This is a genomic window from Rathayibacter sp. RFBD1, from assembly GCF_002932915.1.
Classification (GTDB): Bacteria; Actinomycetota; Actinomycetes; order Actinomycetales; family Microbacteriaceae; genus Rathayibacter.
Genome location: NZ_PSWQ01000020.1, coordinates 56192 through 171273 on the forward strand (window position 1 = coordinate 56192; position 115082 = coordinate 171273).

The window sequence follows — 115082 nt, forward strand, 5'->3', positions numbered from 1 at the left end:
CGCCTGGATCGCGGCGCAGTGCGTGGCCTTCGGGATCGTCGGCGTCTACGTGCCGTACATCCTGCTGCAGAACGCGCAGAACCTCGGAACGTCGATCGCGGTGATGTTCCATGTGGGGGAGGGCGACACGTTCTTCCTCTACATCGCGCCGCACGGACAGCTCGAGCTGACGGCCGTGTTCGTCGCCGCGGCCGCGGGCCTGCGGATCTTCTGGGCCTGGATCGCTCCCGGCGCGCGCACCCGCGGCCAGGCGCTCGCCGAGGACGCGCGGAGCCTGTTCACGGTGGCGATCGGCCTGGTCTTCGTGCTGCTCGTCTCGGGCGTGATCGAGGGGTTCGTCACTCCGGCACCCTGGCCCTGGTGGCTCAAGATCGGGATCGGGGCGCTCGCCCTCGGCGCGTTCCTCTTCTACATGATCGTCGTCGGCGGGCGCGCGGTGCGGGCGGGGGAGACGGGCGACCTCGACCGGTTCGAGGCCGGGTCGCGGAGCATCGCGGCCGGCTGAGCCGAGCCGGACGAGCGCGGCCGTCGGAGCGGGGCCGTCGATCAGCGCTCCCGGGACCGACGACGGCCCCTCTCGCAGGTCAGAGCCGTCCGGCCGCCTTGAGCGCGAGGTAGCGGTCCGCGAGCGCCGGCGGGAGCGCGGAGGGGCTGCCGAGCACGACGTCCCCGCCGAGACGGCGGACGGCGGCCGAGAGCCGGTCGACGTCCGCGAGCGAGCGCTCCGCGGCGGCGGCGGAGTAGACCGCGGCCCGGTCGCTCCGGTCCTCCGCCATCCGCTGCAGCTCGGGGTCGAGCGCGCAGGCGACCACGACCGTGTGCACGCGGGTGAGCTGCGGGAGCACCGCGAGGAGCCCCTCCGCCGAGCCGACCGAGTCGAGCGCGGTGAGGAGCACCACCAGCGAGCGCTGGGAGGCCAGGGTGCGCACCTGCGCGGGCACCGCCGCCCAGTCGGTCTCGATGAGCTGGGGCTGCACGGGGGCGAGGGCGTCCACGACGCGGGTCAGCACCTCCGTGCCGGTGGCGCCGTGCACGCGGGCTCGCCGGGTGCGGTCGAACGCGAGCACGTCGACCCGGTCGCCGGCCGAGGCCGCGAGGGCCGCCAGGAGGAGCGACGCCTCGATCGCCGTGTCCAGGCGCGGCTCGTCCTCGATCCGTGCGGCGGACGTGCGGCCCGTGTCGAGCACGACGATCACGCGCCGGTCGCGCTCCGGGCGCCAGGTGCGGACGACCGGCTCCCGGCGCCGCGCGGTCGCCCGCCAGTCGAGCGAGCGGACGTCGTCGCCGCGGACGTACTCGCGCAGGCTGTCGAACTCGGTCCCCTGGCCGCGGATCATCACGCTGGTCTTCCCCTCCAGCTCACGCAGCCGCGCCAGGCGCGAGGGCAGGTGGCGGCGGGAGCGGAAGGCGGGCAGCACCCGGACGACGGCCGGCGCGGCCCGCGTCGCCTGGCGGCCGGCCATCCCGAGCGGCCCGCGGGAGCGGATGGTGACGTGGAGTGCCCGGCGCTCGCCGCGGCGGATCGGCTCCAGGACCGTGGTCACCGCGCGGCGCTCGCCCGGCGGCAGACGCAGGGGCGACCGGGTCTCGAGGGCGCCGGCCGAGGGCTCCCAGGCGTCGCGGAGGACCCCCGTGATCCTCCTGCGGCCGGTGCTCGTGACCAGGAGGGTCGCCTCGGCCCTCTCGCCGAGCCGCACCCGGTCCGGCACCCGCCGCTCGAGCACTACGGCCCGGGGCGAGCCCGCGACCGCGACGTCGATCCCGACGAGGACCGCCCAGGCCAGGAGCCAGAGGCCGAGCACGGCGAAGGCGACCTCGGGGCGGCCGCCCAGGAGGACGACCGGCACCAGGCCGACGAGGAGGACGAGGACGCTGCGTCCGGTGAGGTGCACGGCTCAGACCGGGACGCGGACCTGCTGCAGGATCCCGCCCAGGACGGCCTCGGTGCGGACGCCCTCGAGCTCCGCCTCCGGCTCCAGCTGGATGCGGTGGCGCAGCACGGGCAGGACCATCGCCTGCACGTGGTCGGGGGTGATCGAGCCGTAGCCGTTGAGCCAGGCCCAGGCGCGGGACGCCGCGAGCAGGGCGGTCGAGCCGCGGGGGCTGGTGCCGAGCTTGACGCTCGGGCTCTCGCGGGTGGCGCGGGCGAGGTCGACGATGTAGCCGAGGACGTCGGGACCGGCTCCGACGCGCCGGGCCGAGGCCTGGGCGGCGCGCAGACGAGCGGCGTCGAGCACGGGGCGCACGCCCGCGGCGTCGAGATCGCGCGGGTCGAAGCCCGCGGCGTGGCGCGAGAGCACCTCCACCTCGACGTCGCGCGGCGGGATGTCGAGCACGAGCTTGAGCAGGAACCGGTCCAGCTGGGCCTCCGGGAGCACGTAGGTCCCCTCGTACTCGACCGGGTTCTGGGTGGCGGCGACGAGGAACGGGTCCGGCAGAGGCAGGGTGCGCCCGTCGACGCTGACCTGGCGCTCCTCCATCGCCTCGAGGAGCGCGGCCTGGGTCTTCGGCGGCGTGCGGTTGATCTCGTCCGCCAGCAGGAGGTTCGTGAAGACCGGGCCCTCGCGGAAGGCGAAGCCGGAGGTGGAGGCGTCGTAGACGAGGGAGCCGGTGATGTCGCCGGGCATCAGGTCCGGCGTGAACTGCACCCGGCGGGTGTCGAGGCCGAGCGAGACGGACAGGGCGCGCACGAGCAGCGTCTTCGCGACTCCGGGGACGCCCTCGAGCAGGACGTGGCCGCCCGCGAGGAGGGCGATCAGGAGCCCGGAGACGGCGCCGTCCTGGCCGACGACCGCGCGGCCGACCTCGGAGCGGACCCGGTCGAGCTCGGCGCGCAGGTCGTCGTCGGAGACCGGCGCTCCGTCGCGGGCGGAGGGGGTGGTGTCGCTCATCGGGAGGGGCCTTCCGGTCGTCGGGCGGTCGTCGGGGAGAGGGCGGCGCGGAGCGCGCTCTCGAAGCGGAGCAGCTCGTCGGAGGCGGCGACGAGGGCGGCGTCGTCGCCCGGCAGGTCGTCGACGAGCAGACGGCGCAGCGCGGCCTGATCGCGGCCGAGGCGCTCGGCGGCGACGGCGACGATCTCGTCGACCCCGGTCGCCGGAGCGAGTCCCAGGAGCGCGGCCGTCCGCCGGAGGGTGCCGATGCGCAGTGCGTCGAGGGCGCGGGGCCGCAGGGCTCCGCGCGCGTAGAGCCGCGCGCGGCCGCGGGCCGTCTCGCTCGCATGCACGACGACCGGCAGCGGCTCGACCGCGAGCGGGCCGAGCCGGCGGCCGCGCCAGACGGCGGAGGCGACGAACACGGCCACCAGCAGCAGGAGAGCCGGGGTCACCCAGCCGGGCGCGAGGTCGGCGGGTGCAGGGGTGGTGCTCGCCGAGTCGGCGGCTCCGGCGCGGTACCAGACCAGCCGGTCCTCACCGCCGAGCAGTCCGAGCGCGAGAGCGGCGCGGCCGTCCTGGCCGATGGTGCCGTTGCGGAGGAGGTCGGCGTCGCCGATCGCGGTGACCTCGGCGCCCTGCGGGAACCCGGTGCTCACGAGCAGGAAGCCGTCGTCGCCCGAGGGGAAGCAGCCGACCGCGTCGCCGTCGTCGAGGATCCGGTACGTGCTCCCTCCGGCGGGGAGCGTCCCGGCGCGCTCGGCCGCGGGGAGCGGGCACTCGGCGCGGAAGGGGCCGTCGCCGGCCGGGGAGCCGGCGAAGCGGACGTCCGGCAGCAGGGCGTCGAGCGCGGCTCCTCCCGGGGTCACCAGGACGAGCGAGGCCGAGGCGCGGGCGAGCCGGCGGTACTGGGCCTCGTCGAGGGCCACGTCCGGGTCGTCGACGAGCAGTGTCGCGTCGGGGGAGGAGGCGGCGAGAGCGGAGTCCAGGTCGTCGGCGCGGACGACCTCGACGCCCTGATCGCGCAGCACCTGGGCGAGCGCGCGGGCGCCGTCCGGGGTCGCGCTGTCGACGTCGAGGTCCGGGGCGGCCACCCGGGTCCCGGTCGCGACGGTGAGCAGCAGAGTGCCGACCGCGACGATCACGAGCAGGAGCACCCACACCCGTCCGCGGCGCAGCAGCGCGCCGAGGGTCGGGCTGGAGACCGTGTCGGCGCTCACCGGGGCGCCGCCAGGGCGTCCAGGACCGGCGAGGCCGCGGCGAGCTCGCGGTCCAGAGCCGCGACCCGCTCGTACTCGGCCGGGCCGCAGGGCTGCCCGAGGTAGCGCACGCGGTCGAAGTCGTCGGCCGTGCGGCGCAGCGCTGCGGCGGAGGAGGGGAAGGCCGCAGAGGCGCGCGACGCCAGGCCGAGCGCGGTCGTGCCGGGCGAGACCCGCAGGACGGTCCGCTCGTCGAGGGAGCGCACCAGGGCGCGGAAGCGCTCGACGAGCGCCTCGTCCCAGTCCCCGCGGGCGGCCGCGGCCTCGGCGAGCGAGCGGAGGATCGCGGCCGAGCGGGTGTCGTCGTCGGCGAGCACCGCTCCCGTGACGGTGCTGCGGCGACCGGCGCGGGGCCGTCCCGCGATGACGAGCGCGGCGACCACGAGCGCCACCAGCACCAGCACGCCGATCACGGCGGCGATCGGCACCGGCGGGCCGTCGCCCTGCAGCGTGAGGGAGGCGAACCAGTCGCGCACCGCCTGCACCACCCGGTCGAAGAGGGTCGGCTCGGCCGCCCGGTAGCGCGGGTCGGCGAGCTCCTCGAGGAGGAGTCGGCGCGCCTGCTCCGCGTCGGGCTCGAGAGGGGCCGCGGCGAGGATCACGGGCGCTCCGGCACGGGGAAGGGATCGGGGGAGGGGCGGCCCGCCGCGCGCTCCTCGACGTGGCGCATCAGCACCAGGTCGAAGCCCTCGCGGCGCATCCGTCGGTCGAGGTAGACGAGGCCCGTCACGGCCGACTGGAGCACGGTGCCGACGGCGCCGATCACGAAGCCCACGGCGACGGAGGCGATCGTCACCACGAGCGAGGTGACGAGCTGCGCGTCCGGGTCGGTCGGGGCGATCAGGGCGCCGGCGATCGGGATGAGCAGGCTGAACGGCGTGGCCACGATCTGGCCGGCGACCTGGATGATCACGGTCATCAGCGCGAGCGCGCCGAAGGTGCGCCAGAAGCCGCCCGCCACCAGCCGCCAGGAGCGCGCCACCGCACGGCGCAGCGGCAGCCGCTCGACGACGATCAGGCTCGGAACCAGGGCGAGCTTCGTCGACAGCCAGACCCCCAGCGCGAGGGCGACCAGGCCGGAGCCGACGAGGACCAGGATCCCGCCGACGATCGCGCTCGACGTCCCGTCCATCGCTCCGATGACGAACAGTGGCACGGCGAGCGCCACGGCGAGGAGCACCAGGAGGAGGTAGCCGACGCCCTGCAGGACCGTCCAGCCGATCAGCGCCCAGAAGCGGCCCCGCAGCCGGGCGAGCAGCTGTCGGAAGGTCGCCCGCTCGCCGAGGACGCCGCGGGTGACCTCGATCACGACCACGCCCTGCACGAGGGCACCGCTGGCGAGCGAGACGGCGAGGGGGATGAGGGCGGCCAGGACCACGACCGCGAGGGAGCCCGCGCCGACGGCGTCGCGGTCGGCGGACTCCGCCTGCGCGATGCGCCCGACGGCGAGCACCGCGATCAAGCCGTAGACCGCCAGGGCGAGCACCGACCCGAGGCCCTGCACCAGCAGGGCGACGCCCAGGGTCGTGCGGGGGCTGCGGCGGAGGACCTGGAACGGGGCGCCGAGCAGGGTGCCGAAGCCGAGCGGGCGCAGCGGCACGAGACCGGGCTTGGGCGGGGGAGTCCAGCCGGGCGCTGGGCGTCCGGGCGACCAGGGGCCGGCGCCGGCGGGCGACCAGGAGCCCCCGGCGGGAGCGGGTGGTACGGGACCTGCGCTCGGCGGCGCGGGCGACCAGGCCGGGGCGACGGGAGCGGGCAGCGGCCTGCGCCGGTCGCCGTCCTGCGCCGGGACGGCCGCGTCGTCCGGACGCCCTGCGGGCGGGGGCCACTGAGCTGCGTCGGTCATCCCCTCCATGCTGTCACAGGCGTGCGGGCGGGGTCCTCCCCCGAGCGGACCCCCTTCGCCCGCAGAGCCCGCTCCCCGCCCGCGGGGAGGTGCGTCGGTTAGCCTGGGTCGGGTCACCGTGCGCGCCGTGGGCGGGCGCGACCCGAGACGAGGAAGAGCAGACCGATGAGCGCGCGCATTCTGGTGGTCGACGACGACGCCGCCCTGGCCGAGATGATCGGCATCGTCCTGCGCGCCGACGGGTACGACGTCTCCTTCTGCGCGGACGGCTCCGGCGCCCTCGAGGCCTTCCGGCGGGCCCGGCCGGACCTGGTCCTGCTCGACCTGATGCTGCCCGGGATCGACGGGATCGAGGTGTGCCGCGCGATCCGCGCCGAGTCCGGAGTCCCCGTCATCATGCTGACGGCCAAGTCCGACACCTCCGACGTCGTGCAGGGCCTCGAGTCCGGCGCCGACGACTACATGGTCAAGCCGTTCGACCCCAAGGAGCTCGTCGCGCGCATCAGGACGCGCCTGCGTCCCGCCACCGCCGCCGCGAACGCGGTGCTGCAGGTCGGGGACCTGAGCCTCGACGTCGCCGGCCACGAGGTCCGCCGCGGCGAGACGCGCATCGGCCTGACCCCGCTCGAGTTCGACCTCCTCCTCGCCCTCGCCTCCAAGCCCCAGCAGGTCTTCACCCGCGAGATGCTGCTCGAGCAGGTCTGGGGCTACCACTACAAGGCCGACACCCGCCTCGTGAACGTGCACGTCCAGCGCCTGCGCGCCAAGGTCGAGAAGGACCCGGACGACCCCCGCATCGTGATGACCGTGCGCGGCGTCGGCTACCGCGCCGGCGCCGTCCTCCCGGGCTGACCGTGCCGCGCCTCGCCGCTCCCGACGTGCGCCGGTGGCCCCGCCGCGTGCTCGGGGTGTGGCGCACGTCGCTGCAGTTCCGCGCGGTCGCGATCACGGTCCTGCTCAGCGGCATCGCCATCGGCTCGACCGGCGTCTACCTCTCGTACAGCATCAGCGACAACCTGTTCCAGTCGCGGCTGACGCAGGTCACGGGCGACACGTCGCGCGCGACCCGGGCCGCGCAGGGCTACCTCGACGCCGCCACCGTCTCCACCCGCCAGGACATGGAGGAGGTGATGAGCTCGGTGCGCACCGCCGTCCGGGACGCCTCCTCCTCCGCGCTGATCGCCGTCGTGCGCTCGCCCGACCAGGAGGCGTCCTCGCTGGCGCCCCAGGACATCTACAACCGCGAGCTGCAGAACGGCGTGATCAGCGACGCGCTGCGCGAGCGGGTGCAGGCGGGCTCCGACGGGCAGTACTGGCAGTCGGTGACGCTCGACGCCTCCGGTCAGCAGCAGCCCGGCATCCTCGTCGGCTCGACCCTCGAGCTGCCGAGCTCGGCCGGGCGCTACGAGCTGTACATCGGCTACTCCCTCGCGGACGCGGAGCGCACGCTCCAGTTCGTGCAGCAGGTGCTCAACGTGGCGGGGATCCTGCTCATCCTGCTGATCGGAGCGGTCAGCTGGGTCGTCGTGCGGATCGTCGTCGCCCCGGTCCGGGTCGCGGCCGAGACGAGCCAGCGCCTCGCCGCCGGCGACTTCGACGTGCGGATCCCGGAGCGGGGCCAGGACGTGATCGCGACCCTCGCCCGGTCCTTCAACGGCATGGCCGACAGCCTGCAGGACCGGATCAGCGAGCTCGCGACGCTCAGCCAGGTCCAGCAGCGGTTCGTCTCGGACGTCTCGCACGAGCTCCGGACGCCGCTGACGACGATGAAGCTGGCCGGGGACGTGCTCTACGACCAGCGCGAGGACTTCGCCCCGGTCGCCGAGCGCACGGTCGAGCTGCTGCACAGCCAGATCGACCGCTTCGAGAGCCTCCTCGCCGACCTGCTCGAGATCTCCCGCCACGACGCGGGGTCGGCCGAGCTCGAGCTCGAGCCGGTCAACCTGGTGAAGCTGGCCGGCGACGAGATCGAGGCGATGCGGGGGATCGCGGAGGCGAACGGCTCCCGGCTCACTCTCTCCGCCCCGGGCGGCTACTTCGACGCCGACCTCGATCCGCGCCGCATCCGCCGGATCGTCCGCAACCTGCTGGGCAACGCGATCGAGCACGGCGACGGCCGCGAGGTCGTCGTCACCGTCGACAGCAACGCCAGCGCGGTCGCCCTCGCCGTGCGCGACTACGGGCACGGCATGAGCAGCGAGGAGGTGGTGCGCGTCTTCGACCGCTTCTGGCGCGCCGATCCGTCCCGCCGCCGCACGCTCGGCGGCACCGGCCTCGGCCTCTCCATCGCGCAGGAGGACACCGCCCTGCACCACGGCTGGCTGCAGGTCTGGTCCGTGCCCGATCGCGGCGCCTGCTTCCGCCTGACCGTGCCCCGGCACCGCGGCGAGCGGATCGAGGCCTCGCCGCTCCCGCTGCCCCCGGTCGACGCGGGCGAGCAGGCCTACAGCGGCCCGATCGTCCTCCCTCCGCTGCAGGCTCCTCCGGTCGGGGCCGCGGGGGTGCTCCCGTGAGGCGCGGCGTCCTCCGCGCCGCCGCGGCCGCCGCGCTGCTCGCGCTCGGGCTGGCCGGGTGCGCCGGCATCCCGCGGGACGGCGACGTCGGAGTCGGACGGCCCGACACCGCGCCGCAGGACCTCCAGTACGACTTCCTCCCGTCGGGACCCGCCGTCGGTGCGTCGCAGCGCGACATCCTGACCGGCTTCATCGACGCCGCGTCGAGCCCGCAGAACAACTACAAGATCGCCCGCGAGTTCCTCTCCACCGGAGCCGACTGGACGCCGGGCGAGCACGTGACGGTCGACGAGGGCCAGCGCTCCGCCTCGCCGCAGTCGGGATCCACGCTCTCGCTGACGATCACGCCCGTCGCCGAGGTCGACGCGACCGGCGTCTACACCGACGTCGCCACCACGGCCGGCCTGACCCTCGACTACGGCTTCGTCCAGGAGAACGGCGAGTGGCGCATCAGCGCGCCGCCGAGCGGCGTGGTGATCGACCGCACCACCTTCGAGCAGGTCTTCTCGACGCACGCGCTCTACTTCTTCGACCCCGGATACCAGTACCTCGTGCCGGACCTGCGCTGGTTCGCCTCGCGCGCCGACAGCTCCACCAGCACCACGATCGTCACCGAGCTGCTGCGCGGCCCCACGCCGTGGCTGCGGGACTCCGCCGCCGTCGTGTCGGCCTTCCCGACCGGCACGACCCTGGCGGCCGAGACCGTGCCGGTCGAGTCGCAGCGCGCCGTGGTGGACCTGAACCCGGCCGCTCTCGAGGCCGATCCGGCGCAGTGGCGGCTGATGGCGCTGCAGCTGAACCGGAGCCTCGCGAACGTCTCGAACGTCACCGGAGTCGCGCTCTCCGTCGAGCAGAACCCGATCGACGTCCCCTCCGAGGTCACCGGGCTGCCGACCTCGCCCCGCGTCGACACCCGGCCGCTCGTGCTGACCGACGACGCTTTCGGATTCCTCGGCTCCTCCGGGCTGGCCGGCCTCGGGATCTCGGATCGGATCGAGGCGCTGCAGCCGCGGGCCGCGGTCCTCGGCGAGCAGCGCGGGGCCGACTCGGACGCGTCGGCCGCCGTGCTCACCGCCGCGGGCGTGAGCCTCGTGGAGCCCGACGGCGCCGACGTCCTCCTCGACGCGCGGTCGGGCCTCGTCGCGCCGACGATCGATCCGCTCGGGTACGTGTGGTCCGTGCCGTCGGCCTCGCCCGGGCAGCTGGTGGCGTACTCCGCGGACGGCTCGCGCTCGATGCAGGTCGCGACGGCCTGGAGCGAGGTCGAGTCGCTCGCCTCGATCGCCGTGTCGCGCGACGGCACCCGGATGCTGGCGCTCGCCCAGGACGGGCAGCAGGCGACGGTGCTGGTGGCCGGCATCACCCGCTCACGGGACGGCGACCCGGTGGCGGTCGGCGAGCCGGTCGTCCTCCGCTCGACTCTGGGGACCGCGGTCGCCGCGGCCTGGACGGACGAGCTCGATGTGGTGTCGGTCGTCCGCGGCTCGACGGGAGAGGACGCCGTCACGATGAACCTGCTCGGCGGAGGCGCCACGGCGCTCGGCACGACGACGGGCACGGTCCAGATCGCCGCGGGCAACACCTCGACCCAGATCCGCATCCTCGCCGAGGGCGGGGAGCTCCGGCAGCAGCGGGGCTCGGCCTGGCAGACGACCGCGACGGACATCCGGCTGCTCGCGGCGCAGACCGGCATGGGGTCCTGACCGGTCCTGTCGGCGGCGACGAGCCCTTCCGACGGCGGCGCGCTCCGGATGCTCCTCCCCAGGCGCGTCGGGCAGGCGGATCGTCCCGATCCGACGGATCCACCGCCCGCGCCGCGGCCCGGACGGCGAACGTGGAGGCATGCTCTCCGATCACCTGCTCGACGCCCTCGCCGTCCTCCTCCCGCTGGAGTGCCCCGCCTGCGGAGAGCCGACGAGCCGGGCGCCCTGTCCGGACTGCTCGGCCGACGCGGCCGCCTCGGCCTGCCTGCTGACCCGCGTCGTCGGGCCGCCGGACGATCCGCTCCTCGTCGTCACCGGTGCCCCGTACGAGGGCACGGTGCGCCGCCTCGTCGTCGCGCTGAAGGAGGAGGGCCGCACGGCCTGCCTCGCCCCGCTCGGCGCGCTGCTGCGTCCCGCCCTGGGTGCGGCGCTCGCAGGCAGCCCCGCGATCCTGGTCGTCCCGCCCGGCTCCTGGCTCGGCCGCGTGCGGCGGGGCGCCGATCCCGTCGCGCAGCTGGTCGCCGCGGCGGGAGGGCGGGCGGCGCGTCCTCTCCGGCGGTCGCGGATGGTCCGCGACCAGGTCGGGCTCGGCCGCATCGAGCGGCGCGGCAACCTCGACGGGGCGTTCCGCGCCCGCCGTCCGCTCTCGTCGTGGCCGCCGGTGGTCCTCGTCGACGACGTGGTCACCTCCGGCGCGACCCTGCTCGAGCTCCGGCGCGCCGTGCGTGCGGCCGGCGGGACGGTCCGGGCCGCGGCGGCCCTGGCCGGCACCGCGCAACGAGGAGGGAACGTAGCAGCAGAATCCGGACGAACTCCCGGTGACGATCCGGTGGCCGGGGTCTACGGTGGGGGCACGGCGTGAACGGTCCGCCCCGGAGAAAGGCGGCACGCCGTACTCGACTGGGAGGTTGTCATGGACATCGACATCACAGGACGCAACATCGACATCACCGATCGCTTCCGCGCGTACGCGACGGAGAAGTCGGACAAGGTGGCGCACCTCGCCGATCGTGCTCTCGCACTCGAGATCAAGGCGAGCAGGCACGCCGAGGGCAAGGGCTCGGCCGGCGGCGACCGCGTGGAGCTGACGCTGATCGGCAAGGGGCCCGTGGTCCGGGCCGAGGCGAGCGGAGCCGACAAGTACGCGGCGTTCGACGTCGCCATCGGCCGGCTGCTCGAACGGGTGAGACGCGCCAAGGACCGGAAGAAGGTCCATCGGGGCCAGCATCGGCCGACCTCGCTCCGCGACGCGGCCGCCGACGACTTCAGCGTCGTCGCCATCCAGCCGGCCGACGCGGCGGTGCTGGAGCAGCTGAGCACGGGCGTCATCCCCGTGCAGGAGGCGCCGGAGCCGGTGGAGGACGAGGTCGAGGAGCCGTACTGCCCCGTCGTCATCCGCAAGAAGGTCTTCGCCTCCGTCTCGATGACCGTCGACGACGCCGTCGACTACATGGAGCTGGTCGGACACGACTTCTACCTCTTCATCGACTCCGACACGAACCGCCCGAGCGTGGTCTACCGCCGGAAGGGCTGGGACTACGGCGTCATCGGCCTCGGCGACGAGGCCGACGAGCTCGCCGAGCAGGCCGCCGGCTGAGATCCGACCCCGGGCCCCGGAGCATCCGCTCCGGGGCCCTCCCCGTGCCCAGGCAGGGAGTCCGCCCAGGGCGGACGCGTCGTCCCGACCGCTCGCCGCCCGCCCCGGCTAGGCTGGTCGCGGTCCGCGCTCCGGCGCGCGACTCCTGTCTTCTACTTTTTTGGAGTACCCCGTGGCCTCTGTCCTCGAAAAGGTCCTTCGCGTCGGGGAGGGGCGGGTCATCCGCCGCCTCGAGAACTACGCGAAGGCCGTCAACGCCCTCGAAGAGGACTTCACGCACCTCAGCGACGAGGAGCTGAAGAACGAGACCGTCGAGCTGCGCGAGCGCTACTCGAACGGCGAGTCCCTCGACGACCTGCTGCCGGAGGCGTTCGCCGCCGTCCGCGAGGCCTCGCGCCGGACGCTCGGCCTCCGCCACTTCGACGTGCAGCTCATGGGCGGTGCCGCCCTGCACCTGGGCAACATCGCCGAGATGAAGACCGGAGAGGGCAAGACGCTCGTCGCGACCCTCCCGGCCTACCTCAACGCGATCGCCAGCCGCGGCGTGCACATCGTCACGGTCAACGACTTCCTCGCGTCGTACCAGTCCGAGCTGATGGGGCGCGTGTTCCGCGCCCTCGGCATGACGACCGGAGTGATCCTCTCGGGCCAGACCCCGGAGCAGCGCCGCGAGCAGTACTCGGCCGACATCACCTACGGCACGAACAACGAGTTCGGCTTCGACTACCTCCGCGACAACATGGCGTGGCAGGCGCAGGACATGGTCCAGCGCGGCCACTTCTACGCCATCGTCGACGAGGTCGACTCGATCCTCATCGACGAGGCCCGCACCCCGCTGATCATCTCCGGGCCGGCCTCGGGCGAGGCGAACCGCTGGTTCGCGGAGTTCGCCAACCTCGCCAAGCGCCTCGACGAGGGCGAGGACTTCGAGGTCGACGAGAAGAAGCGCACCGTCGGCGTCCTCGAGCCCGGCATCGAGAAGGTCGAGGACTACCTCGGCATCGACAACCTCTACGAGTCGGCGAACACCCCGCTGATCTCGTTCCTCAACAACGCCATCAAGGCGCGCGCGCTGTTCAAGAAGGACAAGGACTACGTCGTGCTGAACGGCGAGGTCCTGATCGTCGACGAGCACACCGGCCGCATCCTGGCCGGACGCCGCTACAACGAGGGCATCCACCAGGCCATCGAGGCGAAGGAGGGCGTGCAGGTCAAGGCCGAGAACCAGACCCTGGCGACCGTCACGCTCCAGAACTACTTCCGCCTCTACGCGAAGCTCTCCGGCATGACCGGAACGGCCGAGACCGAGGCCGCCGAGTTCATGTCGACCTACAAGCTCGGCGTCGTCCCGATCCCGACGAACCGCAAGATGCAGCGGATCGACAACGCCGACCTCGTCTACAAGAACGAGCAGGTCAAGTTCGCCCAGGTCGTCGAGGACATCGCGGAGCGCCACGCGGCCGGGCAGCCGGTCCTCGTCGGCACGACCAGCGTCGAGAAGAGCGAGTACCTCTCGCGCCTGCTCGCCAAGAAGGGCGTGCGCCACGAGGTCCTGAACGCCAAGAACCACGCGCGGGAGGCGGCCATCGTCGCCCAGGCCGGCCGCCTCGGCGCCGTCACCGTCGCGACCAACATGGCCGGTCGAGGCACCGACATCATGCTCGGCGGCAACGCCGAGTTCCTCGCGGTCTCCGAGATGACGGCCAAGGGCCTGAACCCCTCCGAGACCCCGGAGGAGTACGAGGCCGCGTGGGACGAGGTCTTCGCCGCCGTCAAGGAGAAGGTGGGCGAGGAGGCCGAGAAGGTCCAGGCCGCCGGCGGCCTCTACGTGCTCGGCACCGAGCGCCACGAGTCGCGCCGCATCGACAACCAGCTCCGCGGACGCTCGGGGCGCCAGGGCGACCCGGGGGAGAGCCGCTTCTACCTCTCGCTCACCGACGACCTCATGCGCCTGTTCAACTCCGGCGCCGCCGAGGCGCTCATGGGCCGCGGCAACGTCCCGGACGACATCGCCATCGAGTCGAAGGTCGTCTCGCGCGCCATCCGCAGCGCCCAGTCGCAGGTCGAGGCCCGCAACGCCGAGATCCGCAAGAACGTCCTCAAGTACGACGACGTCCTCAACCGCCAGCGCGAGGCGATCTACTCGGACCGCCGCCACATCCTCGAGGGCGACGACCTGCACGAGCGCACCCAGAAGTTCCTCGTCGACGTGATCGACGAGATCCTCGAGGTGCACACCGGCGACGGCAACGGCGACGACTGGGACTTCGACGCCCTCTGGACCGAGCTGAAGACGCTGTACCCGATCAGCCTCACCATCGACGAGGTGGTGCAGGAGGCGGGCAGCCGCGGCCGCATCAACAAGGAGTTCATGCGCCGCGAGATCCTCTCGGACGCGCAGCTCGCCTACCAGCACCGCGAGGAGCAGCTGGGCTCTCCCGCCATGCGCGAGCTCGAGCGCCGCGTCGTGCTCTCGGTGATCGACCGCCGCTGGCGCGACCACCTCTACGAGATGGACTACCTCAAGGACGGCATCGGCCTGCGCGCGATGGCCCAGCGCGATCCGCTGGTCGAGTACCAGCGCGAGGGCTTCGCCCTGTTCCAGCAGATGATGGGGCAGATCCGCGAGGAGACCGTCGGCTTCCTCTTCAACCTCGAGGTCGAGGTGACCCAGAAGCAGGGCGAGGTCGCCGGAGTCGCGGCCAAGGGCCTCGCTCAGCCGGTCGCTCCGGCCGAGAAGCTCAGCTACTCGGCCCCGAGCGACACCGGCGGCGTCGAGGTCCGCGACCAGCGCGGACAGGTGCAGCAGGCGGCCACCGCGAAGGCCCGCGCCGAGGAGGCCCGCAAGGCGCTCCCCGAGGGCGAGGCGGAGGAGACTCCGACGACCGGCGCCTTCGGCCAGAAGCCGGGCGGCTCGGACGCCCCCGCCAACCGCGAGGAGCGACGCGCGCAGTCCAAGCGCCGCTGAGTCCTCCCCGGACGACGCCCTCGGCCCCGGTCCCGCAGCAGCGGGTGTCCGGGGCCGTCGGCGTTCCTGCGGAGGCTCGGAGCCCGGCCTCGCCCGCCGTCAGGACTCGCCGCGCGCGAGAGCCGAGACGAAGCCGCCGGCGAAGGTGTCGCCGAGGCCGATCGTCGTCGGCCGGTCCGTCTCGAGGACGAGCCCGGGGACGCAGCAGGCCTCGAGCGCCGACTCCACCGCTGCGCACACCGCTTGCGAGCCGGGCTGGGGAGGGAGTCCGCCGATGTGGTCGTAGTCGGCGGCGGTGAAGCCGTCCCCGAGGAGGTCGCGGAGCTCGATCGCGCGGATCATCTCGTCACCGCCGCCCCCGGAGCTCGAGGAGGCCCTGCGCGACAGGGGAGTGGAGATCGTGCTCCCGGCCGGTGCGGCCGCCCGGGAGCGCTGACCCGCTCCTCACAGCACGTTGATCGCGGTGGCCCGCCAGCGGGCGTCCGTACCCTCGAGCCGGATCGCGACGGCCCGGCTCCGTGCGCGGTGATGCACCAGGACCACTCCCTCGACGACGCCGTCCCGCGGCTCCGTGACGATCACCCGTCCGACCGTGAACGGGACGCGCTGCGCCGTCCGCTTCCGCAGGCTGCGGGCGCGGGCCGCGAGCACGACCCGCTTCTGCAGGTGGTGGTAGACCTCGTCGCTCAGCCACCGCGCGATCTGGTCGATCTCGCGCGAGCCCTCCAGGATCTCGATCACGAGGTGCGTGAGCCGGGCGAGCAGGGGCTCCGGGTCGGGCAGCTCCGCGCGGGTCGCAGGCTGCGGGGCGAAGAACTCCGCGAGGGTGAGCCGCTCCACGGCCGCCTCGGGGTCGAGGGGGAGGGTGCGGTAGTCGAAGGCGTGGAGGGGAAGGCTCATGCGGCGATCTCCTGGGGCAGGACGAGCTGTTCACGGGTCCGGGTCACCTCTCTGCTCGACGGGCGGGGCGCGCTGGGTCGGCACGCGAGGACGACCTCATCGAAGCAGTCGAGGGATGCTCATGGAGTGCAGAGGCGCAGACTGTGGATAATCGTCGGCCGTCCCGAGCTGTGGACAGCGAGCCCGGCGTGCACCGCCCGGCCGCGCCCTAGGCTTGTCGGGTGTCGACCCTCAGTGACCTCGTCCTCTCCCACGGCCGATCCGACGAAGCGGACGTCGAATGGCTGCACCTGCTCGTCGGCGACCTGCAGCTGCTCGCCGACCTGGCCTTCGCCGACATCGTGCTCTGGGTGCCCACGGCCGACGACAGCTTCGTCGCCGTCGCCCACGCGCGCCCCAGCAGCGCGGCGACGCTCTTCTACCGCGACTTCGTCGGGCAGAGGATCAAGTCGGAGTGGCGCGCCCAGGTCGTCGAGGCGTTCGAGACCGCGCGGATCGTCGACACCTCCGCCCCGGACTGGTTCGAGGAGACGCCCACCCGCGTGCGCGCGGTGCCCGTCCTGCGCCGCCTGGGGGCCTCCGACGGCGGCACGACGGACCGCCCCATCGCGGTCGTCACGCGCCACACCAACCTCAGCGAGACGCGCACGCCGAGCCGGCAGGAGCTGACGTTCAACGACTGCGCGAACGACCTCTTCTCGATGATCGCCTCGGGCGACTTCCCCGATCTGGGCGCGCCGACCGGTCCTCGCCGCGGGGCGCCGCGCGCGTCCGACGGCCTGATCCGCCTGGACGTCGACGGCGTCACCACGTTCGCGAGCCCCAACGCCCTCTCGGCGTTCAACCGCATCGGCTTCGCCGACGAGCTCGAGGGGGAGTCGCTCGCCGAGGTCACGACGAAGCTGATCGCGGGGAAGGTCGTCATCGACGAGTCGCTCCCGCTCGTCGTGACCGGCCGGGCGCCGTGGCGCACCGACATCGAGGCCCGCGGAGTGACGGTGTCGCTGCGCGCGATCCCGATCCGCGACCGCGGCGAGCGGGTCGGCGCCGTCGTCCTGTGCCGCGACGTGACGGAGCTGCGCCACCAGGAGCGGGAGCTCATCACCAAGGACGCGACGATCCGCGAGATCCACCACCGCGTGAAGAACAACCTGCAGACCGTGGCCTCGCTGCTGCGGATCCAGGCCAGGCGCACCCACTCCGACCTCGCCCGGGAGGCGCTCACGCAGGCGATGCGCCGCGTCGCCGCCATCGCGGTCGTGCACGACACGCTCTCGGAGGGGCTGAACCAGAACGTCGACTTCGACGCGGTCTTCGACCGGGTGCTGCTGCTGATCGCCGAGGTCGCCTCGACCCACAACACCACGGTGCACCCGAAGCTGACGGGGAGCTTCGGCAACCTGCCCAGCGAGTACGCGACTCCGCTCGCCCTCGCCCTGACCGAGCTGGTCACCAACGCCGTCGAGCACGGCCTGGCCGGACGGGAGGGCGACGTGGAGATCGTCGCCTCGCGCAGCGACGACGAGCTCACGGTGAAGGTGCGCGACACGGGCGTCGGGCTGCCGGAGGGCAAGGTCGGATCGGGCCTGGGCACGCAGATCGTGCGCACGCTCATCCAGGGCGAGCTCGGCGGCACCATCGACTGGCACACGCTGGTCGGGCGCGGCACCGAGGTCACCATCGAGGTGCCGCTGCGGTGGCTGGAGCGCGCCCGCTCCTGAAGCCGGAGACGACGCGACCCCCGCTGCCGAGAGGCGACGGGGGTCGGGGTCGTTCGTGCCGCCGAGCGGCTCGTGCGCCTAGGAGGCGCGGCGTGCGCGGGCGGCGCGGCGCTTCAGGGCGCGACGCTCGTCCTCGCTGAGGCCGCCCCACACGCCCGAGTCCTGGCCGGTCTCGAGGGCGTACTGGAGGCAGACCTCGGTGACGGTGCAGCGTGCGCACACCGACTTCGCCTTCTCGATCTGGTCCACGGCCGGGCCGGTGTTGCCGACCGGGAAGAAAAGCTCGGGGTCTGCGGTGAGGCAAGCGGCCTTGTCGCGCCAGTCCATGCGGGTGCTCCTTGTGTGAAGGCGTGCGTGGAGGAACCACGCAGTGTTCGGGTGGGATGATCGATCCACGCCGACGATCCCGACCAGTACTCGACCTCCGCGCCCTCACCGGCGCACGCCACGAGGCCCCGTGCTGGAGCGCGGGGTGGATCGGGGTGGTGGACGGGAGAACGCTCGGTTCTTGCCGGTGCACTCGACGCGATGCGCGAGCACTGCGTCGGCCACCCGGCTCCAGTGCTGGTCATCCGGCTCGCCCCCGTGCCTGACGGCGCGGCGGGATCGGATGTTCACATCGGCGGAAACCCACGACCCTGTGAGCGGTGAAACGAACTGGACTAGCCTGTCACGGGGATGAGCCCGAATCAAGAGTCCTGGATGGGATGTGCCTGTGACCGCTGACGCGAACGGGTCCCGCGGACCCCGCCCGACCGCCTCCCGGCCGCTCGGTCTGATGGTGCTGATCGCGGTCCTGGCCCTCGAGACGCTCGCCGTCGCCGGGGTCGCGGCGTGGCTCGTGCTCGAGCTGCTGACGACCCGGGCCGACACGGTCGGCGGAGGGATCGCCATCGTCGTCCTCGCGCTGATCGCCGTGTGCTGGGCCGCCGCGACGACGCTCGGCGCCGTGCGACGGCGCGGCTGGATGCGCGCGTCGGCGCTGACGATCCAGCTGGTGATGATGGCCGTGGCGCTCGGCGCCTTCCAGGGCCAGTACGCCGTGCCCGACATCGGCTGGGCGCTGCTGGCGCCGGCCGTGGTGGCCGTCGTCGCGCTGTTCCTCCCGAGCGTGGTCGCCGCCACTCGTCGCGATCCGGCCGTATAGCCGGACGGCTGGCGCGCCGCCGCTCGCGGGTGCGACGCTGGAGGGACCCCCTCCTCGACACGGAAGCGACGCGCATGGACTCCACCCGACTCGGCTCCAGCGGCCTGCAGATCTCCTCGATCGTCCTCGGCTGCATGAGCTTCGGCGCTCCCGACCGCGGGGCCCACGGCTGGAGCATGGGCGAGGAGGAGTCGCGGACCTTCCTCCGGCGGGCGCTGGACCTGGGGATCACCACGTTCGACACGGCGGACGTCTACTCCGACGGCACGAGCGAGGAGTTCGTCGGCCGGGCGCTCGCGGACTTCGCGGTCCGCGAGGAGGTCGTGATCGCCACGAAGGTCCACGGGCGGATGCGCTCCGGCCCCAACGGCGGCGGCCTCTCGCGGCGGCACATCCTCAGCGCGATCGACGACAGCCTCCGGCGTCTCGGCACGGACTACGTCGACCTCTACCAGATCCACCGATGGGACCCCGAGACGCCGATCGAGGAGACGATGGAGACGCTCCACGACGTCGTCCGCTCGGGCAGGGCGCGCTACATCGGCGCGTCGAGCATGTGGGCGTGGCAGTTCGCGAAGGCCCAGTACACCGCGGATCTGGGCGGCTGGACGCGGTTCGTCTCGATGCAGGACCAGTACAACCTGATCCAGCGCGAGGACGAGCGCGAGCTGCACCCCTTCTGCGTCGACCAGGGAGTCGGCGTGATCCCGTGGTCGCCGCTCGCCCGGGGCCGGCTCACCCGCGACTGGGACGAGACCACGGCGCGCACCGAGACCGACGTCTTCGGCGGCACCCTCTACCGCCAGCAGGAGGAGGCCGACCGGCGGACCGTCGCGACCGTCGCACGCATCGCCGAGCAGCGCGGCGTGCCCCGTGCGCAGGTGGCGCTCGCCTGGGTCCGGCAGCAGGAGGCGGTCACCGCTCCGATCGTCGGAGCCACGAAGCTCCACCACCTCGACGACGCGGTCGCGTCGCTGGACGTGGAGCTGACCGCCGACGAGCTGGAGGCGCTGGGCGCCGACTACGCACCGCGCGCCAACGAGGGGTTCTGATCAGGCCGATGCGCCACCGCTGATCCGCCCGAGCGGTCTCCGCTATGTTTCCTCTCGAAGATGACGGAGGCTCGGATCGGGAGGCGGCATGGCGAGGAGTGCCGGGGATCCGTTGGGGGCGCGCTACCGCCTGCTCGAGCGGATCGGCTCGGGTGCCGCGGGCGAGGTGTGGCGCGTCGCCGACGCGCAGGGGCCGGACCGCGCGGCGAAGCTCCTCCGCGGTGAGCACGTGCACGACGCGGGCCTGGTCGAGCGGTTCGTCCGTGAGAGGTCGGTGCTCACCCGTCTGCGACACCCGCACGTCGTGGAGGTGCTCGACCTCGTCGTGGAGGGGGAGACGCTCGGGATCGTGATGGAGCTCGTCGGCGGCGGATCGCTGCGGGAGCTGCTGCGGGACGAGGGCACCCTCCCGGCGGTCGATGCGCTGCCGGTGGCGGCCTCGATCCTCGACGCTCTCGCCGCCGCGCACGCGATCGGCACGGTCCACAGGGACGTGAAGCCCGACAACGTCCTGCTCGCGGAGGGTGCGGAGGATGCGGGCTCCGCCGTCCGCGTCTCCGACTTCGGCATCGCTCACGTGGTCGCCGAGGGGCCGCGCGCGACGACGGGCGTCATCGGGACGCCGGAGTACCTCTCGCCCGAGATGCTCGCCACCGGAGCGGCCGGCCCGCCGAGCGACGTCTACTCGACGGGGATCCTGCTCTACGAGCTGCTGTGCGGCCGGACCCCGTTCGCGGGCCCCGGCGCCGACGTCGCGGTCGCCTACCGGCACGTCGCGATGCTCCCGCCGCCGCTGGAGCTGCCGCCGCGGCTCGCGTCGCTCCTGGACCGGATGCTCGCGAAGGATCCGGCGTCGCGGCCGACGGCTGCGGAGGCGGCGGGGATCCTGCGACGCCTCTCCCCGGCGCTGGCCGGGCTGCCGGCGCTGCCGCTCGCGGCGGGCGCGGCGGAGTTCGAGGAGGCCGAGCGCCCGGGCACGGTCCTCCGCGGGATGGCGGTGGAGATGTCGTCGGAGCCGGTGGAGGAGGGGCCCGCTCCCGAGCTCGGCCCGTCGTCGCAGGCGACCGTGCTCCGCCCGGTGCCGCGCCGCGAGCTGCGCCTGGTGGAACGGCCGTTCCAGGCTCCTGCTCGGCGGGGGCGCGGCGGACGTCTGCGAATGATCCTCGCCGCCGTCGGCGCCGGCGTCCTGCTCATCGGGGCGGTGCTCCTCGCCGTCCAGCCGCGCGGCGGCGGAGCACCGGCCTCGGCGCCGGATGCCGAGCTGTCGGCCCGGCAGCAGGACCGGCCGCTGCCGACGGGTCTCGGAGTGACGCGATCGGCCACCTGGGACGCGGAGCGACGGGCCGTGGTCGTCGAGATCTCCTACTCCGCCCAGAGCGCGCCCCTCTCGGGGTCCTTCCTCGAGGTGCTGCCGGGCCCGGACGCCGCGGCGGCGTGCCCCGCGGCCAGCTGGTCCGGAGTGACGGCGGTGCGCAACCGGCCGAGCGTCACCGGAGTCGGGGTCGGCTGCGGTTGGAGCCTGACGGACCTGCACGTCCCGGCGCAGGGGATCGTCGACGTCACGGCGACCGTGCCGATCGCGGTGGCCGAGCAGAGCGCCCTGGACGGGTGGCTCGCGGCGGCCGCATCAGCGACGGCACAGGCGGTGGCCGACCCTGCGGTCACCGGGACGGCGTATCCCGTGCAGCGGCTGCGGGATGTGCGGATCGAGACTCCCGCGCGGACGGTCGGCCGGACCCCGCTGCCGGTGACGCTGGTGCCGGTCTGGCCGAGCGGGGCCGACCCCGTGAATCCCCTGCTGGCGACGCCGTCGTCCGCGCCGGCGAGCAGCATGCTCGAGGCGATCGCGGGCGGAGTGGAGGGCGTTCGCTTCAGCGACGGCTGCGGCGGCGCGGTCGCCGTGTCGTCCGACGGGCTGACGGTGACCGCCCTCACGGTGACTCCGTCCTGCGAGCTGCGCGCCCGAGTGGGCGCGTTCTCGGACCTCTCGAGCAGTCCCTTCGCGATCACCACTCGCGAGTGAGTCGACCTCCCGCGCCAGTGTCGAGCCGTCGACGCCACGCGAGCCGTCTGTGCTGTCTTGCCTTCTACCATGACGAGACATCCTCATGAAACGTTGGTGGAGTGGGGAGCGGTCGGGACGGTCCCGTCCGCAGGGGTAGAAAGGTGTGATCCATGTCACGTGTTCTCTCGACCGACGAGGCGAAGTCCGCGATCCAGCAGATCCAGTCGATCGTCAACGGCGGCCTCGCCGATCAGATCAGCCGGCTCGACGCACAGGGGCGGACACTGTCCGATCCGAACGTCTGGGACGGTCCGCTGGCCTCGCAGTTCCGCTCGTCGACCTGGCCGGAGACGAAGTCGGCCCTCGAGAAGGCCAAGCAGGAGCTCGAGGAGCTGCGCAGCCAGCTGGCGACGATCTCGCAGAACATCTTCGCCGCCGGCGGAGGGAGCTGACCGGCCGTCCCGCCCCTGCGTGCTCCGGCGAGCGGGGGCGGGACGTGCTCGTCGTCTCCGCGCTCCTTCCTCCGCGCTCCTCCATCGGTGCGTCTCGGGGTCGTCGGAGCGCTCTCGAGGAGGACGCGCCGATCGACTCGGTGGCGGAGGCGCGATCACCCGCCCGAGGGCTGATCAGCCGCCGTCCGCCGGCGTCGGCGAGACCGACTGCACGAAGTGGATCTCGCCGTCGAGGCTGACGAAGCCACGGCCCATCGTGGGCGGGACGGGGAAGCGCCGCGGGATCTGCGCGCCGAGGAGAGTGCCGTCGTTGTCGACGTCGGGCTGGAGCAGCAGCACGCAGCGGGAGGCCGCCGCCTTCTTCGTCCAGTTCCCGAAATGGCTGCGGAGCTCGCTCGACCGGCCGGCCAGCACGACGCAGAGTCCCGGGCGACCCGACGAGACCAGCCTCATCAGCGCCTGGTCGGTGTCGTCCCAGCGCTCGGCGTCGTCGAGGAGGAGCAGCACGGGGCCCTCCTCCGTTGAGAGCGACGCGAGGAGGGTGCGGAGCTCCTCCGCGCCCACGGCGAGTCGGTCGAGGTCGGCGCCCCTCAGCGGGGAGCGTCGATCGCACACTCCCCAGACGGCGACCGAGCCGGCGGCCCGCGCCGCCTCGGCCAGGGCGAGCAGCACGGTCGACTTGCCCGATCGGGCGGGTCCGGCGATGACGACGTGCTCGCCCTCGAAGACCTGGAACGCCAGCGGGGCGAGGTCCGACTCGCCGAGGCCGATCGGGAGCAGCCACGGCTCGCGATCGAAGCGGGCCTCGATCCCGAGCGCGCTCACGGCGACCCTGTCGGGAAGCGTGCCGACCGTGCTCGTCCTGCCGCGCGCATCCGGCCAGGCGGCCGCGAGCTCGGCGATCGCGTCGTCGAGACCGGCCCTCGGAGTCGCGACCTGCGTCTGCAGGAGCGACGAGGTGAGAACGCAGCGCCCCGGCACCGCTGCCGGCGCCTGCACCGGCTTCATCCCGGCGGCGGCGTAGTCCTGCGGGTCGGCGAGGCGGAACAGCCACTTCTGCGTCGTGACCTCCTCCATCACCGAGGGGATCGCCCTCGCCCGGGTGCTCGTCACCGCGAAGTGCAGGCCGAGCTCCGGTCCGTCGGCGTAGGCGCGGGTGAACGCCTCCATCAGAGCCAGGCCCTCCCAGTCCTGGAACTCGTCCTTCAGAGTGGCGAGACCGTCGACGAGCACCAGCGCACGACGGTGGCCCCCGGGCGATGCTCGGCGCCGGCGCACCTCGTCGCGCAGGTGACGGAGGAACCGGGTCTGCTTCTCGTGGGATCCGCCACCTGCGCCGACGTAGGAGACGGTGTGCGGGAGTCGCGCGAGCGGGGCGGAGTCGCGGGAACCGGCATCGAGGACGTAGAGGTCGAGTTCGTCCGGGGGGAAGTGGCGGGCGGCCGTCAGTGCGATCGACGCGAGCGCCGTGCTGGTGCCGCTGCCGGGGATGCCGATGAGGAGCAGGTTCCCCTCGCCCAGATCCCAGCCGGTCGGCGTCCGGCGCTGCCGGTCGGGGTCGTCCGAGAGTGCGACGTGCAGGACGTCGCCGACGACGCGACCGAGGTCGGACTCCTCCGCACCGAACCCGCTGAGGGCCATGGTGTCCTCGAGCGGCTCCGGCCAGATCGGGCGGGGAGGGCCGAAGCCCGAAGCGGCGTCCGCCTCGACCACCGCGTCGATCAGGAGGTCGAGATCGGTCGGGGCCGTCTCGTCGGCGGCGACCGGGGAGGGGCCCTCGCCGGGGACGCCCGTGGGTCCGACCGGGCGGACCTCGATCGCCTCGACGGCCGACGCCTCCGCGCGACCGGTGACCAGCGCCGTCTGGACGGGCGAGATGTCGTTCTGGCCCCGCTTCACGTACGCTCGGCCGGTCTGGGAGCGGGAGATCCCGGCCGCGCTCGCGACTCCGATCACGTCGGCGGAGTCGTCCCGGCTCTGCACCCGGAGGGCGACGCGGAGGTTGGTGTTGGCGAGGATGTCGTCGTTCACCACTCCGGCAGGACGCTGGGTGGCGAGGATCATGTGCACGCCGAGCGTCCTGCCGACCGCGGCGACGCTCACGAGGGACGTCAGGACGTCGGGATGCTCCTTCGCGAGAACGGCGAACTCGTCGACGACGAGCAGGAGCCGCGGCATCGGCTCCGGCGGCGAGGTGGCCCAGTACGCGTCGAGGTCGTCGACACCCTCGCCGGCGGCGGCGAAGAGCCGCTGACGACGCCGCATCTCGGCCTGGAGCGAGCGCAGCGCGCGGTCGGCGAGCTGGGCGTCGAGGTTGCTGATGGTGCCGATCGTGTGCGGGAGCCGCTCGCAGGACGCGAACGCTGCACCTCCCTTGAAGTCGATGAGCACGAAGGTGAGGCGCGTCGGATCGTTCCAGGCCGCGAGGCCGGCCACGAAGGAGCGCAGGAACTCGCTCTTGCCCGAGCCCGTGGTGCCGCCGACCAGGCCGTGCGGGCCGTCGGCGACGAGATCGAGCACGAGCGGACCGTGCTCGGACGAGCCGACGGGCGCGCGCACGCCCCGGGCGCTCGACCACCACCCCCGGACGTCCGCGGCGGTCGGACGATCGGCGCCCAGGAGCGGCGGCAGCCGCACGAGCGCGGAGAGGGCCGCCCCCGCGGTGACGAGCTCCGGGTCCTCGAAGCGCGCCAGGTCGCGCGCACAGCGCACGGCCGTGGAGGAGGCGAGACCGGCGAGCACCACGTCCTCGACGGTGATCCGCTCGTCGGGCCGGGAGAGGACCGCCGAGGCGTCCGCTCCGACCCGGACGACGACCGTGCAGGAGGCGGGGAGCTGCTCCTCCGACGCCGCGAGGACGAGGCCGGAGATCCGGGTCGCCGCCTCGCGCTCGCCGCGGCCGAGTCCGAGGAGTTCGCGCGCCGGAGCGGCGCGTCCCTCGGTCAGCACGTCGGAGTCGAGCACCAGGAGCACGCGCGGCGAGTCCTCGTCGCGGAGGGCGCGGAGGAGCTCGGAGCTGCGGTCGCGCCGGTCGGAGAGGCGGCGTCCGCCCCCGGGCAGACGCGTGTGGGGGAGCCAGGAGGCCCAGCTCCAGTCGGAGTCGCGTCGCCGGTCGCAGAACACCCCTATCGCCAGGTCGGCCGGACCGCAGTGGACCGCCGCCTGGCAGAGCAGGCTCCTCGCCAGAGCGAGGCCGCCCTCGCGGTCGCCGACGATCCCGACGACGCCCGAGTCCGCGAGATCGATGGACACGGGCGCGCTCGGGACGACGCTCACCGCGAGGATCGCGCGCACCTCCTCCTCGAGCCGCGGCACTCCGCGCTGATCGAGCGGGGGAGACCACGGGACGTCGCCGACGCCGATGTGCAGGCGGAGCACATCGGCGGAGGTCGCGCGCCGCTGCCACAGCGACGTGGCGGGCAGCGCCGCCCGGCGGATCGTCGTCGCCGGGTCGGGCGCGTCCTCCTCGAGGCGGGCCCGTTCGACACGCGCGGAACGGGCGATGTCGTCGCGGAGCGTCTGCAGCGCCTCGCCGTAGCGCTGCTCCTCGGACCGGGTCGCTCGGGCGTGCCGGTGCCGCTGCTCGAACCACATGCCCACCCCGGCCACGGGGCTGAGCGCGGCGAAGAGGGCGTAGCGCGCATCGCCCATGATGAGGACCATCGCGAAGGCGAGGACGAGCGGCGCGGCGACGGTGATCACGCTGAAGGTCGTGGCGGAGGCGATCTCGAGGCGGGCCGGCGGGACGACCGCCTCGCCGGCCGCCGGACGTCCCGGTCGCGGCGGCCGGTTGAAGGGCACGGTCGCCGTCGCGGTGACGTTGTCCGTGCTCCCCGGCTCGGGCGCGAGGAGCTCGGGAGGCGCGGGGCGCAGCAGGAGGGCCGCCCCACCGGCGATCACGACCGCGGCGTCGGAGACGAGGACCCCGTCCCCGGTCGCGGAGACGCCGTCGACCAGGGTGCCGTTGGTGCTGTCGGCGTCGCGCACCCGCAGGCCGTTGCCCTCGCGGGTCACCGAGAAGTGCTCCCAGGAGGCGCTCGCCGTGTCGAGGACGACGTCGGCGTGCGGGGAGCGGCCCACGGTCAGCGCACGGCCCCGCGGGATCTCGACCACGGCTCCCGCGCCGAGACCGCCCGACAGCACGGCCGTCCACCCGCGGGCCGCGGCAGGTCGGGGCAGGGGGGAGCGGGCGATCCGCGTTCCCTCGAGCAGCAGCAGATCGGCCAGCCGGGTCTCCACAGGGTGCAGGGCGGTGTCGACGGCGAGGGCCGTCCCGGGCGGGAGGCGGTGCCCGGTTGCGGTGGCGATCAGCTCGCCGAGTGTCGCGGAGTCGCGGTGACGGCCGAGGTCGATGTCGGAGCGGGTGCCGTCGAGGTCGAGGAGGAGTCGCACCGGGGGCTCACGGTCGGGGCTGTCCGGCGAACCAGAGCAGCGGCGGGTCGGCGGGCCGCAGGCCGAGGCGCTGCGGCGAGGAGTGGAGGGGGAGTGCCGGGGCGTCCAGAGCGTGCGCGGCGCCGAAGTCGAGCGGCGGACCGGCGAGCCCGTCCGCCGCTCCGATCGTGCATCCCCGGAGTGCGGCGGCGACCGCCGAGGGTGCCCTGCTGCCTGCGACGGCCGCGGCTCGCACGAGCGCCACGACGGCGTCGTGGCTGGGGGCGTCCGCGACCGCGGCGAGATCGCGGAACGCGCGGTCGCCGAGGAGGGTCGTCCGCGCGGCATCGTCGGCGGTCATCCGTACGGCCCCCAGGAACGCGGAGGCCGCGCGTCCGCGCTCGTCGCCGCGGAGGGCGACCGCGTCGCCGGAATCCGTGCCGATCGTCGTCAGATCTCCCGAGAGGGTGCCTCCGGCCGCGGCCAGGGCGGGAGCGAAGGCGGGGCTCAGCGCGTCGGGCGTGAGCAGGATCGGGACGGACGCCCCCGCCGCCTGCAGAGCGGCGACCGCCGTCGCCTGCGCCGCGGCGGGGCCGGACACGACGACGCGCTCGACCGCCAGCTCGCCCTCGAGGTGCGGGCGGGCGGCGGTGATGATCACGTCCGCGGTGGCGCCCGGATCGGCGGTCACCGTCGCGGCGGGCGAGAGACCGGTCGGGGTGCCTCCACCGGTGTCGACGAGGAGTACCCGGGCGCCTCCGCCGGCCTCCACCACGAGTGCCGCGTCGGCCGAGGCGATGTCGGGTCCGAGGGACCAGACGCCGTCACCTGCTAGGGCGGGGCCGCCTCCGTACGGGAGGACGGCCGCTGTCCCCGCGGCCCGAGCGGCGTCTGCGGCCGCAGCGGTGTGCGCGCCACCGGTCGCGAGGACGAGGCCGGACACGCCCTGCCCCGTCAGCTCCTCGACGGCGGCGCGGGCACCCTCGGGCGTCCCGTGGTCGTCGACGGCGACGAGACCGATCTCGCAGCCGCCCATCGCTGACCGGTGCGCGGCGACGACGGCGCCGTTCGCCGCGTCCTTCCATTCCGCGCCCTCGCCCGGAGCCGAGCTGAGCGACACCACCACCCCGAGCGTCAGCTGCTCGGGCACCCGGGCGCACGAGAAGCCGACAGGCAGAGCGGCGACCTCCGTCATCGGAGCCGACTGCGGCGGCAGAAGGGAGACGAAGGCACCGCTGACGCCGAGGAGGGCGACGGCGCCGCCGACCAGCATCGTGGTCCGTCGAGCGGTGCGGGGGTGCTGCGCCGCGCGCCTGCCCGGGCGGGTCATCGCTCGTCCCCGATCCGGAAGGAGTAGACCGTCCGGGTCCGCGTGCCCTCGGGCAGGTCGAGGTGGAACGCGGGAAGCGCATCCCCGGCTCGGAGGGAGGCCCGCTCCTGGGCCTGCGCCAGCAGGATGCCCGAGACGTCCTCGGACCGCACCGCGGCGTAGCCCCGTGCGCTCTGCGAGGCGAGGGCGAGCTGCACGTCGGCGGTGCCGACCTTCGCGGCACTCGTGGTCATCGATCCGAGCAGGCCGGAGCCGCCGACCGTCCGGTCGCCGAGGTCCAGGAGCACCTTGTGCAGATCGGCTGCGAGGAGCGCGGCGGCCGCGTCGGTGTCGCGGGTCGAGGCGTCGATCGTCGTCGCGATGCCGGCCAGGGAGGCGCGCGTCCGCTCGGAGACGGCCCCGCCGATCCGGGCCTCCGCGGTGCGGAGAGCCCGGTGCCCGGCGTCCACCGTCGCCGCACCGTCGGAGCGGATGCCGGAGGAGGCCGTGCGCAGACTCGAGACCGACCGGTCGAACATCGCGACGACCGCGTCGGCGTCGGCGCCGGAGCGCGTCGAGATCCGCCGCACCTGCTCGTCGAGGAGTGCGGTGACCGCGGATGCGGCTGCCGTGTCCGCCTCGGCGAACGCATTCTGGATCGCCGGTGCGAGAGCGTCCTGCTGGGCACCGAGAGCGTCGATGCGGGTGCCGAGTGCGTCGCGCTGAGCGGTCAGCGCGTCGACGCCGGTGCGGAGGGAGGCGAGCAGGCCGGTGAGGCGCGTGTCGTCCGAGCCGGCCGTCGCGCCGGCCTCGGCCACGCCTCCGCGGACCGTGGCGAGCGCGGCGCGCAGGGCGGCGAGGTCGGCGCTAGCGCCGGTGCTGCCGACGGTGGAGGCGACGGCGGTCCACGCGTGGACCTGGTCGCTCAGCCGGTCGGCCAGAGGGGCCGGATAGCCGTCGGGAGCGTCGAGGCGGCCCGTGCCGGAGCAGGGCGTCGCGGTCAGGTAGGCGCGGAGCTCCTCGACGGAGCCCCGGGTCACCTCCACGGGTGCGCGCGTCGGGCGCCCGGTCGGCGTGGGTGCGGCAGCAGGGGGCTGTGTCGCCGGCGACAGCTCGCAGAGCCGATCGGCCAGCTCCTGGTTCTGCGCCGACAGCGACCCCGTGCTGGTCGGCGTGCCGAGCTCGTCCAGGGCGGTCGTGGCGGCGGTGCCGACCGAGGCGACCGTCGTCTCCAGGCCCGCGGTGTCCGCGTCGAGCTCGTCCAGCGTCGCCGACAGGGCGGCGAGTGCCCGGGTGACGGATCCCTCCGGGTCGGCCAGGGTGTCCACCGAGGCCGACGCGGCGTCCACCCTGCTCGCGAGGGCGGCGAACCCGGCCTGCACGCCGTCCATCAGCTCCGGCTGCAGGGAGTCGACGAGGTCCTGCCCGCGATCGAGCATCCCGAGCAGCACGGTGTCGACGGCGGCTCCGGAGGCGGCGAGGGAGCAGGTGGTCGAGGGTGCCGTGCAGGTCTCGGCGGAGGGCTGTGCCGGCCCCGCGGCAGCACGGACAGCCGCGACGACCTCGTCGCGGCAGGACTCGGCCGCCGTCCCGTACGCGTCGAGCTCGGCCGTGAGCCGCAGCAGCTCGGAGTGGATCGAGCCGGAGCGGCCGCCGTCGACGGCGACTCCGCATCCGCTGCCCGAGACCGTCGGCGGCGGCACCGCGGCCGATGTGTCGCCCAGCAGGGCGTCCACCGCGTCGATCGCCTCGGACAGCTGCGCCAGCAGGCCGGACTCGGTGCCCGAGACCGTCGACGACAGCTGCGCCCGGAGCGCGCCGAGCTGCCCGGAGAGGCTCTGCATCGAGGCCGCCGTCGAGGCGGCGCCGGCCCGCAGCTCCTCGGCCGTGCGGACACCGAGAGTCTCGGAGGTCGCGTCGAGCGAGGCCCGCACCTCGGCGACGGTGGTGCCGGCCTGGGTCAGCAGGTCGTCCACCGCGGTGACGACCTCGATCGTGCGGCGCTCGAGGGCGAGCGGCGAGGCGTCGGAGGAGTCGAACGCGGCGCCCAGCGCCCCCTCGGTGGTCGGGTCGGTGCTCAGGCCGGGCTGGACCGCCAGGTCGAAGGCGGGGACGGCGAAGTCGGCGACGTCGGCGACGAGGGTCAGCGTCGCCGTCGCGCCACCGCCCGGGGGAGCGAGGAGAGCGGCCCACTGCACGACGGCGTCTCCGTGCTCGTCACGGCTGAGCACGCCGTTGGTGACGGCCCCCGACTCGCTCTCGGTGACGACGCGACTCGGCGAGACGCCCGGCAGGACCGCGGAAGCTGCGATCGTCAGCGGAGCGCCGACGAGTGCACTGCGGCGGGCTGCACGACCGGCCGCGTCGAACGCGACCTCCTCGGGCCGGACCGTCAGGTTCTCCACCGCGAGCGAGATCTCGATCCGACCCGAGCGCCCGGCGAGGTCGGCCGGATCGGTGCCCGAGGCGTCGGCGGTACGCCACGAGGGCCGGACACGGACCGGCAGGTCGGCGGCGACCTCGGGGGGATCGTAGACGGTGGTGGTCGCCGAGGTGTCGGACGGGTCGTCGCCGACGGCGAGGGCCGTCCCCTCGATCGCACGGACACCCCCGTCGGACGAGACGGCGACGGACACCGCCTGCAGCACCCTGGCGGCGGTGAGCGCCGGCTCCGGTGGCGTGCAGCCCGCCAGTACAGCGGCCACGACCGCGATCGCCGCTGCGGCCGTCGTCCTGCGAGCATTCGAGCGCACCCTGACCACCCCTCGTCCCGACGGGGCACCGGGCGGTGCCGCTCACATCGACATGAGAGATGCTCGCAGATGAGCGGAACCCCGAGAGCCGGTGGCGCACGATGACCTGCACCGCGCGCCCCGGGGTCAGACGAGCTTCAGCTTCTTGCGGAGCGCCTGCACGTGCCCGGTCGCCCGGACTCCGTACTGCGCGAACTCGAGCGCTCCCTCGGCTCCGACGACGAACGTCGAGCGCAGCACGCCGACGACGGTCTTGCCGTAGAGGCTCTTCTCGCCCCACACCGCGTACGCGCGGTGCACGGTCATGTCGGGGTCGCTCAGCAGCGGGTACGCGATGCCCTGGGCGTCGGCCCAGCGGCGCAGCGCCTCCGGGGCGTCCCGCGAGATCCCGAGGACCTCGTAGCCGGAGTCGCGGAGGGACGCCGCGTTGTCGCGGAAGTCGCAGGCCTCCGTGGTGCAGCCGGGGGTGTCGGCCTCGGGGTAGAAGAACAGGATGACGCGCCGTCCGCGGTAGTCCGCGAGCGAGACGGGCTCGCCGTCCTGGTTCGGCAGCGTGAACTCCGGAGCGGAGTCGCCGGCGGCGAGGCGCGCCTCGGCGGGGAGGGGGGAGAGGTCGGTCATCGTCTGCTTCCGTCGGTCGTGGCGAAGGTGGTCAAGAGGCGCTGGAGCGAGTCGAGGCGCTCCGGTCCGCTGGCGCCCAGCAGTCCGCCCTCGACCGCCTCGATGATGGCGCAGTCGGGGGAGTCGGGCAGGTGCGTGCAGCCGCGCGGGCAGTCCCGGGCGATCACGGCGAGGGTCGTGAACGCGCCGAGGATGTTGTCGGTGTTCACGTGGCCGAGTCCGAACGAGCGGACGCCGGGGGTGTCGATGACCCAGCCGTGCCGGTCGCCGCGCTCCACGCGGAGCGAGACGGTGGAGGACGAGGTGTGCCGACCGCGGCCCGTCACGGTGTTCACGCGCCCGATGGCCCGGTGCGCGTCCGGGACGAGCTTGTTCACGAGGGTGGACTTGCCGACTCCGGAGTGCCCGACGACCACGGTCTCGTGGCCGAGGAGGGCGTCGGCGATCTCGTCGACCGGCGGCTCGTCCTGGCTCGAGAGGAACACGCGGAGGTCGAGCCCCTCGAAGTTGCGGAGGAACGGTGCCGGGTCCGCGAGGTCGGTCTTGGTGATGCAGAGCATCGGAGTGATCCCGGCGTCGAAGGCGGCGACGAGGTAGCGGTCGACCAGCCGGGTCCGGGGCTCGGGGTCGGCGGCGGCCACCACGCAGAGCATCTGGTCGGCGTTGGCGACGATCACGCGCTCGATCGCGTCGGTGTCGTCGGCGCTGCGGCGGAGGAGTGTCGACCGCTCGCGGATGCGGACGATGCGCGCGAGCGTCCCCTCGTCGCCGCTGGAGTCCCCGACCACGTCGACGCGGTCGCCGGCCACGATCGCCTGGCGCCGCAGCTCGCGGGCCCGGGCCGCCGTGAACTCGTGCTCCTCGGGCGTCCCGTCGCCGATCATCACCGTGTAGCGACCCCGGTCGACGCCGAGCACCATCGCGATCTCGGCGTCCTCGTAGGCGGGCCGGTTCTTGGTCCGGGGCTTCGTGCCCTTCGGGTTCGGGCGCACCCGCGCGTCCGACTCGTCGTACCCGTCGAAGTCGTCGAGAGCACCGTCGGCGTCGAGGCCGCTGTCCGTCCACCACGACACGGGTCAGACCGATCCGGCGAGGGTCGTCCACAGTTCCGGGAACTGGGGGAGGGTCTTCGCTGTCGTCGCGACGTCCTCGATCACCACGCCGGGGACCACGAGGCCGATCAGGGCGCCGGCGTGGGCCATGCGATGGTCCGAGTAGGTGCGCCAGCGGCCGCCGTGGAGCTCGGCGGGCTCGATGCGCAGACCGTCCTCGAGCTCCGTGACCCGGCCGCCGAGGCCGGTGATCTCGGCGGCGAGGGCGGCGAGGCGGTCCGTCTCGTGGTGACGGATGTGGCCGATCCCGGTCAGGGTGCTGGGAGTGGAGGCGAGGGCGGCGAGGGCGGCGAGGGCGGGGGCGAGCTCGCCTCCCTCCGACAGGTCGAGGTCCACGCCCAGGATCTCGTCGCCGCCGGTGACCACGAGGTCCTCGCCGTCGCGCTCGACGCGGGCGCCGAACAGCGGCAGGATCCGCTCGAGGTGCGCCCCGACCTGCGTGGTGACGGTCGGCCAGTGGCGCAGCCGGACGCGGCCGCCCGTGACGAGGGCCGCAGCGAGGAACGGCGCGGCGTTCGAGAGATCGGGCTCGATCAGCACGTCGGCGCCGGCGATGGGCTGCGGCGCGACGGTCCACTCGCCGTCGGCGGGCGTGCCGACCTCGACGCCCCGTGCCGCCAGTGCGGCGACGGTCATGTCGATGTGGGGCCGGGACGGGACGGCGCTGCCCTCGTGGCGCAGGTGCAGTCCCTCCTCGAAGCGGGCGCCGGCCAGCAGGAGCGCCGAGACGAACTGGCTCGACCGCGAGGCGTCGACGACGACGTCGCCGCCCCGGACGGCCCCGGAGCCGTGGACGGTGAAGGGGAGCGCGCCGCGGCCGTCGTCGGCGACGTCGACGCCGAGCGCGCGGAGGGAGGCGATCGTCGCCCCCATCGGCCGCTTCGCCGCGTACGCGTCGCCGTCGAAGGTGGTGGGGCCGAGCGCGAGGCCGGCCAGCGGCGGGACGAAGCGCATCACGGTGCCCGCGAGCCCGCAGTCGATCGTCGTCGAGCCGAGCAGCTCCTCCGCGGGCTCCACGACCAGGTCGGCGCCGAAGCCGCCGGTCGAGCCGGACTCCCGGATCGTGGTGCCGAGCGAGCGCAGCGCCTCGATCATCAGGGCGCTGTCGCGGGAGTGCAGCGGCGCCCGCAGCGTGGAGGGTCCGTCCGCCAGAGCGGCGAGCACCAGCTCCCGGTTGGTCAGCGACTTGGAGCCGGGCAGGCCGACCTCGGCGTCGAGAGCGCCGGCCGCGAGGGGTGCGGGCCAGGCGTCGTCGCCGGGGAGCGCACGGGCGTCGCCGTACGGATCGAACTCGGGGGCGGAATAACGCGAGAAGACCATCGGTTGTCAGGATAGTCGGCGCGCAGGGCGTCGTCAGGAGCGTGACGGAGGCGGAGCATGACGGCAGCACCCCCGGTCCTCCGGAGCAGCAGGCCCGTCGCCCGGAGACGCCCTCGCGCCGCAACCCCGGTCGTCCGCCGCGCCGCCGCTCTAGAATCGCTCGTGATGACTCGCGACGACGAACCCCGCACCACCCCCGCCGACGAGGCTCCCGAGCCCGCCGACGCGGAGCAGACGATCGTGGAGACCGTCGAGGAGTCGCTGGACGACGCCCCGGTCGAGGCTCCCGTCGATCTCCGCTCCCTCTTCGAGCAGCAGGCGCTGCCCTTCATCGACCAGCTCTACGCGGCCGGTCTGCGGATGACGAAGAACCCCTCCGACGCGCAGGACCTCGTGCAGGAGACGTTCGCGAAGGCCTTCGGCGCGTTCCGCCAGTTCGAGCAGGGAACCAACCTGAAGGCCTGGCTCTACCGCATCCTCACGAACACGTTCATCAACTCGTACCGCAAGAAGCAGCGCGAGCCCTACCAGAGCGCGATCGACGAGCTCGAGGACTGGCAGCTGGGCGGCGCCGAGTCGACCACGGCCACCTCCAGCCGCTCGGCCGAGGCGGAGGCGATCGACCACCTCCCCGACACCGCGGTGAAGGAGGCGCTCCAGGCGATCCCGGAGGACTTCCGGCTCGCCGTCTACTTCGCCGATGTCGAAGGCTTCTCCTACCAGGAGATCGCGGACATCATGAAGACCCCCGTCGGGACCGTCATGAGCCGGCTGCACCGCGGCCGGCGCATGCTGCGCGAACGACTCACCGACTACGCACGCGAGCGCGGATTCCGCGCCGCATTCACTTCCGGGAGCACGAAATGACCGACAGCGGCTGCACGAAGGCGAAGGCCGAGCTCGAGGAGTACCTCCACAACGAGCTGTGCAAGGAGGACGCCGCCGACATCCGCGAGCACATGGCGGGATGCGTCGACTGCGCCGATGAGGCGAAGGTCGGCGTGGTGCTGACGGTCGCCGTGCAGCGGGCGTGCAAGGAGACGGCGCCGGAGGACCTCCGCGCCCAGGTGCTCGGCATGCTCCGCGACGAGCACGCCGCGCACTCCCAGGCGCCCGCCCGCCTCTAGGCGCCGCACGACCCGGGGAGCCCCGGCTGTTCGAGATCTCCCGCGCACCGCGGGCCCTCGAGGGGCCGGGGCTCCGTCGTGTCCGGCGGCCTCCGGTCGCCGCGGCACCCGCACGTCGCGAGCGCTCCTGCCGGTCTCTGCGGGCCTGCGGTCAGGCACGGTCCGCCCGCAACGCGGTCGGGCCCGCCGGAACACGAGGTTCCGACGGGCCCGACCGCGTCGTGCGGACCGCGGGTCAGCGGGTGAGCGCCCGCGACAGCAGGTCGGCCTGCTCGGAGGCGTGCCGCTTGGCCGAGCCGGCCGCGGGGGAGGCCGCGGACGGCCGCGAGACCACGCGCATGGACCGGCCCAGCTTCGGAGCGACCTCGAGGGCCATGAACGGCCAGGCGCCCTGGTTCTCGGGCTCGTCCTGCACCCAGACGAGCTCCGCGTCCGGGTACCGCTCGGCGATGCCGCGCAGCTCCTCGATCGGCGCCGGGTAGTACTGCTCGACCCGCACCAGCGCGATGCCGTCGTCGGGCTTCTTCTCGAGCTCCGCCTTGAGGTCGTAGTGGACCTTGCCGGCGTGGAGCAGGACGCGCTTCACGGCGGAGGCGTCCTGGATCCGCGCGTCGTCGATCACCGGCTGGAAGCGGCCCGAGGTGAAGTCCTCGACCGGGCTCGAGGCTCCGCGCAGACGCAGCATCGCCTTCGGGGTGAAGACGATCAGCGGTCGGCGGGGCCGGGAGTAGGCCTGGCGGCGCAGCAGGTGGAAGTAGGACGCCGGCGTCGACGGTCGCGCGACGGTCATGTTCCGCTCCGCGCACATCTGCAGGTAGCGCTCGATCCGCGCCGACGAGTGGTCGGGGCCCTGGCCCTCGTAGCCGTGCGGGAGCAGGAGCACGAGCGACGAGCGCTGGCCCCACTTCTGCTCGGCGGAGGAGATGAACTCGTCGATCACGATCTGGGCGCCGTTCGCGAAGTCGCCGAACTGCGCCTCCCACAGCACGAGCGAGTCGGGCCGCTCCACCGAGTAGCCGTACTCGAACGCCATCGCCGCGTACTCCGAGAGCAGCGAGTCGTAGATCCAGAGCCGGGCCTGCTGCTCGGACAGGTTCATCAGCGGCAGCCACTCCTGGCCGTTCTCGCGGTCGTGGAGGACCGCGTGGCGCTGGACGAAGGTCCCGCGGCGCGTGTCCTGGCCGACGAGGCGCACCGGGGTGTCCTCGAGCAGCAGGGAGCCGAGCGCGAGCAGCTCGCCGAAGGCCCAGTCGATGGAGCCGGAGCGGCTCATCTCCTGGCGCTTCGCCAGCAGCTGCTGGAGCTTGGGGTGCACGGTGAAGCCCTCGGGCGGCGTCGTGAACGCATCGCCGATGCGGGTGACGACCTCGGTCTTCACGCCGGTCACCTCGGGCTCGCCCGGGTAGTCCTCGCCCTGCTGCGCGTCGGGCAGCTCGAGGTCGGCCACGGAGTCGCCGTCGGCGGTGATCACGGGGATCGCGCCGGTCTGCGCGGCGTGGGTCTCGGCGAACGCGCGCTCCAGGCGATCCTGGAAGTCCTGGTGGGCGCGGTCGTACTCCTCCTCGGTGATGTCGCCGCGGCCGACGAGCGCCTCGGTGTACAGCTTGCGGACCGAGCGCTTGGCCTCGATCAGGCTGTACATCAGCGGCTGGGTCATCGAGGGGTCGTCACCCTCGTTGTGCCCGCGCCGGCGGTAGCAGATCAGGTCGATGACCACGTCGCGGTGGAACCGCTGGCGGTACTCGAACGCGAGCTGCCCGACGTGGACGACCGCCTCGGGGTCGTCGCCGTTCACGTGGAAGATCGGCGCCTGGATCGTCTTCGCGCCGTCGGTCGAGTAGATCGAGGTGCGGGCCTCGTGAGGGGGAGTCGTGAACCCGACCTGGTTGTTGATGTTGATGTGGATCGTGCCGCCGGTGCGGTACGCGCGCAGCTGCGACATCTGCAGGGTCTCGACCACCACGCCCTGGCCCGCCATCGCGGCGTCGCCGTGGACGAGGATCGGCAGCGTGGTGAAGGTGCCGATGGGCTTGCGGTCCTGCTTGGCGCGGACGATGCCCTCGAGCACGCCGTTCACGGCCTCGAGGTGCGAGGGGTTCGCCGCCAGGTAGACCGGGATCTCCTCGCCCGCAGCACCGCGGAAGGTGCCCTCGGTGCCGAGGTGGTACTTCACGTCTCCGGAGCCCTGGACCGTGCGCGGGTCCTGGGTGCCCTCGAACTCGCGGAAGATCTGGCCGTAGGTCTTGCCGGCGATGTTGGTCAGCACGTTCAGGCGGCCGCGGTGGGCCATGCCGATCGCGACCTCGTCGAGGTGCTCGTCGGCCGCGCCCTGCAGGACGGCGTCGAGCAGCGCGATGAGCGACTCCCCGCCCTCGAGCGAGAAGCGCTTCTGGCCCACGTACTTGGTCTGCAGGAAGGTCTCGAAGGCCTCGGCCTCGTTGAGCTTGCCCAGGATGCGCAGCTGCTCGTCGTGGCCCGGCTTCTCGTAGCCGCGCTCGAGCTTCTGCTGCATCCAGGCGCGCTGCTCCGGGTCCTGGATGTGCATGTACTCGACGCCGACGGTGCGGCAGTACGAGTCGCGGAGGATCCCGAGGATGTCGCGCAGCTTGAGCTGGCGCTTGCCGCCGAAGCCGTCCGTGACGAACTCGCGATCGAGGTCCCAGAAGGTGAGGCCGTGGCTCTCGATGGCGAGGTCGGGGTGCGAGCGCTGCACGTACTCCAGCGGGTCGACGTCGGCCATCAGATGCCCGCGGACGCGGAACGAGTTGATGAGCTCCTGCACGCGGGCGGTCTTGGAGACGCGCTCGGCGAGGTCGACGGCGATGTCCGTGGACCAGTGGATCGGGTCGTAGGGGATGCGCAGCGCGGCGAAGATGTCCTCGTAGAAGCCGCGGCCGCCGAGCAGGAGCTCGTGCACGATCTTGAGGAACTCGCCCGAGCCGGCGCCCTGGATGACGCGGTGGTCGTAGGTCGAGGTCAGGGTGATGGTCTTGCCGATGCCCAGCTCGACCAGCGTCTTCTCGGACGCGCCCTGGAACTCCGCCGGGTACTCGAGGGCGCCGGCTCCGATGATGCAGCCCTGGCCCTTCATCAGGCGGGGGACGGAGTGGACCGTGCCGATGCCGCCGGGGTTCGTCAGCGAGAGCGTGGTGCCCGCGAAGTCGCCGGCGACGAGCTTGTTGCCGCGCGCGCGCTTGACCAGGTCCTCGTAGGCCGAGAGGTAGGCCGTGAAGCTCAGCGTGTCGGCGCGCTTGATGCTCGGCACGAGCAGGGCGCGCGTGCCGTCGGGCTTGGGCATGTCGATCGCGATGCCGAGGTTGACGTGCGCCGGGGCGACGACCGCGGGCTTGCCGTCGACCTCGTCGTAGAACACGTTCTGGCTCGGGAAGTCCTTGAGCGCGCGGATGAGCGCCCAGCCGATCAGGTGCGTGAACGAGACCTTGCCGCCGCGGGTGCGGCGCAGGTGGTTGTTGATGACGATGCGGTTGTCGATCATCAGCTTCGCCGGGATCGTGCGGACGCTCGTCGCGGTGGGGATGCTGAGGCTGGCGTCCATGTTGGTCGCGAGGCTCTTCGCCATGCCGCGGAGCGGGGTGACGACGTCCTCGTCCGGCGTCGAGTCCTCGGCGGAGGGCTTGGTCACCGGAGCGTCGGCCGGGATCGGCTGCGCCTTCGGCTGCTTCGAAGTGGTGCGGGAGGCGGGGGTCGACTCGGTGGAGGAGGCCGCGGCGGGATGGGTCACCGCGCCTCCGCCGCTCGACGAGACGCGCTCGGCGGCAGCGGCGGGCTTCGAGGCGGCGGGCGCGGGGGCCGCGGCGGGAGCCGGAGCCGGAGCGTCCTTGCCGGAGTTCGCGAGCTGGGCGCCGTAGCGCTCCAGGATGGGCCACCAGGACTCGTCCACCGAGGCGCGGTCGGCGCTGTACTGCTCGTACAGCTCCTCCACGAGCCACTCGTTGGCTCCGAAGTCCTCCGCGCCCTGCTCTGTTCCTGCTCCGGTCAACTGGCTCGACACAGCCGATCGCCCACTCTCTCCGTTGATTCGTCCTCGATCATCCGGACGGGCCCGTCGCATCCCTCGGCGCCTGCCACCGCGGCGGAGGAGGTCGTCCTCGCACCAGCGGGAACCGGTGCCGTCGCCTGGTCCCGTCCCGGTCGCCCAGCCTAGCCCCGTTCCCTGCACGGCCGACCCGGGGCCGCGCCGGAGTAGCGTTTCCCCCATGCGTTTCTCCGGCGGAACACCCTCAGGCGACCTCACCTACTCGGACGTCTTCCTCGTCCCCGGCCGCTCGTCGGTGACGAGCCGCCTCGACGTCTCGCTCGCCCCGGGCGACGGCACCGGGGCGACGATCCCCGTCGTCTCCTCCAACATGAACTCGGTCACCGGTCAGCGCCTCGCAGCGACGCTCGCGCGCCGGGGCGGGCTCGGCGTCCTCCCGCAGGACATGCCCCTGCAGGCGCTGGACGCCGCGATCCGCTGGGTGAAGCGCCAGCCGGTCTCCTTCTCCGGCGCCCTCACCGCCTCGCCGGCGACGACTGTGGAGGAGGCGCTGCGCATCCTGCCGGCCGTCGCCGGCCACGGCTTCGTGGTGCAGGAGGAGGACGGCGCGATCCTCGGCTGCGTCCCGGCCTCGCGCCTGGCGACCGCGCTGCCGGACGCGCGCCTGGGCGACCTGGTCCACTCCGCCACGCCCTCGATCGACGCCGACGACGTGCCCACCGCGCGGGCCGCCTTCGACCTCATGGTGGCCGCCGACCTCGACTTCGCCCCGGTGCTGCACCACGGCGCCCTGGTCGGCACGCTGTCGCGCACCGGCGCCCTCCGCTCCACCGTCTACGACCCGGCGCTCGACGCGGACGGGCGTCTGCGCGTCGCGGCGGCGATCGGCATCAACGGCGACGTCGAGGCGAAGGCGCGCGCTCTCGTCTCCGCGGGCGTCGACGTCCTCGTCCTCGACACCGCGCACGGCCACCAGGAGGGGATGCTCCGGGCGCTCCGGACGGTCTCCGCGCTCGATCTCGGAGTGCCTATCGCGGCGGGCAACGTCGTCACGGCCGACGCGGTGCACGACCTCGTCGACGCGGGAGCGGACATCCTCAAGGTCGGCGTCGGCCCCGGCGCGATGTGCACCACCCGGATGATGACCGCGGTCGGCCGCCCGCAGTTCTCGGCCGTCCTCGAGACGGCCGAGCGCGCGCACGAGCTGGGCGCCCACGTCTGGGCGGACGGCGGGGTGCGCTACCCGCGCGACGTCGCCCTCGCGCTGGCCGCGGGCGCCGCCTCCGTGATGATCGGCTCCTGGTTCGCCGGCACGATCGAGGCGCCGGGGGAGCTGCGCAGCGACGCGGCCGGCCGGGTCTACAAGGAGAGCTGGGGCATGGCCTCGGCCAAGGCGGTGCAGGAGCGCTTCGACCGCCTCGACGCGTACGAGCTCGCCCGCAAGCGCCTCTTCGCCGAGGGCATCTCCTCCTCCACCATCTACCTCGATCCGCTGCGGCCCTCGGTCGAGGACCTGCTCGACATGATCACCTCGGGGGTCCGCTCGTCCTTCACCTACGCCGGCGCCCGGAGCGTGGCCGACTTCCACGAGCGGGCGCACGTGGGCCTGCAGTCGGCCGCGGGCTACGAGGAGGGCAAGGCGCTGCCGGTCAGCTGGTGAGCGGGCGCCGCATGCTAGAACCGAGCCCATGACCATCGTCGACAACGCCGTGTACGTCGACGGCCGCCGCATCCGGAACCCCGACTCGCTCGAGGACACCTTCGAGCTGATGCGCGACGAGCACGGCATGGCCTGGATCGGCCTCTACCGCCCGACGCGCGAGGAGGTCGAGGCGGTCGCCGAGGAGTTCGGGCTGCACCCGCTCGCCGTCGAGGACGCGCTGAGCGGGCACCAGCGGGCCAAGCTCGAGCGCTACGACGACGGGCTCTTCGTCGTGCTGCGGCCGGCGCGCTACGCGGACGCCGCCGAAACGGTCGTCTTCGGCGAGCTGCACGTCTTCGTCGGCCCCGACTTCGTGGTCACCATCCGGCACGCCGACTCCCCGGACCTCGCCCGCGTGCGGCGCCGCCTGGAGGAGGATCCGGCCCTCCTCGCCCGTGGGCCCGAAGCGGTGCTCTACGCGATCCTCGACCAGGTCGTCGACGAGTACGCGCCGGTGGTGTTCGGCGTCCAGGGCGACGTGGACGAGATCGAGGACCAGCTCTTCGGCGACGACTCGGACGACGGGCTCTCGGAGCGCATCTACCGGCTCTCGCGCGAGGTCATCCACTTCCAGCGCTCGGTGCAGCCGCTGACCGCCCTGCTGCACGAGCTGCTGCAGGAGTCGACGCCCGTGGAGGGGGAGCCCTCGCCCTCGCCGGAGCGGATCGAGCTGCGCCGCTCCCTCCGCGACGTGCTCGACCACACCATCCGCGTGACGGAGGCGGTCGACTCCCTGCGCGCGATCCTCGACAAGGCGCTCACGGTGCACTCGACGCTCGTCTCTCGCCGGCAGACCGAGACCGGGCTCGCCCAGAACGACGTGGTCCGCAAGATCTCCTCGTGGGCGGCGATCCTCTTCGCCCCGACGCTCGTGGCCGGCATCTACGGGATGAACTTCGACGACATGCCGGAGCTGCACTGGCGCCTCGGCTACCCCTGGGCGCTGGGCCTGATGGTGCTGTTCGGCTTCGCGCTCTACGCGGTGTTCAAGCGGAAGAAGTGGCTCTGAGCCGCCGCGTCGGAGCACGCCCGGCGGCGCTCCGCGGCGGGTAGACTCGGCGCCACAATGGACGACCCTCCCTCTGCGCATCCGGCCTGTTCCGCTCACCGCCGTGCTCCTCGGACTCCCGCTCGACGCTCCGGTGCCGCCGCTCCGCCGGCCCCCACCGTCCGGCCCTCCTCGCACCTCCCTCTCGTGACCGGGGGCGACCACCGTGGGAACTGAGTGGCTCCTCCTCGGCGTCGGCCTGCTGCTGACCCTGGGCACCGGCGTCTTCGTCGCCAGCGAGTTCGCGCTGGTGAACCTCGACCGGGCCGACCTCGAGGCCCGTCGCGACCGTGGCGAGACGCGCCTGGGCATGACCATCGCGGCCCTGCGCGTCACCTCCACGCACCTCTCGAGCGCGCAGCTGGGCATCACCCTCACGACGCTGCTCACCGGCTACACGATGGAGCCCGCCCTCTCGACGCTGCTCCAGGAGCCGTTCAGCGGACTCGGCATCCCGGAGGAGGCGCTCGCGCCGGTCATGACGGTGGTCGCCATCGTCATCGCGACCCTGCTGTCGATGATCCTCGGCGAGCTGGTCCCCAAGAACTTCGCCCTCGCCCTGCCGCGGGCGACCGCGAAGCTCGTCGTGCCGCTGCAGACCGCGTTCACGACGGTGTTCCGCCCGGCCGTCGCCCTGCTGAACGGCAGCGCGAACGCCCTGCTGCGCCTGGTCGGCATCGAGCCGAAGGAGGAGCTCTCGGGCGCCCGCAGCGCCGAGGAGCTCTCGAGCCTCGTGCGCCACTCCGCCAGCGCCGGACTGCTCGAGGAGGACACGGCCGACCTGCTCGGGCGCACCCTCCGCTTCTCCGCCCTCACCGCGGGCGACGTGATGACGCCGCGCCTGCGCCTGTCGACGGTCGAGCGCGCGAGCACCGCGCAGGACGTGCTCGACCTCGCCCGCACCACCGGGTTCTCGCGCTTCCCGATCACGGACGACGACATCGACGACATCGTCGGAGTCGTGCACGTCAAGCAGGCCGTCGCCGTGCCCCGCGGCAAGAGGTCCGACGTGCCGGTCACGGCGCTGCGCTCCGAGCCGCTCCGCGTCCCCGAGACCATGAAGCTCGACGTGCTGCTCACGGAGCTGCGCGGACGCGGCTTCCAGCTCGCGGTCGTCGTCGACGAGTACGGCGGGACGGCGGGCGTCGCCACGCTCGAGGACCTGGTCGAGGAGCTGGTCGGCGAGGTCGCCGACGAGCACGACCGCTCCCGGGCCGACGTCGTCAAGCTCCCCGGCTCCACCACCTTCCCCGGCATGCTCCGCCCCGACGAGGTCCTCGACCGCGCCGGCGTGCACATCCCCGAGGAGGGGCCCTACGAGACGGTCGCCGGATTCGTGATGAGCGAGCTCGGCCGCCTCCCCGCCGTCGGCGACCGGGTCGACGTCGAGGGCGGATCTCTGCGCGTCGAGCGCCTGGACGGCCGCCGCATCGACCGCCTCCGCTTCACGCCCGACCCCGACGCGGATCCCGACGGGATCCCCGACCCGCTCGCCGACGTCGCCCGCGGACACCGCGGACGGAAGGAGTCCGACGATGAGTGACTGGGCCGGAATCGCCTGGCTCGTGGTGCTCCTCGCCGCGAACGCCTTCTTCGTCGGAGCGGAGTTCGCGGTCATCTCCGCGCGCCGCTCCCAGATCGAGCCCCTCGCGGAGAGCGGACGCCGCAGCGCGATCACCGCGCTCGCCGCGATGGAGCACGCCACACTGATGCTCGCGACCACGCAGCTGGGCATCACCGTCTGCTCGCTGCTGATCCTCAATGTCAGCGAGCCGGCGATCCACCACCTGCTCGAGGTGCCGCTGCACGCCGTCGGCATCCCCGACGAGCTCTCCGGCACCGTCGCCTTCGTCATCACGCTGCTGATCGTGTCGTTCCTGCACGTGGTGCTCGGCGAGATGGTCCCCAAGAACATCTCGTTCTCGATGCCCGACCGCGCCGTGCTCCTCCTGGCGCCGCCGCTCGTCGCCATCGCCCGGGTCCTCCGCCCGATCATCGTCGCCCTCAACGCGGTCTCGAACGGAGTGCTCCGCCTCTTCAAGGTGGAGCCCAAGGACGAGGCGAACAGCACCTTCACGCTCGAGGAGGTGCAGACGATCGTCGACCAGTCCACCCGCGAGGGCACGCTCCGCGACTCGACCGGGACCCTCCTCGCCGCGTTCGAGTTCACCGAGAAGAAGGTCCACGACGTCGCCCTGCCCCTCGACGGGATCGTCAGCCTCCCCAGCGGAGCGACCCCCGCCGACGTCGAGCGCGCCGTCGCCAAGCACGGCTTCTCGCGCTACGTGATCCTCGGCGAGGACGGCACCCCCGAGGGCTACATCCACCTCAAGGACGTCCTCGACCTCGACGGCGACACGGAGGGCGCCAAGTTCCGCCTCCCCGTCCCCGCCAAGCGCATCCGCCAGCTCGCCTCGATCTTCGAGGCCACCGACCTCGAGGACGCCCTCGCGATCATGCGGCGCACCGGCGCCCACCTCGCCCGCGCGTTCGACGAGCAGGGCCGCGCCACCGGAGTGCTGTTCCTCGAGGACATCATCGAGGAGCTCGTCGGCGAAGTCGACGACGCCACCCGCCGCTAGGCGCGGGCCGCGGAGCGGCCGTCTGCGGCGTTGTCGTCGGGCGCGATACCGCCGGTATCGCTTCCTCCTCCGCCTTGCATCCGGCCCCTCCGCGGCCCGCGCCCGCGGGTGCTGGAGGCGGCGTTGTCGTCGGGCGCGATACCGCCGGTACCGCTTCCTCCTCCGCCTTGCATCCGACCCCTCCGCGGCCCGCGCCCGCGGGGGCTGGAGGGGGCGTTGTCGTCGGGCGCGGTACCGCCGGTATCGCTTCCTCCTCCGCCTTGCGACTGCCCCCTCCAGCACCCGCGCCCCTCTGGAGCAAGGGGAGAGGGGTGCGGCTGCGCCGGCACCAGTGCGCTGCGCCGGCACCAGTGCGGCAGCGGCGGCACCGGGCGGCTCCGCCGCAGGGCGACGTAGGGTGGCGGGATGGGTGAGCGGGTCGGGACGGCGGAGGCGGCGCGGAGCATCAGGGTGCCGCGGGAGGACGACGACAAGTACACGCGCGGGGTGCTGGGGATCGCGACCGGGTCGGAGCGGTACCCGGGAGCGGCGGTGCTCGGCGTCGAGGCGGCGGTGCGGACGGGAGTCGGCATGGTCCGCTACCTCGGACCGGAGCGGCCCGCGGGACTGGTGCTCGCCCGGCGGCCGGAGGTCGTGACCGCGGTGGGACGCGTGCAGGCCTGGCTCGTCGGCTCCGGCACCAGCGCCGAGGACCGCAGCGACGAGGAGCGGCGCACCCTGATCGAGCAGCTGCACTCGGGAGTCCCGGTGGTGCTCGACGCGGGCGCGCTCGACCTGATCGACGAGGCCGCAGGCCCGGTCGTCATCACGCCGCACTACCGCGAGCTCGCCGGAGTGCTCGGCCGAGCGGGTCTGGACGCGGACGCCGCGACGATCGCCGAGGCCCCGGGGGAGTGGGCGCGCCGAGCGGCGGACCGCCTCGGAGTCTGCTTGCTCCTCAAGGGCGGCACCACCCACGTCGTCGCGGGCGGCGTCGAGCTCGAGGTCTCCGGATCCACGCCCTGGCTGGCGACCGCGGGCAGCGGCGACGTCCTCGGCGGCGTGCTCGGCGCACTCCTCGCCGGTCGGGCCGCGGACACCGAGGCGGCCGGGGCGACTCTGACGGCGGAGGACCTCGCCCCCGTGGCCGCCGCGGCCGCCGTCCTGCACGCGGAGGCCGGACGGAGCGCCTCCGCCGGCGGCCCGATCGCCGCGCTCGACATCGCGGAGCACCTGCCCGGAGTGGTCGCCGCACTCCTGCGCTGACACGCCCGTCGGACGAGCGCTGAACCGAACCGGGACCGCCGCCGTTGTCCTGGAGGAAGCGACGCCCGCGGCCCGGCTCACCGGCTCCGCACCGCCGCCTCATCGGGTGCTCGAAGCGAGCACCTCTACCGTCGGATCCGCCGCGTCCGCCTTGACCAGGAGAACAGACATGACCGCGAAGACCACGACTCCCGCCCGCTACGCCCTGACCCTCCTCGCCGGCGCCGGCACCCTCGCCGCGCTCGCCGCCTGCTCCAGCACCACCACGACCGGGAGCGACGCCGCCGACGCGGCGACCACCACCGCTCCGAGCACCGCCACCAGCTCCGCCCCCGAGGCCACCGGCGCCGCGTCCTCCGCCGCGAGCGGCAGCAGCTACGCCGACGGCACCTACGAGGCCGAGGGCGCCTACACCTCGCCCGGAGGGAACGAGAAGGTGGGCGTCTCGCTGACCCTCGCCGACGGCGTCGTCACCGACGTGACCGTGACCCCGGAGTCGGAGAACCCCACCGGCGAGCAGTACCAGTCGCGCTTCGCGGGCGGCATCGCGGGCGAGGTCGTCGGCAAGCAGCTCGACGAGCTGAAGGTCTCCAAGGTGTCGGGGTCCTCCCTCACCTCCGGCGGCTTCAACGACGCCGTCGAGACCATCAAGGCCGATGCCACGGCCTGACGCCCCGACGGTCCTCGGCCACGCGTGGCGGTTCGACGCGATCGGCACCGGCTGGCAGATCGACACCGCCGAGCCGCTCGAGCCCTCCCACCGCTCGCGGGTCGAGGCGCGCATCGCGGAGTACGACCGCACCTGGTCGCGGTTCCGTGACGACTCCGCCGTCTCGCAGCTGCGGGTCGGAGGCGAGCACGTCTTCCCCGACGAGGCGGCCGACCTCTTCGCACTGTACGACGTGCTCGACGAGCTGACCGGCGGGGCGGTCACCCCCTTCGTCGGCGGCCCTCTCGAGCAGCTCGGCTACGACTCCGCGTACACCCTCGTCCCGCGCGGACCCGCCGTCCCCGCTCCCTCCTGGGCCGCCGCCCGGCGCGGGGCGGCGGGACTGCGGGTCGAGCCCGGGACCGTCGTCGACGTCGGCGCCGCGGGCAAGGGCCAGCTCGTCGACCTCGTCCTCGAGGAGCTCGACGGAGTCGGGCCCGCCGTCGTCGACGCGAGCGGCGACCTCCGGGGCATCGGAGCCGGACCCGTCCGGGTCGGCCTCGAGCACCCGTGGGACCCGAGCAGCGCACTGGGAGTGGCGGTGCCCGGCGACCGCGCGCTCTGCGGCTCGGCGAGCAACCGCCGCGCCTGGGGCAGCGGCCTCCACCACGTCCTCGACGGGCGGACCGGAGCTCCGGTCGAGAGCATCGTCGCCGCCTGGGCGGTGGCCGACACGGCCCTCGTCGCCGACGGGCTCGCGACCGCGCTGTTCGTCTGTCCGCCCGAGGCCCTCGCCGAGCGCTTCGACTTCGAGTTCGTCCGCGTCCGCAGCGACGGCACCCTCCACTACTCGCCTTCCTTCCCCGGAGAGGTCTTCCGATGATCGGCACCTTCGACCGCGCCCTCGGCCGCGTCACCACCTACCGGCTGGTCTGGATGACGCTCGCCGCGCTCCTGCTCGTCGCCGTCGGCTACGCCGCAGCCGGCCTGATCTTCTCGACGCCGCTCGAGATCCTCGGCACGACGCTCGTCGCCGTCGCCTCGACGGCCCTGGTCAGCGCGGTCCTCGCGCGGCTGTTCCGCAGCCGCGCGCACCTGGAGTCCTCGCTCGTCACCGGTCTGCTGATCGCCTGCCTGCTCTTCCCGACGGCCGATCCCCGCGGGCTCGCCGTGATCGCGCTCGTCGGCGCGATCGCCGCCGCGTCCAAGTACGTCCTGGCCTGGCGGGGCCGCCACCTCTTCAACCCGGCCGCGGTCGCCGTGCTGATCATCGGCTTCACCGGGCTCAACGCCGGAGCCTGGTGGATCGCCAGTGGCGCGATCTGGCCGTTCGTCGTCGTGGGTTCCCTCCTGATCGTCGCGCGGGTCCGCCGCTGGGCCGTCTTCGCCGTCTTCGTCGTCGTCGCCGGCGGGGTGTCCGTGCAGCAGGCGGTGCAGAACGGCCAGGACCTCGGCGCCGCGGCGGCTCTGGTCCTCACGGCCTACCCCTTCGTCTTCGCCGGCGCCTTCATGCTGACGGAGCCGCTCACGCTCGCGCCGCGCCGCTCGCAGCAGCTGATCATCGCGGTCGTCGCAGCGCTCGTGGCGAGCGTCCCCTTCCACATCGGCGTCGTCTCCGCCACTCCGGAGCTGGGCCTCGTGGTCGGCAACGCCCTCGCGTTCGCCTTCGCATTCCGCCAGCGTCGGCGGCACACCCTCGAGCTCGCCTCGACCCGCGTGCTGGCGCCGGGCATCGCGGAGTACCGCTTCCGCTCCCGCTCGCCGCTGACCTTCGAGCCGGGCCAGTGGCTCGAGCTCGACCTGCCGCACCGCGCCGACAGCCGGGGCAGCCGGCGCACCTTCTCGGTCTCCTCCGCTCCGTCCGACGGCGAGATCGCGATCGCCCTGCGGATGCCGGAGAAGGCGAGCAGCTTCAAGCGCGCCCTCGCCGCGCTGGAGCCCGGCGACTCGCTCCGGGCGACGAGCGTCGGCGGTGACTTCGTCCTGCCGGCCGATCCCACCGTGCCGCTGCTGCTGGTGGCGGGCGGCATCGGGATCACCCCGTTCGCCAGTCAGCTCCGCTCGCTCGCGGACGGTCCGCGGCGCGACGTCGTCGTCGTGGTCGCCGCGCCGAGCCTCGCCGAGGTCGCGTACCGCGACCTGCTGCAGGAGTCGGGGGCCCGGGTCGTGCTCTGCTCGAAGGAGACGCCGACCGACCTGCCCGCACGGTGGTCGCACGTCACAGGCCGACTGACCGCCGAGCTCCTCGCGGACGCGGTGCCGGACGCCGGCCGCCGCGTGGGCTACGTCTCCGGGTCGCCGTCGTTCGTCGACTCGGTCCGCGGCGCCCTGCGCGGTGCCGGGGCGAAGCGGATCCGCACCGACGCGTTCGCCGGCTACTGAGTTCGTCGGGTCGCGACGCCGTCTGCTGACGCCCGGCGGCGACCGACGCCGCCGGGCAACCGATGCCCGGCGGGAGCGGCGCTCTCAGGCGGGCTCAGGTGCTGCCAGGGTCCCGTTCAGCGGCCCCTCTACAATGACGCGGTGCCGTCCTCCCCTCCTCGAGCGTCCTCCCGCCCCCTCGCCCGGCTGCGCGAGAACCGCGACTCCGTCGCCGTGCTCTGGGGCGCCTTCGCGCTGGTGCACGTGGTGCTCTCCCTCCTGGCGCTGTTCGCTCCGGGTCTGCCGATGGGCGACGTCAGCATCGTCTACAAGGAGTGGATGAGGACCGCCGTCGAGGGCGGCGGCATCGCCGGGATCGACACGGGCTGGGTCTACCCGATCCTCGCCTGGGGCCCGATCGCCGCCTCCTGGCTCTTCGGCTCGGCGGGCTACGACCTGATGTGGCTCGTCCTCGTCGCGCTCGCCGACGCCGCCGCCTTCGCCCTGCTGCTGCGCGGCAGGTCGGCACCGCGCCTCGCCGCGGCGCGCTGGTGGCTGCTGTTCCTCGTCCTCCTCGGGCCGATCGCGATCGGCCGCATCGACGCCTTCACTGCGCCGCCGGCCATCGCCGGGATGCTCTGGGCGGCGACCCGTCCGGGCGTCGCGGCGCTGCTGCTGACCGTGGCCACCTGGATCAAGGTGTGGCCGGCCGCGATCCTCGCCGCTGCCGTGCTGGTCCTGCGCGGACGGCTGCGGATGATCCTCGTCCCCGCGGTCGCCTCCGTGATCATCGTGCTCGCGGTCGTCCTCGTCGGCGGCGGGGACCAGGTCTTCAGCTTCGTCACCGATCAGACCGATCGGGGACTCCAGATCGAGGCCGTCGTGAGCACTCCCTGGATGTGGCTGTCGGTCCTCCCGGGATCGGGGAGCTACGTCTACTACGCCGCCGACATCAACACCTTCGAGATGCACGGGCCCGGCACCGAGTTCGCGGCGAGCCTGATGACCCCGCTGCTCGCTCTGGCCATGCTCGGCGTGGCCCTGCTGGGTGCCCGTGCTCTCGCCCGCCGGGCGGACCCCGCCAGGCTGTTCCCGCTACTCGCGCTGACCTTCGTGGTCGTGTTCATCGACACCAACAAGGTGCTCTCGCCGCAGTACATCGTCTGGCTCGCGCCGCCGGTGATCGCCGGGCTGATCGCGTGCCGCGACGGCGCGTTCGACCGGCCCGCGAAGCTGACGCTCGTCACTGCGGCTCTGACCCAGGTGGTCTACCCGTACCTCTACCTCTTCCTCCTCTGGTCGCACTGGTGGATGGTGCTCGTGCTGACCGTGCGGAACATCCTCCTCGTGGTGCTGCTCGGCTGGCTGCTGCGCGAGCTGTGGAGGATGGGGACGGCGCCGGTCGTCGCACCCGGCGCCACGACTTCCGCATCGTCGCTGACCGGCGAGACCCGCTTGGCGCCCCAGGGCTCGTAGGCTCGAAGGGCGCGGGGCCGGCACGCGGTGCGCGCAGTCAAGGAGGCACCCATGCTCGTCGCATTCTCGGTCGCACCGTCCGGGGGCGAGGCGCCCGACGCGTCCGTCCACGACGCCGTCGCCGCCGCCGTCCGCATCGTCCGCGAGAGCGGCCTGCCGTCGCGGACGACCTCGATGTTCACCGAGATCGAGGGGGAGTGGGACGAGGTCTTCGACGTCGTCAAGCGCGCGACGGAGGCCGTCGGAGCGTTCGGGACGCGCGTGTCGCTCGTCCTGAAGGCGGACATCCGCCCCGGCTACTCGGGCGAGATCGACGGCAAGATCGCCCGGCTGAACGACGCGTTGGGGGAGTAGCGGGTCCGCGCCGAGACCTCTCGTGTCCGGGCCTGCTCGAATCGATTCGACATCCGCCGGATCCTGAGTAGCCTTGACCGGTGACGCTCTCGCCCGCTCGGACCCGCCTCGCCCTGCTCGCCCTCGCGATGGGGGGCTTCGGCATCGGCTCGACCGAGTTCGTCGCGATGGGGCTCCTCCCGCAGCTCGCCGCCGACCTCCTCCCCGGGGTCTGGGCCGCGAGCCAGGAGCAGGCCGTCTCGCAGGCCGGGATGCTGATCTCGGCCTACGCACTCGGCGTCGTGGTCGGCGCCCCCACCATCGCCGCCGCAGCGGCGCGCTGGCCGCGCAAGAGGCTCCTCCTGACCCTCCTCGTCGCCTTCACCGTCGGGACGATCGGCTCGGCGCTGCTCCCGAGCTTCCCGCTCGTCCTCGCCGCGCGCTTCGTCGCCGCGCTCCCGCACGGCGCCTACTTCGGCATCGCCTCCCTGGTCGCCGCCGATTTGATGGGTCCCGGCAAGCGCGGCAAGGGAGTCGCGTTCGTCCTCTCCGGGCTCACGATCGCGAACGTCGTCGGCGTGCCCGCGATCACCTGGGTCGGGCACATCGCCGGCTGGCGCACCGCCTACCTCGTGGTCGCGGTGCTCTTCGCGCTGACCGTCGTGGCCGTCCAGCTTCTGGTGCCCGCGCAGCCCGGGAATCCGGCGGCGACCGTCCGCAACGAGCTGCGGGCGTTCGGGCGCCTGCAGGTCTGGATGACCCTGCTCGTCGGCGCCATCGGCTTCGGCGGACTCTTCGCGATGTACAGCTACATCTCGCCGCTCGCGACCGAGGTGACGGGCCTGCCGCTCGGCGCGGTCCCGTGGATCCTGGTCGTCATCGGCCTCGGGATGACCGTCGGCAACCTCGTCGGCGGCTGGGCCGCCGACCGCGACGTGCGGCGGGCGCTGGTGGTGTTCTTCGCCGGCGTCGGCGTCTCGCTGATCGGACTCGCGCTGTCGGCCTCGTCGGTCGTCGGCCTGGTGGTGTTCGCGTTCCTCTCGGCGGGCTTCTCGGCGGCCGCGTCGCCCGCGATCCAGACCCGGCTGATGGACGTGGCGCGCGACAGCCAGACGATCGCGGCCGCGCTCAACCACTCCGCCCTGAACATCGGCAACTCGGTGGGTGCCGCGCTCGGCGGCCTGACGATCGCCGCCGGACTGGGCTACCTGTCGCCCATCTGGGTCGGCGTGGGCCTGACCGCGGCCGGAATCGTGCTCGCCTTCGGCAGCATCGCGATCGACCGCGCCCGGGGCACGGTCTACCCGGTCCACCGCGAGCCCGCCCAGCCGGGCACCGGCGGCATCCCGGTCGACGCGCTGTAAGCAGAGCGCGGCCAGGGCCTCTGGAAGACTCTCGGCATGCGCGCCGTGAGCTACTCGTCCTTCTCCGCCCTCCCCGCGATCGTCGAGGTCCCGGAGCCCGTCTGCCCCGTCGACGGCGTCGTCGTCCGCGTCGCGGCGACCGGGGTGTGCCGGAGCGACTGGCACGCGTGGAAGGGGCACGACGACTCGGTCGTCCTGCCGCAGATCCCCGGGCACGAGTTCGCCGGGACGGTGATCGCGACGGGAGCCCAGGTGTCGCTCTTCGCGGTCGGCGACCGGGTCACGGCGCCGTTCGTGTTCGCCTGCGGCGACTGCGAGCAGTGCCGGGAGGGGGCGACGCAGGTGTGCCTCCGGCAGCAGCAGCCGGGATTCACCCTCGACGGGTCGTTCGCCGAGGCGGTGGCCGTGCCGGGTGCGGACCTGAACCTGGTGCGCCTGCCCGACTCCGTCGGCTTCGTCGAGGCGGCCGGTCTCGGCTGCCGCTTCGGGACCGCGTACCACGCCCTGCACGAGCGCGGCCGGGTCGCCCCGGGGGAGTGGGTCGCGGTGCTGGGCTGCGGCGGAGTCGGCCTCTCCGCGGTGATCGTCGCGCTCGCGGCCGGGGCCCGTGTGGTGGCGTCGGACGTCTCCGCCCCGGCGCGAAAGGCCGCAGCCGCGCTCGGGGCGGTGACCGTCCCCGGAGGCGAGGGTGCCGCCGAGGCGATCCGGGCGGCGACCGGAGGAGGTGCGCATCTGGCGGTCGACGCCGTCGGCAGCAGGGTCACCGCGGAGGCGTCGATCGCCGCCCTGCGTCCGCGCGGCCGGCACGTGCAGGTGGGTCTGCTGCTCGGGCCCGACGCCGCACCGGCGATCCCGCTCGGCCGGGTCATCGCCCAGGAGCTGGAGCTGCTGGGCAGCCACGGCATCGCCCGGAGCGGCTACACGGCCCTCCTCGACGACATCGTCGCCGGCCGTCTGCGCCCCGCCGACTCCGTCGGCCGCACCATCGCCTTCGAGGACCTGCCCGGCGCCCTTGCCGCGATGGACGCCCCCGCCGCGACGCCCGGCATGACGGTCGCCGTCCTGGCCCCCTGACGCGGGCCCGCAGGAGCACTCGCAGTCCCGGTCCGGTGGGTCTCGATGCCCAGCGTCCCGCGGCATCTCGACCAGCATCGACCCGTTGTCCGTGCCTGGCGGGTCTCGATACGCCGCGTCCCGCGGCGACTCGACCGGCACGACTCGGGCACGCCCGCCCGGCTCGACTGCAGGAGCAGGTGGCCGCCGCTCGACGAGGTGGAGTCCGCCGACAGCGATCCGCGTGCCAGCGGATCGATGCCGGGCGACGCACCTCGCTCCGCGGAACGCACCACGTCGTGAAGCCGACCGCGCCGTGGCGGGCGGGGCTGCCGCCCCCCTGGAGCCCGCCGACAGCGATCCGCGTGTCAGCGGATCGATGCCGGGCGACGCGCCCCGCTCTGCGGAACGCACCACGTCGTGAAGCCGACCGCGCCGTGTCGGGCGGGGACCGCCGCGCCCTCGTGGAGCCCGCCGACAGTGATCCGCGTGTCAGCGGATCGATGCCGGGCGACGCACCTCGCTCCGCGGAACGCACCACGTCGTGAAGCCGACCGCGCCGTGGCGGGCAGGGACCGCCACGGAAGACGACTCAGTCCGTCTCGATGAGGATCCCGTCGTGGATGGCGCGCTTGCGGAGCGCCACCTTCGTGCCGACGTCGATGCCGACGACGCGGTACTTCTCGCGGATCCGCTTGAGGTACGACTTCGCCGTCTCCTCCGAGATGCCCAGCTCGAACGCGACCGACTTCACCGGCTCGCCGCCGCCGTAGAGGGCCATCACGCGGCGCTCCTGCGCGCTGAGCTTCGGCGCTCCGTCGGAGTCGCCGGTGGAGAGCGCCATGTCGAGCTCGTGCGAGATGTAGGAGTGGCCGTCCTTGGCCGCGCGGATCGCCTCGACGATCATGTCCGCGTCCTCGGTCTTCACCAGGTAGCCGAGGGCTCCGGAGGCGAGCGCCTCGCGGACCACGGCGGGCTCGGAGTAGGTGCTCATCAGCACGGTCTTCACCCCCGTGGTCTTGAGGGTCGAGAGCTTCACCGAGATCGGGATGTTGTCCTTGAGATCGAGGTCGAGGAGGACGACGTCGACGGGGAACTCGGGGTGCGTGAGCAGCTCGGGCCAGGAGGCGACCGCGGCCACCAGCTGGATGTCGGAGGCGGCTCCGCGGATCCACTCCGTGAGCGCTCCGAGGAGCATCTTGTGGTCGTCCACGACCGCGAGAGTGATCTTCGCGTCAGCGGTGGGTGTCATCGGTGTCCTTCGGTCGGCGGTCGTCGGCGGTCTCTCGGCGGCTGCTCACCGGTCGGCGGGATTCTCGACCAGGCAGTCGATCTCGATCCGGAGCTCCCCGTCGCGCGAGGTGTCGCGGAAGACGCCGACCTGAGCGATAGCCTCCCACGTCGCAGGATCGACGCCGCGCAAGGGCGCGCCTGAGGAGCGGAGCGTGATCGGCACGAGCAGTCCTCGGGCGGCCGTCCCGGCTCCGGGATCGCGGGGGCTGCCCGACTCGACGTGGAGGACCACGGCGAGCCCGGTCGCGCTGTCGGCGATCAGCCAGATCGCCGAGAGGAGCCCGTCGCGCTGCTGGTGCCCGAGGAGTCCGGCGGTGCCGTCCGGGTCGTCGAGCTCGACGAGCGGCGCGAGCAGCTCGGACTCGAGCACGGCGTGGTGCAGCCAGGTCTCGCGCCGCCCCTCGATGAGGTGGAGGCGGAGCTGGGTGGCGAGCGAGGTCGCGTGCGCGGCGCGCTGGGCGTCGAGGGGCAGGCGGACCGAGCCGTCGCCCACCTCGGCGAGGAGGCGCTCGGCGGCGAGGTCGAGCCGTGCGAGCTCCTCCGAGGCGAGCATCCCGACCGCGTAGCGCGGGCCGAGCGTGGTGCTCTGCACGAGGGCGCGGTCGATCTCGAGCTGGACCATCCGGCGGAATCCGCGCATCATCACGACCACGACGACGGCCGGCGCGATCGTCACCACGAGGGCGCTGATGCGCACCGAGAGCGCGCCCGCGCCGCCCGACTCCATCGAGAGGAACGCGATCACCTCGGCGATCGCGACGAGGGCGCTCACCGCGAGGATCTCGATCCCGCGCCGGTGGACGATCAGCGCGGCGTGCGCGACGGCGCCCGCGACCGCGGCGGTGGGGACGGTGCGGGCCGCGCCGGAGTCGGTCACGGCCACCAGGTCGAGCACGACGGCGGCTCCGAGGGCGACGAGGAAGCAGAGGTAGACCGGGAGCGGCAGGCGGCGTCCGCCGAGGTGGATCGCGAGGACGGTGGATCCGAAGGCCAGGACGACGAGGACCCAGGCGATCGCCGCGGGTGCGAGGTCGCTGTAGCGGGCGGAGGTCGAGAGGAAGATCAGCAGCTCGTAGGCGAGGATCGCGGCGGCGATGCCGTTGAGGCCGCTGCCGAGGTAGTTGGTACCGAGCCCCTCCTGCTGGCGACGGACCGAGCGGGCGGACCGGGAGGAGCGGCCGTGCGTCGCGGGCACGCGTCCCAGCAGCGGGGCCCGCGACTCCGGTGCGGGGCTCACTTCGGGACCTCCAGCACCACGGTCGTCCCCGATCCGGGGGCGCTGAACAGTCTGGTGCGGCCGCCGACGTCGCCGAGCCGGGCGATCACCGACTCCTTGAAGCCGAGCTTCGTGTCGGGGACGGTCGCGATGTCGAAGCCCGCGCCCGCGTCCGTGACCATCGCGCGGACGGTCGTCTCGTCCTCGGTGATCGTCACGTCGGCCGAGGCGACGCCGGAGTGGCGGCGCACGTTCTCGAGGCACTCCGCCAGGGCGAGGACGAAGGAGTCGAGGGCCGCGCCGGTGAGCGCCACCTGGCCGGAGCCGTGCCAGATCACGTCGAGCCCCATCCGGCCGAAGCGGTTGCGGACGGTCTCGAGGGTGTTGGCCGCGGGGGCGGAGGTGACGCTGGTCAGCTGGTAGGAGCCGGACGCGCTCGGGGTGGGGGTCCCGCCGAGCCGGAGCTGGCGCAGGAGCTGCGCGTCCTGCGCCGCCTGCTGCCGGAGCGCGTCGACCGACACTCCGCGGCCCGAGTGCGCGAGGAGCGTGAGGGTGGCCAGCACCGTGTCGTGCAGGAGCCGCGCACCCTGCCGGCGCTGCGCCTCCGTCTCGCTGGCGAGGCGCTCCACACGGTGCGCGTTGCCGATGCTGTCGATCCGCCGCACCACCCGAGGGACCGCTGTGCCGATCCAGAGGGCGAATCCGCAGAGCGTGCCCCAGGGCAGCAGGCTCTGGACGACCACGGTGGGGATCATGGTGCCGCTCGAGACGAGCACCGACGGGATCAGGCTCGGGAGGACCACCGGCAGCAGCAGGAGCAGTCGGCGCGCGGACGTCGTCACGACCACGGCGATGCTCGCGGTCACGGCGTTCGCGGTGTTGACCAGGACGAACCCGGCGAAGTCGGCGCCCGGAGCGAGCCCCAGCGCGAGGCCCCAGCCCAGCAGCAGGCCGCCGACGGCGACGGCGATCACTCGGCTGCGGCGCCCCGTCCGGGCGAGCTCGACGTGGGCGGCCATCATGCCCAGGAGCAGCGCGACGGCGAACGGCACGGCGGCGGGCTGGAGCGTCCCGGGGATGAGGGCCATGCCGAGCGCCCCCGCCTCCGTGAGCAGGCCGATCCCGCAGGCGGAGTGGCGCAGCAGCCGATCGCGCTCGCGGGCGCTGCGGATCATCGGCACGCTCTGGCCCCCTCCGGTCGTGGCGCGGGGCTGGCCCCCGTCTCACGATAGCCACTGGCCGGGCCGGTCGGCGCGGTTCGGGGCGTCGAACCGCGCCGGAGTCGGGCGGGTCAGGCCGTCGCGGGATGCGCCAGCAGCCGGGCGAGGTGCGCGCCGACCGCGTCGTCCTCGATGAGGAACCCGTCGTGACCGAACGTCGAGGTGATCACCGCGACCTCTCCGCCGTCGAGAGCGCCGGGAGCGTGCGCCGCGATGATCCGCTGGCCCTCGACCGGGAAGAGCCGGTCGCTGTCGATGCCGAGGACGAGGGTCGGGCTGGTGATCCGGGAGAGGGCGGCCGCCTCGCCGCCCCGGCCGCGGCCGACGTCGTGCGAGTTCATCGCCTCGACCAGCGTGATGTAGCTGTTCGCGTCGAAGCGGCGGGTGAACTTGTTGCCGTGGAAGTCGAGGTACGACTCCACGGCGAAGCGGCCGCCGCCGCCGAGCGGGCTGAGCCCCGACTGCCAGCTGCGCTCGAAGCGGTCGTTGAGCTCGGAGGGGCTGCGGTAGTTGAGCAGTGCCATCCGGCGGGCGAGCGCGAGGCCGTGGTACGGGCCCTGGCCGTCGCCCGCGTCGTAGTAGGAGCCGCCCGCGAAGGCCGCGTCGTTGCGGATCGCCTCGAGCTGCACGAAGTTGAGGGCGATCTGGTCGGCCGTGGCCCGCGGGGGAGCTGCGAGGACCGCGAGGCGCGCGACCCGCTCCGCGTGGTCGATCCCCCACTCCAGCGCCTGCATCCCGCCCATCGAGCCGCCGATGACGGTGTGCCAGCGCTCGACGCCGAGCAGGTCGCTGAACTGCACCTGCGCCCGCACCTGGTCGCGGATGCTCGTGTACGGGAACCGTGCGCCCCACTCGTGGCCGTCGGGGGCGAGGGACGCGGGCCCGGTGGACCCCTGGCAGCCGCCGAGCATGTTCGGGGCGACCACGAAGAAGCGGTCGGTGTCGATCACGAGGCCGGGGCCGACGAGTCCCGACCACCAGCCGTCCGTCGCGTGACCGGGATCGCCGCGGCCGAGCAGGTGGGAGTCGCCGGTCAGCGCGTGCAGGACGAGGACGGCGTTGTCGCGGCGCTCGTTCAGCGCGCCCCAGCTCTCGTAGGCGATGCGGGCGTGGGGGAGGCGGCCGCCCGCCTCGAAGTCGAACGGGCCGAGGTCGACGAAGCGGCGTCCGCCCGGGTGGTCGCCGTCGCGCCAGGCTCCGGTGGCGGGCGGCTTGCCGATGACCGAGAGGAGCTGGCGCTCGGTGACGAACGCCGACGGGACCGTGTCCTCGAGTGTCTGCTGCCAGTCCATAGCGCTGTCCATCGTGTCAGAGCGCCGCGGGGCGGAGCCGTTTGTTACGCCCTGCTCCCGCGCTCCTCCGCCCGCGCGCGGAGCGCCCTGACGCGATCCCCGAGGACGGGGACCCCGTCAGGGCGCCGAGGGGCCTCAGGCGTTCGCGCGGGAGGCCTCGACGACGGCGCGCGCGGCGCGGAGGGCCTGGTCGAGGTCGGCGCGGAGGTCGTCGACGTTCTCGAGTCCCACCGACAGGCGCACCAGGCCCGGAGTGACGCCGGCGGTCAGCTGCTGCTCGGGCGAGAGCTGCGAGTGCGTGGTCGACGCGGGGTGGATGACGAGCGAGCGGACGTCGCCGATGTTGGCCAGGTGCGAGAACAGCTCCAGCGAGTCGACGAAGGCCCGGCCGGCGTCCACTCCGCCCTTCAGCTCGAACGAGAGCACCGCGCCCACGCCCTTCGGCGCGTAGCGGTTGGCCGCGGCGTACCAGGGCGAGGTGGGCAGGCCCGAGTAGTTCACCGAGGCGATGTCGGAGTGGTTCTCGAGGTACTCCGCGATCTCCTGCGCGTTCTGCACGTGGCGCTCGATCCGGAGCGAGAGGGTCTCGATGCCCTGGATGAGCTGCCAGGCGCTCGCCGGGGCGATCGAGGCGCCGAGGTCGCGCAGCAGCTGCACGCGGGCCTTGATGATGTAGGCGAGGGAGTCGCCGACCGCGGCGGTGTAGACGGCGCCGTGGTAGGACTCGTCCGGCGTGGTGAGGCCGGGGAAGCGCTCGGCGTTCGCGGTCCACGAGAAGCGGCCGCCGTCGACGATCGCTCCGCCGATGACCGTGCCGTGGCCGCCGAGGAACTTCGTCGCCGAGTGCACGATGATGTCCGCGCCGTGCTCGAAGGGGCGGATCAGGTAGGGCGTCGCGATGGTGTTGTCCACGATCAGGGGCACGCCGGCGTCGTGCGCGACATCGGCCACGGTGCGGATGTCGAGGATGTTGATCTTGGGGTTGCCGACGGTCTCGGCGAAGAACAGCTTCGTGTTCGGACGGACGGCGCGGCGCCACTCCTCGCGGTCGTCCTGGTTCTCGACGAAGGTCGTCTCGATGCCGAGCTTGGCGAGGGTGTACTTGAAGAGGTTGTAGGTGCCGCCGTAGATCGAGGACGACGAGACGATGTGGTCGCCGGCCTGGGCGATGTTCAGCACGGCCGCGGTCTCGGCGGCCTGGCCCGAGGCGAGCAGCAGGGCGCCGGAGCCGCCCTCGAGGGCGGTGAGCCGCTCCTCCACGACCGCCTGGGTCGGGTTCTGGATGCGGGTGTAGATGTTCCCGAACTCGGCCAGCGCGAACAGGTTCTGGGCGTGCTCCGCGTTGTCGAAGACGTAGGAGGTGGTCTGGTAGATCGGCGTCGCGCGGGCCTTGGTCACCGGGTCCGGCGCGGCGCCCGAGTGGATCTGCTTGGTCTCGAACTGCCACTTCTCGGAGTCGGTCATGGTGCTTCCCATCGGATCGTCGGGGTCGGTGACGGGGCCGTTCTCCGTCGCGACGAGCGTACGCGGGGGGCCCGCCGGGCGGCCAGGACCGCCGACACACGGGGTAACGGCCGTCAGCGCCGCTCGGGCTGCCGGTCGCGCTTGGCGCCCGTGGGGTCGGCGCGGTCCGGGCGCCGGGGCCTCTCGTCGGACGCCGGGGCGAAGAGCCAGGCCGCGCGGGGCTCGACCAGCCGGTGGAAGACGGTGCGGGTCCAGCCGAGCGAGAGCACGACCGAGACCGCGATGCAGAACACGATCATCAGCACGAGGGCGAGCGTGCTCTCCGTCCGCGAGAGGATCCCGGACTCCCGCAGCGGATAGAGGACGAAGCTGTGGAGGAGGTAGACGTACATCGTCGACTGCCCCCAGGCGGTGAGCGGGGTGCGGCGGCGCGGAACCAGCGCGAAGAGCGCGAGCGAGAGCACGACCGCTCCGGCCATCAGGGCCAGCCGCACCAGCCCGGCCCACCACTGGGTCTCGCCGAGGGCGTCGTAGGGGCGGTCGTAGAAGAACCAGTAGCGCAGGTCCGCCGCTCGGAACGCCTCGATGTTGACGGTCATGACGACCGCCGTGACCGCGAAGAGGACGACGGCGAGGATCCGGGCGAGGAGCACCCGCGACGGCGGCTGATCGAGCCAGCGGTCGACGGCGGAGCGGCCGCCGGGGGCGAAGCCGCGCAGGCGCCAGCCGAACACGAAGAACGGCAGGATCCCGATCGCGCGTGCGAGCGAGAAGGTCGAGTCGATGTTGTCGTAGTAGCTGACCCCGACCGCGAGCACCACGCTGATCAGCAGCGGCCAGCGCAGCAGCGCCAGGTAGGGGAGGACGAGGCGGAAGATGCCCAGCGCGAGCAGGAACCACAGCGTCCAGCTCGGCTTCGTCGGGTTGAACTCCTGCTTCCCCTCGACCAGGAACTGCACCAGGGTCCAGATCGTCTCCATGATCAGGTAGGGCAGGAGGATGTCGGTCAGCACCCGCCGCATCGCGCGCCCGCTCGGTGCGCCGCTCTTGGAGAAGTATCCCGAGATGATCGCGAAGGCCGGCATGTGGAAGGCGTAGATCGTCAGGTAGACGATGAGCGAGGTGTCGGAGTTGGCCGTCAGCCTCTGGACGCCGTGCCCGATCACGACGAGGGTCACACAGACGAAGCGCGCGTTGTCCCAGAGGGGCACGCGGCGCTTCGGGGTGACGGCTGTCCCGGCGGTCGCGGGAACCGGGTCGGCGGGCGGCACGCGGCCAGACTAGCGTTGGGCTGCGACGACGGAGTCGAGGGTGTCCGAAGGCTTGACGGAAGGGGACGGGCGTGGATCGACGCGTTGTCGTGACAGGAGCGAGTTCAGGGATCGGGGCGGCCGCGGTCCGCCTGTTCCGCGAGCACGGCTGGGAGGTCGTCGCCGTCGCGCGTCGGCGCGACCGGCTGGAGGCGCTCGCCGCGGAGACCGGCGCCGGGTACTTCGCCGCCGACCTCACCGACGCCGCCCAGGTCGACGCTCTGCGCGACCACCTCGCCTCCTCCGGGCCCTTGCACGCGCTCGTGAACAACGCGGGCGGTGCGCTCGGACTCGACTCGGTCGAGAAGTCCGACCCCGAGGACTGGCGCCGCATGTTCGAGATCAACGTGCTCTCGGTGAAGCTCGTGACCAGCGCGCTGCTCCCGCTGCTGCGGGCCGGGATCCGGGGGAGCGGCACCTCCGCGGACATCGTGACGATCACCTCGATCGCCGGCCACGTCGCCTACGAGGGCGGAGGCGGGTACAACGCCGCCAAGCACGCCGCGCACGCGCTGGTCGCCGTGCTGCGGCTCGAGCTGGCCGGCGAGCCGATCCGAGTGATCGAGATCGCGCCGGGGATGGTGCACACGGACGAGTTCTCGCTGGTCCGCTTCGGCGGCGACCGGGAGCGCGCCGACGCGGTCTACGCCGAGGTCCCCGACCCGCTCGTCGCGGAGGACGTCGCCGCTGCGATCGTCTCCTCGGTGGAGCTCCCCGCCCACGTCAACCTCGACCTGGTGACCATCAAGCCGGTCGCGCAGGCGGCCCCGCACAAGGTCGCGAAGGGACCCCTGGCCCCGCGCGCCTGACCGATGTGACGCGGAGGCCCGCGACGGCCTAGCCTGTCCCTCATGGTTTCCGACGCCGACGACTCCGCCGCCCTCCTCGCCGCCACGGAGAAGGAGGTGCTCGGCTGGCTCGAGTTCGGCGACGCCGCTCGGCACCTGGCCGACGACGTGGTCGCGTCGGGCTACCGGCCGGAGCTGGTCGTCGCCATCGCGCGCGGCGGTCTGCTCCTCGCGGGCGCCGTGGCCTACGCGCTCGGCATCAAGAGCTGCGGCGCGCTGAACGTCGAGTTCTACACCGGCGTCGAGGCGCGACTGGCGGAGCCCGTGGTGCTGCCGCCGCTGCTCGACGAGGCGTCCGTGCGCGGCAAGCGCATCCTCCTGGTCGACGACGTCTCCGACTCCGGCCACACCCTCGCCCTCTCGGTGAAGCTCATCCGCGCGATGGGTGCCGAGGTGCGCACCGTGACCCTCTACACGAAGCCGCGCACGGTGCTCGAGCCCGATTTCTTCTGGCGCCGCACCCCGCGCTGGATCGTCTTCCCCTGGTCGGCTCTGCCCCCGGTGGACGGAGCCCTCGCCGAGGACGACGAGTGAGCGTCCACCTCATCGGCGGCGGAGGCGGCGTCGAGCACGACCAGCAGCTGTACGGGGCGTTCCTCGCGGAGGCGCGCGCCCACGCGGTCGACGCCGGCCGGATCGAGGGCCCGCGCATCGCGATCGTCGTCGTCCACGACGGGCTCGGCCCGGAGGCCTATGCCGGCTACGCGGCACTGCTCGCGACGGTCGGCCCGCTCGACGCGTTCGCCGTGATGAAGCCGGAGGGCGGCCGGATCGATCCCGCGGTCTTCGACGACGTCGACGGGATCTTCGTCGGCGGAGGGCTGACCCCGGCCTACCGCGACGCGCTCGAGGCCTGCTTCCCGCGGCTGCGCGATCTCGTCTCCTCCGGAGTGCCGTACGCCGGCTACTCGGCGGGAGCCGCCGTCGCGGCCGACCGCGCCCTCGTCGGCGGCCACCGGATCGGCGGCGTCGCCGTCGTCCCGGAGGGCGCGGCGGAGGAGCTCGACGAGGTCACGGTGCTCGAGGGCATCGGTCTCATCGACGTGACGGTCGACGTGCACGCGGCGCAGTGGGGTACCCTCGGCCGCCTGGTCGCGGCCGTCGAGGCGGGCCTGGTCGACGGCGGCGTCGCGCTCGACGAGTCCACCGTGCTGATCGTCGGCACCGGCGCGCTCCGCGTCGGCGGCGCCGGCTCGGTGTGGCGCGTGAGCGGCAGCGACGCCGGAGTCGTCGTCGCGACGCTCGCGGCGGGCTGACCCGGTGGACCTCGCTGAGCTCGCGGCCTCGGGACTGATCGACAGGGGCTGGGCGGAGGCGCTCGCCCCCGTCGCCGGGGACATCGCCGCGATGGGCGACTTCCTCCGCGGCGAGGTCGCGGCCGGCCGGCCCTACCTCCCCGCGGGCCGCGACGTGCTCCGCGCCTTCGCCGCGCCGCTCGCGGACGTGCGCGTCCTCATCGTCGGACAGGACCCGTACCCGACGCCCGGGCACCCGATCGGGCTGTCCTTCGCGGTCGAGCGCCACGTGCGCCCGCTGCCGAGGAGCCTGCAGAACATCCACCGCGAGCTCCGGGACGACCTCGGCGTCGAGCCACCCGAGCACGGCGACCTCAGCGGCTGGACCTCGAGCGGCGTGATGCTGCTCAACCGGGTCCTCACCGTCGCCCCCGGCTCTCCCGCCTCGCACCGCGGGAAGGGCTGGGAGGCGGTCACCGAGCACGCGATCCGCACGCTGGCCGCCCGGGACGCGCCTCTCGTCGCGATCCTCTGGGGCCGCGACGCCGCGTCGCTCCGCCCGATGCTGGGGGAGGCCGGAGTGATCGAGAGCGCGCACCCCAGCCCGCTGTCGGCCTCGCGCGGCTTCTTCGGCTCCCGGCCGTTCAGCCGCGCCAACGCCCTCCTGGAGGAGCGCGGCGCGGAGCCGGTCGACTGGAGTGCTCTCGCGTGACCGGGCGCTCGCCCGCGGGGCGGCTACGCTGGCCCGGATCGATGGGCGGAGCCGAAGGGGAGCCGGATGCTTGAGGAAGAGTACGAGAGCCGGCGCGTCCTGCCGCCGCACCTGCGGAAGGCGCCGCCTCCCGAGCCCGGCTTCTCGTTCGAGATCCGCGACGCCCGCGACGCCGACCTCCCGGACATCCGCGAGATCTACAACCACTACGTGCGCAACACGGTGGTGACCTTCGACGAGGACGACTCGACGCTGAAGGAGTGGCGCACGAAGTTCTCCCGCAACCAGAAGCTCGGGCTGCCCTTCATCGTGGCCGTCTCGCCGTCGGGCCAGATCCTCGGCTACGCGATGGTGTCGCCGTGGTCCTCCAAGCGGGCGTACCGCTTCACCGTGGAGAACTCGATCTACCTGCGGGCGGCCTCCACCGGCAAGGGCCTCGGCCGGGCGCTGATGGCCGAGCTCCTCGAGCGCGCGAAGGCCGTGGGGATCCGTCAGATCATGGCCGTCATCGCCGACAAGGGCGCGGAGGCGTCGCTGGCGATGCACGCGCAGTTCGGATTCGTCGAGGTCGGCCGAATGGGCCGCGTCGGCTTCAAGTTCGAGCGCTGGCTCAGCACCGTCCTGCTGCAGAAGACCCTCAAGTAGGGCCGACCCGCCCCTGCGAATGCGCCTCATCGACAGGTGCCGGGGAGCGCGCCGTCCCTACACTGGACGGCATGGAATGGCTCGTCCCGCTCATCGTCGTCGTCGCGCTCGTCGTCATCCTCGGGGTCTACCTCTGGGCGACGTACAACTCGCTGGTCACCCTCAACGTCCGCGTGGACGAGGCGTGGAGCGACATCACCGTCCAGCTGAAGCGCCGCGCGGATCTGATCCCCAACGTGATCAACTCCGTGAAGGGCTACGCCTCGCACGAGCGCCAGGTCTTCGAGTCGGTGACGCAGGCTCGCGCCGAGACGCTGCAGGCCCAGGGCCCGGCGGAGGCGTCGGTCGCCGAGGACCACATGCAGAGCGCGCTGAAGTCGATCTTCGCGGTCGCGGAGGCGTACCCCCAGCTGCAGGCGAGCCAGAACTTCCTCCAGCTGCAGGGCGAGCTGGTCGACACCGAGGACAAGATCCAGTCGGCCCGGCGCTTCTACAACGGCGGCGTGCGCGAGATGAACACCAAGGTGAAGGTCTTCCCGAACACGCTCTTCTCGCGCCGGCTCGGCTTCTCGGAGCGCGAGTTCTTCGAGGTCGGCGATCTCGCCGCGATCTCGGAGCCCCCGCGCGTCCAGTTCTAGGCAGCCGCCGTGTACAGCGCGATCGCCCGCAACAAGCGCAACACGGTCCTGATCCTCGTCCTGTTCCTGGTGATCATCGGCGGCCTGGGCGCCCTGGCGGCAGCGGTCTACCGCAGCACGGCGATCGTCGTGGTGGTGCTCGTGATCGCCGCCGCTTACGCGTTCTTCCAGTACTTCTTCGCCGCTCGCCAGGCGGTCGCGCTCAGCGGCGGCGTGGCGGTGGAGAAGGCGGACGAGCCGAGGCTCTACCGCATCGTCGAGAACCTCTCGATCGCGACGGGCACGCCGATGCCGAAGGTGTACCTGATCGACGACCCGGCGCCGAACGCGTTCGCGACCGGCCGTGACCCCGAGCACGCCGTCGTGGCTGCGACGACGGGCCTGCTCGCGATCATGGACGACGCCGAGCTGGAGGGCGTGATGGCCCACGAGCTGGGCCACGTCCGCAACTACGACATCCGCGTCTCGATGATCGTCTTCGGTCTCGTCGTCGCGGTGGGCTTCCTCTCGGACGCCTTCCTCCGCCTGGCCTTCTTCGGGCGGGGCGGCAACGGCAACGGCGGGGGCAACCCGGCGCTCCTGATCGTCGGGCTGGTGTCGATGGTCCTCGCGCCGATCGTCGCCTCGGTCGTGCAGCTCTCGATCTCCCGTCAGCGCGAGTACCTCGCCGATGCGACCAGCGCGCTGACGACCCGCCACCCCGACGCCCTCGCCCGCGCCCTGCTCAAGCTCGAGTCCGCGGGCCGGCCGATGCAGCGGCAGAACAGCTCGATGGCGCACCTCTGGATCGCCGACCCGTCGAAGCCGGGAGTGGTCGCGCGCCTCTTCGCGACCCACCCGCCGATCGCGGATCGCGTCGCCCGCCTCTCCGAGATGGGTTCGCGCTTCTAGCAGGCCGAGCCGGCCGACGCCCCGTCGACGATCGCCGCCCCGCACCGCATCCCGCTTCGGTCAGAGGTGCGCCGGTCACCGCGCCGGACGGGACGTCATCCGGTCGGAGCCGCGAGCGGACCGCCGTCAACGGTCGTCAGGTACTCGGCGAAGACCGGCGCCGGGTCGATGCCGCTCGCGGCCGCGTCGACCAGCGCCCGCCGGACCAGGGCGAGGACGACGGTGGCCAGGACGGCCGCCCGGTGCGGGGACGTGCGGCCGAGCCCCATCCGCTCCGCGAGGAACGGCGTCAGCGCCTCCTCGCCGTCGTGCAGCGACTGCGCCCAGACGGCGCGCATCGCCGAGGTCTCGGTGAGCAGGGGGATCAGCCGGAGGGTGCGGTCGAGCTGGGGACCGGAGGCCGCCGCGGCGAAGGCGTGACCGAGCGCCGCGTTCAGCGGCTCGGCGGCCGGTCGCTCGAGGAGGGCGCGCCCCATCGCGGCGATCGCGGCGGCGAGCACCGGGCGCACGCAGTCCTCCTTCCCGCCGAGGTACCGGTGGAAGGTCCGGAGGGAGACGCCGGCTGCGTGGGCGAGCTCGCCCGTGCCGACCCCGACGACGCTCCCGCGCTCGAGCAGACGGGCGACGCAGCGCTCCGCGAGCGCCAGCGCCAGGACGCCGCCGGGCGCGCTCACGCGATCCTCCTCAGTGCTGCGGCGAGGGCGGCCGCGAGGTCGCCGCGACCGACGACCTCGACGGCGTCGAGGCCCTGCCAGGCCGCCGCCTCGACCAGCAGTGCGGCGAGCCGCTCCGGCGTGTCGGCCGGGGCCCCCGGCTCGAGCCAGGCGGCCTGCACGAGGAGGACCCGGCGCTTGCGCTCGCTCTTGAGGTCGACCCGTGCAGCGATCACGTCGTCGAGGAGCACGGGGAGGACGTAGTAGCCGTGGACCCGCTGCTCGGCCGGGGTGTAGATCTCGATCCGGTAGTGGAAGCCGAAGAACAGCTCGGCTCTCGGCCGGTGCCAGACCACGGGGTCGAACGGCGAGAGGAGCGCGTCCGCCCGGAGCGTGCGGGGGCGTCGGGCATCGACGTGCCGCCAGAGCGGCACGGGTCGCCCGCCCCGCTCCCAGCCGCGCACCTCGACGCGCTCGAGCTCGCCCGCCTCGACCAGCTCGTCGATCGCGACGCGCGTGGGGGACTGGAGCAGCCGGTGGTAATCGGCCAGGTCGCCGAGGGTGCCGATCCCATGGGCCCGGGCCGCCCGGCGCACGAGCTCGCGGACGGCGTCGGGGAGGGGCACGTCGGCATCGAGCACCGCGCTCGGGAGGAGCCGTTCGGCGAGACCGTAGGAGCGCTCGAAGCGCGTGCGCCCCGCCGTCACCACCTCGCCCCAGCGGAACAGGACCTCGAGGCCGCGCTTGATGTCGGACCAGCCCCACCAGGGGCCCGTGCGGACGTTGGCCTCGTGCTCGATCTCGGAGGCGCGGAGGGGACCGTCGGCGAGCGCGGAGCGGAGCCAGTCGAGGGTGGCGCGGTTCTCGTGGGCCCAGCCCTCGTGCTCGGGCAGGCGGACCCGGCGGTAGTGCTCCATCCGCCAGCGGTAGAGCGGGAGGTCCTCGCGGCGGACGAGGGCGGCCTCGTGGGCCCAGTACTCGACGTAGGGGCCGTCGGGGGAGAAGGCCGCGTCGTCGAGGAGGGAGCGATCGTACGGGCCGAGCCGCGCGAGCAGCGGCAGGTAGTGGCTCCGCTCGAAGACGTTCACCGAGTCGAGCTGGAGCGGGCGGATCCGGTCCACGGCGGCGCGCACCCGGCGCGCGTCGACCCGGGACGGACGGGGGACGCCGAACCCCTGCGCCGCCAGGGCGATGCGGCGCGCCAGCGCGGGGGAGATCTGCTCGGTCATGGTCCGCTCACGCTAGCGAACGCCCCCGACATCGCCGTCCCCGATTCGGCCCCCGGCGTTAGCCCGGCATTCACCGCCGCGCTCCCTCGCCGACTCGCGGCGCTCCTACCGTGCCCGAGGCCGTCCCACCGGGGAGGCCCACCCGACTCCTGGAGGACCCTTGACCATTCAGCGCCTGTCGCGCACCGCCGCGGTCGCCGCCGCCGGCACCGCCCTCGTCTTCACGCTCTCGGCCTGCTCCGGCGGCGCCACCGCCTCGTCCGACGGCGGCGGCGCGGACGCGGCGTCCGCCACGTCCGCCGCGGACCTCGGCGGGCTGGACGCCCTGGTCGAGGCCGCGAAGGCCGAGGGCGAGCTCAACGTCATCGCCCTGCCCGACACCTGGGCGAACTACGGCGAGCTGATCAGCGGCTTCGAGGACGAGTACGGCATCACCGTGAACTCCGCCGACCCCGACGTCTCCTCCGCGGAGGAGATCAGCACGGCGGAGAACCTCGCCGGGCAGGACACCGCTCCCGACGTGTTCGACCTCGGGCCGGCCGTCGCTCTGGCGAACACGGACATGTTCGCGCCGTACAAGGTCGAGTCCTGGGACGACATCCCCGAGGGGAACAAGGAGGAGTCGGGCCTCTGGGTCAACGACTACACCGGCCTGATGTCGATCGGGTTCGACGCGGCCGCGGTGCCTGCGCCCACGTCGCTCGAGGACCTCCTCGGCGCCGACTACCGCGGCTCGGTCGCGATCAACGGCGACCCGACGCAGGCGGGAGCCGCCGCGGCCGCAGTGCAGCTCGCGGCTCTCCAGTCCGGCGGCTCCGCCGACGACGTCCAGGCGGGGATCGACTTCTTCGAGAAGCTGAACGACGCCGGCAACTTCCTGCCGCTGGACCCGACCGACGCCACCATCGCCTCGGGCGAGACCCCGGTCGTCTTCGACTGGAGCTACAACAACCTCGCCGCCGGGAAGGCGAACGAGGGCACCCGCGAGTGGACGACGACCGTCCTCCCGGGCTCCGCCGTCGGCAGCTACTACAACCAGGCGGTCAACGCCGACGCTCCGCACCCCGCGGCCGCGCGGCTCTGGCAGGAGTACCTCTACTCCGACGCCGCACAGAACCTCTACCTCGCCGCCGGCGCCTACCCGGTGCGCCTGGCCGCGATGACCGAGGCCGGCACGGTCGACCAGGACGCGCTCGACGCCGTCGGCGCCGCTCCCTCCGACCTCGTCCAGTTCACGGAGGAGCAGACCGAGGCGGCCTCGTCGCTCCTCGCCGAGAAGTGGGCCGCGGCGATCCAGTGACCACCGCTCCCGCCGAGGCCGTCTCCGGGGCGTCCGCGCTCCGGGGACGGCGCGGCACCCCGGCCGTGCTGGGCGTCGCCCCCTTCGCGCTCTACGTCCTGCTGTTCCTGGCCGTCCCCACGGTCCTCGCGGTGGCGACCGGATTCACGGACGGAGACGGCCGCTTCACCACGGCGAACGTGCTGGCGCTCGGGGATCCCGTCGTGCTGTCCGCCTTCGGCGCGTCGCTCGGGCTCTCGGCCGTCACCGCCGTCGTCGGCGCGGTGCTGGGCGCGGTCGTGTGCCTGGCCCTGCTCGGCTCCGATCCGCGCGGGGCGCTCCGGACCGTCGTCGATGCAGCGGTGAGCGTCCTCGCGCAGTTCGGCGGCGTGATGCTCGCGTTCGCATTCATCGCGACGATCGGCGTGCAGGGGCTGGTGACCACCCTCCTCGCGGGAGCGGGCGTCGACCTCTACGCCGACGGCGTGTGGCTCTACCAGCTGCCCGGGCTCGTCCTCCCCTACCTCTACTTCCAGGTGCCCCTGATGGTGCTCACGTTCCTGCCCGCGCTCGAGGGCCTGCGTCCGGAGTGGGCCGAGGCGAACGCGGTGCTCGGCGGGGGCCGGCTCGGCTACTGGCTGCACGTGGCACTCCCGGTGCTGGCGCCGTCGTTCCTCGGCTGCGTCCTGCTGCTGTTCGCGAACGCGTTCTCCTCCTTCGCCACCGCGGCGGCGCTCATCAGCCAGGGCGCGCAGATCGTCCCGCTGCAGATCCGCGCCGCGCTGGTCAGCGAGACGGTGCTGGGCCGCGAGAACCTCGCGGGCGCCCTCGCGCTCGGGATGCTCGCGGTGATGGTGGTCCTGATGTCCGGGTACGCGCTGCTGCAGCGCCGGGCCCGGCGGTGGCAGCGATGAGGCCCGCGCGGCTCCTGTCCGGGGCGGTGCTCGTGATCACCGGGCTGGTGTTCGCCGTCCCGATCGTCGCGATGGCGGAGTTCACGCTCCGCGGCGCCGGCGGCCACGACCTCTCGCACTGGACGGCGATCCTCGACCCGGAGAACGAGCGCGCCTACCGCTCGCTGTTCCAGGGGATCGGCAACTCGCTGGTCCTCGCCGTCGTCACCGCCCTCATCGTCCTGGTCCTTCTGGTGCCGACGATGCTGCTCGTCGAGATCCGGCTCCCTCGCCTGCGCCGGGCTCTGGAGCTGGTCTGCCTGCTCCCGCTGACCGTGCCCGCCATCGTCCTCGTCGTCGGCCTCGCGCCGGTCTACTCCGTGGTCACCGAGCTCGCCGGCTCCGCGCCGTGGACCCTCGCTCTCGCCTACGGGGTGCTGGTCCTGCCCTACGCCTACCGCGCCGTGGCGGCGGACCTCGCCGGTATCGACGCCGTGACGCTCTCGGAAGCGGCCCGCTCGCTCGGCGCGGGCCCGCTCGCGGTGCTCGGGAGGGTCCTCCTGCCGAACCTGCGCCGGGGCCTGGTCGCGGCCGCGCTGATCACCGTCGCAGTCGTCCTCGGCGAGTACACGATCGCCTCGCTCCTCAGCCGCACCACCCTCCAGACCGGCCTGGTGCAGGTGTCGAAGTCCGACGCCTACGTCGCCGTGATCTTCTCGCTGCTCTCCCTCCTCTTCGCCTTCGCCCTCCTGCTCGGGATCGGCCGCCTCGCGCGGATCGGCCTGCCGACGGGCCGGGCGCGCTCCTCGAAAGGCTCCTCGTGACCGCTCCGACCCTCCCCGGCGCCCGCGTGCGCTTCGTCGACGTGGAGCGGCACTACGGCTCCGCGCGAGCGCTCGACGGCGTCTCGTTCGACGTGGCCCCGGGCGAGTTCATCGCGCTGCTCGGCCCCTCCGGCTGCGGCAAGACCACAGCCCTGCGCGCCCTCAGCGGTCTCGAGCGGATCGACGCGGGGCGGATCCTCGTCGACGAGGAGGACGTCGCCCACGTCCCCGTCGCGAAGCGCGACATGGGCATGGTCTTCCAGTCGTACTCGCTCTTCCCGCACCTGCGGGCGCGCGAGAACGTCGAGTTCGGGCTGCGCACCCGGGGAGTCGGGGCGCGCGAGCGCCGGGCGGCCGCGGGGGAGGCGCTGGAGGTCGTGGGCCTCGGCGCCCTCGGCGACCGCTACGCGCACGAGCTCTCCGGCGGCCAGCAGCAGCGGGTGGCGCTTGCGCGCGCCCTCGTCACGCGGCCGCGGGTGCTGCTGCTGGACGAGCCCCTGTCGGCCCTGGACGCGAAGGTCCGCGTCCAGCTGCGCGACGAGATCAAGCGCCTGCAGTCCGAGATCGGCATCACCACGTTCTTCGTCACGCACGACCAGGAGGAGGCGCTCGCCGTCGCCGACCGCGTCGCGGTGATGAACGCCGGGCGGATCGAGCAGCTGGGTGCACCGGAGGACCTCTACGCGCGCCCGGCGACCGCCTTCACGGCCCGCTTCGTCGGCCTTTCGACGGTGGTCGCGGGGACGGTCTCGTCGGGATCGGTCCTCGCGCTCGGCGTGCGCCTGCCGCTCGTCGACGGGGCGGCGGCGGACGGGCCCGCGTCGGTGTTCCTCCGCCCCGAGGACCTCGCCGTCGTGGCCGACGGCGCTCCCGACTCCCTGTCCGGAGTCGTCCTCGCCTCGAGCTTCCTGGGGCCGGTGCGGCGCTCGACCGTCCGGCTGTCGACGGGCGAGGAGGTCACCGTCCAGCACGCGTCGGGGCATCGCCTCGAGCCGGGGGAGCGGGTCGGCGTGCTGCCCGCGCGGCGCCCGGTGACGGTCGGTCCGGCACCGGAGCAGGCGGCGGTCGGCGCCGCCGCATGAGCACTCCCCGGGGATACCGCACGGGGTATGCGCCGGGGCCTAGTCTGGGCAGATGAGACTCGGCAGGTCCCGCCGCACCTCCGGCCCGCGCGCCGTCCAGCCCGCCGCGCCCGTCGCCCCGCCCGCCCCCTCCCGGCCCGCTCCCGTCACCGATTCGGCCTTCGTGAGCGACGGGATGCGCATCGCCGGCGCCTGGGCCTGGCGCGTCCTCGTCGTGGTCGCGGCGCTCGCGGTGCTGGTGCTGCTCGTCATCGAGCTGCGGCTGATCGTCATCCCGCTCCTGCTCGCGATCGTGATCGCCGCCCTCCTGGTGCCGTTCTCGAGCTTCCTCCAGCGCCACCGCTGGCCCAAGTGGGCCGCCGTCGTCCTGGCGGAGCTGGGGATCGTCGTGGTGATCGGCGGGCTCCTCTTCCTCGTCGTCACCCAGGTCTACTCCGGCTTCGACGACCTCAGCCGGCAGACGGTGCAGTCCTACGACGACTTCAAGGCCTTCCTCCTCGAGTCGCCGCTCCACCTCACCGAGACCGACATCAACCAGTACGCGCAGCAGGCGCTCACGGCCCTGCAGCAGGACTCGGGGATGCTGGTCAGCGGCGCGCTCAGCGTCGGCTCGACCGTCGGCCACCTGCTGACGGGCGTGCTGCTCACCCTCTTCTCGACGCTGTTCATCCTCATCGACGGGCCGAACATCTGGAGCTGGGTCGTCCGCCTCTTCCCGCGCCGCGCCCGCGGAGCCGTCGACGGCGCCGGTCGCGCAGGGTGGGTGACGCTGACCAACTTCGTGAAGGTGCAGATCCTGGTCGCCTTCGTCGACGCGGTCGGCATCGGCCTCGGCTCCTTCCTCCTCGGCGTCCCGCTGGCCATCCCGATCGGCGTGCTCGTCTTCCTCGGCTCCTTCGTGCCGGTCATCGGCGCCGTGGTGACGGGGGCGCTGGCCGTCTTCATCGCGCTGGTCTACAACGGACCGCTGATCGCGCTCTTCCTGCTGATCGTCGTCCTCGCGGTGCAGCAGCTCGAGGGCCACATCCTCCAGCCGCTGATCATGGGGTCGGCGGTCAAGGTCCACCCGTTGGCCGTCGTGCTCGCTGTGGCCGGAGGCTCGATCATCGGCGGCATCGCCGGTGCCTTCTTCGCGGTGCCCGTCGTGGCCACGCTCAACGTCATGGTCAAGTACGTCGCGAGCGGAGCCTGGCGCTCGCCGACCCGAACCCCCGAGAGAGTTGCCGCAGAGCATGCAGACTAGCCGCGTCGTCGGACCCGCCCTCCACGAGTTCGAGGCGGCCCGCGCCGTCCTCGCCCCCGTCATCGCCGCCACCCCGATGGAGACGAGCACCTTCCTCGCGCAGGTCCTCGGCTCGCCCGTGTTCCTCAAGTGCGAGAACCTCCAGCGCACCGGCTCCTACAAGATCCGCGGAGCGGTGTTCCGGATGTCGCGGCTCACCCCGGAGGAGCGGGCCCGCGGAGTCGTGGCGGCCTCGGCCGGCAACCATGCGCAGGGCGTCGCCTATGCGGCGCGGGAGCTGGGGATCAAGGCCACGATCTTCATGCCGATCGGCGTCGCGCTGCCCAAGCTCGCGGCCACCCGTGACTACGGCGCTGACGTGGTGCTGAGCGGGCACATCTTCAACGAGGCGCTCGCGGCGGCGGCGGAGTTCGCCGAGCGCACCGGCGCGGTCTTCGTTCCTCCCTACGACCACCCCGACGTGATCACCGGGCAGGGCACGGTCGGCCTCGAGATCCTCGAGCAGGCCCCCGCCGTCGAGACCATCGTGGTGCCCATCGGCGGGGGCGGCCTCATCGCCGGGGTCGCATCGGCGGCCAAGCAGAAGGCGGCCGAGGAGGGGCGCACGCTCCGCGTCATCGGCGTGCAGGCGGCCAACGCGGCGCCGTACCCGCTCTCGCTCGCGAGCGGCGAGCCGACCGCGATCACGATCTCTCCGACGATCGCCGACGGCATCGCCGTGGCGAAGCCGGGGCAGCTGAACTTCGCGATCGTCCGCGAGATGGTGGACGAGGTCGTCACCGTCGAGGACGACGACATCGCCCGGGCCCTGCTGGTGCTGCTGGAGCGGGCGAAGCTCGTGGTGGAGCCCGCGGGCGCGGTGGGCATCGCGGCGATCCTGACGGGGAAGATCCGCGACGCCGGAGCGACCGCGGTCATCCTGTCGGGCGGCAACATCGATCCGCTGATGATGGAGCGGGTGATCAGCCGGGGCCTGGCCGCGTCGGAGCGCTACCTCAAGATGAGCATCGGGCTGCCGGATCGTCCGGGGCAGCTGTCGCGCATCGCGGAGCTCATCTCGGAGGCGAACGCGAACGTGGTCGAGGTGCTGCACACCCGGCACGGCCGGGGCCTGCAGATCAGCGAGGTCGAGATCGAGATCAGCGTCGAGACCCGCGGCCCCGAGCACGCCGACCGCGTCATCCAGGTCCTCACCGACGCCGGCTACGCCCCCCGCATCTCCCGCAACTGACCGCTCGAGGGCGCCGCGGTGTTCTCCGCAGAGCGGAAGACAAAGCCGGTACCGGCGATCTCGCGCCCTCGCCGTCGCCGCGAAGCCGGCGCCCCGCTCCCGTCTGGAGAGGGCTGATCGTGCGTCGCGGCGTTCTCCGCAAGGCGGAGGAGGAAGCGGTACCGGCGGTATCGCGCCCGACGCTGTCGCCGCGAAGCCGGCGCCCCCCGTCTGGAGAGGGCTGATCGTGCGTCGCGGCGTTCTCCGCAAGGCGGAGGAGGAAGCGATACCGGCGGTATCGCGCCCGACGACAACGCCGCGGAGAGCGCCGCGACGTGCGATCAGTGGCCGGACCAGGTCTCGACGTTGGCGACGCGGACCTCGATCTCCCGCCCGTTGGGTGCCGTGAAGCGGGCGGTGTCGCCGACGTTCAGGCCCATGATCGCCGATCCGAGGGGGCTCTGGGGGCTGTAGACGTCGAGGTCGCTCTCGCCCGCCATCTCGCGGTTGCCGAGGAGGAAGCGGGACTCGTCGCCGGCGATCTCGGCGGTGATGATGGTGCCGGCCTCGACGACTCCGTGGCTCTCGGGGGGCGTGCCGATCTCGGCTTCGCGGAGGAGCGAGGTCAGCTGGCGGATGCGGGCCTCGATCTTGCCCTGCTCGTCCTTCGCGGCGTGGTAGCCGCCGTTCTCCTTCAGGTCGCCCTCCTCGCGGGCGACCTCGATGCGCTTGGCGATCTCCTCGCGTCCGTTGGTGGACAGCTCGGTGAGCTCCGCCTCGAGGCGGTCGTACGACTCCTGGGTCATCCAGGTCACCTGTGACTGGTCGGCCATGGTGGGCTCCTGCTCTGCGGGCCGCGCTCGCGGCGCCCGGCAGCACCGTGCGGAGGTGTCCGCGTCCGGCGGTGGGGACGGCCGGCGTCAGGCGGCGGTGGGAATGGCGAGGCCCCGACGAGTCCGTCAGGGCTTCGGGCAAGCCTACGGGAGCCAGCAGGAGGAGATCAAACCTGTGTTCGCGAGCTCGGTGGTGCGGACCGTCTCCGTGTAGGAGCGGAAGCGCTCCGTCGAGGCGGGGTACTCCACGACCAGCCAGCCGACCACGGCGGACTGCTCGTTGAGGGCCTGGACCGCGCAGGCGACCTCGCGGCCGACGGGCGCGGTGAGGTCGAAGGAGACGGTGACGGTGCGGTCGTCCACGACCTGGTGCGCGGTGTCCTGGACGTCCACCCCGCCGCGTGCTCCGTCGAGTCCGGCCCAGACGACCCAGGCGGCGAAGACGGCGACGAAGGCGAGCGCGACGCCGCCGAAGAGCCAGCGGTTCCCGCGGCGGGTGCGCGTCGTGCGGCCGTAGCGGGTGGCGAGGGGTCCGGCGGCGCGGACGGCGTCCGGATCGAGCGCGGGCGCGGCGGCTCCCTCGACGCTCTCGGACGTGCGGGCGGCCACGGAACTCCCTGGGTGATGCGTCTACTCTGGACGGGTGGCGCCCGTCCTTCGCGGACGGGAGCGCCGATCCCATTAAACCCCGAGGAATCGAGCGATCGTGTCCCAGGCCGTCGAGGTCTCCGTCGATTCGGAGGTGCGGGACACTCCGCGCCTCCTCGCCGTGCACGCCCATCCTGACGACGAGTCGAGCAAGGGCGCGGCGACGCTGGCCGCCTACGCCTCGCGGGGCGCCGAGGTCATGGTGGTCTCCTGCACCGGAGGCGAGGCCGGCTCCGTGCTGAACGAGGGCCTCGAGGCCCGCGCGCACGCCGAGCGCGACATCGGCGGCCTCCGCCGGTACGAGATGGCGGCCGCTCGCGAGGCGCTCGGCGTCGAGCACGCCTGGCTCGGCTTCGTCGACTCCGGCATGCCCGAGGACGGGAAGGTCGACGCCGCGTCGTTCGCGGGCCTGCCTCTCGCCACGGCCGCCGCTCCGCTCGTGCGCCTGGTCCGCCGGTTCCGGCCGCACGCGATCATCAGCTACGACGAGAACGGCGGCTACCCGCACCCCGACCACATCCGCGCCCACCAGGTCGCCGTCGAGGCGTACCGCGCGGCGGGCCTCGCCGAGGAGTACCGGGGCACGGGCGCTCCGTGGTCGATCTCGAAGCTGTACTACGACCGCGTCTTCAGCGGCCAGAAGCTGCGGGCGATCGCCGAGCACCTGCGCTCGATCGACCCGGAGGACCCGCGCCTGTCGGTCTTCGAGGAGATGAAGCGCTGGAACGAGGACACCCCGTATCTCGCGACCACGCGGGTCGTGATCTCCGGCTTCCACGATCGGCGCGATGCGGCCCTGCTGGCCCACGCCAGCCAGGTCGCTCCGGACAACGCCTTCTTCTTCCTCCCGCACGAGGCGATCGACGCCGCCTGGCCGACCGACGACTTCCAGCTCGTCGAGAGCCGGGTCGACGCGCCGACGCCCGAGACGGATCTCTTCGCCGGTCTCGACCTGGCCGAGCTCGCCCCGGGCCCGACCGCGGTCGTCCCGCCGATCGCTCCCGACCCGGAGCGCTCGGGGGACGCCCCGGTGTCCCCGGAGCCCGACGGCTCCGGCGTCGTCGTCGCCGACGAGGTGCGCGCGTGATCGCCGCGCTGCTCGAGGGCGCCCAGCGCGCCGTCGTCCTCGCCTCCACGACGGTGCCGACCCCCGGCCCCGAGTTCAACGAGGACACGGTCACGCCGGGCCTCTTCGGCTTCATCACGATGCTCGTGATCGCTCTGGCGGCCGTCCTCCTCGCGCTCGACATGGTCCGGCGCGTGCGGCGCACCACCTACACCGCCCAGGTGAAGGAGCGGCTCGACGCCGAGGAGGCGGAGCGCAGCGAGGGCTGAGCCCGGCCCGCACCGGTGGGCCCGGGCCCCGCTAGGCGTTGTAGGCGGGGTGGAGCGAGACGATCAGCGCCGCCGTCCAGTGGCAGAGGAACGCCACGGCAGTGAGCGCGTGGAAGATCTCGTGGAAGCCGAAGACGCCCGGGACCGGGTTGGGCCTCTTGATCCCGTAGATCACGGCGCCCGCGGAGTAGCAGAGCCCGCCGACGAGGACGAGCACCATCATCGTCGCGCTGGCCTCGAAGAGCGGTCCGAGGTACATCACGGCCGCCCAGCCCAGCAGCAGGTAGAGCGGCACGTAGAGCCAGCGCGGCGCCCCGATCCAGAAGACGCGGAAGCCGATCCCGAGCAGCGCCCCCGCCCAGACCAGGACCAGCAGGAGCGTGCCCTGCGCGGGCGGCAGGGCGAGCACGGCCAGCGGCGTGTAGGTGCCGGCGATCAGCAGGAAGATGTTGGCGTGGTCGATCCGCTTGAGGATCATCTTCGTCCGCGGCTTCCAGTCGAAGCGATGGTAAAGAGCGGAGTTGCCGAAGAGCAGGAGCGACGTGGTCGCGAACACCGCGGCCGCCCACTTCGCCGCGGTCCCCTCCGCGACCACGATCAGCACCACTCCGGCGACGATCGCGAGCGGGAAGAGGCCGGCGTGGATCCAGCCGCGCCAGGTGGGCCGGACCTCCGCCGAGGAGTCGTGCTCGATCGCGTCCTCGACGAGGGGGAGGGCGGGCAGGTCCGGGCCGTCCGCTCCGACGGCGTCTCTGCCGCGGTCGGTGCGGGCGCGGGGATCGGACGGGGGAGGCGTCGGCCGCTGGCTCATGCCGGACAGACTACGACGCCGTCCCGGGCCGACGCCGAGCGCCGCCGGGCTTCGAGGAGCGCCCCGGGTCGACTACCGTGTCACTGTGCCGAAGCCGAGACTGCCTGTGGGAAGGGACCTCCTCTACGGCGTCTACAAGAAGCGCCTCCGCTCGAGCCTTCCCCCCGACTCCCTGCCGAACCACGTCGCGATGATCATCGACGGCAACCGGCGCTGGGCGCGGCAGCGGGCCCTCGAGACCGCCGCGCACGGCCACCGGGCCGGCGCCGCCAAGGTGCACGAGTTCCTGCAGTGGTGCGACGAGCTCGGCGTGCGCCACGTCACCCTCTACCTGCTCTCGCAGGACAACCTCGTCGGCCGCGACAGCAGCGAGCTGACCGAGCTGATCGCGATCATCGCCGACCTCGCCGAGGAGGTCTCCCAGCAGCCCGACTGGCGCGTGCAGCACGTCGGCTCCGACGAGGGCCTCCCGCCCTCGCTCGTGGCCGCGCTCGACACGGCGGAGGCGCGCACCGCCTCCCACACGGGCCTGCACGTCAATCTCGCGGTCGGCTACGGCGGGCGGCACGAGATCGCCCAGGCCGTGCGGAGCATCCTGGAGGAGCACGGCAAGCGCGGCTCCTCCATCGAGGACGTCGCGGGCCTGCTGACCCCGGAGCTCATCGGCGAGCACCTGTACACCAGCGGGCAGCCCGACCCCGATCTGGTCATCCGCACCTCGGGGGAGCAGCGCCTCTCCGACTTCATGCTCTGGCAGAGCGCGCACAGCGAGTTCTACTTCATGGAGGCGCTCGGCCCCGACATCCGCGAGGTCGACTTCCTCCGCGCGCTCCGCGACTACGCCGGACGGCACCGCCGCTTCGGCAGCTGACCTCGCGGCTCCTGCCGCACCACCGACCGGAAGGGCCGGCATGAGCTCGAACGAGGCCACCTCCACCACGACCGAGGACTACCTCGCCGGCTTCGGCGAGGAGACCGGGTACCTCGACTTCGGCCGGGTGGGCCCGCTCTCGGCGACCGTCGCCGCCGAGCAGGAGGCGGCCGTCGAGCTGCTGGTGCGCGCGCGCAGCGGCACCCTCGACGAGCTGTTCCGGCAGGACGAGCGCGTCCGGGCGGCGGCGGCGGCTCTCGTGCGCGTCCCCGCCGACCGCGTCGTCTTCCAGCCCAACACCTCGACCGGCCTCCTGCACGCGCTGTTCGGCGCCTCGGGCGCGGTGCTGCTGTCGGCTGCGGAGTTCCCGAGCCTGCCGTTCGCGGCGGTGCGCTCGGCGCAGGCTCTCGGCTCGGTGGAGCCCCGCTGGCTGCGGACCGAGCAGGGACGGGTGACGCCGGAGGCGGTCCGCGAGCAGCTCACGGACGACGTGACGACCGTCGCGGTGAGCCTGGTCGACTCCCGCACGGGCTACCTCGCGGACGTCGCGGCGATCCGTGACGTGATCGGCGACCGGATGCTCGTCCTCGACGCGATCCAGGGCTTCGGCGTCGTCGACGCGCCCTACGAGCTGGCGGACGTGGTCGTCACCGGCGGCCAGAAGTGGCTCCGCGCCGGCTGGGGGACGGGCTTCCTCGCGCTCAGCGAGCGGGCGCTGTCGCGGCTGACCCCGGTGCTCTCCGGCTGGACGGGATCGGAGCAGGCGGAGCCGTGGGACGAGGTGGCTCCGCCGCGCGGCGACGCCCGCGCCTTCAGCATCAGCAACCCGGACCCGATCGCCCAGGCCCGGCTCGCGTCGGCGCTGGAGGAGGTCGCCGCAGTCGGGCAGTCGACGATCGCCGCACTCGTGGCGGAGCGGGTCAGCGCGATCGTCGACCTCGCGGACGAGTTCGGACTGGCGGTCGTGGGCTCCCGCGGCGAGCACGAGCGCGCCGGCATCGTGGTCGTCGAGCCGGAGCCGGAGGAACTGGCCCCGCTGGCGGCCTCCCTCGCCGCGCACGGCGTCACCGCGCGCCTGCGTCCGAGCACCGTCCGCTTCAGCGCGCACGCCGGCACCACCGACGCGACCCTCGCGCTGCTCCGCGCCGCCCTGATCTCGTCGGCCACGAGCATCGACTACTAGGCCGGATTCCGCGCGTTCACACACTGGTTACACATTCGTAGCGGTGAGAAGCACACGGATGTCATTCGCCGGGTTAGGTTCGAGTCATCAGGTACAGCGCCTGGTCGAGACGGCCACAGAAGTACGGCTCGACATCGCGCAGACGCCGAAGGGACACTGCGCGGTGCACGACACGCACCGATGAGACCGGCTCGAGGACATGAGCCGGGGGCTCCGGCCCCCGGAGTGTGGAGAGTCGTCGTGACAGTTCCCCAGGGCATGGATCCGCAGACCGGGACGCAGGGCGGCGTCCACCGCCGTGTCCAGCACGGCTCCTCGGATCCGGCCGATCAGCTCCTCCGCACCTACGTCCTGGACACCTCGGTGCTGCTGTCGGATCCCTCCTCGATGTTCCGGTTCGCGGAGCACGCCGTCGTGCTGCCGATCGTCGTCATCAGCGAGCTCGAGGGCAAGCGCAACGATCCCGAGATCGGCTACTTCGCCCGGCAGGCCCTGCGCCGCCTCGACGAGCTGCGCGTGCAGCACGAGCGCCTCGACTTCCCCATCGCCGTCGGCCGGGGCGGCACGCTCCGCGTCGAGCTCAACCACTCGAACATGTCGGTGCTGCCGAGCGGGCTCCAGATGGGCGACAACGACGCGAGGATCCTCGCCGTCGCGCTCAACCTGCAGAGCGAGGGCGCCGCGGTGACCGTCGTGTCCAAGGACATGCCGATGCGCGTGAAGGCCGCCTCCATCGGCCTCGCCGCGGAGGAGTACCTGGCCGAGCAGGCCCCCGAGTCCGGCTGGACCGGCATGGACGACGTGACGCTCGGCGGCGACGCGATGAGCGAGCTCTACGACCGCGAGCGGCTCTTCACGGACGTCGTGGCCGACATCCCGGTCAACACCGGACTCGTCGTCCACTCCGACCGCGGCTCCGCTCTCGCGAGGGTCACCGGCAAGCGGCAGATCACGCTGGTCCGCGGCGACAAGGACGTGTTCGGCCTGCACGGGCGGTCGGCGGAGCAGCGGCTCGCGATCGACCTGCTGCTCGACCCGGAGGTCGGCATCGTCTCGCTCGGCGGCCGGGCCGGCACCGGCAAGTCGGCGCTGGCGCTCTGCGCGGGCCTGGAGGCGGTGCTGGAGAAGCGCCAGCACAAGAAGATCATGGTCTTCCGGCCGCTCTACGCGGTGGGCGGCCAGGACCTCGGCTTCCTGCCCGGCGACGCGGCCGAGAAGATGAACCCCTGGGCGCAGGCGGTCTTCGACACGCTCGGGGCGCTGGTGTCGCAGAACGTGCTCGACGAGGTGATCGAGCGCGGGATGCTCGAGGTGCTGCCGCTCACGCACATCCGCGGGCGCTCGCTGCACGACGCGTTCGTGATCGTCGACGAGGCGCAGTCGCTGGAGCGGAACGTCCTGCTCACGGTGCTCTCGCGCGTCGGGCAGAACTCCCGGGTGGTGCTGACCCACGACGTGGCGCAGCGCGACAACCTCCGGGTCGGCCGGCACGACGGGGTCGCCTCCGTGATCGAGACGCTGAAGGGCCACCCGCTGTTCGCGCACGTCACGCTGACCCGCTCCGAGCGCTCGGCGATCGCCGCTCTGGTCACGGAGATGCTGGAGTCGAACGAGCTCGCCTGACGGGCTCGCCGTGCGTCCGGCCCGTGGGATCCGAGGATTCCCGGGCCGGGCGCGTCCCTGCAGGGTACCGGGGCGTAGCGTGGACGGGTGAGCATCCTCGACGACGCGCTCCTCGAGCGCTTCCGCACCCGCGCGGCCGACTACGACGAGCGCAACGCGTTCTGCGCGGACGACCTGGAGGAGCTGCGCTCGATCGGGTACCTGGCGCTGCTCGTCCCCGAGGAGCTCGGCGGTGCCGGCCTCGGCCTGGAGCAGGCGGCCGCCGAGCAGACGCGCCTCGCGACGGCCGCGCCCGCGACCGCGCTCGCCGTCAACATGCACCTGGTCTGGACCGGGATCGCGCGACTCCTGCTCGAGCGGGGCGACGACTCCCTCCACTCGGTTCTCGTCGACGCCGCGGCGGGTCACGTCTTCGCCTTCGGCAACAGCGAGGCGGGCAACGACCTGGTGCTCTCGGACTCGCTGACGCGGGCGGAGCCGCTCGGGGACGGCGGCTACCGCTTCACCGGCACGAAGGTCTTCACCTCCCTCGCGCTCGCCTGGACGCGGCTCGGCGTGTTCGGCCGCGACGACAGCGGGTCGGAGCCGCGGCTCGTGCACGGCTTCGTCGACCGCGGGAGCCCGGACTCGCCGGTCGCCGGGCTCGAGGTCCGCGACGACTGGGACACGCTCGGCATGCGGGCGACCCAGAGCCGCACGACGGTGCTCGACGGCGTCGTCGTCCCGGCCGAGCGGATGATCCGCTCGCTGCCCGTCGGACCGACCGCCGACCCCTTCGTCTTCGCCGTCTTCGCGGCCTTCGAGCTGCTGATCTCCTCGGTCTACCTCGGTGTCGCGCAGCGCGCGCTCGAGCTCGCCGTCGCCTCCGTCCGCCGACGGACCTCCCTCCGGGCGGGAGGGCGGCCACTGGCGGAGGACCCCGAGGTGCGGCACCGGGTGGCTGAGACCGGGATGCTGCTCGACGGGCTCGAGGCGCCCCTGCGCTCGGCGGCGGCCGACGTGGACGCGCTCGTCGACCGGGGCGCGCGCTGGTTCCCGTCGCTGGTGGGGGTGAAGATCCGCACCACGGAGGGAGCGCTCCGCGTGGTCGAGAGCGCCGTCCGGATCGCGGGCGGGTCGGCGTACCAGCGCAGGTCGGAGCTCGGCCGCCTCTACCGCGACGTGCTCGCCGGGCAGTTCCACCCCTCCGACGACGCGTCGGCGCACGGCGCCTGGGCGTCGCTCCTGCTGGGACCGCTGCCACCGCGCGACTGAGGCCGGGCTGGGACCCGCCGCCGCCCGAGCACGCCGGCGGGCCGCCCTGTGGAGAACTCCGACGCCCCGCGGGCGTCGCCCCCTAGTCTCGGCGGATGCTCCGCGGATCACTGCTCGACCGGGCCGCCCTGCTCCTCGGCTCCCTCGTGCTCCTCCTGATCGGTGCCCCGCACCTCGGTCGGGCGCCCGGCCTCGTCCCGGTGGCGCTCGTGAGCGTGCCGCTGGTGCTGGCGGACGTGCGCGGGCACCGGCTCCCGAACGCGGTCACGCTCCCGCTGCTGGCGGTCGGAGCCGTCCTCGCGCCCACGGAGGGGACGCTTCTCGCCGTCCTCGCGACGGTGCTGTGCCTGGGCGTGCTGCATGCGGCGGGCGGGCTGGGCCTCGGCGACGTGAAGCTCCAGGCGGCCCTCGCACCGCCGCTCGCGGCTCTCGGACCCGAGCAGGTCGTCGCCGCGCCCGCTGTCGGCTTCGCGGTGGCAGGGCTGTGGGTGCTCGTGCTGCGCGTCCGCGGACGGGTCGCGTTCGGACCGTTCCTGCTCACGGGGTTCTGGCTGGTGCTCTGACGGCCCGCCTCCGCGCCGAGCGCAGGGACGGGCCGTCGGAGGGCCGGGCTCAGCCGGGGCGGGTCATCGACATGACGTCGAGGGCGCTGTCGAGCTGCTCCTCCGTCACCTCGCCGCGCTCGACGAAGCCGAGGTCCACGACCGACTCGCGGACGGTGATCCCCTTGGCGACCGAGTTCTTCGCGACCTTGGCGGCGGCCTCGTAGCCGATCACCTTGTTGAGCGGGGTGACGATCGAGGGGGAGGACTCGGCGAGGGCGCGGGCGTGCTCGACGTCGGCCTCGAGGCCGTCGACGGTCTTGTCGGCGAGCAGCACGGCGGAGTTCGCGAGCAGGCGGATCGACTCCAGCAGCGCCGTCCCCATGACGGGGATCGCGACGTTGAGCTCGAAGGCACCCGAGGCGCCTGCCCAGGCGATCGTGGCGTCGTTGCCGATCACGCGCGCGCAGACCATGAGGACGGCCTCCGGGATCACCGGGTTCACCTTGCCGGGCATGATCGAGGATCCGGGCTGGAGGTCGGGGATCCGCAGCTCTCCGAGGCCGGTGTTGGGGCCGGAGCCCATCCAGCGGAGGTCGTTGTTGATCTTGGTCAGGCTCACCGCGAGCACGCGCAGCGCTCCGGAGGCCTCGACCAGCGAGTCCCGCGCGCCCTGGGCCTCGAAGTGGTTGCGGGCCTCGGTGACGGGAAGGCCCGTCTCCTCCGCGAGGCGCGCGATGACCTTCTGCGGGAAGCCGGCGGGGGTGTTGATCCCGGTGCCGACCGCGGTACCGCCGAGCGGGACCTCGGCGACGCGGGGGAGCGCCGACTGCACGCGCTCGATGCTGAGGCGGATCTGCGCGGCGTAGCCGCCGAACTCCTGGCCGAGCGTGACGGGGGTGGCGTCCATCAGGTGGGTGCGGCCGGCCTTGACGACCTCGGCCCACTGCTCCGCCTTGACCTCGAGCGACTCGGCGAGCTGCTCGAGCGAGGGGATCAGCGACTCGATGAGCGCGCCGGTGACGGCGACGTGGACCGAGGTGGGGAACACATCGTTGGAGGACTGCGAGGCGTTGACGTGGTCGTTCGGGTGCACGGTGCGTCCGAGGGCCGTGGTCGCCAGCGAGCCCAGCACCTCGTTCATGTTCATGTTCGAGGACGTGCCCGAGCCGGTCTGGTAGACGTCGATCGGGAAGTGCGCGTCGTAGCCGCCCCCGACGACGAGGTCGGCCGCGTCGGCGATCGCCGTGGCGATGTCGGCGTCGAGCACGCCCAGCTCGGCGTTGGCCAGCGCCGCCGCCTTCTTGATGCGCGCGAGGGCCGCGATCTGGGCCGGCTCGAGGCCCGCACCCGAGATCGGGAAGTTCTCGACCGCCCGCTGGGTCTGCGCGGCGTAGAGGGCGTCGCGGGGGACCCGCACCTCGCCCATCGTGTCGTGCTCGATGCGGAAGTCGCCGGAGTCGTCGGTCGGGGAGTGATCCACCACGCTGTGTTCGTCCTTGTCTGATCGGTTGGTGCTGTGCTGTCCGGAGCCGCTCACGCGGGATCCGATCCCACCGCGCTCGGAGCGGCGGCGGAGGAGGCGGAGCCGGAGTCGCGCTCCAGCTCGGAGACGTAGGGGCTGAGCTCGGGCGGATCGATGCCGAGCACGACATCGGACATCACGGTGCCGTCCGAGAGCCGGTAGTTGGCGCCCACGAGGGCGAGCCGCCCGGTCGCGACCGCGTCGGCGATCAGCGGGGAGCGCTGGAGCAGCTCGGCGACCGTGTCGCGCAGGTGCTCGCGGCCGACGGCCAGCGCGTCGGTCGCCGACGGGTCGACGAGCACGCGGCCGTCCGGCTGGGCGCCCACGAGGCGGCGCACCGCGGGGATGATCGGCTCGATCAGGTGCTCGATGTGCGGGGGGAGCCGCTCGGCGCCGGGCGCCTGCGACTGGATCGCCGCCCGGACCGCTCCGCACTCGTCGTGGCCGAGCACGAGCAGCACCTTCACGCCGAGAACGGCGACGCCGTACTCCAGCGAGCCGATGATGGAGTCGGCGATCACCTGGCCGGCGTTGCGGACGACGAAGAGGTCGCCGAGCCCCAGGTCGAAGATGATCTCGGCCGCGAGGCGGGAGTCGCTGCAGCCGAAGAGCGCGGCGAGCGGGGCCTGAGCGGCGGCGAGCTCGGCGCGGCGCTCGACGTCCTGGCGGGGGTGGCGGGGCTCGCCGGCGACGAAGCGCTGGTTGCCGCGGAGCATCTCCTTCCAGACCCACGCCGGCGGGCGGGACTCGCGGGGGACGGTGCTGCTGGTTCCGAGGCTCATCGGGACTCCTCCTGGCCGATCTGCGGGGTGATGGCGTCGACGACCAGGCGGATCTCGTCCGTCGGGGCCGTGCCGTAGACGAGGTAGGTGCTGGAGCCCTCCGTCGTCTCGAGCGCGTAGGGCGTGTTGCCGGTGTCGTCGCCGGAGTCGCGGTGGTCGTAGACGGTCCAGTCGCGGCCGTCGATCGTCTCGACGCCGGTCGCCGCCCGGCGGTCGAGTTGCGTCGCGACCCAGGCCGCGTCCGCGTCGAGCCCCTGGCTCAGGCCGATGTAGCCCGCCTTCGGGGTGATCAGGCCGACGTACCAGTAGTCGGTGCCGTTCTCGCGGCGGAGCTCGGCCGCGTTGGCCTTCCAGCCCTCGGGCAGGGAGGGCACGGCGAGCGTCTGCTCCTCGCCCAGCTGGACCTGTGCGGCGACGCGGGGGACGTCGACCGAGGAGAGCTCCACGGTGTCGCCGCGGGGGACGAGCAGGACGATGAGCGCCACGGCGCCGACGGTCGCGAGCAGCGAGAAGACGAGGTTGTTGACCGTCTTGCGCTGACGGTAGAGCCGGGAGTTCTCGGCCTTGCGGGCGGCCGTCTCGGCCGCCGTCTCCGGGCGCCCGAGCTCGGCGACGACCCGCGCGGGCTTCGCGCGGCTCATCCGGCGGCCGCCCCTCCGGAGCGGGCCGCGTCCAGCCGGGCGCGTGCTCCGATCAGCCACTCCTCGCAGCGGGCGGCGAGGGCCTCGCCGCGCTCCCACAGGGCGAGCGAGCGCTCGAGGGTGGAGCTGCCCTGCTCGAGCTCGGACACGACGCGGACGAGCTCGTCGCGCGCCTGCTCGTAGGAGAATCCCGAGACGTCGGAGTCGGTCGCCGGGGCGTCGGGGGAGTCGGGCATGGGTCTGATCCTATCGATCGGGGCTGAGGGGGGACGGGTGGCGCGGCGGGCTCAGGACCGGCCGGCGGGATCGCCGGTGGGCCCCTCGGAGCGGGCGCCGACGGCTCCCTCCGCGAGCGTGAGGACGAGTGCGCCGCCGGCCGGTGCGTCGCCGGGTGCCCGGACGACGTGCCCGGCCGCGTTCTGGACGATCGCGTAGCCGCGGTCGAGGGTGTGCTGGGGGGAGAGGGCGCGCAGGTGGCCGTGCAGGCGCTCGACCTCGAGGTGCGCGCGCTCGAGGCGGCGGTCCACCAGCTCGGCGCCGCGCGCGACCCAGCGGGTCAGCTCCTCGGAGTGCCGGTCGACCAGCACGTGCGGCTGGGCGAGCACCGGCCGCGAGCGCAGCTGCGAGAGCCGGTCGATCTCGTGCGAGACGAGCCCGCTCACGCGGCCGGTCATCCGCAGCCGGGCCTGCTGCACGCGCAGCAGCTCGTCGGAGACGTCGGGCACGACCCTCTTCGCGGCGTCGGTGGGAGTGGAGGCGCGCAGGTCGGCGACGTCGTCGAGCAGCGGGCGGTCGGCCTCGTGGCCGATCGCGCTGACGACCGGAGTGGAGCAGGCGGCGACGGCGCGCACGAGCGCCTCGTCGCTGAAGCCGAGCAGGTTCTGGAAGTCGCCGCCTCCGCGGGCGATCACGATCACGTCGATGCTGTCGTCGGCCTCGAGGGTCCGCAGGGCCGAGAGCACCTCCGGGACCGTCCGGTCGCCCTGCACGGCCGAGTGGACCACCCGGAAGCGCACCGCCGGCCAGCGCAGCTGCGCGTTCCGCAGCACGTCCTTCTCGGCGTCCGAGTCCTTGCCGGTGATGAGGCCCACGCCGTGCGGGAGGAACGGCAGCGGCTTCTTGCGGGAGGCGTCGAACAGCCCCTCCGACGCGAGCTGCCGGCGGAGCCGCTCGAGCTTCTCGAGCAGATCGCCCAGGCCGACGTGGCGCATCTCGAAGACCTGCATCGAGAGCGTGCCGCCCTTGACCCAGTAGTTGGGCTTCACCAGCGCGATGACCCGATCGCCCTGCTTGAGGTCGGCCGGGAGGCGGCTCCGCACCGACGACCAGACGGTGAAGCCGACCGTCGCGTCTCCGGACAGGTCCTTCAGCTTCCCGTAGACGTTGCCGCCGGACGCGCCCCACTGGGTGATCTCGCCCTCGACCCACGCGGTCCCGAGGCGCTCGATCCAGCCCTTGATCTTGCTGGCGAGCAGGCCGACCGGCCAGGGTGCGTCGGCGGTGGGTGGGGCGTCGGTCATCGCTGCCTCTGCTCGGAGGGACGGGGGGAGCGGGAGTGCCCTCCCGCGACGACAACGGTACGGGACGGGTCCGACACCGGGACGGCCCGGGCACAGGATGCACCACGTAGAATCAGGGGGTGAGCCAAGTCCCGATCAGCCTGCCCATGCCGCGCATGCCCCGCGCCACAGGGCGTCTGCGCGACGTCCCCGTCGAGGGCCGCAAGCGCGTCCTCCTCGCCGCGCCCCGCGGCTACTGCGCCGGAGTCGACCGCGCGGTCGTCGCCGTCGAGAAGGCCATCGAGCACTACGGTGCCCCGGTCTACGTGCGCAAGCAGATCGTGCACAACGTGCACGTCGTCTCCACGCTCGAGAGCCAGGGCGCCATCTTCGTCGACGAGGTCGACGAGGTGCCCGAGGGATCGCACATCGTCTTCAGCGCGCACGGCGTCTCACCGGCCGTCGTCCAGGGCGCGGCCGACCGCGGTCTCCAGGCGATCGACGCGACCTGCCCCCTGGTGACGAAGGTGCACCGCGAGGCCGTCCGCTTCGCGCGCGACGACTTCGAGATCCTCCTCATCGGCCACGAGGGCCACGAGGAGGTCGAGGGCACCGCGGGCGAGGCCCCCGATCACGTCACCCTCGTCGGCAGCCCCGACGACGTGCCGAACATCGTCGTGAAGGACCCGGACAAGGTCGTCTGGCTCTCGCAGACGACGCTCTCGGTCGACGAGACGATGGAGACGGTGCGCCGCCTCCGCGAGCGCTTCCCCAACCTGCAGGACCCGCCGAGCGACGACATCTGCTACGCCACGCAGAACCGCCAGGTCGCGATCAAGAAGGTCGCCGCGGGCGCCGAGCTGGTCATCGTCGTCGGCTCCGCGAACTCCTCCAACTCCGTGCGCCTCGTCGAGGTCGCCCTCGAGTACGGCGCGAAGGCCGCCTACCGGGTCGACTACGCGAGTGAGATCAAGCAGGAGTGGCTCGAGGGCATCCGCACCGTCGGCGTCACCAGCGGCGCCTCGGTGCCCGAGGTGCTCGTCCAGGAGGTCCTCGACGACCTCGCCGCCGCCGGGTACGGCGATGTCGAGGAGGTCAAGACCGCGGAGGAGGACCTGATGTTCTCGCTCCCCAAGGAGCTGCGCAAGGACGTCGCCGGCAAGCGCGACGCCCGCGGCGTCGGTGGACGCATCAGCGCGGGAGCGGGCGCCTAGAGCGTTCCGGCCCGGACACGGAAGAGGCCGCCCTCCCTCGGGAGCGGCGGCCTCTTCCGTGTGCGGTGGAACGGGGATCGACGCTAGACGTCGGTGCCGGCGCCGCCCTGCGAGCCCGACATGCGCGTGACGTACTCCGCGAACGTCGGGTCGCCCAGGATGGCGATCGCCGCGACGATCAGGGAGAGCAGCACGGTCGCCGCGATCCCGAGGATCGGGACGAGCACGGCGCGCTTGCCGGCGCGGAGCCGCCGGATCGAGATCCACACCGCGAAGGCGACGATCAGCGACTGCGCGAGCGCCACCACGACGCCGAGGATCCGTGCGAGCTCCGGCGACGCGTAGGTGCCGATGCCCTGGGAGCGGTAGAGCTCCTGGAGGGTCGTCGCGAAGCTCGAGGGATCGAGCAGCGTCGGCACGGCGAAGAACACGCCGAGCGCGAGCAGCACGATCGTGAGCAGGCGGTCGACGGGATGCGCGACGGGCTTCGCGGCCGGAGCGGTCGCGGGCCTCGGATCGGTCTCCGACCCCCTCGGGTCGGGGACGACCACGGCGTCCTCCGGCGGCTGCCACGACCAGCCGGGCGGCGCGTACTCGCCGTACTGCGGCTCCGGACGCCTGTCGCCCGGCTGATCGTGTGCGTTCGTCACGGAGCGGTGCCCTACTTCCCGGAGTTCCCGGCCGAGCCGAGCTGACGGGTCGCCTCGGCGACGCGCGCGGCCATCGCGGTCTCGGCGATCTTGCCCCACGAGCGCGGGTCGTAGACCTTCTTGTTGCCGACCTCGCCGTCGACCTTGAGGAAGCCGTCGTAGTTCTTCAGCACGGTGTCCGCGACGGAGCGGCTGAACGCGTACTGCGTGTCGGTGTCGATGTTCATCTTGACGACGCCGTTGCGGACCGCCTCGGCGATCTCCTCGTCGGTCGAGCCCGAGCCGCCGTGGAAGACGAGATCGAGGGGGAGCGCGCCGGTGCCGTACTTCGCCTGCAGGCCGTCCTGGATCTCGCGGAGCAGCTCCGGGCGCAGTCGGACGTTGCCCGGCTTGTAGACGCCGTGGACGTTGCCGAAGGTGAGGGCGGCCATGTAGCGGCCCTGCTCGCCGAAGCCGAGGGCCTCGACGGTCGCGATCGCGTCGTCGAGCGTGGTGTAGAGGTGCTCGTTGATGTCGTGCGAGACGCCGTCCTCCTCGCCGCCGACGACGCCGATCTCGACCTCGAGGATGGCGTTGATGTTCTTGACGCGCGGGAGGATCTCCTTCGCGATGGCGAGGTTCTCGTCGAGCGGGATCGCGGAGCCGTCCCACATGTGCGACTGGAAGAGCGGCTCGCGACCGGCCTTGACCTCCTCCTCGGAGGCGGCGATCAGCGGGTAGACGAAGCCCTCGAGCGCGTTCTGCGGGCAGTGGTCGGTGTGGAGCGCGACCGTGACCGGGTAGTTCTTGGCGACCTCGGTCGCGAACCTCGCGAAGGCGATCGCGCCTGCCGCGCGGTTCTTCACGGTGTGGCCGGCGAAGTAGTCCGCGCCTCCGGTGGTGACCTGGATGATGCCGTCCGAGCCCGCCTCGGTGAGGCCCTGGAGGACCGCGTTGATCGTCTGCGACGACGAGACGTTGAACGCCGGGTAGGCGAAGCCGCCCGCCTTCGCCTTGTCGAGCATCTCTGCGTACTGGTCCGGGGTAGCGACGGGCATGGCATCTCCTTTGACGGATGAACGAAGGGGGGTCGGGCGAGGCCCGCGTCGCGGACGAGTCTAGCGAGGCGCCCCTCCGCGGTCCCTCCGCCCGTGGAGGGCCCTGGACTAGGCTTCGGGCAGGGATGGGGATCCGCTCCGCGGGTCCTGCGACGACGTGCACGAACTCGACGACGAAGGACTCCGCTCTGTGATCGACAACGACTCGCTCTACCTCCACCCCGACCGCAACCTCGGCATGGAGCTCGTCCGCGCCACCGAGGCCGCCGCGATCCGCGCCGTGCCCTTCATCGGCAAGGGCGACAAGAACGCCGCCGACGGCGCAGCGGTCGACGCCATGCGCACCTTCCTCGGGACCGTGAACTTCGACGGAGTCGTCGTGATCGGCGAGGGCGAGAAGGACAACGCGCCCATGCTCTTCAACGGCGAGCACGTCGGCAACGGCTCGGGGCCCGCCGCCGACATCGCCGTCGACCCGATCGACGGCACCTCGCTGACCGCGGCCGGGCGCCAGAACGCGCTCTCGATGATCGCCGTCGCCGACCGCGGCGCGATGTTCGACCCCTCCGCCGTGTTCTACATGGAGAAGATCGTCACCGGGCCCGAGGGCGTCGGGATCATCGACATCCAGCGCCCGATCGGCGAGAACATCCGCGCCCTGGCCCGCGCCAAGCGCAAGCCCGTCGAGGAGATGCGCATCGCGGTGCTGGACCGCCCGCGCCACGCTCAGCTGATCGAGGACATCCGCGCGGCCGGAGCCGGCACGCGCCTCCTGCTCGACGGCGACGTCGCGGGCGGCATCAACGCCGCTCGCCACGACTCCCGACTCGACATGTGCGTCGGCACCGGAGGCACGCCCGAGGGCATCATCACGGCCTGCGCCATCCGCGCGCTCGGCGGAGTGATCCAGGGCATCCTCCGCCCGAAGGACGACGACGAGCGCCAGCGCGCCATCGACGCCGGCCACGACCTCGATCGCGTCCTCCACGCCAACGACCTCGTCCGCAGCGACAACACCTACTTCGTCGCGACCGGAGTGACGAACGGCGGGCTCGTGAAGGGCGTGCGCAAGGAGGGCCACGTCATCACGACGGAGTCCATCGTGCTGCGCTCCCGCTCGGGCACCATCCGCCGCGTGACCGCCCAGCACCTCGCGGAGAAGTGGGTCTAGGCCGTCACGCTCTCTCAGAGACGCCGCACTGCTGCCGAGGCGCCGCCCCGCTGACGGCGCACTCGTCGAGTGCGGCGGCGTCTCGGCGTGCAGGACGCGGAAGGACACCTGCCTCGGTCACCGAGGCGAGCGGGCGGGGCCGCGGCGGGTCTCGAGACGCCTCGCGGGCGCTCCTCCGCCGAGCCGCGGAGGTGGAGCGCCGTCGCGAGCTGCGGTCGTCCGGGCGTCGAGCCGGATGGACGGCGCCGCTCGCGCCCGGCCTGCACGCCCGGTGCTCGCTCAGCGGGGACCCGGGACCCTACGCGCTCCGCTCGGACTCGTCGTCCGCGGCGAGCAGCTCGACGGCGGTGAGGCGGCGCGGCGAGGAGGCGACTCCTCCGACCGGGGCGATGACGCGCGACTCGTCGAGGGAGTCGAACTGGCGCGCGGTGACCAGCACGCGGCTCTCGAGCGAGCCGGCGAAGGCGTTGTAGGAGTCGACCGTCTTCTCGAGCGAGCGGCGCAGGCCCTCGGCGTGGTCGGCGAGGGTGCCGAGACGGGCGTAGAGCGTCTTGCCGAGGTCGAGCAGGCGCTTGGCGTCGTCGGTGAGCACGTCCTGCTGCCAGGTGTAGGCGACGGTCTTCAGCACCGACCACAGGGTCACGGGCGAGGCGAGGGCGACGCGCTTGCGGAACGCGTACTCGAGCAGGCTCGGGTCGGCGTCGAGCGCGCTCGCGAGCAGCGGCTCGCTCGGCACGAACGCGATGACGAACTCGGGGCTCGCCGGGAGACCGGTCCAGTAGGAGCGGGCGGCCAGCGCGTCCACATGGCCGCGGAGGGCTCGGACGTGCGCGCGCAGGAGCCCCGCGCGCCGCGCCTCCTCCTCTCCGCCGGCGCCCGCGGGGATCGCGCTCGCCTCCAGGTACGCGTCGAACGGCACCTTGGCGTCCACCGCGATCGCCTTGCCGCCGGGCAGGCGGACCACCATGTCGGCGCGGCCGCGGCCCGCCTCGCCCTCGAGCCCGAACTGCACGTCGAAGTCGACCCGCTGGGTGAGCCCGGCGGCCTCGACGACGTTCCGCAGCTGCGTCTCGCCCCAGGCGCCGCGGCTCGTGGTGGAGCGGAGCGCGGACGCGAGGGTCTCGGTCGTCGAGCGCAGCTGCTCGCCCGCCGCCCGCTGTCCCTCGAGCTGCTCGGTGATCGCCCCGAACTGGGCGGCGCGCTCGCGCTCGAGCCGGCCGACCGCCTCCTGCATGCCGCGCAGGCTCTCGGCGACGGGGGAGAGGGTCTGCAGGATGCGCGCGTCGTGCCGCTCGCGCTCGGCGACGACGCGCAGCTGCTCCTGGAGCTCGCGGATCTGGTCGCGGGCGGAGCCGAGGTGCTCGCGGTGCTGCTCGACGACGGCCTCGTGCCGCTCCTCCAGGCCCTCAGCGCGGGCGCGGGCCGTCGCGAGGTCGAGGGCGAGGGCGGCGTCGGGCGTGCGGGAGCGGGCGAGGAGGACGGCCACGACTCCCGCGAGGAGCGCACCGACCACCAGGCCGAGGACGAAGGAGAGATCCATGCCGCCGATGACACCACGCACCTCCGACATCGAGCGATCGACGCGCCACGACCACCGAACGAGGGCCAGGACGCCCTGCGACCGCCTCGTAGACTTCGCGATCATGGGGAATCACCACCGCTCATCGCGCCTGCTCACGGCCGCGCTCGCTCTCGCCGTCGGGCTCGGCACCGCCCTCGTCCCGATCACCTCCGCCTCCGCCGCCGAGGACGCGCCGTCGACCGTCTCGGTCGAGACCGGCGCTCTCGACGCGTCCCTCGACCGCGCCGACCTCGGCGTCCCGGACCAGTCGACGCAGTACAGCGCCGAGGAGACGAAGAGCTTCCGCGCCGGCTTCATCGTCAGCGACGCCCAGTTCTTCGACGGCGACGCGCTGAGCACCGGCCAGGTGCAGTCGCTCCTGGACGAGAAGGGCAGCCGGTGCTCCACCGCCGGCACCGCCCCCTGCCTCAAGAACTTCTCGCAGGCGACGCCGTCCAAGGCGGCGGACGCGATGTGCAGCGCCTACCAGGGCTCCGGCAGCGAGTCGTCGGCCTCGATCTTCACGCGCGTCGGCCTGGCCTGCGGCATCAACCCGCTCGCCCTGGTCGTGCTCGTGCAGAAGGAGCGCAGCCTCGTCACCGACACGACGCCGAGCCCCGAGGACTACGCCAAGGCGACCGGCTACAACTGCCCGGACACCGCGGCGTGCGACCCCGGCTCCGCCGGATTCTTCACCCAGGTCTACAGCGCGGCCCGCCAGTTCAAGCGCTACGCCAACCCGCCCGGCTCCGGCTCGAACTTCACCACCTACGCTCCGGGCACGACGCCGAACGTCGCCTACTACCCGAGCACCGCGTGCGGCTCCTCACCGGTCACCATCCGCAACCAGGCCACGGCCGACCTCTACTACTACACGCCGTACCAGCCCAACGACTACGCGCTCACCGGCTCCGGCAACGCGGCCTGCGCGACCTACGGCAACATCAACTTCTGGTACCTCTTCAGCGACTGGAACCCGAACGGCACCCTGGCCAACGCCGGGATCGCCCCCGCGGGACGCGTCGACGCCCCGCGCATCTCGGGCAGCACGCTGAGCGTGTCCGGCTGGGCCGTCGATCCGACGACGCAGCAGGCCGCGCTGACCACGACGGTCACGGTGACCGGCCCCGACGGCACCCGCACGGTCCGCACGCAGACCGCGAACGGCGACCGCGGCGACATCCCGGGCGAGTACTCCGTCGCCGGCCGCGCACACGGCTTCGGCGCCACCACGCCCGTCTCGGCACCCGGCACCTACCAGGTCTGCGTCTCCACCGACTCCGTCGAGTGGAACCGCTGGGTCGGCTCGGGCGACTCCCGGGGCCCCGGCCGGAAGGATCTCGGCTGCTCGACCGTGAGCACGTCGGCCGGGATCGACGTCTCGCGTCTGGCCGGCACCGACCGCCAGGGCACCGCCGTCGAGATCTCGAAGGCCGTCTTCGGCCCGAACGTCCCCGTCGTCTACATCGCGACCGGCGCGAACTTCCCCGACGCGCTGAGCGCCGCCCCGGCCGCGGCCAAGCAGAAGGGTCCGCTGCTCCTGGTCGACCGCGACGGCATGTCGCAGCCCGTCCGCGACGAGCTCGACCGCCTGAAGCCCGCGAAGATCGTCGTCGTCGGATCGGAGCTCAGCGTCGGCAAGGGCGTGTACGACCAGCTCCGCGGCTACACCTCGTCGATCCAGCGGCTCGGCGGGACCGACCGCTACGACACCTCGAGGAAGATCATCCAGTACGCCTTCTCGGGCGGCTCGTCGCGCGCTTGGCTGGCGACCGGCGAGAAGTTCCCGGACGCGCTCGGCGCGAGCGCCGCAGCCGGCTCGGTGAACGCTCCCGTCGTCCTGGTCAACGGCACCGGCAGCACGGCCGACGCCGTGACGAAGAGCATCCTCTCGGGGCTCAAGGTGCAGAACCTCACCATCGCGGGCAGCCCCCTGTCGGTGAGCGAGGGGATCAAGAACTCGCTTCCGGTGTCGACCATCACCCGCATCGGCGGAGTCGACCGCTACGACACCTCGGAGCAGCTGAACCGGGCCGCCTTCTCGAGGGCCAAGACCGTGTTCCTGGCGACGGGCGAGAACTTCCCCGACGCCCTCGCCGGAGCCACGGCGGCGGGCTACTCGAACAGCCCGCTGTTCGCCGTGCCGACGAACTGCGTGCCCCGCGCCGTCCTGACCGACATCGCGAAGTCGGGAGCGCAACGGGTCGTCCTCCTCGGCGGTCCCACGACCCTCTCGGAGGACGTCGCGCGCCTCACCCCCTGCGGCTGATCGCCCGCGGCCCCGCCACTAGCGTGGAGGGATGACCCCGACCGCACCGTCCCCGACCGGCGTCCGACGCCGGCGGGGCGGTGCGGTCGCCGTCGTCGGGGCGCTGGTGGCGCTCCTGCTGGGAGGGTCCGTCGACGGCACGCGCCTCGCCGCGGTGCCGTCCGAGCCGCAGACCGTCCGGCTGTGGACCTTCCTCCAGCCGGGCCCCGTCGCGGCCGACTTCGACCCGGGCGACCTGATCTCCGACGAGGTCTTCTTCGCCGGCGACGCGCTCGGACCGCTCACGGTGCAGGCGTTCCTCGACGCCCGCGTCCCCGACTGCGCGGGCGGGCCGGTGCCGTGCCTGCGCGACTACGCCGAGGACACCGCGGCGATCACGGCCGACGAGCAGTGCGGTGCGCTGCCCGCCGGACGCGACGTCCCGGCCGCGGAGATCATCACCTCGGTCGCCGGCGCGTGCGGCGTGAATCCGGCCGTCCTCCTGGTGCTGCTGCAGAAGGAGCAGTCGCTCGTGACCGATCCGGAGCCGAGCGAGCGGCAGTTCCGCAGCGCCACGGGCTACGGCTGCCCGGACACCGCGGACTGCGACACGGACTCCTACGGCTTCGCCGCGCAGGTGTACGGAGCGGCGTGGCAGTTCCAGCGCTACCGGAATCCGGACTCGAGCTTCGACTGGTACCCGGTCGGCGCGGCCGGCGACGTCCGCTACTCCCCGGACGAGTCCTGCGGTACCGCCCCGGTGACGATCGCCAACGCGGCCACGGCGGGTCTCTACTACTACACGCCGTACCAGCCGAACGCGGCGGCGCTCGCGAACCTCTACGGCGAGGGCGACGACTGCTCGGCCTACGGGAACCGGAACTTCTGGCGCATCTTCAGCACCTGGTTCGGCGACCCCCGCGGCTGAGTCGATCGTCTCGAGCCGGCTCGGCACGACGGACGTCAGGCGGCGACGGGGGCCTTCGGGCGCAGGCGCTTCACGGAGACGCCGGCCAGCTCGCCGAGCTCGGCCATGCTCGCGGCGCCGTGCCGCCGGGCCGCGTGCACGACGATCGCGGCGCACGCCTCGGCGTCGGCCGACGCGTCGTGGTGGCGGAAGTCCTCGAAGCCCGCGGCCATGGCGACGACGGGGAGGCGGTAGGAGTCGAGCTCGTACGTCTTGCGGGCGAGCTGGAGCGAGCAGAGGTAGTCGTACTCGGGGTGCTCGAGGGAGGTCGCCGCGCAGGCCGCGCGGATGACGCCCATGTCGAAGCCGGCGTTGTGCGCGACGAACACGTCCTCGCCGGCGAAGGCCGCCAGGTCGGCGAACTGGTCGACCCAGGAGGCGGCGGCGTGCACGTCGTGCTTGCGGATGCCGTGGATCCGCGTGTTCCACTCGAGGAAGTCGTCGTACCCCAGCGGCGGGCGGATGAGCCAGCCGGCGCGGTCGACGACGCGGCCGTCGCGGACCTTCACGAGCCCGACGGAGCAGGCGGAGGCCCCGTGCGAGTTGGCGGTCTCGAAGTCGATGGCGGTGAAGTCGATGGGCACGCTCCAGCCTCTCACGCACCTCCGACGCCGCCGGGAGCGTCGCGCGCGCGTCGCCCCGAGCGGCCGGGAGCACCCGCCGGCCGCGGGCCGGGCGGCTCCCGTTCCTCCGCGCCCGCCAGCCCGGCCCTTCCGCCGCCACGCCGTAGGATGGATGCCCGTGGCTCTCACTATCGCAATCGTCGGTCTCCCCAACGTCGGCAAGTCGACGCTCTTCAACGCACTGACCAAGAACACGGTGCTCGCGGCGAACTACCCGTTCGCGACGATCGAGCCGAACGTGGGTGTGGTGAACCTGCCCGACTCCCGCCTCGAGGTGCTCGCCGGGATCTTCGGCTCCGAGCGCATCCTCCCGGCGCCCGTCTCCTTCGTCGACATCGCCGGGATCGTGCGCGGCGCGTCCGAGGGCGAGGGCCTGGGCAACAAGTTCCTCGCGAACATCCGCGAGGCCGACGCCATCGCGCAGGTCATCCGCGGCTTCGAGGACTCCGACGTCGTTCACGTCGACGGCAAGGTCGACGCCGCCAGCGACATGGAGACGATCAACACCGAGCTGGTCCTCGCCGATCTCCAGACCCTCGAGAAGGCCGAGGCCCGCTACGAGAAGGAGCTCAAGGGCAGGAAGATCGAGCCGATCGTGGTCGAGACCGCGAAGAAGGCGCGCGAGTTCCTCGACCAGGGCAAGCCGCTGTCGGCCTCCTCGATCGATCTGGAGCCGATCCGCGAGCTGGGCCTGCTGACCGCCAAGCCGTTCATCTACGTCTTCAACGTCGACGAGGCCGTGCTGACCGACGACGCCCGGAAGGCAGAGCTCGCGGCCCTCGTCGCGCCGGCGAAGGCGATCTTCCTCGACGCGAAGATCGAGTCCGAGCTGATCGACCTCGACGAGGCCGACGCCGCCGAGATGCTCGAGTCGACCGGCCAGACGGAGTCGGGCCTCAACCAGCTCGCGACCATCGGCTTCGACACCCTGGGCCTCCAGACCTACCTCACGGCCGGCCCGAAGGAGACGCGCGCCTGGACCATCGGGAAGGGCTGGACCGCGCCCCAGGCCGCCGGTGTCATCCACACCGACTTCCAGAAGGGCTTCATCAAGGCCGAGATCATCTCGTTCGACGACCTCGTCGAGACCGGCTCGATCGCCGAGGCCCGCGCGAAGGGCAAGGCCCGCATCGAGGGCAAGGACTACGTCATGCAGGACGGCGACGTCGTGGAGTTCCGCTTCAACGTGTAGGACGGCGCGCTCGGCTCGAGGCGCCCGGTTCGCTCGGATCCCGGATCCGCGAGCCGGGCGCTTCTGCACGGAGGTGCGGGATCGCCGACCCCGGGAGTCCGAGACGAGGCCGGTCACGTCCGCGGACGTCCGCCCCGCCCGATCAGTTCAGCACGTCCCCGATCAGCCAGCTCGACAGCCCGACGAGGGTGCAGACGCCGACGACCACCCAGGCGACGGTCCGGCGGACCGAGCGGGAGACCGCCTCCGAGCTGCGGGGAGTGGGACGCAGCGGCGGCGTGTACGAGGGCGGGACGGTGTAGGTCCGGGCCGGCGGGAGGAGTCGGGGGAGAGTGACCGGACGGCCGTCGACCCACTCGGCGGGCAGCTCCGCGGCCTTCGCGGCCTGCAGCGTGAGCTCGACCTTCAGCGGGGATCCGCGGAGGGAGGCGTAGGCGGCGGCGGTGAGGCCGAGGCTCGCGAGGTGGCGGAGGGTCGGGGCGAAATCCGCCGAGAGGGTCGGGGAGAGCTCGCCCACCCGCTCGCCGTCGAGACGGAGCTCGACGAGGTCGCCGGCCGGGTGCAGGGTCACCAGCAGCAGGCCGCGGCCGCTCGCCGGAACGACCGTCGAGAGGCGGGCGAAGTGCTCGTCCTCGCGCAGGACCGGCAGGCCCCGCGACCAGGGGAGGATCGAGTGGCGCTCGACGGGCGGCTCGTTGAGCGGCACGAGCAGCTCGGGGGCGACCAGGGCGACGCGGAGGACGGCCCGCAGGCCCTCCTCGCCGCGCTCGACCCGGAGGCGCGCGGTCGTGACCGGGACGGCTCCGCTCGCCACGACCCGGTCGAGAGCGGCCCGGTGGGCGGAGGCGTTCGGCAGGTAGCCGAGGACGCGGCCGCCGGCCCGGACCGAGACGGCGTCGAGGCCGGTGGGGTGGTCGGGCTCGGGGATCAGGTCGACCTCGAGGGTCCGCTCGTCGATCTCGCCCTGCTCGAGCGTGCGGCCGATCAGATCGGCGATCTCCTCGATCCGCTCGGCCTCGGCGAGGGCGTCGACGCTCGGGGCGCCGTCGGCGTTCGGGAGCCGGTAGTCGACGCGCTCCGTGACGGGGGTGACGGGTGCGTCCCGCACCACCGCGGCACTGTCCTGCGCGGAGCGGCGCGCCCCGGTGAACCGCCTGCCGTCCCACCAGCGCATCTCGGCCGCATCGGCCTCGTCGCGGTACCAGCCCGCCGGCGCACCCTCGTCCATCGACCCCCCGTTCCTCCGGCGAACGAGTCTACGAGGAGGGCGGGAGCGTCAGAGACCCGGGTCCGTGGCGGCGGGATCCTCGGGGGCGAGCGCGGCCGCGGGCTCTCCCGAAGCGGGGCCGCTCCACGCACCGGACTCCTGCGCCCGAGGGCCGGCGATCCACTCCAGAGCCTCGCGGACGAGCATCCGGACGTGACGCGCGTGGCCGATGGTGACGGGGGCGGGATCCTCGAGGACCTCGAGCAGGCGCTGCAGCACGGCACGGCTCTGCAGTCGTGTCATGGGCCTCACGGTAGGGGCCCGGTCGCTCGGACGGTAGTGCCGATCCGCGACAGCGCACCCGTCTAGGCTCGCCACATGACTCGTCTCGACGGTGCCGTCGTCCTCGTCCTCGGAGCCTCGGGCGGCCTCGGCCGCCTCCTGGCCGATGCGCTGGAGGCGCGCGGTGCCGTCGCGGTGCGCTCGGGGCGCGACTCCGCGGCGCTCGGCGAGGCACCCCTGGTCGCCGACCTGCGCGGGGAGGACGAGCCCCGGCGCGTGGTCGCCGAGGTGCTCGAGCGGCACGGGCGCCTCGACGGCGTCGTCGTGGCCGCGGGCGTCGTGGCCTTCGGGCCCTCCGCCGAGCTCGATCCGGCCGTTCTGGAGGAGCTCGTCGAGGTGAACGCGCTGGCGCCGATCCGGGTGCTGACCGCCGCGCTGCCGTCGCTCGTCGCGTCGGCGGGCGAGGGGCGCGAGCCGTTCGCGCTGACCATCAGCGGCGTGGTGGCGGAGGCTCCGACCGCGGGACTCGCCGCGTACTCCGCCTCGAAGGCGGCACTGCACTCCTTCGTGAAGGCCTCGGCCCGCGAGTACATGCGGGCGGGCGTCCTCCTGCTCGACGCGCGCCCCGGCCACACCGAGACCGAGCTGTCCCGGCACCCGCTCGCGGGAGACGCGCCCCGCTTCGGCGCGGGTCTGGCGCCGCAGGACGTGGTCGACCGGCTGCTCGACGCGGTCGAGGGCGGCGAGACCGACCTGCCTCCTGCGGCGTTCACCGGCTGACGCCGTCCCGAGACGAGGCGGAGCCGGTCGATCCTCGCGGGAGCGCCCCGGATCGAGCACTGCAGCCTCGGCTGCGTACAGCCGCCGTGATCAGCCTGCGCATCCGGCGGCCGGGACCGCGATCGGCGCGGCAGCCCGTCCGACCGTCCTCCCCGCAGACGCGGGGATACCCGCCGTTCACCGGAGCGTTGCACGGCCGCACTAGCGTCCCTCCGTGCCCGACACCGCCGATGACGCCCTCCGTCCCACTCCCGAACTGCTCCGCACGCTCACACCCGCCGACGCGCGGGACCTCGTCGTGCTGGACGAGGACGACGACGATCCGGTGCTCCTGCGCCGCGACGGCACGCAGATCGACACCTGGCGCGAGGGCTACCCCTACGACGAGCGGATGTCGCGCGAGGAGTACGAGGCGGGCAAGCGCCTCCTCCAGATCGAGCTGCTGAAGCTGCAGAACTGGATCAAGAAGCACGGGCGCCGACTCGTGGTCGTGTTCGAGGGGCGCGACGCCGCGGGCAAGGGCGGCACCATCAAGCGCTTCACCGAGCACCTCAACCCGCGCGGAGCCCGCGTGGTCGCGCTCGAGAAGCCGACCGAGCGCGAGGCCGGTCAGTGGTACTTCCAGCGCTACGTCTCGCACCTGCCGGCCGCCGGCGAGATCGTCCTCTTCGACCGCTCCTGGTACAACCGGGCCGGCGTGGAGCGCGTCATGGGCTTCTGCACGCCGGCGCAGTACGACGAGTTCATCCGCCAGACGCCGCTGTTCGAGCGGATGCTCGTCGGCGACGGCATCGACCTGGTGAAGCTGTGGTTCTCGGTCTCGGCGGAGGAGCAGCGCACCCGGTTCACGATCCGCATGATCGACCCCGTGCGCCAGTGGAAGCTCTCGCCGATGGACCTCGCCTCGCTCGACAAGTGGGGCGACTACACCGCGGCCAAGGAGGCGATGATGGCGGCGACCGACACCGCCGACGCTCCCTGGACCATTGTGAAGAGCAACGACAAGAAGCGCGCCCGGCTCGAGGCCATGCGCTACGTCCTGAGCCTCTACGACTACGACGGACGCGACGAGGAGGTCGTGGGCCCGCTGGGTCCGGACCCGCTGATCGTCGGATCGGCCGCGGACGTGTACGAGCGCGGCGAGCACGCCGCGACGAGCTGACCGGGGGGACGGACATGGGGGAGTCGGGGATCGGCGCGGAGCTGCCGGGGGTGCACCTGCGCTGGCTGGCGCTCGACGAGCAGACGCTGGACGCCGAGCGGCTGCTGCCGCTGCTGAGCGACGAGGAGCGCGAGCGCTACGCCGGCACGGTCGCCGCGTCGGCGGCCGAGCGCTTCGTCTTCGGGCGGGTGCTCCTGCGGATGCTCGCGGCCGAGCTCACGGGGACGCGCGCGTCGGAGGTCCGGGTCGTCGCCTGCTGCCCGCGCTGCGGGGGCGCGCACGGCCGGCCGCGGCTGGAGGGACGCGGGATCGCGCTCGAGCTGCTGTCGGTGAGCATCGCGCACTGCGCGGGCGCCGTCGTGGTCGCGGCGAGCAGCGCCGGTGCGGTCGGCGTCGATGTGGAGCCGACGCTGGGCACGCCCGAGCGCGGGGAGCGGATCACGCGCATCGCCGGGGCGCCCTTCGCCACGGGCGGGATGCGCCCCGCCGACCCCGTCCTGCACTGGACCCGGATCGAGGCCGCTCTGAAGGCGGACGGCCGCGGGCTCGAGCTCGACCCGCGCCGGGTGCACGTGCACGAGTCGCACCACGCGGCGGAGGCGCGGATCGACGGCGTCCGCTTCCGGCTGGCCGAGCCGCAGCTGGACCCCGCGCTGCGGGTCAGCGTCGCCCTCGGGCCGATGGGGGACGCGGGCGCCGGGCCCATCATCGGCTGGCGGCGCGAGCACGGCGACGCGCTCGCGGACTCGCTGGTGTCAGCGCCCGGGCGGTAGCGGCGGCAGCTCCTCGTCGAGGAGCCAGGCGTCGAGCAGGTCGTCCACGCCCTCGCCGAGGACTTCCGTGCAGAGCTCGCGGAACTCCTCGTCGGTGACGGCGGCGGAGGCGTAGCGGGACGTCCACTCCCGCAGCAGCCGGAGGAAGGGCTCGTCGCCGACGGTGAGCCGCAGCGCGTGCAGGGTGAGCGCGCCGCGCTTGTAGACGCGGTCGTCGAAGAGCGCGACCGGCCCCGGATCGGCGAGCACGAGATCCTGCGCCGCAGTCCGCAGCACCGCGTGGTGGCGGCGGGCGCAGGCGTCGGCGGTGGCGCGGCCCGACTCCTCCGACCACAGCCACTCCGCGTAGCAGGCGAACCCCTCGTTGAGCCAGATGTGGCGCCACCGGGCGATGCCCACACTGTTGCCGAACCACTGGTGCGCGAGCTCGTGAGCGATGAGGCGCTCCGAGCCGCCGCGGCCGTCGGCGTGGTTGGCGCCGAACACCGCCATCGCCTGCGCCTCGAGCGGGATCTCCAGCTCGTCCGCCGTGACGACGACGCAGTAGCGGGCGAAGGGGTAGGTCCCGAACAGCCGCGTGAACAGGGCGAGCATGCGCTCGAGCGGAGCGAAGTCGTGCGCGACCCGAGCGGCCAGGGCGGCGGGGCGGGCGAGGGTCACCGCGACCCCGGCGAGCACGCGCTCCTCGATCGCGTAGCGGCCGATCTGCACCGAGGCGAGGTACGCGGCGCTGGGCTCGCGCTGCTCGTAGAGCCAGGTGCGGCGGCCGGAGCGGGCGCTCGAGTCGACGAGCACCCCGTTCGCGAGCACGGCGTAGCCCTCCTCGGCGGTGACGCGCAGGCGGTACGGAGCCTTCTCGGCGACGTCGTCGTTGCAGGGGAACCAGGTGGAGGAGCCGGAGGGCTGCGAGGCGACGAGCACCCCGTCCTCCAGCTCCTCCCAGCCGAGCTCGCCCCAGTGGCTGGCGCGGGGGGCGGGGTGGCCGCTGTACTCGATCTCGACGTCGACGCTCTCGCCGGCGGCCAGCGGCTCGGCGGGGGACACCCGCAGCTTGTGCGGCGCCTGCTCGTGGCGGGCGCGGCGTCCGTCGATCCGGACGCGGGACACGCGGAGCCGGGAGAGGTCGAGGGAGAACCGCCGGAGCGGCTGCAGCGCGACGATCCGCAGCACGGCCCGGCCGGCCAGGCGGTTCGAGGCGACGCGGTAGTCGAGGTCGAGGTCGTAGGACTCGACGCGGTAGCCGGTGTTCCCGATGCCGGGGACGTAGGGGTCGCCGGCGGTCTCGAGCCCGGTCAGCGCGGGGCTCACGCGACGGGCGCGTGGTAGTCGGCGACGCGCACCTCGCGCCACGGGCCGATCGGGTTGCCGCTCCAGCGGCTGCCCGCGGGCACGAGCTCCCCCCGCATGACGAGCGAGGCCGGGCCGACCGTGCCGTGCTCGGCGATCCGCGCGGCGGGGAGGATCACGCTGTGCGGGCCCAGGGTGGCGCCGGCGTCGAGGCTCACGAGATCCATGCTCATGATTCGATCATGGAACAGGTGCGTCTGCACGACGCAGCCCCGGTTCACGGTCGCTCCGTCGCCGAGCGAGATCAGATCGGCCTCGGGGAGCCAGTAGCTCTCGCACCAGACGCCGCGTCCGATCCGAGCGCCGAGGCTCCGCAGCCACCAGACCAGCGCCGGAGTGCCCGCGGCGGCGTGGGCGAACCAGGGCGCGGCGACCATCTCGGTGAAGGCGTCGGCCAGCTCGCTCCGCCAGACGAACGAGGACCACAGCGGCTGCTCGCTCGGCTCGACCCTCTGGATCAGGATCCACTTCGCGGCGGTGGAGACGGCCGCGGCGACCGCCCCGGCGGCCAGCAGCACGACGCCTCCCACGAGCGCGGCGAGCACCGCCCCGAGCGTCTGGATCAGCGCGAGCAGTCCGGCGACCACGCCGAGGCCGATCGCGACCGAGACGACCACCGGGACGAAGCGGCCGAGCTCCCACGCGATGCGGGCCGCGCGGAGTCGGCGGGCCGGGCGGAAGGTGCGTGCCGACTCCGCCTCCACGACGGTGCGTCGCAGCCGCACGGGCGGTGAGCCCAGCCACGACGAGCCCGCCTTCGACTTCCGGGGCGCGGAGGAGAGGACGGCGACGAGTCCGCCGGCGGGCACGGTGTGACCGGGAGCCGCCATGCCGGAGTTGCCGAGGAACGCGCGCTCGCCGATCTCGGCGCGGGCGAGCCGCATCCAGCCGCCGCCGAGCGCGTAGGAGGCGACGAGCGTGTCGTCGGCGAGGAACGCGCCGTCGCGGATGGTCGTCATCGCGGGCAGGAGCAGCACCGTCGAGGCCTCGACGTCGCGTCCGACCTTCGCGCCGAGGAGCCGCAGCCAGACCGGGGTGAACAGGCCCGAGTAGAGCGGGAAGAGCAGGACCCGTGCGGAGTCGAGCAGCCGCTCCGTCGACCAGACCTGCCAGCCGATCCGACCGCGCACAGGGTGGGTGCCCGGCTCGACGCCCCGGCCGAGCAGGCGCACCAGGACGACGACGAGGGCGGCGAGGACGACTCCGGAGACGGCGACGGCGGGCACGAGGGCGGCGAGAGCGGGCCCGAGCGCGGCGCCGAGGCCGGCCGAGCCGCGCACGGCGGCGGCCACGACGGCGAGCCCGGCCGCGAGGGCGAGGACCGGGACCGCTGCGAGGCCGACCGCGGACGCTCCGTACGCCCAGACCCAGCCCGGGCGGCGCGCCGGGCGCTCCGAGGGGAACCCGGCGTTCGCCCTGCCGAGCCGCTGGGCGGGGGATCCTCCCCAGCGCTGCCCGGCCGGCACCCGCCCGAAGACGGCCGATCCCGGCTCGATCTGCGCGTGCTTGCCGATCCGGGCGCCGGGGAGGAGCGTGCTGCGCGCGCCCACCGTGCTGCCGGCGCCGACCCGGACGGCACCGACGCGCAGGACGTCGCCGTCGATCCAGTAGCCGGAGAGGTCGACCTCGGGCTCGATCGCGGCGCCGCGCCCGAGCGTGAGCATCCCGGTCAGCGGAGGGAGGGAGTGCAGGTCGACGTCGTCGGCGATGCGGGCGCCGAGCGCGCGGGCGTAGTAGGCGACCCAGGGCGCGCCCGCCAGGCTCACGGCCTTGAGCTGGAACGCGATCTGCTCGGCCAGCCAGAGCCGGAGGTGCACGCTCCCGCCGCGCGGGTGGTCTCCGGCTCGGATCCCGCGCAGCAGGGTGCGCGCGGCGAGGACGGTGAGCCCCATCCGCCCGAACGGCGTGAGGAAGAGCGCGAAGGCGGGGATCAGCGCGGCGAGCGGAGCGGTGGGCAGCCAGCCGAACCCCGGCACCAGGTCGAGCACCGCGGTGACGCTGAGGATCGCTGTGATCCAGCGGGCGCTGCCGAGCACGAGCAGTGGTGCGCCGAGGAGGGTCTGCAGCACGCGCATCCGGAGGGGGACCGGCGCGATGCGGTGAGCGGACACCTCCGCAGTGCCGGTCGAGCGGCTCTGGATCTCGGCGGCCATCGCCGCGAGACGCGGGTGGGCGTAGACGTCGGCGACGGTGAACTCGGGGTCGCGCTCGCGGATCCGCGCGACCAGCTGGGCGGCGGCGAGGGAGCCGCCGCCGAGGTCGAAGAAGTTCGCCCGGTCGTCGACCGGCACGCCGAGCACGTCGCGCCAGAGGGCGGCGAGCCACGCCTCCTCGGGGTCGAGGGAGGCGTCCTCGGTCGTGCCCACGGCGAGCGGCCAGGGGAGTGCGGCGCGGTCGACCTTGCCGGAGACGCGGGTCGGCAGCTCCTCGACCACGGCCAGCAGCGGCACGAGGGATGCGGGCAGCTCCTCACGCAGGCGGGCGAGCGCCGCGTCGCGGTCGAGCTCCCGGCCGCCGGCGAGGGCCAGGTAGCCGACGAGGACCTGGTTGCCGGCCGCCGTGGTGCGGACCGCGGCCGCCGCCCCCGAGACTCCGGGGAGCGCCTGCAGCGCCGCCTCGACCTCGCCGAGCTCGATCCGCCGACCGCCGAGCTTCACCTGGTCGTCCGCGCGCCCCTGGAAGATCAGGCCGGCGCTCTCGGAGCGCACCAGGTCGCCGGAGCGGTAGGCCCGCTCCCATCCCAGGAGCGGTGCCGGCGCGTACTTCTCGGCGTCCTTGACCGGGTCGAGGTAGCGCGCGAGCCCGACCCCGCCGATGACCAGCTCGCCGACCTCGCCCTCGCCGACCCGCTGCCCGTCCGCGTCCACGACGGCGAGCCGCCAGCCGTCCAGCGGCAGCCCGATGCGCACCGGGGGAGGCCCGCCGAGGGGCGCGGCGCAGGCGACGACGGTGGCCTCGGTCGGCCCGTAGGTGTTCCAGACCTCGCGGCCCTCGACGGCCAGGCGCTCGCCGAGCTCCGGCGGGCACGCCTCGCCACCGAAGATCAGCAGGCGGACGTTCTCGAGCGACTCCGCGGGCCAGAGCGCCGCGAGGGTCGGCACGGTCGAGACCACGGTGATGCCGTGCGTGGTCAGCCAGGGGCCGAGGTCCATGCCGCTGCGGACCAGCGAGCGGGGAGCGGGGACGAGGCAGGCGCCGTGCCGCCAGGCGAGCCACATCTCCTCGCAGGACGCGTCGAACGCGACGGAGAGACCGGCCAGCACCCGGTCCCCGGGGCCGAGCGGCTCCGCCTGGAGGAACAGGCGCGCCTCGGCGTCGACGAAGGCGGCGGCGGAGCGGTGGCTGACCGCCACTCCCTTGGGGGTTCCGGTGGAGCCGGAGGTGAAGATGATCCAGGCGTCGTCCTCGAGCGAGGGCGGCTGCAGCAGCGGGATCGACGCCGTGCTCGGGTGCGGCGCGCTCGCGGTGAACAGGCGCGCGGCCGGCTCGTCGGCGCCGGTGCGCTCGAAGCGGCCGGAGCCGGTGATCACGCCGCGGACGGCGGCCTCGCCGAAGACGAGGCGCGCCCGCTCCTCGGGGTCGTCCGCGTCCACCGGGACGTACGCGGCTCCCGCGGCGAGGACGGCCAGGATCGCGAGGTAGAGCTCGCGGGAGCCGCTGGGCATGCGGATCCCGACGCGGTCGCCGCGTCGGACCCCGGCGGCGGTGAGCTCGCCCGCGAGCTGCACCGTACGGGCCAGCAGCTCCCGGTAGCTGAGCGCTCCGGCCGGGTCCTCCAGCGCGGAGGCGTCCGGGTGGCGCTCCGCGGTGTCGCGGAGGACGTCGACCAGCGTGCGGGGAGGAGGGGTGGCCGCTCCGGCGTCGAGCACGTCCTGGGGGCCGGCCGTCTCGGTCACGTCTCGTCTCCGTCCCGGCCGCGCGATCGGGAGCGCGGCGGCCGGGGCGACACCGTAGGGAGGCGGGGTGACGCGGAGGTGAACAGGCGGGGTCGGCCCGCCCGGCTCAGTGCGCCATCGGGAGCGGCGCGTCCGACTCCGCCGGGCGGCGGACGAAGAACGCGGCCACGATCGCGACCGTCGCGATCGACGCGCCCCACAGGAACGCGGAGTGGATGCCGCCGGCGTAGGAGGCGACCTCGTCGGCTCCGCCCTGCGCGAGCTCCGCCGACCGGATCGAGAGGACGGTGACGAACAGCGCCGTGCCCGCCGCGCCGCCCAGCTGCTGCACGGTGCCGATGATCGCGCTGCCGTGCGAGTAGAGCGAGGGGCGCACCGAGCCGAGGCCGGCGGTGAACAGCGGCGTGAAGACGAAGGCGAGGCCCAGGCTGAGGGTGACGTGCAGCGAGAGGACGAACCAGGGCGACGAGTCCGCCGCGAGCAGGGTGTACCCCCACAGTGCGCCGGCGACGACGATCGAGCCGGGCACGAGCAGCACGCGCGGGCCGAAGCGGTCGTAGCCGCGGCCGACGAACGGCGCGAGCAGGCCCATCAGCAGGCCGCCGGGGAGCAGGAGCAGCCCGGTCTCCAGCGGAGTGAGGCCCAGCACGTTCTGCGTGTAGAGGGGCAGCAGGATCAGCGTGCCGAAGAGCGCCGACATGCTGACCGCCATCATCGCGATGACGATGGTGAAGTTCGCGGAGGAGAAGGTCCGGAGGTCCAGCAGGGCCCGGTCGGTGCGCTGCAGCAGCAGCTGGCGCGCGATGAAGCCCGCGAGGCCGAGGCCCGCGACGACGAACGGGATCCACGGCGCGACGACCGCGGCTCCGCCCTCGCCGAGGCTCGACAGGCCGTAGACGAGGCCGCCGAAGCCGAAGACCGAGAGGACGACCGAGAGCGAGTCGATCGGGATGGAGCGGGGCTCGGTGACGTTCTCGACCTTGCGCAGGCCCAGGAGCAGCGCGCCGATCGCGATCGGCAGCACGATCCAGAACATCCAGCGCCAGCCGAGGAAGTTGAGGATGACGCCCGAGATCGTCGGTCCGACGGCCGGAGCCACCGAGATGACGATCGAGATGTTGCCCATCATCCGGCCGCGGATCGCCGGGGGCACCAGCGTCATCACGGTCGTCATCAGCAGCGGCATCATGATGGCCGTGCCGCCGGCCTGCACCACGCGGGCCGCCAGGAGGACCGCGAAGGTCGGGGCGAGCGCGGCGGTGAGCGTGCCGAGGCTGAAGAGGATCATCGCGGCGGCGAAGAGCGTGCGGGTGTGCAGCCGCTGGATCAGGTAGCCCGTGATCGGGATGACGACGGCCATCGTGAGCATGAAGGCGGTCGAGAGCCACTGGCCCACGTGCGCCTCGACGTCGAAGTCGCGCATGAGGTCGGGCAGCGCCACGCTCATGATCGTCTCGTTGAGGATCACGACGAACGCCGACACCAGCAGGAGGCTGATGACCAGGCGGCTGCGCGGCTCGAGGGTCGTGGCGGCGGCGGGTGCGGCGGGCCGCGCGGCGGGAAGGGTGCTGCGCTCGGTCACAGGTGTTCTCCGGTCGTGAGGGGGATCGGTGTGAGGGGCGCATCGACGGCTCGACTCGCGGGCGCGGATGCGGGGTACGGAGGGAGAACAGCGGCGGACGCCCCGGACATTCCCGATCGACGGGGATCCGCTGCGAGAGGTCTCAGGTGAGGACCGCGCAGAGCGCGGAGGACGCGGCCTCGGCCTCCTCGAGCGTGGCGCCCTCGCCGAAGCTGAACCGCACGGCGGTCCGGGCGACGTCGGGGTCGAGGCCGAGGGCCAGCAGCGCGGGCGAGGGCTCGTCGCGCCCGGCGGCGCACGCCGAGCCGCTCGAGACGACGACGCCGCGCTCCTCCAGCTCGAGGAGCGTCGACTCGCCGCTGCGTCCGGGGACGGCGTACGCGGCGATCGAGGGGAGCCGGTGCGCCGCGGAGCCCAGCGGCACGGCCCGGGGCGCCAGGGCCGCGACCCGCTCGGCGAACGCGTCCCGGACCGCTCCGACCCGCGCCGCGCGGTCCGGATCGAGCAGGCGCACCGCGGTGCCGAGCGCGACCGCGAAGGCCACGTTCTCGGTGCCCGAGCGCCGCTCCCGCTCCTGGCCGCCGCCGTGCAGCAGGGGCTCGAACGGGAGCCGGCTGCGCAGCAGCAGCGCCCCCACGCCCTTCGGCGCCCCGAGCTTGTGCCCGGAGACCGAGACCGCGTCGGCGCCCCAGCCCGCGACGTCCAGCCAGCCGGCGGCCTGGACGGCGTCCACGTGCAGCGGCACGCCCCGCGATCGGCAGAGCGCCGCGATCGCCGGCACGTCCTGCACCGTCCCGATCTCGTTGCTCGCCGCGAGCACCGAGACCAGTGCGGTGTCCGGCCGGACCAGCGCGGCGAGCGCGTCGAGGTCGAGCAGGCCGGTCGCGTCGACGGGGGCCGTCGACACCTCGAAGCCGTGCAGGCGCCGGAGGTGGTCGGCCGACTCGACGGTCGCCTCGTGCTCGAGCGCCGAGATCACCAGGTGCCGTCCGCGCGGCGATCCCAGCGCGAGGCCCTTGACCGCCGTGTTGATCGACTCCGTGCCGCCGGAGGTGAAGAGCGTCTCGGAGGCGCGGCCGCCGAGGAAGCGGGCCACGTGAGCGCGCGCCGCCTCCAGCGCGCGCGCCGCGGCGTCGCCGAGCGAGTGGCTGCTCGACGGATTGCCGTACTCGGCGGTGAGGAACGGCCACATGGCCTCCAGCACCTCGCGGCGCACGGGCGAGGTCGCGGCGTGGTCGAGGTAGATCACTCGACCGCGATGTCCAGGCCGAGGTCGAGCGAGCGGACGCTGTGGGTGAGCGCGCCGACGGAGATCACGTCGACCCCCGCCTCCGCGATCGCGCGCACGGTCGTGAGGTCGACGCCGCCGCTCGCCTCGACCACGGCCCGCCCGCCGATGAGGGCGACGCCCTGGCGGAGCAGCTCGGGGGTGAAGTTGTCGAGCATGATCGTGTCCGCGCCTCCCGCCAGCGCGGGCTCGATCTGGTCGAGCCGGTCGACCTCGACCTCGAGGTGCGCCGTGTGCGGGATCGAGGTGCGCGCCGCCCGCAGGGCCGCGGTCAGGTCGATCCCGCGCGCGGCGAGCACCGCGAGGTGGTTGTCCTTCGCCAGCACCGCGTCCGAGAGCGAGAAGCGGTGGTTGCGGCCGCCACCGCTGCGGACGGCGTGCCTCTCGAGCGCGCGCAGACCCGGCGTGGTCTTGCGGGTGTCGACGATGCGGGCGCGCGTCCCCTCCACCGCAGCGACGTACTGCGCCGTCAGGGTGGCGATGCCGCTCATCCGCTGCACGAGGTTGAGCGCGACGCGCTCGCCGCGGAGCACGCCGCCCGCGGGGCCCTCGATCCGGGCGAGGGTCTGCCCGGCCTCGAAGACCGCGCCGTCCTCCACGAGCACCGAGCAGCGGATCCGGGAGTCGACCTGCCGCATCGTGCCGACGAGGACGGCGCCGCCGCTGAAGACACCGGGCTCGCGTGCCACGAGGGCGGCGCTCGCGGTGGCGTCCGCGGGGAGGAGGGTGTCGGAGGTCAGGTCGCCCCAGGGCGCGTCCTCCTCGAGGGCGAGGGTGACGACGCGGTCGATGCTCTGGCGGGTCAGCACGGAAGGGCCGCCTCTCTGGTGGGGGCGGCGGCGCTCGCCGTCGCGGGGTCGGAGGAGTCGGTGCGGTGGTGGGCGCCGACGGAGTGCGTGCGCGCGAGCGCGGCGTCGATGAGAGCGAGGGCGCAGGTCAGCAGGTTCGCGTCCTCGAGCGTCCTCAGTCCGAGCGGAGCGGGCGAGGCGGAGGCGACGAGCGCGTCGCGCGCCGCTGTGAGCCCCGCCGCGTCCCGGGAGAGGCCGGCTCCCGCCCACATCGCGTCCTGGAGAGCGGTGCGGTCGAGCGTCATCGGGACGACGGCGCGGGGAGGGGCGACCGGGCCGCCGCTCCAGGAGAGGGAGTCGAGGGCGAGCGCCGCGCGGCGCGCGAACACGACGCCCTCGAGCAGGCTGTTGGAGGCGAGGCGGTTCGCGCCGTGGACGCCGGTGCGGGCGACCTCGCCCACTGCGAGCAGCCCGGGGAGGCTGGTGCGCCCGTCCAGGTCGGTCGCGATCCCGCCCATCCAGTAGTGCGCGGCCGGAGTCACGGGCAGCAGGTCGTCGGCGAGCGAGAGCCCGTTCTCGCGGCAGGCCGCCGAGATCGTCGGGAACCTCTTCGCCAGCACCTCGGGGTCGATCGCCCGGGCGTCCAGGTGCACGGGCAGTCCGCCCTGCAGCCGCATCCGCTCCGCGATCGCGCGCGCCACGACGTCGCGCGGCGCCAGCTCGGCCTCGGGGTGCACCCCGGCCAGGAACCGCTCGCCCGCGGCGTCGCGCAGCACCGCGCCCTCGCCGCGCACCGCCTCCGAGACGAGGAAGCCGCCCGACAGCGCGAGCGTGGTCGGGTGGAACTGGTAGAACTCCAGGTCCGCCGTCTCCGCTCCCGCCCGCAGGGCGGCGGCGAGCCCGTCCCCGGTCGCGACGGACGGATTGGTGGTGTGCCGGTAGAGCTGCCCGGCGCCTCCGGTGGCCAGCACGACCGCGTCGGCCGCCAGGCGCTCGAGCACGCCGTCGTGCAGGACGTCGGCGCCCGTGACCGAGCCGCCCTCCCGCACCAGGTCGACCAGGGCGGCGTGCTCGCGCACCTCGACGGACGAGGCCCGCACCGCCGCCACGAGCGCGGCCTCGATCGCGGCGCCCGTCGCGTCGCCGCCGGCGTGCAGGATCCGCGGACGCGAGTGGGCGCCCTCGAGTCCCCGCGCCAGCTCGCCGCCCTCGCGGTCGAAGCCGACGCCCCACTCCTGCAGCACCGCGACCGCCTCCGGCCCCTCGGCGCAGAGCACCTCGACCGCCGAGCGCACGGCGAGGCCCGCACCGGCGGTGAGCGTGTCCTCCACGTGCAGCGCCACGGAGTCGCCCGGCGCCGTGACCGCGGCGATCCCGCCCTGCGCGGCGCGCGTCGACGACTCCGCCAGCGTGCCCTTGGTGACGAGCAGCACCTCGTGGCGGTGCTGCGCCGTCAGCGCGGCGACCAGCCCGGCGATGCCGCTGCCGACGACGACGACCCGCGCCATGTCAGACCGCCGCCGGCCCGGCGGGCGGAACGGCCGCGAGCATCCGCTCGAGGGCGATGCGCGCCTCGGCCTGCACCGACTCCGCGACCTCGATCCGGTTGAGCACCGTCCCCGCGACCAGTCCCTCGAGCACCCAGGCGAGGTAGCCGGGGTGGATGCGGTACATGGTCGAGCAGGGGCAGACCACGTCGTCGAGGCAGAAGATCGTGTGCTGCGGGTACTGGACGGCGAGGCGCTGCACCAGGTTGATCTCGGTGCCGATCGCGAAGGTCGATCCCGCGGGTGCCGCCTGGATCGCCTTCACGATGTAGTCGGTCGAGCCGTACTCGTCGGCCGCGTCGACGACCGCCATCGGGCACTCCGGGTGCACGATCACGCGCACGCCCGGGTGCTCGGCACGCGCCTTCGCGATCTGGGCCGTCGTGAAGCGCTTGTGCACCGAGCAGAAGCCGTGCCAGAGGATCACCTGCGCGTCGAGGAGCGTCGCGGTGTCGGAGCCGCCCTGCGGCTTCCGCGGGTTCCACATCGGCATCCGCTCCAGCGGCACGCCCATCGCCTTGGCGGTGTTGCGGCCGAGGTGCTGGTCGGGGAAGAACAGCACCCGCTGCCCGCGCGCGAACGCGTCCTCGAGCACGGTCGCCGCGTTCGAGGAGGTGCAGACCACGCCTCCGTTGCGGCCGCAGAACGCCTTCAGCGCGGCGGAGGAGTTCATGTACGTGACCGGGACGAGCGGCACGCGGCCGTCGGCGTCCGGCTCGGTGCCGTAGAGCTCGGTGAGCTCGGCCCAGGCGTCCTCGACGGAGTCGATGTCGGCCATGTCCGCCATCGAGCAGCCGGCCGCCAGGTTCGGGAGGATCACGGCCTGCTCCGGTCCGGAGAGGATGTCGGCCGTCTCCGCCATGAAGTGCACGCCGCAGAAGACGATGGCCTCGGCGTCGGGCCGGCTCGTCGCCGCCTTCGCCAGCTGGAACGAGTCGCCCACGTAGTCGGCGTACTGCACCACCTCGTCCCGCTGGTAGAAGTGCCCGAGCACGACGACCCGCTCGCCGAGCGTCTCCTTCGCCGCGAGGATGCGGTGGTGCAGCTCGTCGGCGCTCGCCGTCGTGTACTCCTCCGGCAGACGGCCCTGGACCGGGGCGTCGGCCGGGATCGGGTCGGCCTGGGAGGCGCCGGGCCCGTAGGCGGGCAGGCCGAGGTCGAACGACCAGGGGGCCTCCGCGAGCTCGGGCGCGCAGGTGGCGCCGGGCGCGGAGCCGCCCTCGATGAGCCGGATGGTGCTGTCGACGGATGTCACGGTGTTCTCCTCGTGAGGCGGGTGGGGGAGTCGGGCGGCGCGCTCAGACGGGCAGCGGGCCGTTGTCGACGAGCGCCGCCGACTCGTCGTAGCGGTAGAGGCGCGGGGGACGGTGGCGGGTGCCCGTCAGGCGCTCCCCGGTGGGCACCACGGTGCCGGAGCTCTCGATCGTCCGGCGGAAGTTGGCCGGGTCGAGGGGCTTCTGCAGGACGGCCTCGTGGACCTCCCGCAGCTGGGACAGGGTGAAGGCGCCGCCGAGGAAGGCCTGCGCGATGCGGGAGTACTCCATCTTGTTGCGCAGGCGCCAGAGGGCGTAGTCGACGATCAGTCCGTGGTCGAAGGCGAGCTCGAGCGGCAGATCGGTGCAGAGCCAGGCGACGTTCTCTCCCACGATGGCCTCGTCGGCCTCGGCGGAGCGTACGAGCGCCCAGTAGACGATCGACACGACGCGGTCCTCGCCGGGGGAGCGGTCGGTGCCGCCGACGGCGTAGAGCTGCTCGAGGTAGCGCGGAGCCAGGCCCGTGGTCTCGCGGAGAGTGCGGCGGGCCGACTCGGCGAGGTCCTCGTCCGGATGCAGCGGTCCGCCGGGCAGTGCCCAGAGTCCCTCGAACGGCTCGCGGATGCGCCGGACGACGGGGATCCAGACGGTGCTCGCTCCGGTCTCCGGGTGCGGCCGCAGGGCGAAGATCACCGTCGACACGGCGAGCTGCACGTCCGGCATCCGATGCCCCCTACTAAGAGTCGCACCGACTGTAAGTGCTGGGATCACCTTAGTGTCACGAACACCTGAACACCTAGCGGAAGAGGCGACACGCCGCGCAGGGTCTGCCCTCACCGCTAGGCTGACCGCACAACCGAATACCGGGCCGCAATACGCGACGCGGGAGAGCCGACTCCGGTCGGCACCGAAGGAGCAAGCCTCCCCGCCAATCTCTCAGGTCTTGTACCGCGTCGAACTGGCCACTCTGGAAAGCGATCCGCTCGGATCCGCCCATGGTGAAAGCGCTCGAACCCTCGGGGTGGCGCGAATCTCTCAGGCTCCACGACAGAGGGGGAGTTCCCACGGCACTGCTGTGCTCTGCCGCGAACGCGGCGCGAGTCCAGCACTGCGACGAAATGGAGAACTCATGTCCGAGACCCCGACGACCAGCCCCGAAGCCCGTTACTCGCCCCTGCACGAGGTGCACGTCGCCGCCGGCGCGTCCTTCACCGACTTCGCCGGGTGGCAGATGCCGGTCCGCTACTCCGGCGATCTCGCCGAGCACCACGCCGTGCGCACCGCCGCCGGCCTCTTCGACCTCTCGCACATGGCCGAGATCCTCGTCGTCGGCC

At 73.3% G+C, this 115082-nt stretch carries 100 protein-coding genes and 1 riboswitch (2 of these 101 running past the window's edge); of the genes, 55 read left to right on the forward strand and 45 right to left on the reverse strand.

The window, feature by feature from the left end; all coding sequences use genetic code 11:
- Nucleotides 1-505, forward strand: the 3' portion of a protein-coding gene (locus C5D50_RS09465) for a stage II sporulation protein M (protein ID WP_104232803.1). Its footprint begins 491 nt before the window's first position; the window shows 505 of its 996 coding nt (coding positions 492-996); the start codon falls outside the window, past its left edge; its stop codon occupies nucleotides 503-505.
- A 79-nt stretch (nucleotides 506-584) separates the two neighbouring features.
- Here the strand turns inward: C5D50_RS09465 and C5D50_RS09470 are convergent, their stop codons facing one another.
- From C5D50_RS09470 to C5D50_RS09490, 5 genes are read right to left on the reverse strand one after another with little or no spacing between them, the layout of a single operon-like run.
- Nucleotides 585-1892: a DUF58 domain-containing protein gene (locus C5D50_RS09470; protein WP_104283363.1), complete on the reverse strand. Its 1308-nt coding sequence runs from the start codon at nucleotides 1890-1892 to the stop codon at nucleotides 585-587.
- 3 nt (nucleotides 1893-1895) lie between these two features.
- Nucleotides 1896-2891: a MoxR family ATPase gene (locus C5D50_RS09475; protein ID WP_104224137.1), complete on the reverse strand. Its 996-nt coding sequence runs from the start codon at nucleotides 2889-2891 to the stop codon at nucleotides 1896-1898.
- Nucleotides 2888-4090 carry a DUF4350 domain-containing protein gene (locus C5D50_RS09480; RefSeq protein ID WP_104283364.1) on the reverse strand — a complete coding sequence of 401 codons (1203 nt, stop codon included), beginning with the start codon at nucleotides 4088-4090 and terminating at the stop codon, nucleotides 2888-2890. The genes C5D50_RS09475 and C5D50_RS09480 overlap by 4 nt, the downstream gene beginning before the upstream one ends.
- Nucleotides 4087-4731, reverse strand: coding sequence for a DUF4129 domain-containing protein (locus C5D50_RS09485; RefSeq protein ID WP_104232800.1), 645 nt, complete (start codon nucleotides 4729-4731; stop codon nucleotides 4087-4089). The genes C5D50_RS09480 and C5D50_RS09485 overlap by 4 nt, the downstream gene beginning before the upstream one ends.
- A complete protein-coding gene (locus C5D50_RS09490) occupies nucleotides 4728-5975 on the reverse strand; it encodes a hypothetical protein (RefSeq protein WP_146086913.1) in 1248 nt (415 codons plus the stop codon). The genes C5D50_RS09485 and C5D50_RS09490 overlap by 4 nt, the downstream gene beginning before the upstream one ends.
- A 165-nt stretch (nucleotides 5976-6140) precedes the next feature.
- Here C5D50_RS09490 and mtrA point away from each other — a divergent pair, with 165 nt between their 5' ends.
- The 6 genes from mtrA (at nucleotide 6141) to secA (ending at nucleotide 14756) form a co-directional block, all read left to right on the forward strand.
- Nucleotides 6141-6827, forward strand: a complete 687-nt coding sequence (gene mtrA / locus C5D50_RS09495; protein ID WP_104224133.1) for an MtrAB system response regulator MtrA — start codon at nucleotides 6141-6143, stop codon at nucleotides 6825-6827.
- A 26-nt stretch (nucleotides 6828-6853) separates the two neighbouring features.
- Entirely contained in the window at nucleotides 6854-8488 is a 1635-nt protein-coding gene (gene mtrB / locus C5D50_RS09500) for an MtrAB system histidine kinase MtrB (RefSeq protein WP_244230606.1), read from the forward strand.
- Nucleotides 8485-10191: an LpqB family beta-propeller domain-containing protein gene (locus tag C5D50_RS16575; protein ID WP_104325367.1), complete on the forward strand. Its 1707-nt coding sequence runs from the start codon at nucleotides 8485-8487 to the stop codon at nucleotides 10189-10191. Before mtrB ends, C5D50_RS16575 begins: the two co-directional genes overlap by 4 nt.
- Before the next feature lie 139 nt (nucleotides 10192-10330).
- Nucleotides 10331-11053 carry a ComF family protein gene (locus C5D50_RS09510; protein ID WP_104283366.1) on the forward strand — a complete coding sequence of 241 codons (723 nt, stop codon included), beginning with the start codon at nucleotides 10331-10333 and terminating at the stop codon, nucleotides 11051-11053.
- 51 nt (nucleotides 11054-11104) lie between these two features.
- A complete protein-coding gene (gene hpf / locus C5D50_RS09515; RefSeq protein ID WP_104224131.1) occupies nucleotides 11105-11788 on the forward strand; it encodes a ribosome hibernation-promoting factor, HPF/YfiA family in 684 nt (227 codons plus the stop codon).
- 172 nt (nucleotides 11789-11960) lie between these two features.
- Nucleotides 11961-14756 (forward strand): preprotein translocase subunit SecA, encoded by a 2796-nt coding sequence (gene secA / locus C5D50_RS09520; protein WP_104268421.1) that lies wholly within the window; start codon nucleotides 11961-11963, stop codon nucleotides 14754-14756.
- 99 nt (nucleotides 14757-14855) lie between these two features.
- On the opposite strand, the gene C5D50_RS09525 is transcribed toward secA, so the two are convergent.
- Both C5D50_RS09525 and C5D50_RS09530 read right to left on the reverse strand, forming a co-directional pair.
- Entirely contained in the window at nucleotides 14856-15098 is a 243-nt protein-coding gene (locus tag C5D50_RS09525; protein WP_104283367.1) for a hypothetical protein, read from the reverse strand.
- Between the two features lie 102 nt (nucleotides 15099-15200).
- Nucleotides 15201-15656, reverse strand: a complete 456-nt coding sequence (locus tag C5D50_RS09530) for an Rv3235 family protein (RefSeq protein WP_219812326.1) — start codon at nucleotides 15654-15656, stop codon at nucleotides 15201-15203.
- Between the two features lie 221 nt (nucleotides 15657-15877).
- On the opposite strand from C5D50_RS09530, the gene C5D50_RS09535 reads away from it, so the two are divergent.
- Nucleotides 15878-17377: a sensor histidine kinase gene (locus C5D50_RS09535; RefSeq protein ID WP_104224128.1), complete on the forward strand. Its 1500-nt coding sequence runs from the start codon at nucleotides 15878-15880 to the stop codon at nucleotides 17375-17377.
- A gap of 78 nt (nucleotides 17378-17455) precedes the next feature.
- On the opposite strand, the gene C5D50_RS09540 is transcribed toward C5D50_RS09535, so the two are convergent.
- The gene (locus tag C5D50_RS09540) at nucleotides 17456-17704 is read right to left on the reverse strand and encodes a WhiB family transcriptional regulator (protein ID WP_055788231.1); all 249 of its coding nucleotides are present in this window, start codon (nucleotides 17702-17704) and stop codon (nucleotides 17456-17458) included.
- 388 nt (nucleotides 17705-18092) lie between these two features.
- Between C5D50_RS09540 and C5D50_RS09545 the strand changes: the two genes are divergently transcribed.
- The 4 genes from C5D50_RS09545 (at nucleotide 18093) to C5D50_RS09560 (ending at nucleotide 22033) form a co-directional block, all read left to right on the forward strand.
- Nucleotides 18093-18524 carry a hypothetical protein gene (locus C5D50_RS09545; protein WP_104283368.1) on the forward strand — a complete coding sequence of 144 codons (432 nt, stop codon included), beginning with the start codon at nucleotides 18093-18095 and terminating at the stop codon, nucleotides 18522-18524.
- 74 nt (nucleotides 18525-18598) lie between these two features.
- Entirely contained in the window at nucleotides 18599-19576 is a 978-nt protein-coding gene (locus C5D50_RS09550; protein ID WP_104283369.1) for an aldo/keto reductase, read from the forward strand.
- An 88-nt stretch (nucleotides 19577-19664) separates the two neighbouring features.
- Nucleotides 19665-21599 carry a serine/threonine-protein kinase gene (locus tag C5D50_RS09555; RefSeq protein WP_104283370.1) on the forward strand — a complete coding sequence of 645 codons (1935 nt, stop codon included), beginning with the start codon at nucleotides 19665-19667 and terminating at the stop codon, nucleotides 21597-21599.
- A gap of 152 nt (nucleotides 21600-21751) precedes the next feature.
- The gene (locus C5D50_RS09560; RefSeq protein WP_104224124.1) at nucleotides 21752-22033 is read left to right on the forward strand and encodes a pyrophosphorylase; all 282 of its coding nucleotides are present in this window, start codon (nucleotides 21752-21754) and stop codon (nucleotides 22031-22033) included.
- Between the two features lie 174 nt (nucleotides 22034-22207).
- Here the strand turns inward: C5D50_RS09560 and C5D50_RS09565 are convergent, their stop codons facing one another.
- From C5D50_RS09565 to aroA, 6 genes are all read right to left on the reverse strand, one after another.
- Nucleotides 22208-26425 carry an FtsK/SpoIIIE domain-containing protein gene (locus tag C5D50_RS09565; RefSeq protein ID WP_104283371.1) on the reverse strand — a complete coding sequence of 1406 codons (4218 nt, stop codon included), beginning with the start codon at nucleotides 26423-26425 and terminating at the stop codon, nucleotides 22208-22210.
- A 7-nt stretch (nucleotides 26426-26432) separates the two neighbouring features.
- Complete coding sequence (locus tag C5D50_RS09570) at nucleotides 26433-27734, reverse strand: hypothetical protein (protein ID WP_146086914.1); 1302 nt, start codon at nucleotides 27732-27734, stop codon at nucleotides 26433-26435.
- Complete coding sequence (locus C5D50_RS09575) at nucleotides 27731-30466, reverse strand: hypothetical protein (RefSeq protein ID WP_181137329.1); 2736 nt, start codon at nucleotides 30464-30466, stop codon at nucleotides 27731-27733. The genes C5D50_RS09570 and C5D50_RS09575 overlap by 4 nt, the downstream gene beginning before the upstream one ends.
- Before the next feature lie 126 nt (nucleotides 30467-30592).
- Nucleotides 30593-31087: a thioredoxin-dependent thiol peroxidase gene (gene bcp / locus C5D50_RS09580; protein WP_104232788.1), complete on the reverse strand. Its 495-nt coding sequence runs from the start codon at nucleotides 31085-31087 to the stop codon at nucleotides 30593-30595.
- Nucleotides 31084-32160 carry a ribosome small subunit-dependent GTPase A gene (gene rsgA / locus C5D50_RS09585; protein WP_104224119.1) on the reverse strand — a complete coding sequence of 359 codons (1077 nt, stop codon included), beginning with the start codon at nucleotides 32158-32160 and terminating at the stop codon, nucleotides 31084-31086. The genes bcp and rsgA overlap by 4 nt, the downstream gene beginning before the upstream one ends.
- Before the next feature lie 3 nt (nucleotides 32161-32163).
- Complete coding sequence (aroA, locus tag C5D50_RS09590; RefSeq protein ID WP_104283374.1) at nucleotides 32164-33519, reverse strand: 3-phosphoshikimate 1-carboxyvinyltransferase; 1356 nt, start codon at nucleotides 33517-33519, stop codon at nucleotides 32164-32166.
- 165 nt (nucleotides 33520-33684) lie between these two features.
- Between aroA and C5D50_RS09595 the strand changes: the two genes are divergently transcribed.
- Nucleotides 33685-34386, forward strand: a complete 702-nt coding sequence (locus C5D50_RS09595) for a sigma-70 family RNA polymerase sigma factor (RefSeq protein ID WP_104224117.1) — start codon at nucleotides 33685-33687, stop codon at nucleotides 34384-34386.
- Nucleotides 34383-34646 (forward strand): zf-HC2 domain-containing protein, encoded by a 264-nt coding sequence (locus C5D50_RS09600; protein ID WP_104224116.1) that lies wholly within the window; start codon nucleotides 34383-34385, stop codon nucleotides 34644-34646. Before C5D50_RS09595 ends, C5D50_RS09600 begins: the two co-directional genes overlap by 4 nt.
- A 235-nt stretch (nucleotides 34647-34881) precedes the next feature.
- Here the strand turns inward: C5D50_RS09600 and C5D50_RS09605 are convergent, their stop codons facing one another.
- Complete coding sequence (locus C5D50_RS09605; protein ID WP_181137330.1) at nucleotides 34882-38658, reverse strand: multifunctional oxoglutarate decarboxylase/oxoglutarate dehydrogenase thiamine pyrophosphate-binding subunit/dihydrolipoyllysine-residue succinyltransferase subunit; 3777 nt, start codon at nucleotides 38656-38658, stop codon at nucleotides 34882-34884.
- Nucleotides 38659-38863: 205 nt separating this feature from the next.
- Here C5D50_RS09605 and C5D50_RS09610 point away from each other — a divergent pair, with 205 nt between their 5' ends.
- The 12 genes from C5D50_RS09610 (at nucleotide 38864) to C5D50_RS09665 (ending at nucleotide 52477) form a co-directional block, all read left to right on the forward strand.
- Complete coding sequence (locus tag C5D50_RS09610) at nucleotides 38864-40303, forward strand: GuaB1 family IMP dehydrogenase-related protein (RefSeq protein ID WP_104283376.1); 1440 nt, start codon at nucleotides 38864-38866, stop codon at nucleotides 40301-40303.
- 28 nt (nucleotides 40304-40331) lie between these two features.
- Entirely contained in the window at nucleotides 40332-41354 is a 1023-nt protein-coding gene (gene corA / locus C5D50_RS09615; RefSeq protein WP_104224113.1) for a magnesium/cobalt transporter CorA, read from the forward strand.
- A gap of 205 nt (nucleotides 41355-41559) precedes the next feature.
- Nucleotides 41560-42936 carry a hemolysin family protein gene (locus C5D50_RS09620; RefSeq protein ID WP_104225499.1) on the forward strand — a complete coding sequence of 459 codons (1377 nt, stop codon included), beginning with the start codon at nucleotides 41560-41562 and terminating at the stop codon, nucleotides 42934-42936.
- A complete protein-coding gene (locus C5D50_RS09625; protein WP_104224111.1) occupies nucleotides 42929-43975 on the forward strand; it encodes a hemolysin family protein in 1047 nt (348 codons plus the stop codon). The genes C5D50_RS09620 and C5D50_RS09625 overlap by 8 nt, the downstream gene beginning before the upstream one ends.
- Nucleotides 43976-44380: 405 nt before the next feature.
- Complete coding sequence (locus tag C5D50_RS09630; RefSeq protein WP_104283377.1) at nucleotides 44381-45220, forward strand: ADP/ATP-dependent (S)-NAD(P)H-hydrate dehydratase; 840 nt, start codon at nucleotides 44381-44383, stop codon at nucleotides 45218-45220.
- 169 nt (nucleotides 45221-45389) lie between these two features.
- Entirely contained in the window at nucleotides 45390-45890 is a 501-nt protein-coding gene (locus C5D50_RS09635; RefSeq protein WP_104283378.1) for an FMN-binding protein, read from the forward strand.
- Complete coding sequence (locus tag C5D50_RS09640) at nucleotides 45877-46752, forward strand: FAD:protein FMN transferase (protein ID WP_104283379.1); 876 nt, start codon at nucleotides 45877-45879, stop codon at nucleotides 46750-46752. The genes C5D50_RS09635 and C5D50_RS09640 overlap by 14 nt, the downstream gene beginning before the upstream one ends.
- On the forward strand, nucleotides 46749-48251 hold the full coding sequence (locus C5D50_RS09645) for an oxidoreductase (protein WP_104225502.1): 1503 nt from the start codon (nucleotides 46749-46751) through the stop codon (nucleotides 48249-48251). Before C5D50_RS09640 ends, C5D50_RS09645 begins: the two co-directional genes overlap by 4 nt.
- Before the next feature lie 141 nt (nucleotides 48252-48392).
- A complete protein-coding gene (locus tag C5D50_RS09650; RefSeq protein ID WP_104283380.1) occupies nucleotides 48393-49706 on the forward strand; it encodes a glycosyltransferase 87 family protein in 1314 nt (437 codons plus the stop codon).
- Nucleotides 49707-49757: 51 nt separating this feature from the next.
- Nucleotides 49758-50060, forward strand: a complete 303-nt coding sequence (locus C5D50_RS09655) for a thiamine-binding protein (RefSeq protein ID WP_104224449.1) — start codon at nucleotides 49758-49760, stop codon at nucleotides 50058-50060.
- Nucleotides 50061-50188: 128 nt separating this feature from the next.
- Nucleotides 50189-51403, forward strand: coding sequence for an MFS transporter (locus tag C5D50_RS09660; protein WP_104283390.1), 1215 nt, complete (start codon nucleotides 50189-50191; stop codon nucleotides 51401-51403).
- Between the two features lie 36 nt (nucleotides 51404-51439).
- Entirely contained in the window at nucleotides 51440-52477 is a 1038-nt protein-coding gene (locus C5D50_RS09665) for an alcohol dehydrogenase catalytic domain-containing protein (RefSeq protein WP_104283381.1), read from the forward strand.
- A gap of 571 nt (nucleotides 52478-53048) precedes the next feature.
- Here the strand turns inward: C5D50_RS09665 and C5D50_RS09670 are convergent.
- The 6 genes from C5D50_RS09670 to C5D50_RS09695 form a co-directional block, all read right to left on the reverse strand.
- On the reverse strand, nucleotides 53049-53708 hold the full coding sequence (locus C5D50_RS09670) for a response regulator (protein WP_104224447.1): 660 nt from the start codon (nucleotides 53706-53708) through the stop codon (nucleotides 53049-53051).
- A 45-nt stretch (nucleotides 53709-53753) separates the two neighbouring features.
- A complete protein-coding gene (locus C5D50_RS09675; protein WP_104249522.1) occupies nucleotides 53754-54986 on the reverse strand; it encodes a hypothetical protein in 1233 nt (410 codons plus the stop codon).
- The gene (locus C5D50_RS09680; RefSeq protein ID WP_104257082.1) at nucleotides 54983-56140 is read right to left on the reverse strand and encodes a sensor histidine kinase; all 1158 of its coding nucleotides are present in this window, start codon (nucleotides 56138-56140) and stop codon (nucleotides 54983-54985) included. Before C5D50_RS09680 ends, C5D50_RS09675 begins: the two co-directional genes overlap by 4 nt.
- Before the next feature lie 116 nt (nucleotides 56141-56256).
- Nucleotides 56257-57477 carry a homoserine O-acetyltransferase gene (locus C5D50_RS09685; RefSeq protein WP_104224444.1) on the reverse strand — a complete coding sequence of 407 codons (1221 nt, stop codon included), beginning with the start codon at nucleotides 57475-57477 and terminating at the stop codon, nucleotides 56257-56259.
- 135 nt (nucleotides 57478-57612) lie between these two features.
- Nucleotides 57613-58941, reverse strand: a complete 1329-nt coding sequence (locus C5D50_RS09690) for a bifunctional o-acetylhomoserine/o-acetylserine sulfhydrylase (RefSeq protein WP_104225507.1) — start codon at nucleotides 58939-58941, stop codon at nucleotides 57613-57615.
- A gap of 113 nt (nucleotides 58942-59054) precedes the next feature.
- Nucleotides 59055-60212, reverse strand: a complete 1158-nt coding sequence (locus C5D50_RS09695) for an acyltransferase family protein (protein ID WP_104283382.1) — start codon at nucleotides 60210-60212, stop codon at nucleotides 59055-59057.
- Nucleotides 60213-60283: 71 nt separating this feature from the next.
- Between C5D50_RS09695 and C5D50_RS09700 the strand changes: the two genes are divergently transcribed.
- The 7 genes from C5D50_RS09700 to C5D50_RS09730 all read left to right on the forward strand — a co-directional run bounded on the left by C5D50_RS09700 (nucleotide 60284) and on the right by C5D50_RS09730 (nucleotide 65220).
- Nucleotides 60284-61060: an SDR family oxidoreductase gene (locus tag C5D50_RS09700; RefSeq protein WP_258069589.1), complete on the forward strand. Its 777-nt coding sequence runs from the start codon at nucleotides 60284-60286 to the stop codon at nucleotides 61058-61060.
- A 42-nt stretch (nucleotides 61061-61102) separates the two neighbouring features.
- Nucleotides 61103-61633: a phosphoribosyltransferase gene (locus tag C5D50_RS09705; RefSeq protein ID WP_104224441.1), complete on the forward strand. Its 531-nt coding sequence runs from the start codon at nucleotides 61103-61105 to the stop codon at nucleotides 61631-61633.
- Nucleotides 61630-62355 (forward strand): peptidase S51, encoded by a 726-nt coding sequence (locus C5D50_RS09710; protein ID WP_104224440.1) that lies wholly within the window; start codon nucleotides 61630-61632, stop codon nucleotides 62353-62355. Before C5D50_RS09705 ends, C5D50_RS09710 begins: the two co-directional genes overlap by 4 nt.
- 4 nt (nucleotides 62356-62359) lie before the next feature.
- Nucleotides 62360-63046, forward strand: coding sequence for a uracil-DNA glycosylase (locus tag C5D50_RS09715; RefSeq protein ID WP_104232774.1), 687 nt, complete (start codon nucleotides 62360-62362; stop codon nucleotides 63044-63046).
- A 66-nt stretch (nucleotides 63047-63112) separates the two neighbouring features.
- Nucleotides 63113-63691 (forward strand): GNAT family N-acetyltransferase, encoded by a 579-nt coding sequence (locus C5D50_RS09720; protein ID WP_104224438.1) that lies wholly within the window; start codon nucleotides 63113-63115, stop codon nucleotides 63689-63691.
- A gap of 71 nt (nucleotides 63692-63762) precedes the next feature.
- Nucleotides 63763-64329, forward strand: a complete 567-nt coding sequence (locus tag C5D50_RS09725; protein WP_104283384.1) for a LemA family protein — start codon at nucleotides 63763-63765, stop codon at nucleotides 64327-64329.
- A 9-nt stretch (nucleotides 64330-64338) separates the two neighbouring features.
- Nucleotides 64339-65220, forward strand: a complete 882-nt coding sequence (locus C5D50_RS09730; RefSeq protein ID WP_104266789.1) for a M48 family metallopeptidase — start codon at nucleotides 64339-64341, stop codon at nucleotides 65218-65220.
- 95 nt (nucleotides 65221-65315) lie between these two features.
- On the opposite strand, the gene C5D50_RS09735 is transcribed toward C5D50_RS09730, so the two are convergent.
- Nucleotides 65316-65894, reverse strand: a complete 579-nt coding sequence (locus tag C5D50_RS09735) for a TetR/AcrR family transcriptional regulator (RefSeq protein ID WP_104283385.1) — start codon at nucleotides 65892-65894, stop codon at nucleotides 65316-65318.
- Entirely contained in the window at nucleotides 65891-67102 is a 1212-nt protein-coding gene (locus C5D50_RS09740) for a winged helix-turn-helix domain-containing protein (protein ID WP_104283386.1), read from the reverse strand. Before C5D50_RS09740 ends, C5D50_RS09735 begins: the two co-directional genes overlap by 4 nt.
- 160 nt (nucleotides 67103-67262) lie before the next feature.
- Here C5D50_RS09740 and C5D50_RS09745 point away from each other — a divergent pair, with 160 nt between their 5' ends.
- From C5D50_RS09745 to ilvA, 6 genes are read left to right on the forward strand one after another with little or no spacing between them, the layout of a single operon-like run.
- The gene (locus C5D50_RS09745; RefSeq protein ID WP_104283387.1) at nucleotides 67263-68402 is read left to right on the forward strand and encodes an ABC transporter substrate-binding protein; all 1140 of its coding nucleotides are present in this window, start codon (nucleotides 67263-67265) and stop codon (nucleotides 68400-68402) included.
- Nucleotides 68399-69295, forward strand: a complete 897-nt coding sequence (locus tag C5D50_RS09750; RefSeq protein WP_104283391.1) for an ABC transporter permease subunit — start codon at nucleotides 68399-68401, stop codon at nucleotides 69293-69295. The genes C5D50_RS09745 and C5D50_RS09750 overlap by 4 nt, the downstream gene beginning before the upstream one ends.
- Nucleotides 69292-70098 (forward strand): ABC transporter permease, encoded by an 807-nt coding sequence (locus tag C5D50_RS09755; RefSeq protein WP_104283388.1) that lies wholly within the window; start codon nucleotides 69292-69294, stop codon nucleotides 70096-70098. Before C5D50_RS09750 ends, C5D50_RS09755 begins: the two co-directional genes overlap by 4 nt.
- Complete coding sequence (locus C5D50_RS09760; protein ID WP_104283389.1) at nucleotides 70095-71180, forward strand: ABC transporter ATP-binding protein; 1086 nt, start codon at nucleotides 70095-70097, stop codon at nucleotides 71178-71180. Before C5D50_RS09755 ends, C5D50_RS09760 begins: the two co-directional genes overlap by 4 nt.
- A 52-nt stretch (nucleotides 71181-71232) precedes the next feature.
- Nucleotides 71233-72423 carry an AI-2E family transporter gene (locus tag C5D50_RS09765; RefSeq protein WP_104288997.1) on the forward strand — a complete coding sequence of 397 codons (1191 nt, stop codon included), beginning with the start codon at nucleotides 71233-71235 and terminating at the stop codon, nucleotides 72421-72423.
- Nucleotides 72413-73654, forward strand: coding sequence for a threonine ammonia-lyase (gene ilvA, locus C5D50_RS09770; RefSeq protein WP_104224429.1), 1242 nt, complete (start codon nucleotides 72413-72415; stop codon nucleotides 73652-73654). The genes C5D50_RS09765 and ilvA overlap by 11 nt, the downstream gene beginning before the upstream one ends.
- A gap of 320 nt (nucleotides 73655-73974) precedes the next feature.
- Here ilvA and greA read toward each other — a convergent pair whose 3' ends face one another.
- Together greA and C5D50_RS09780 are read right to left on the reverse strand one after the other, a co-directional pair.
- Nucleotides 73975-74466: a transcription elongation factor GreA gene (gene greA, locus C5D50_RS09775; protein WP_104225519.1), complete on the reverse strand. Its 492-nt coding sequence runs from the start codon at nucleotides 74464-74466 to the stop codon at nucleotides 73975-73977.
- A gap of 144 nt (nucleotides 74467-74610) precedes the next feature.
- Nucleotides 74611-75075, reverse strand: coding sequence for a DUF4307 domain-containing protein (locus C5D50_RS09780; protein WP_104224427.1), 465 nt, complete (start codon nucleotides 75073-75075; stop codon nucleotides 74611-74613).
- Between the two features lie 97 nt (nucleotides 75076-75172).
- Here C5D50_RS09780 and mca point away from each other — a divergent pair, with 97 nt between their 5' ends.
- Nucleotides 75173-76201, forward strand: a complete 1029-nt coding sequence (mca, locus tag C5D50_RS09785; protein ID WP_258069590.1) for a mycothiol conjugate amidase Mca — start codon at nucleotides 75173-75175, stop codon at nucleotides 76199-76201.
- Nucleotides 76198-76449 carry a hypothetical protein gene (locus C5D50_RS09790; RefSeq protein WP_104224426.1) on the forward strand — a complete coding sequence of 84 codons (252 nt, stop codon included), beginning with the start codon at nucleotides 76198-76200 and terminating at the stop codon, nucleotides 76447-76449. The genes mca and C5D50_RS09790 overlap by 4 nt, the downstream gene beginning before the upstream one ends.
- 31 nt (nucleotides 76450-76480) lie before the next feature.
- Here C5D50_RS09790 and C5D50_RS09795 read toward each other — a convergent pair whose 3' ends face one another.
- Nucleotides 76481-77260, reverse strand: coding sequence for a hemolysin III family protein (locus C5D50_RS09795; protein WP_104288998.1), 780 nt, complete (start codon nucleotides 77258-77260; stop codon nucleotides 76481-76483).
- 106 nt (nucleotides 77261-77366) lie between these two features.
- On the opposite strand from C5D50_RS09795, the gene C5D50_RS09800 reads away from it, so the two are divergent.
- From C5D50_RS09800 to C5D50_RS09820, 5 genes are all read left to right on the forward strand, one after another.
- On the forward strand, nucleotides 77367-78131 hold the full coding sequence (locus C5D50_RS09800) for an isoprenyl transferase (protein WP_279630826.1): 765 nt from the start codon (nucleotides 77367-77369) through the stop codon (nucleotides 78129-78131).
- A gap of 40 nt (nucleotides 78132-78171) precedes the next feature.
- The gene (locus C5D50_RS09805) at nucleotides 78172-79314 is read left to right on the forward strand and encodes an aminotransferase class V-fold PLP-dependent enzyme (protein WP_104283395.1); all 1143 of its coding nucleotides are present in this window, start codon (nucleotides 78172-78174) and stop codon (nucleotides 79312-79314) included.
- A gap of 258 nt (nucleotides 79315-79572) precedes the next feature.
- On the forward strand, nucleotides 79573-80937 hold the full coding sequence (locus C5D50_RS09810; protein ID WP_104224423.1) for a PhoH family protein: 1365 nt from the start codon (nucleotides 79573-79575) through the stop codon (nucleotides 80935-80937).
- 87 nt (nucleotides 80938-81024) lie between these two features.
- Nucleotides 81025-82191: an acyl-CoA dehydrogenase family protein gene (locus C5D50_RS09815; protein ID WP_104288999.1), complete on the forward strand. Its 1167-nt coding sequence runs from the start codon at nucleotides 81025-81027 to the stop codon at nucleotides 82189-82191.
- Nucleotides 82192-82286: 95 nt separating this feature from the next.
- Nucleotides 82287-82754: a prepilin peptidase gene (locus C5D50_RS09820; protein ID WP_104283397.1), complete on the forward strand. Its 468-nt coding sequence runs from the start codon at nucleotides 82287-82289 to the stop codon at nucleotides 82752-82754.
- Between the two features lie 49 nt (nucleotides 82755-82803).
- Here the strand turns inward: C5D50_RS09820 and C5D50_RS09825 are convergent, their stop codons facing one another.
- From C5D50_RS09825 to xseA, 5 genes are read right to left on the reverse strand one after another with little or no spacing between them, the layout of a single operon-like run.
- Nucleotides 82804-84219: an aspartate ammonia-lyase gene (locus C5D50_RS09825; RefSeq protein WP_104283398.1), complete on the reverse strand. Its 1416-nt coding sequence runs from the start codon at nucleotides 84217-84219 to the stop codon at nucleotides 82804-82806.
- Between the two features lie 50 nt (nucleotides 84220-84269).
- A complete protein-coding gene (locus C5D50_RS09830; protein WP_208543312.1) occupies nucleotides 84270-85040 on the reverse strand; it encodes a carbonic anhydrase in 771 nt (256 codons plus the stop codon).
- A complete protein-coding gene (locus C5D50_RS09835) occupies nucleotides 85037-85681 on the reverse strand; it encodes a DUF4245 domain-containing protein (RefSeq protein ID WP_104225525.1) in 645 nt (214 codons plus the stop codon). The genes C5D50_RS09830 and C5D50_RS09835 overlap by 4 nt, the downstream gene beginning before the upstream one ends.
- Nucleotides 85678-85917: an exodeoxyribonuclease VII small subunit gene (locus C5D50_RS09840; RefSeq protein WP_104224418.1), complete on the reverse strand. Its 240-nt coding sequence runs from the start codon at nucleotides 85915-85917 to the stop codon at nucleotides 85678-85680. Before C5D50_RS09840 ends, C5D50_RS09835 begins: the two co-directional genes overlap by 4 nt.
- Nucleotides 85918-85968: 51 nt before the next feature.
- A complete protein-coding gene (gene xseA, locus C5D50_RS09845) occupies nucleotides 85969-87201 on the reverse strand; it encodes an exodeoxyribonuclease VII large subunit (RefSeq protein ID WP_104224417.1) in 1233 nt (410 codons plus the stop codon).
- Nucleotides 87202-87347: 146 nt separating this feature from the next.
- On the opposite strand from xseA, the gene C5D50_RS09850 reads away from it, so the two are divergent.
- Nucleotides 87348-88394, forward strand: coding sequence for a 4-hydroxy-3-methylbut-2-enyl diphosphate reductase (locus tag C5D50_RS09850; protein ID WP_104225527.1), 1047 nt, complete (start codon nucleotides 87348-87350; stop codon nucleotides 88392-88394).
- A gap of 83 nt (nucleotides 88395-88477) precedes the next feature.
- On the opposite strand, the gene C5D50_RS09855 is transcribed toward C5D50_RS09850, so the two are convergent.
- On the reverse strand, nucleotides 88478-89044 hold the full coding sequence (locus C5D50_RS09855) for a DUF6264 family protein (protein ID WP_104224415.1): 567 nt from the start codon (nucleotides 89042-89044) through the stop codon (nucleotides 88478-88480).
- Between the two features lie 11 nt (nucleotides 89045-89055).
- Nucleotides 89056-90081 carry a class II fructose-bisphosphate aldolase gene (fbaA, locus tag C5D50_RS09860; protein WP_104224414.1) on the reverse strand — a complete coding sequence of 342 codons (1026 nt, stop codon included), beginning with the start codon at nucleotides 90079-90081 and terminating at the stop codon, nucleotides 89056-89058.
- 238 nt (nucleotides 90082-90319) lie between these two features.
- Between fbaA and glpX the strand changes: the two genes are divergently transcribed.
- Nucleotides 90320-91252 (forward strand): class II fructose-bisphosphatase, encoded by a 933-nt coding sequence (glpX, locus tag C5D50_RS09865; RefSeq protein WP_097165697.1) that lies wholly within the window; start codon nucleotides 90320-90322, stop codon nucleotides 91250-91252.
- A gap of 298 nt (nucleotides 91253-91550) precedes the next feature.
- On the opposite strand, the gene C5D50_RS09870 is transcribed toward glpX, so the two are convergent.
- Nucleotides 91551-92792, reverse strand: coding sequence for a DNA recombination protein RmuC (locus C5D50_RS09870; RefSeq protein ID WP_219812324.1), 1242 nt, complete (start codon nucleotides 92790-92792; stop codon nucleotides 91551-91553).
- Between the two features lie 103 nt (nucleotides 92793-92895).
- Between C5D50_RS09870 and C5D50_RS09875 the strand changes: the two genes are divergently transcribed.
- Together C5D50_RS09875 and C5D50_RS09880 are read left to right on the forward strand one after the other, a co-directional pair.
- Entirely contained in the window at nucleotides 92896-95082 is a 2187-nt protein-coding gene (locus C5D50_RS09875; protein WP_104283399.1) for a cell wall-binding repeat-containing protein, read from the forward strand.
- A gap of 31 nt (nucleotides 95083-95113) precedes the next feature.
- The gene (locus C5D50_RS09880) at nucleotides 95114-95989 is read left to right on the forward strand and encodes a hemagglutinin (protein WP_104283400.1); all 876 of its coding nucleotides are present in this window, start codon (nucleotides 95114-95116) and stop codon (nucleotides 95987-95989) included.
- A gap of 35 nt (nucleotides 95990-96024) precedes the next feature.
- Here C5D50_RS09880 and C5D50_RS09885 read toward each other — a convergent pair whose 3' ends face one another.
- Entirely contained in the window at nucleotides 96025-96612 is a 588-nt protein-coding gene (locus C5D50_RS09885; protein WP_104224410.1) for an exonuclease domain-containing protein, read from the reverse strand.
- Between the two features lie 157 nt (nucleotides 96613-96769).
- Here C5D50_RS09885 and ychF point away from each other — a divergent pair, with 157 nt between their 5' ends.
- Entirely contained in the window at nucleotides 96770-97843 is a 1074-nt protein-coding gene (ychF, locus tag C5D50_RS09890) for a redox-regulated ATPase YchF (protein ID WP_104222958.1), read from the forward strand.
- A gap of 142 nt (nucleotides 97844-97985) precedes the next feature.
- Here the strand turns inward: ychF and C5D50_RS09895 are convergent, their stop codons facing one another.
- A complete protein-coding gene (locus C5D50_RS09895; RefSeq protein ID WP_104283402.1) occupies nucleotides 97986-99071 on the reverse strand; it encodes a DUF2510 domain-containing protein in 1086 nt (361 codons plus the stop codon).
- 48 nt (nucleotides 99072-99119) lie between these two features.
- The gene (locus C5D50_RS09900) at nucleotides 99120-99353 is read right to left on the reverse strand and encodes a hypothetical protein (protein ID WP_104345335.1); all 234 of its coding nucleotides are present in this window, start codon (nucleotides 99351-99353) and stop codon (nucleotides 99120-99122) included.
- Between the two features lie 75 nt (nucleotides 99354-99428).
- Here C5D50_RS09900 and C5D50_RS09905 point away from each other — a divergent pair, with 75 nt between their 5' ends.
- The 3 genes from C5D50_RS09905 (at nucleotide 99429) to C5D50_RS09915 (ending at nucleotide 102047) form a co-directional block, all read left to right on the forward strand.
- Nucleotides 99429-100112 (forward strand): SDR family oxidoreductase, encoded by a 684-nt coding sequence (locus C5D50_RS09905; protein WP_104283403.1) that lies wholly within the window; start codon nucleotides 99429-99431, stop codon nucleotides 100110-100112.
- Nucleotides 100113-100413: 301 nt separating this feature from the next.
- Nucleotides 100414-101274 (forward strand): polyphosphate kinase 2, encoded by an 861-nt coding sequence (gene ppk2, locus C5D50_RS09910; RefSeq protein ID WP_244229668.1) that lies wholly within the window; start codon nucleotides 100414-100416, stop codon nucleotides 101272-101274.
- Nucleotides 101275-101288: 14 nt separating this feature from the next.
- A complete protein-coding gene (locus C5D50_RS09915) occupies nucleotides 101289-102047 on the forward strand; it encodes a 4'-phosphopantetheinyl transferase superfamily protein (protein ID WP_104222962.1) in 759 nt (252 codons plus the stop codon).
- Here C5D50_RS09915 and C5D50_RS09920 read toward each other — a convergent pair.
- The 8 genes from C5D50_RS09920 to C5D50_RS09955 all read right to left on the reverse strand — a co-directional run bounded on the left by C5D50_RS09920 (nucleotide 102030) and on the right by C5D50_RS09955 (nucleotide 114471).
- Nucleotides 102030-103355 carry a M1 family metallopeptidase gene (locus C5D50_RS09920; protein WP_258069591.1) on the reverse strand — a complete coding sequence of 442 codons (1326 nt, stop codon included), beginning with the start codon at nucleotides 103353-103355 and terminating at the stop codon, nucleotides 102030-102032. The two genes, C5D50_RS09915 and C5D50_RS09920, sit on opposite strands and share 18 nt — an antisense overlap.
- Nucleotides 103352-107290: a Pls/PosA family non-ribosomal peptide synthetase gene (locus C5D50_RS09925; RefSeq protein ID WP_219815127.1), complete on the reverse strand. Its 3939-nt coding sequence runs from the start codon at nucleotides 107288-107290 to the stop codon at nucleotides 103352-103354. Before C5D50_RS09925 ends, C5D50_RS09920 begins: the two co-directional genes overlap by 4 nt.
- A gap of 106 nt (nucleotides 107291-107396) precedes the next feature.
- Nucleotides 107397-108872, reverse strand: coding sequence for a DHA2 family efflux MFS transporter permease subunit (locus tag C5D50_RS09930; protein WP_104222964.1), 1476 nt, complete (start codon nucleotides 108870-108872; stop codon nucleotides 107397-107399).
- Nucleotides 108873-109014: 142 nt separating this feature from the next.
- Nucleotides 109015-110121 (reverse strand): cysteine desulfurase family protein, encoded by a 1107-nt coding sequence (locus C5D50_RS09935; protein WP_104283405.1) that lies wholly within the window; start codon nucleotides 110119-110121, stop codon nucleotides 109015-109017.
- On the reverse strand, nucleotides 110118-110969 hold the full coding sequence (nadC, locus tag C5D50_RS09940; RefSeq protein WP_104283406.1) for a carboxylating nicotinate-nucleotide diphosphorylase: 852 nt from the start codon (nucleotides 110967-110969) through the stop codon (nucleotides 110118-110120). Before nadC ends, C5D50_RS09935 begins: the two co-directional genes overlap by 4 nt.
- Nucleotides 110963-112456: an L-aspartate oxidase gene (nadB, locus tag C5D50_RS09945; protein WP_104283407.1), complete on the reverse strand. Its 1494-nt coding sequence runs from the start codon at nucleotides 112454-112456 to the stop codon at nucleotides 110963-110965. Before nadB ends, nadC begins: the two co-directional genes overlap by 7 nt.
- 1 nt (nucleotide 112457) lies before the next feature.
- Nucleotides 112458-113750, reverse strand: a complete 1293-nt coding sequence (nadA, locus tag C5D50_RS09950; protein WP_104222968.1) for a quinolinate synthase NadA — start codon at nucleotides 113748-113750, stop codon at nucleotides 112458-112460.
- A 43-nt stretch (nucleotides 113751-113793) separates the two neighbouring features.
- Complete coding sequence (locus C5D50_RS09955; protein WP_104222969.1) at nucleotides 113794-114471, reverse strand: NUDIX domain-containing protein; 678 nt, start codon at nucleotides 114469-114471, stop codon at nucleotides 113794-113796.
- Nucleotides 114472-114621: 150 nt separating this feature from the next.
- Nucleotides 114622-114709: riboswitch (glycine riboswitch) on the forward strand.
- A 168-nt stretch (nucleotides 114710-114877) separates the two neighbouring features.
- Between C5D50_RS09955 and gcvT the strand changes: the two genes are divergently transcribed.
- A protein-coding gene (gene gcvT / locus C5D50_RS09960) for a glycine cleavage system aminomethyltransferase GcvT (protein ID WP_104222970.1) crosses the window boundary here: on the forward strand, nucleotides 114878-115082 show its beginning. The gene runs 974 nt beyond the window's last position; 205 of the gene's 1179 nt are visible here — the first part of the coding sequence; it begins with the start codon at nucleotides 114878-114880; its stop codon lies off the right edge, out of view.

Coding starts and splice junctions, on each gene's coding strand:
- C5D50_RS09475 (WP_104224137.1), bottom strand. CDS start 2,891: ATGAGCGACACCACCCCCTCCGCCCGCGACGGAGCGCCGGTCTCCGAC.
- C5D50_RS09490 (WP_146086913.1), bottom strand. CDS start 5,975: ATGACCGACGCAGCTCAGTGGCCCCCGCCCGCAGGGCGTCCGGACGAC.
- mtrA (WP_104224133.1), top strand. CDS start 6,141: ATGAGCGCGCGCATTCTGGTGGTCGACGACGACGCCGCCCTGGCCGAG.
- C5D50_RS09510 (WP_104283366.1), top strand. CDS start 10,331: ATGCTCTCCGATCACCTGCTCGACGCCCTCGCCGTCCTCCTCCCGCTG.
- hpf (WP_104224131.1), top strand. CDS start 11,105: ATGGACATCGACATCACAGGACGCAACATCGACATCACCGATCGCTTC.
- C5D50_RS09525 (WP_104283367.1), bottom strand. CDS start 15,098: ATGATCCGCGCGATCGAGCTCCGCGACCTCCTCGGGGACGGCTTCACC.
- C5D50_RS09530 (WP_219812326.1), bottom strand. CDS start 15,656: ATGAGCCTTCCCCTCCACGCCTTCGACTACCGCACCCTCCCCCTCGAC.
- C5D50_RS09540 (WP_055788231.1), bottom strand. CDS start 17,704: ATGGACTGGCGCGACAAGGCCGCTTGCCTCACCGCAGACCCCGAGCTT.
- C5D50_RS09550 (WP_104283369.1), top strand. CDS start 18,599: ATGGACTCCACCCGACTCGGCTCCAGCGGCCTGCAGATCTCCTCGATC.
- C5D50_RS09555 (WP_104283370.1), top strand. CDS start 19,665: ATGGCGAGGAGTGCCGGGGATCCGTTGGGGGCGCGCTACCGCCTGCTC.
- C5D50_RS09560 (WP_104224124.1), top strand. CDS start 21,752: ATGTCACGTGTTCTCTCGACCGACGAGGCGAAGTCCGCGATCCAGCAG.
- C5D50_RS09570 (WP_146086914.1), bottom strand. CDS start 27,734: ATGACCCGCCCGGGCAGGCGCGCGGCGCAGCACCCCCGCACCGCTCGA.
- bcp (WP_104232788.1), bottom strand. CDS start 31,087: ATGACCGACCTCTCCCCCCTCCCCGCCGAGGCGCGCCTCGCCGCCGGC.
- aroA (WP_104283374.1), bottom strand. CDS start 33,519: ATGGTCTTCTCGCGTTATTCCGCCCCCGAGTTCGATCCGTACGGCGAC.
- C5D50_RS09595 (WP_104224117.1), top strand. CDS start 33,685: ATGACTCGCGACGACGAACCCCGCACCACCCCCGCCGACGAGGCTCCC.
- C5D50_RS09600 (WP_104224116.1), top strand. CDS start 34,383: ATGACCGACAGCGGCTGCACGAAGGCGAAGGCCGAGCTCGAGGAGTAC.
- C5D50_RS09610 (WP_104283376.1), top strand. CDS start 38,864: ATGCGTTTCTCCGGCGGAACACCCTCAGGCGACCTCACCTACTCGGAC.
- corA (WP_104224113.1), top strand. CDS start 40,332: ATGACCATCGTCGACAACGCCGTGTACGTCGACGGCCGCCGCATCCGG.
- C5D50_RS09625 (WP_104224111.1), top strand. CDS start 42,929: ATGAGTGACTGGGCCGGAATCGCCTGGCTCGTGGTGCTCCTCGCCGCG.
- C5D50_RS09630 (WP_104283377.1), top strand. CDS start 44,381: ATGGGTGAGCGGGTCGGGACGGCGGAGGCGGCGCGGAGCATCAGGGTG.
- C5D50_RS09635 (WP_104283378.1), top strand. CDS start 45,390: ATGACCGCGAAGACCACGACTCCCGCCCGCTACGCCCTGACCCTCCTC.
- C5D50_RS09640 (WP_104283379.1), top strand. CDS start 45,877: ATGCCACGGCCTGACGCCCCGACGGTCCTCGGCCACGCGTGGCGGTTC.
- C5D50_RS09645 (WP_104225502.1), top strand. CDS start 46,749: ATGATCGGCACCTTCGACCGCGCCCTCGGCCGCGTCACCACCTACCGG.
- C5D50_RS09655 (WP_104224449.1), top strand. CDS start 49,758: ATGCTCGTCGCATTCTCGGTCGCACCGTCCGGGGGCGAGGCGCCCGAC.
- C5D50_RS09660 (WP_104283390.1), top strand. CDS start 50,189: ATGGGGGGCTTCGGCATCGGCTCGACCGAGTTCGTCGCGATGGGGCTC.
- C5D50_RS09665 (WP_104283381.1), top strand. CDS start 51,440: ATGCGCGCCGTGAGCTACTCGTCCTTCTCCGCCCTCCCCGCGATCGTC.
- C5D50_RS09670 (WP_104224447.1), bottom strand. CDS start 53,708: ATGACACCCACCGCTGACGCGAAGATCACTCTCGCGGTCGTGGACGAC.
- C5D50_RS09680 (WP_104257082.1), bottom strand. CDS start 56,140: ATGATCCGCAGCGCCCGCGAGCGCGATCGGCTGCTGCGCCACTCCGCC.
- C5D50_RS09685 (WP_104224444.1), bottom strand. CDS start 57,477: ATGGACTGGCAGCAGACACTCGAGGACACGGTCCCGTCGGCGTTCGTC.
- C5D50_RS09690 (WP_104225507.1), bottom strand. CDS start 58,941: ATGACCGACTCCGAGAAGTGGCAGTTCGAGACCAAGCAGATCCACTCG.
- C5D50_RS09705 (WP_104224441.1), top strand. CDS start 61,103: ATGGTTTCCGACGCCGACGACTCCGCCGCCCTCCTCGCCGCCACGGAG.
- C5D50_RS09720 (WP_104224438.1), top strand. CDS start 63,113: ATGCTTGAGGAAGAGTACGAGAGCCGGCGCGTCCTGCCGCCGCACCTG.
- C5D50_RS09725 (WP_104283384.1), top strand. CDS start 63,763: ATGGAATGGCTCGTCCCGCTCATCGTCGTCGTCGCGCTCGTCGTCATC.
- C5D50_RS09740 (WP_104283386.1), bottom strand. CDS start 67,102: ATGACCGAGCAGATCTCCCCCGCGCTGGCGCGCCGCATCGCCCTGGCG.
- C5D50_RS09755 (WP_104283388.1), top strand. CDS start 69,292: ATGAGGCCCGCGCGGCTCCTGTCCGGGGCGGTGCTCGTGATCACCGGG.
- C5D50_RS09765 (WP_104288997.1), top strand. CDS start 71,233: ATGAGACTCGGCAGGTCCCGCCGCACCTCCGGCCCGCGCGCCGTCCAG.
- ilvA (WP_104224429.1), top strand. CDS start 72,413: ATGCAGACTAGCCGCGTCGTCGGACCCGCCCTCCACGAGTTCGAGGCG.
- greA (WP_104225519.1), bottom strand. CDS start 74,466: ATGGCCGACCAGTCACAGGTGACCTGGATGACCCAGGAGTCGTACGAC.
- C5D50_RS09795 (WP_104288998.1), bottom strand. CDS start 77,260: ATGAGCCAGCGGCCGACGCCTCCCCCGTCCGATCCCCGCGCCCGCACC.
- C5D50_RS09805 (WP_104283395.1), top strand. CDS start 78,172: ATGAGCTCGAACGAGGCCACCTCCACCACGACCGAGGACTACCTCGCC.
- C5D50_RS09810 (WP_104224423.1), top strand. CDS start 79,573: ATGGATCCGCAGACCGGGACGCAGGGCGGCGTCCACCGCCGTGTCCAG.
- C5D50_RS09820 (WP_104283397.1), top strand. CDS start 82,287: ATGCTCCGCGGATCACTGCTCGACCGGGCCGCCCTGCTCCTCGGCTCC.
- C5D50_RS09830 (WP_208543312.1), bottom strand. CDS start 85,040: ATGAGCCTCGGAACCAGCAGCACCGTCCCCCGCGAGTCCCGCCCGCCG.
- C5D50_RS09835 (WP_104225525.1), bottom strand. CDS start 85,681: ATGAGCCGCGCGAAGCCCGCGCGGGTCGTCGCCGAGCTCGGGCGCCCG.
- C5D50_RS09840 (WP_104224418.1), bottom strand. CDS start 85,917: ATGCCCGACTCCCCCGACGCCCCGGCGACCGACTCCGACGTCTCGGGA.
- xseA (WP_104224417.1), bottom strand. CDS start 87,201: ATGACCGACGCCCCACCCACCGCCGACGCACCCTGGCCGGTCGGCCTG.
- C5D50_RS09850 (WP_104225527.1), top strand. CDS start 87,348: ATGCCGCGCATGCCCCGCGCCACAGGGCGTCTGCGCGACGTCCCCGTC.
- fbaA (WP_104224414.1), bottom strand. CDS start 90,081: ATGCCCGTCGCTACCCCGGACCAGTACGCAGAGATGCTCGACAAGGCG.
- glpX (WP_097165697.1), top strand. CDS start 90,320: ATGGAGCTCGTCCGCGCCACCGAGGCCGCCGCGATCCGCGCCGTGCCC.
- C5D50_RS09870 (WP_219812324.1), bottom strand. CDS start 92,792: ATGGATCTCTCCTTCGTCCTCGGCCTGGTGGTCGGTGCGCTCCTCGCG.
- C5D50_RS09875 (WP_104283399.1), top strand. CDS start 92,896: ATGGGGAATCACCACCGCTCATCGCGCCTGCTCACGGCCGCGCTCGCT.
- C5D50_RS09880 (WP_104283400.1), top strand. CDS start 95,114: ATGACCCCGACCGCACCGTCCCCGACCGGCGTCCGACGCCGGCGGGGC.
- C5D50_RS09895 (WP_104283402.1), bottom strand. CDS start 99,071: ATGGACGAGGGTGCGCCGGCGGGCTGGTACCGCGACGAGGCCGATGCG.
- C5D50_RS09900 (WP_104345335.1), bottom strand. CDS start 99,353: ATGACACGACTGCAGAGCCGTGCCGTGCTGCAGCGCCTGCTCGAGGTC.
- C5D50_RS09905 (WP_104283403.1), top strand. CDS start 99,429: ATGACTCGTCTCGACGGTGCCGTCGTCCTCGTCCTCGGAGCCTCGGGC.
- C5D50_RS09915 (WP_104222962.1), top strand. CDS start 101,289: ATGGGGGAGTCGGGGATCGGCGCGGAGCTGCCGGGGGTGCACCTGCGC.
- nadB (WP_104283407.1), bottom strand. CDS start 112,456: ATGGCGCGGGTCGTCGTCGTCGGCAGCGGCATCGCCGGGCTGGTCGCC.
- C5D50_RS09955 (WP_104222969.1), bottom strand. CDS start 114,471: ATGCCGGACGTGCAGCTCGCCGTGTCGACGGTGATCTTCGCCCTGCGG.